Here is a 111,072-nt window from a genome sequence, read left to right as displayed (position 1 = left end):
GGCGTGATGCCAAGGCGTGTCGCGAAAGCCACTTTCGCGACGTGAGATGTCCCGAAAGTGGCTTTCGCGACACTTCCGCTGGGTGGTCGTGAGTGTTTCGGGTCGTTAGAACGACACAGAACACTCACGACCACCGGCCCCGGCGTCAGATCGTGCAGTTCCTGGCCGTACCCGTGTTCACCTTGGCGCCGGTGAACTCCTCGATGATCGCGATGTTCTCCGGGGCGTAGTTCTTGGCGACGATCTTGGCCACGTCCGCACTGCCGAGTTTCGCGGCGTGGGGCGCGGATTGATCCAGCCAGTAGGCCGTCCGGAGGAATTCGATGAGCACGAATTCGCGCAATTCGGGCTGGGCCTTGATCTTGGCCCAGTAAGCGGGATGGTTCGCCTTGGCCACGCGAAGGTAGAGCTGGAGGTAGCGCATGTTCGTGGCCGCGATGTCCCGCGAATTGCTCGCGCCCACTCCCTGGATGTACTCGGCGACGACGGTCGCGGCGGGCAGTCCCATGAGCCCGGCGTTGAGTTCCGCGATGACGCCTTGCATCTTGTACGAGCCCTGCTGCTGGTCCCGCAGGTAGATGTCGTCCATCGAACGCGTCAGACCGTCCGTGATGAGCGGCAGTATTTCGCGGCGCGGGAAGCCGCCGTGGATCGGCACCTTCATCGCCTTGCGGGAAGCGTCGATCCACGCGGAGACGTACACGTCCCAGGAGGTTCTCGAAGGATCCAGATCCCACATGTGGGTCTCTTCGTGGATCGCCACCATCAGGGATTCGGCGAGGGCGTTGAAGCTGGTCTTGTTCACGAACTGGCTGAAGTACTTGTCCTTGGCCTGAGCGATCGCGAGGCCTTCGCCGCTGGGCCAGCGCCGCTTGTACACGGCTTGGATCGTCTGAAGCCACTTCGTGGACTGGAAACCGGCCTTTATGTCACTTACATCGGCTTTCGGTTGTACGGGTTCCTCGTAACAGAAGGGAGCGCGGGCGGTCGCCGTCTCTTGGGCGGAGACGGGGAATGGGGTGAGGGACAGGGCGAGGCACGCGGTCAGCACGGTAATGCCATATCGGCGCATAAGGACCTCGGTTCACGGTAGGGTTTTCCGTGGGTCGGACGGAAGTGTCCCCTACCGATCACCGTTAATTCAATGATCCGGCTCGTACTACGGCTGTACAGGCTAGGAATTATGGCGGCGAACGGGCGAATCCGCGGCGAGCCGGGACCGGCGCATGCTGTAACCGAAGTAGATCAGCAGGCCGAGCGCCATCCAGCCGGCGAAGACGATCCAGGTCGCGCCATCGAGGCTGAGCATCATGTAACCGCAGCACAGCACGCCGAGGATGGGCGTGACGGGGGAGAACGGCACGCGGAACGAGCGCGGGGCCTCCGGTTGCCGCTTTCGCAGCAGCAGGACGGCGACGTTCACCAGCCCGAAGGCGAACAGCGTGCCGATGCTGGTGGCGTCGGCCAGCTTCCCGAGCGGGATGAACGCGGCCAGTGTCGCGACGAAGCCCGAGACCACCAGGGTGTTGATCCGGGGAGTGCCGGTCTTGGAGTCCACTTTGGACAGCGAGGCGGGGACGAGGCCGTCGCGGGACATCGAGTACAGGATGCGGGTCTGTCCGTAGAGGACGGTCAGCACGACGCTGGAGATCGCCACGATGGCGCCGACGGCCAGCAGTCCGGCCCACAGCGGGTTGCTGGAAACGGCGCCGAGCACGTGCGAGAGCGCGGCCTCCTTGCCGTCGAACTCCTGCCACGGCAGCGCGCCCACGGCCGCCACGGCGACCAGGCAGTACAGCACGGTGACGATCGCGAGCGAGAGCAGGATCGCCCTCGGCAGATCCCGTTGCGGGTTCTTCGCCTCTTCACCCGCCGTGGAGGCCGCGTCGAAACCGATGTAGGAGAAGAACAGTTTCGCGGCACCGGCGCTCAGCCCGGCCAGGCCGAGCGGCAGGAACGGGGCGAAGTTCGCCGCCCGGACCGCGGAGAACGCGATCGCGCAGAACAGCACCAGCGTACCGACCTTGACCACGACCATGATCGCGTTGGCCCGCGCACTCTCCTTCGCGCCGGACAGCAACAGGAACATGGCGAGCAGTACGACGACGATGGCCGGGACGTTGACGATCCCGCCCGAGCCCGGTGGCTGGCTGAACGCGTCGGGGATGGCGAAACCGAACGCCAGCCGCAGCAACTCGTTGAGGTACTGCCCCCAGCCGACGGCCACCGACGCCACCGAGACGCCGTACTCGAGCACCAGGCACCAGCCGCAGACCCAGGCGACCAGTTCGCCGAGCGTGGCGTAAGCGTAGGAGTAGGACGAACCGGACACCGGGATCATTCCGGCGAGTTCGGCGTAGGAGAGCGCGGAGAACAGCGCGGTGATCCCGGCGAGCACGAACGACAGCACGACCGCCGGGCCTGCCACGGGCACCGCTTCGCCGAGCACGACGAAGATCCCGCTGCCCAGCGTCGCGCCGATGCTGAGCATGGTCAGCTGCCCGAGCCCGAGGGAGCGCTTCAGCGTGCCGTGCTCACTGTCGGCGATCAGATCGGCGACCGGTTTCCGCCGCACCGCCGCGGCTCGCAAAGTCATGCCGAGGACCGTATCCGCCGTGCCGAACCCGCAGAACAGGAGATCGTTGCTTGGTTACCTGGATTACAGGCGATTCGTTGAACGGTACCGGTCGATCGTGAAGAATCGTTCTACCGGGTGGTCCCGTCCACCGGGCTGACCGCCGCGCCGCCGTTCGTCACCGCCAGTACCGTGTCGCCGCAGCGTACGACGTCGCCGGGAGCGAGCGGGACCGGCCCCGCGACGCGCTCGCCGTTGTGGAACGTCCCGTTGCGGGAACCGAGATCCGCCAGGACGGCGCCACTCTTACCGACGGTGATCTCGGCGTGGTCGCGGGACACGGCGCCGTCATGGCGGAGGGCGACGTCGGCATTCGCGTCGCGGCCGATGGCCAGCCGTCCCAGCACGGGCAGTTCCCGCAGGCGGGCCCGCCCCGAACCGTCGACCCAGGTCAGTGCCGGTCGCCCGGTCCCGGCGGCACCCGGGGCGGCCACCCGCAGCAGGGTCGCCGTCCCGGCGTGGGCGAGCACCGCGCGTTCCAGTTCCCGCAACGCCGGCCCCGGATCGACGCCCGCCTCCTCGGCCAGGATCCGCCGCGCCTGCCGGAACCGGTCCAGGGCCTCGGCCTGTCGTCCCTCCTGGTAGAGCGCGACCATCAGCTGGCCCCAGAACCGTTCCCGCAGCGGATGTTCGGAGACCAGGTCCTCGAGCTCCCGCACCAGGCCGGGAACGTCACCCGCGCGCAGATCCGCGGCGATCCGCGCCTCCAACGCCTCCCAGCGCATCTCCGCGTAGAGGGCGCGGGCGGGGTCGAAGGCGGTGTGATCCGGCAGGTCGGCGCAGAACGGGCCCCGCCACACTTCGAGTGCCCGCCGGTATCCCGCCGCGGCGCCGCCGGTGTCGCGTGCCCGTTCGGCGGCCCTCGCCCGGCCGATCGCGTCCTCCGCCTCGCGGATGTCGGCGCGGACGCCGAGAAGCCGGTAACCCGCCGGTCCGTGGAGCAGGGATCCCCCGTGTACCCCCAGGTTCTGCCGCAGGTTGTGCACGTGGACCTGTACGGTGGCGCGGGACGCGGGCTTGCCGGTGTCGGAGTAGATCGCCTCCGCCAGCCTGTCCGCGTTCACCGGCGCCTCTCCGGAAGCGGCAAGCACGGCGAGTACCGCCCGCGGCCGCAGACCACCAGGTGTGGCGGGTACGCCGTCGACGACCAGCTCCACCGGCCCCAGCAACCGCACCTCCACTGTCACGGGGCCGATCATCTCAGGTTCCGCCGGTTGCTTGAAGCGACCTTGAAGCGAGACGGGCTTAACTGATCGCCATGACCACATTGACCGCACTCGAAGACGTGGTGGACCGGCACGGACGCGACGCGCTTTCCGACCCGATCGTCCTCACCGGCGCGCTACGCAGTCTTCCCGACCCGCCTCCCGACACCGAGATCAACGCGCTCGCCGCGGCGGCGGGGGCGGGCGCGGCCCAGCGGATGCGCGCAGTACTCGAAGACGGGGGCACTCCCGCCGAAGCCCATCGGGCGGCGATCGAAGCTTGCGGCGGTGACGCGGGTGCGGAATGGGCGTGCGGGCAACTCGGCGCGGCACTCGGCTTTCTCCCGAGGGACACCGCTGCCGACGAACCGACCACCGCGTTGACCACCGTCCTGACCGGGGAAAAGCCGAAGCGTGCCAAAGGGTTCGCCGTGATCGGCGGAGCCGTCGCGGCGGCGGTCCTCGTCGTGACCGTTGCGAACCTCGTGCTGGTCGGTGGCGACGAACCGAAGCGTCCCGCCGACCCGCCGACGGTGCCGCCGTCGTGGTCCGAGACCACTACGTTGCCCATGGGCTCGGCACCCCAGCGTGAATCCTCCCCGGCGCCGGTCCCCGAGGAAGCGGCCGCGGTCTTCAAGGATCCGGATCTGCTCGCCGCGGCCAAGCCGTACCTCGATCACCCCGACGTCCGCTGCGAGGCGGCGAAATCCATCGTGAGTGTGCGGGAAACCGTCAACTGCGAGCTGGGTTCCGGCATCATCGCCAGCTTCCGCGTGCTGTTCTTCCCCAAGCAGCTCACCGCGCTGCGCACGGTGCTGCAGACCGACAACGACGGCGCGCGGCCCGGTTCGATCCGGACGCTGCGCTGGGAGTACGTGCCGGGGCGGCCGGGTATCCGCGCGGGCATCCCGGTCGGCACCCCGCGTACCGGCGACGGCACCCGGATCCGTTTCCTGGAGCCGGAAAACGGCTACGCCCGGCTCTACTTCGACGAGGACTCCACGGGCGTCGCCGTCTACATGCAGGCGAGTACCGACGATCAGCAGGTGCTCCGCAAGTTCTGGGCGGATCCGGACGCGTGATGGACGACCAGGATCCCCGCCTCGCCGAAGTCGTACGCCGCTTCGGCCGCCACGCGCTGACCGATCCGGTGGCGCTCCGGTCCGCGCTGGAGCAGTCCGGAAACGCGTTCAGCGCGGCCGAAATCGACTCGCTCGTGGCCGCGCTGCGCGATTCGGGAACGCTGGAAGCGGCCCTTCCACGCGATCCCGAGCCGACCGGGCCCCCGCTGAACCCCACTCGCGTGGAGAACCGGCTCACCTGGGAGGGCCGCACGACTAGGCTGCTTCCCTCCGGCGCACGCAAGAGGTGGCTCCTCGGCGGGGCGGTACTGCTGGTGGCCGCGATCGCGACCGGGGTAGTGGTCTTCGTGCAGGGCAAGGAAAAGCCCGCCGCGCCACCGCCGGACCGCTACGCGCTCGACCAGGTCGCCGGCCGCTACCGCGCGCTCGGCGCCCGGTTGCTCGACGGCGCGGTCCGATGCGCTCAGCAGCCCGCGAAGCCCGGCGAGATGGAACGGGTCGGCTGCGACGCCGGGCTGTACGCCCTCACCCTGGTCACCTACGACGTGCCGGGCAGGCTCACCGAGTCCAGGGCGCTCGCGAGCGCCGCCGGAGCGGTGCGTTCGGCGGGCAACCTCGGTCAGGGCGCGGCGTTCGCGATGCGGGAACTCCCGTCCGGGGAATCGACGGTCTACTGGGACGTCGACAGTCCCCGTCCGGTCAGCGCGACACTGACGGCGCGGAAGACCGGACTCCCCGCACTGGTGGAGTTCTACGACGCGCGTCAATTCGGGGTGCTCAAACGCCCCGAGGTACCGGGGGCCGCGTTCTCCTCCGGCGCGCTGTGGGATTTCGCGCAGGCACACGTGCTCAACGAGCAGTCCGCGAAATGCCAAGCGGTCCCCGCCACGACCGGCACGGCCGAGACGGTCAAATGCCCGCTGGCCGACGGCGCGATGCTGGTGTTCAGTTCGGCGTCCGACCACGACGCGCTGATCAAGCTGCGCTCGGAGAACTCGGCGAACGGCGGTGTGGTGCCGGGAAGTGTCGAGGTGCGGACCTGGAACCGCCTCGGCGGTCCGGTCGTCGGCCAGTTCATCCGGTTCGTCACGGCGGACGACCGCAGCCCGGCCATCTATTTCGACGACGACGCGAAACTGATCTACGGCTGGTTCTTCGGCGCACCGGGTTCGTCGCCGGAGGCGCTGATGGAGCGCTGGCAGCGCGGCTCGCGGTGATTCAGCCGAACCGGATCGCCGCGAAGAAGTCCTCGACTGCGCGCAGGTCGGCGGGATAGGGCGTGCCGACCCGGCCGTCGAGCACCGACACGGTCGCGTGCTCGTCGTCGGTCCAGGCGTACCGCGTGGTCGTGCCGAGCACCGTGCACACCAGCGTCCCCTTGTGCCCGTCGCGCGACCAGGACTGCTTGGCGGGCAGGTCAGCGGGGCATTTACCGGCGGTGAGACCGGCGGGATCCGTTCCGGCGCCGGTACGCAGGTAGGCGGTGGCCGCGTCGACGTCGTCGAGGGCGGCGATCCGGAGCTCGCCGGTCTCCCCGCCGGTCTGGCAGACGACCTGCGCGCGGACGCCCTCGTCGGCCGCCGTCACCGGTGAGCAGGTGAGCCCGGCCGGTGTGCTGCGGCCGATCCGGTCGGCGGCCGGCACCCCCGGCGACACCAGGAAGACCGCCGCGAGCACGATCGCGATCACGAGTGCGGCACCGGCCACCAGGCCCGCCACCAGACCGGTCCGGCGGCGGCGAGGCTGCTCGACGACGACGCCGGCGGGTGGCGCGTCGGCGCGGATGGCCCGGATGCGGTCACGTACTTCACGCACCGTCGGACGGTCACGGGGATCCTTGGCCAGCAACGACTTCAGCAGACCGTTGACCGCGGCGGTGCGCGGATCGCCGACCACGAGCTGGGGGATCGGGGCCCTGTCGTGCGCCACGATCACCTCGGGCTGGCTGCCGTTGTAAGGCAGCTGACCGGTCAGGGTCACCCACAGCAGACAGCCCACCGCGTAGACGTCCGAAGCGGCGGTGGCGGGTTCGCCGCGAAGACGTTCGGGCGCCATGTAACCGACGGTGCCGATCACGCCGCTGGTCTCCGCACCGCGGTCGATCTCCGCTGACCGCGCGATGCCGAAGTCGCACAGGTAGGCGAAATCCTCGTCGTGGTGCGCGGCACGCGGCCGCAGCAGGACGTTGGCGGCCTTGACGTCCCGGTGCACGACGCCGATGGCGTGCGCGTCGCCGAGCGCGGAGACCACCTGGTCCACCACCGCCAGCGCCCGGTCCGGGTCCATCGGCCCGGCTTCGAGCACCTTGGCCAGATCGGGCCCGTCGACCAGCTGCATCGCCAGGTACAGACAGCCGTCCACCTCGCCGTGGTCGTGAACCGCGACGACATGCGGCGAATCGAGCCTGGCCAGCGCCGCCGCCTCTCGGCCGAAACGCTCGCGGTACACCGGGTCTTCGGCGTAGTGGGGCGGCAGGACCTTCAGCGCCACCGGCCGCCGCATACGGTGCTGCCACGCGCGATAGACCACGCCCATCCCACCGCGGCCGAGGATGCCGTCGATCCGGAATCCCCCGAAGTCTTCACCGACGCGCGGCGTCATGCCGTTCCCCCTGTCACGCGAGCCACTCTAACCCGCGCGATCACCCGCGAGTTGCCGATCGTGCACCCGGCGCCAGATCAGCAGGGAGAGCACCGCGCCGCACAGGCAGAGGAACATGTCCCACTGCGTGTCCCAGACGTCTCCCTGGGTGCCGAGGAAATCGTCCGCACCCGAACCGGCGACGAGCGCGCTGAACCACTCCACGAACTCGAAACCGGCGGCGATCGTCACGCAGACGCAGACGGTCAGGAACGCGACCCAGGCACCGGGCCGCAGCGGGGTCCGGCGCAGCAGCACTTCGCGGACGGCGATCGCCGGGACGAAACCCTGGACGACGTGGGCGAACCGGTCGTAATTGTTCCGCTGGGTGCCCATCAGCCCCTGCACCCATTCCCCGGCGGGGGTTTCCGCGTAGGTGTACTGGCCGCCGTAACACAGCACGATCGCGTGCAGGGCCAGCAGCCAGCACAGCAAGCGGGTCAAGGGGAAACGTTTGCGCAGGGCCACCACCAGCGGCAACCCGATCAGCACCCAGACGACTTCCAGCAGCCAGGTGCCGGGGGACCTGGCCTGGATCCCGGTCACCACGAGCACCGCGACGACCACGCCTGCCAGCAGGAATCCTTCGGTCCGGCCGACTCCGCGCACCATGCGGAAACCCTACAGCGGCGTGCGGATCACCGCCGGTCCGCGCATATAGGTGTCCATTGTGGACAGCAAGGAGTCAAGGGTGCCGGCGGTCACACTATTTCACTAACTTGGTTAGCGACTTATCTAGTAAGCTTCTTGGCATGACTTCAGCAGGCTCGTGGCAGGTCGACTCCCCAGGCGTGGGCAACTCGGTGATGGAGCGCCTCCAAGAGGTCGGCACGCTCACACGGGTGATCGAGAAGCGCCTGAGCGGAGCGCTGGGCATCAACTCCACCGACCTGTCGGCGATGGAGCACCTCGCCAGCGAAGGACCGCTGACGGCGAAAGAACTCGCGGATCGGCTGCGGGTCTCGACGGCGGCGAGTACCCATATCGTCGACAGGCTCGAGAAAGCCGGGCATGTCATCCGTAAGCCACACGCCACCGACCGCCGCAAGGTGCTGGTCGAGCCCGTCCAGGCGTCGATGGCCAAGATCTTCGAGCGAATTCATCCGCTGCTCAGCGGCGTTGAGAGCCTTGTCGAGGCCCTGAGCCCCGCGGACCGTGACGCCGTCGAGAACTTCCTGACCGGTGTCGTGCGGATCTACACCGGCACCGCGGATTCCCTGCCCGAAAGCTGAGTCTTCCCGCCCACACCGGAGCGCTTCCGCCCTCCGGCGTACCAACACGCCCAGATCCGGAGTGAAAACGTACATGACCGAGGAAAAGATCTCGCCACGATCGGTGTGGTGGCTGCTGGCCACCGTGCTCGTCGTCGAACTGATGGACCTGCTCGACTCGACGATCGTCAACGTGGCGGGTCCGTCGCTCGAACGATCGCTGGGCACGAGCCCGGTCGGCCTGCAGTGGGTGATCGGCGGGTACGCCCTGACCCTCGGCGCGGGTCTCGTGCTGGGCGGGCGGCTCGGCGACCGCTACGGCCGCCGCCCGATGTTCCTGTTCGGACTCGTGGCCTTCACCATCGCGTCGCTGCTGTGCGCGATCGCGCCGAGCGCCGGCCTGCTGATCACCTTCCGCCTTGTCCAGGGCTTGGCGGGCGCGATGATGCTCCCGCAGGGGCTCGGCATCCTGCGAGACAACCTCGCGCCCCGCGATCTCACCAGGGCACTCGCCGTTTTCGGGCCGGTGCTGGGACTCGGCGGGGTGCTGGGGCCGGTGCTGGGTGGCGCGCTGGTCGACTGGGACCTGTTCGGCCTCGGCTGGCGGCTGGTGTTCTTGGTCAACGTCCCGGTCGGACTCGCCGCGCTGGCCCTGGCGTGGCGGCTGGTTCCGCGCGGCGCCGGAACACCGGGGCTGCGCGTGGACATCGCCGGCGCCGTGCTGGTCGCGGCCGCTTCCGCGCTGCTGGTCCTCCCGCTCAACGAAGGACAGGCGGCGGGATGGCCACTGTGGACCTGGCTCTCCCTGGCGGCCGCGGCGCTCGGGTACGTGGCGTTCGCGTTGTGGCAACGGCGGATCGTGCGCCTCGACCGCGCTCCGCTGGTCACCCCGGCCCTGTTCGGCAAGCCCGCGTTCACCGTCGGGCTGGCCGCGGTCGCGCTGTTCTTCGGCGGACTGATCGGCACCCAGCTGGTGCTGACGTTCTTCCTGCAGATCGGTCAGGGTTTCACCGCGGGCGAGGCAGGGCTGGGGAATCTCCCGGTCGCGCTGGGCACCGCCGTCGGTGGCGGCATCAGCGGTGGCCTGCTCGCCGCGAAACTCGGGCGGGCCGTCCTGCAGGCCGGTGCCGTCGTCCAGTTCGGCGGCGTCGCCTGGCTGTGGATCGCCCTGTCCGGCAGCGGCGAGTTCACCATCTGGCGGATCGTGCCCGGCGGCGTCGTCGCCGGGATCGGTGCGGGCATCGTGATCGCGGCGGTGTTCAACACCGTGCTCGGCGCCGTCGCCGACGACGAGGTCGGGTCGGCGTCCGGAGTGCTCACCGCCGTACAGGCGATCGGGGGCTCGGTCGGGGTCGCGGTGTTCAGCACGGTGTTCTTCGCCGATGTCACCCGGCCCACCGAGAGCTTCCGCGACGCGCTGATCGTCCAAGCGGTGGTCATCGGGCTGTTCCTGCTGATCTCGCCGCTGTTCCCGCGCCGGGCCCGGCCCGACGAAACCGAAGCCGTCGTCACCGCGGCGCCGGTCGGTGCCCGATGAGGAACGTCCTGATCTCCGGCGCGGGCATCGCCGGACCCGCGCTCGCTTTCTGGCTTCGCCGCCACGGCATGACCGCGACCGTGGTCGAACGCGCACCGGAGCCGCGGCTCGGCGGACAGACCGTCGACCTGCGTGGCGCCGGCCGCACCGTCGTCGAACGCATGGGCCTCGAACAAGCCGCCCGGGATCGCGTCACCCACGAGGAGGGGCTGCGCTTCATCGACCGTCGCGGCCGCGTCCGGGCGTCGTTCGCCACCGACGCCCTCGACGGCGACGGATTCGTCACCGAACTGGAAATCCTGCGCGGCGAGCTCGCCGACCTGCTCCACCAGAGCACTCGCGAGGACACCGAGTACGTCTTCGGTGACGAGATCACCGGCCTGACCGACACCGGCGACGGCGTGGACGTCGCCTTCCGCACCGGTTCCGGGCGGCGTTTCGACCTCGTCGTCCTCGCCGACGGCTTCCGCTCGCGGACCCGCGGCCTGGTTTTCGCCGACCTCGTCCGCACCAGGTTGTTCGGCCTCTACACCGCCTACTTCACCGTCCCGCGTGAGGGATCCGACGGCCGTTGGGCCCGCTGGTACAACGCGCCCGGCCGCAGGGTCGTCGTCCTGCGCCCCGACAACCAGGGCACCACCCGGGCCTCGCTGTCGTTCCTGCTCCCGCGGCCAGGGCTGGAACGGCTGGACTTGCCCGCACAGCGCGAATTCCTGCGCCGTCACTATGCCGACGCGGGCTGGGAGACCCCACGCGTGCTCGACGAACTGGGCGGCTCACCCGACTATTTCTTCGAATCAGTCGGCCAGATGCGCCTGGAGCAGTGGTCACGCGGCCGGATCGCCGTCGTCGGCGACGCCGCCTATTGCGCCTCTCCGCTCAGTGGCATGGGGACCAGCCTCGCCCTCGTCGGCGCTTACGTTCTCGCCGGAGAACTCGGCCGTCATGCGGGCCACATCGACGCCTTCCGTTCCTACGAGGCGATCATGCGGCCTTACGTCGACCAGGCCCAGAAGGTCCCGTGGATCGCGCCGAGGCTGGCGGCTCCGAAGAGCCGCGCCGGTATCGGCCTGCTGCACGCTCTCGCGGGCCTCGCGGCGGGTCCGAGGGCGGGCCGCGTCGCGGCTCGCTTCACCAACCCGCCCTCGGACGCCATCGAGCTACCCGGCTACGGGGAGCACTGAGTTCAGTTCAGCTTGCGCATGTCGGCGGGCAGGCCGCCGCCGGCGTAGACGTCCTCGGTGAGCTTCGCCAGCGCGGTGAGCGCGACGTTCTGGCTGAACGGCCCGTAGGACACCCGGGAGACGCCGAGTTTCTGCGCGGTGGCCAGCGGGATCGACCCCGGGACGCCGATCAGGTTCACCTTGCGCTCGCCCAGCGCCTCGACCAGCTTGGCGACCTGGGTTTCGTCGAGTTTGCCGGGCACGAAGACGTTCGACGCGCCGGCGTCCAGGTACGCGCGGCCCCGGGTGATCGCGTCGGCCAGCACCTCTTCGGGGTCACGGTCGCCCGCCCGGAGGAAGGCGTCGGTGCGGGCGTTGAGCACGAAGTCGATACCGGCGGACTGGGCGGCGGCGACCGCGGCCTCGACGGCCTTGACGGACTCGTCCAGCGGTTTCATCTGGTCTTCGAGGTTGCAGCCGACGGCGCCGACCTCGATCGCGCGGGCGACCGTGCCGCCCGGGTCGCCGTAGCCCGCTTCCAGGTCGGCGGTGACCGGCAGATCGCCCGCCGACCGGACGATCAGGGCGACCTCGGCGATCATCTCGTCGCGGGGGATCACCTCGCCGTCGGGGTAGCCGCGGGCGGAGGCGATGCCGTGGCTGGGGGTGGCGAGCGCCTGCGTGCCGGGCGTTTCGGCGACGACCTTCGCGGTGATCGCGTCCCAGACGTTGACGACGAGCAGCAGTTCGGGGGCGGCGTGCAAGTCCTGCAGCCGGGTGGCCTTTTCGGCGGGGGAAACCATGCCTCCAATCTAGAGGCCGACGCAAGGAGGGGAGCAGTCACGACGCCGCGGTGAGGGCGCCGAGCCCGCTCGCCTGGGTCCGCCAGCCGGTCTGATCCGGTGTCCCGCCCGCCGATGCGGTTCAGCGGGTCGCGAGTGGACGTCCAGAGCGAGTCGGCCTGCCGCCGGGCGTAGTCGCGGTATACCGGGGAATTCGTCGCGGCGGCCAGGTCGGCGAGGAACCGCATGAAGATGCCCTTGAACTGCTTTTGGTTGTCGTCGGAGGAGTTCTGGCCGACGTCGCAGGGCCGTTGAGCAGCCGGTCGGGAACCGGGAGCGTGTCCTGCCGCGCGGCGGTCACCGGTTTCCCCGCTGGTAAGGGAATCGCCGTCAGAATCAGGCAAAGGACGAAATGGCGCAGCGATGACATCGTTATCCGCCCTCGGGATCACCGGTCAGACCTCAGGACAGGATTCCTGTTACGCCCCGGGCCAAAGCCGCGACTGGTAGGGATATCGCGTTTCGAGGGAGGTCCCGTGGAGCTGACGATCAACGCCGCCGGCGACGAACAAGCGCTGAAAGAGTTCTACAACTGGCTCCGTGACGATGCCGACGTGGTGCGGTCCGCGACGATCAGCACCGCGGAAGCCGGCGACGCGGGCGCTTTCGAGGTCATCCGCATGTCGACCGGCTCTCTGACCGGGCTGGCGAACCTGGGGATCGCTTGGGGCAACTTTCTGCGCTGCCGCAAGGAAACGCCCCAGTTCACCATCACGGTCGACGGCGAGCCGACCGCCGAACAGCGCGCCATGCTCCGGAACCTGGATCTCCCGCGGGTGGTGAGTGGCGATTCGGGTTATTGACGGGAAAGGCAAAGGTGGCGTGGCGTGGGGCCGGTGTCGCTTCTGCGTAGGCGTTTTCCTGGTAGTGAGGGCCTCTTTGCCTACTCTGACAGTAGGGAAGGAGGCTTTCGCTACCGTCGGATGTGATCCTTGGTGACGGTGGGGCGGTTGTGGCTTCGGTGGCTGGTCGTGAAGTACATGAAGGCCCCCTTCCTTGCGCCTAGCGCAAGGAAGGGGGCCTTCATGTACTTCCGCAAGGCGTGACTCGTGTGCTTGGGGACGTAACTCGCGAGTTCCGGCTATGAACACGCGAGGGCGGTGTCGCGTCACCCAGCCCGCCGTCTCGCCCGAGACACGACATGTTTGCCTTACCCGCCCACTTCGCCGGCACTCACGACCTCAAGCGCCGCTTCCCAGCCACCGCAACGTTTCCAGCGCCACCGCCACGTTCACCGCGTTCTCCGCCAACGGACGGGGGAGTAGTTCGTCGGCCCGCGCCAGCCGTCGGACGACGGTGTTGCGATGGGTGTAGAGCCGTTCCGCGGTCCGCGTCGTGTTGCCCAGTTCGTGCACGTAGGTCCGGACGGTTTCCCGGGTTTCGGCGTCGGCGTGCCGGAGTTCGCCGAGGGTGTCGGCGATGAATTCGCTTGCCTGCGCCGGGTCGCCGGTGAGCAGGGCGAGCAGCTGGATGTCCTGGTACCGCGCGATCTGCTGCGGTGAGGTGAGCCTGGCGAGCATCCGCTGGGTGGCGGCGGCGTCCAGATGGCTGCGGCGGAAGCCGTCGATCCCGCTGCCGGGCCGCCCCAGCGCCACCCGGACGTCGGGATGCGGCGCGAGGTCTTCGGCGAGCCGGTCCGCGCGTGGCGGGGTCCGGCCGGGCAGCCAGACCCACAGGGCGGCGGCGCTGGCGACGACGGTCAGCCGGTGTGAAGCGCCGCTGGCCCGCATGAGGGTTTCGGCGGCGCTTTCGAGCTGCTGGGACGACGGCGTGGCCGAGCCGCTCCAGACGATCGCGGCCGTATGCGGGCCGGCGAGCGGATAGCCGAGCTGGGCTTCGGCCCGCGAACGGCTGATGGGCGCGCCTTCCAACAGGAGGGTGACCGTGGCCCGCCGTTCGGCGTGGGCGCCGCGGGTCAGCTCCGAGCGTTCGGCGGCCATCCGGTCGGACACCGCGGCGACGGTGTCCTCGATGAACGTGGTGATCGACAGCGAAGAGACGTCCAGCAGTTCTCGGAGCAGCACCGGGTCGGACGTGAGGTCGAAGCAGATCTCGATCCATCGGCGCCAGGCCACCCCCTGCGCCCGCCGGTAGGCGTCGAGGCCGCCGGAGTCGAAGCCGCGGCGCACCATGTCGCGGGCGCCGTCGAGCACTTCCTGGTTCAGGTTGGCGGACACCCGCTCGCCGGGGCGCTGCACGTTCGCGGCCGCCCAGTGCAGCAGATTCGCCAGATTCGCCCGTTTGGTGCCCTCGGTGAGGACGGGGTCCTCGGCGACCGCGCGCATACTGCCCCCGCCGAGCGAGGCCTCGTGCAGTTCCTCGATCCACTCGGCGCGCGGATGCAGCACGATCTCGGCGCCACGCCGGAAGAGATCGCGTGCCTCGGGGGACAGGGTCGGCCACGGCGATGCGGCACTTTGCACCATCCATACATCATGATGGTGCAGATAGTGCTAGCGCAATTCCTCGGTGGACCCGCATCGTGGAGACAACCGAGACGAGGCTGGAGTACCGCATGACGACGAGCACACCCGTCGAGCACCTCGACGTGGTCATCATCGGTGCCGGGATTTCCGGGATCGGGGCCGCGCGCTACCTGAAGACCGAGAACCCGGGCAAGACGTTCGCCATCCTGGAGGCCCGCGGCACGTCCGGCGGCACCTGGGACCTGTTCCGCTACCCCGGCATCCGGTCGGACTCCGACCTGCACACCTTCGGCTACGAGTTCAAGCCGTGGCGGGACAAGCAGTCCATCGCCGACGCGCCCCGGATCCTGTCGTACCTGCGTGAGACGGTGTCCGAGAACGGCCTCGAGCCCAGCATCCGCTACCACCACAAGCTGCTCTCGGCGGCCTGGTCGAGCGACGAGGCGCGCTGGCTGCTCGAGATCGAGCGCACCGACACCGGCGAGCGCACCCGGCTCAGCGCGGGCTGGATGTTCAACGCGGGCGGCTACTACCGCTACGACGAGGGCTTCACCCCGCGTTTCGAGGGCCGGGACCGGTTCGCCGGCACGATCGTGCACCCGCAGCACTGGCCGGAAGACCTCGACTACGCGGACAAACGCGTCGTCGTGATCGGCAGCGGCGCCACCGCGGTCACGCTGATCCCGGCGATGGCGGGGACCGCGGCGCACGTGACGATGCTGCAGCGCACCCCGACCTACGTCATGCCGGTGCCGCGCGAGGACAAGATCGCCAACGGCCTGCGCAAGATCCTCGGCGACGAGCGGGCGTACGCGCTCACCCGCCGCAAGAACATCCGCAAGGGACTCGCGGTCTGGCAGTTCTGCCAGAAGTTCCCGAAGACCGCCCGCGGGCTCATCCGGTACGTCAACAAGAAGCAGCTTCCCAAGGACTATCCGGTCGACGAGCACTTCAACCCGCCGTATGACCCGTGGGACCAGCGGCTGTGCGCCGTCCCCGGCGGCGACCTGTTCGCCGCCATCCGCAAGGGGCAGGCCGACGTCGTCACCGACAAGATCGCGACCTTCACCGAAAAGGGGATCCTGCTCGAATCCGGGCGTGAGCTGGAAGCGGACATCATCGTCACCGCCACCGGCCTGAACCTCCAGGTGTTCGGCGGGGCGAAGCTCAGCGTCGACGGCGAACCGGTGATCCTGCCGGAAACCGTCGCGTACAAGGGAATGATGCTCTCGGACGTGCCGAACGCCGCGTTCGCGATCGGCTACACGAACTCGTCGTGGACGCTCAAGATCGGCCTGCTGTGCGAGCACTTCTGCCGTCTGCTGGCGCATATGGACGCCCACGGTTACGACGTCTGCCGCCCTGTCGTCGCCGACCCGGACATGCCGAAGAAGCCGTTCCTGGACTTCGCCGCCGGATACGTCCAGCGCGCGCTCGACCAGCTCCCGCGCCAAGGCGACCGCATGCCGTGGCTGACCTCGATGAGCTACCACTCGGACATCAAGCTGCTGCGCGCGGACGACATCACCGATCCCGAGCTGCACTTCACCCACGCCAACGTCCGGGAAGCGGTGAGCTCGTGACCGACAGCTTCGCCGGCCTGCCCGGCGGCCCGAAGATCTGTTACCGCGAAGACGGCCCGGCCGACGGTGTGCCGCTGGTGCTGATCGCCGGTCTCGGTCTCGATCTCACGTCGTGGCCGCTGCCGATGATCGAGGGGTTCACCGGCCGCGGTTTTCGGGTCGTCCGGTTCGACAACCGCGACGCGGGCTGCTCGGATCGCATCAAGGCGCCGAATCCGGGCAAGCTCCGGCAACTGCTGGCCCGCCCGTTGCCGGGCGCGTACGACCTGGGGGACATGGCGGCGGACACCGTCGGCCTGCTGGACCACCTGGGCGTCGAGCAGGCGCATCTGGTCGGCATGTCGATGGGCGGCATGATCGCCCAGACCGTCGCCGCCCGGAATCCCGGCCGGGTCCGGTCGCTGACGTCGATCTTCTCCACCACCGGGCACCGCCGCGTCGGGCAGCCGGCGCGGTCGACGTTGCTGCGCATGGCGAGGCGGCCCGCGCGGACGGCCGAGGAGTCGGTGACCGGGCATCTGGCGATGATGGGCCACCTCGGCTCGGCGACGTTCCCGCTGGACAAGGACGTCGAAACGGCCTGGGCCACCGCTCTCTGGGAACGGGCCGGCGGACGGCGCGCCCGCAGCGGCATCGCCCGCCAGATCGGCGCGATCCAGGCCAGTGGCGACCGCACCGCCGAACTCGCCCGCATCACCTGCCCGACGGTCGTGGTCCACGGGGACACCGACCGCATGGTCCACCACAGCGGCGGACGGGCGACGGTCAAGGCCATCGGCGGTGCCCGTTATGTCGAAATCCCCGGCATGGGCCACCACATCGCCCCGGACCTCGTCGAGAGGCTCGTCGAGCTCACCGCCGAACTGGCCCTCGACCCGGCAGGAGAAACCCGATGAGCGGCGTTCGCGGCAAGGTCGCCGTCGTCACCGGTGCCGGTTCCGGCATCGGCCGTCAGCTGGCCATCGAACTCGCGCGGCGCGGTGCCCGGCTCGCACTGTCCGATGTGGACGAAACCGGGCTGGCCGGGACCGTCGCCGAGGTCAAGGCCCTTGGCGCGGAGGTGCAGGGCGCCGCGCTGGACGTCAGCGACCGGGCGGCCGTCCAGGAGTACGCGGCCACCGTCGCCGGGCAGTTCGGTGTGGTGCACCAGATCTACAACAACGCGGGGATCGCAGGCGGCGGGCAGACCGTCCTCGACGCCGATTGGGAACTGTACGACCGCACGCTCGCGGTCAACCTCTTCGGCGTCATCAACGGCACCAAGGCGTTCCTGCCGCATCTGATCGACTCCGGTGACGGCCAGGTCGTCAACGTCTCCAGTCTCAACGGTTTCATGGCCCAGCCGACGTTGAGTGCCTACTGCGCCAGCAAGTTCGGCGTCCGCGGTTTCACCGAGGCGCTGCGTACCGAGATGATCGCGGGCAGGCATCCGGTGCGGGTGACGGTCGTCCACCCGGGCGGGGTCAAGACCGGCATCGCCTCGGCGGCGTTGAAGGAGGCCCAGGCCCGCGGCATCGAACCCACCGCGGAACAGCGGGAACGTGTCCGCCTGTACAACGAAAAGCTGCTGAAGATGCCGGCCGACAAGGCCGCCAGCATCATCATCGACGGGGTCGAGGCCGGGAAACCGCGCGTCCTCGTCGGAAACGACGCGAAACTGGTCGACCGGCTCGTCCGGCTGCTCCCGCGCCGGTACCCGAAGCTGATCGTCGAGTTCGAACGGCGCCTCGCCCGCTAGACGTCGACGCTCCGGTGCCCCGACAAGCCGAGCAGCCAGGTGTAGCGGACGGCCTCGCGTGCCTGGCCGTAAGCCTCTTCGGTGCCGATCCAGATGGCCTGCGTGATCAGTTCGATGGTGGCGGCGACCACCGTCCGCGCGGTGAACGGCGGCGGCGCCGGCAGCGTGGGATCGGTGGCGCGCAGCCATTTCGCCGTCCGGTCGAACACAGCCTCCCCGGCGCGCAAGGTGTTCTCCCGTACTTCGAGTCCCGCGTCGCCGAGTGCGTAGATCTCCAGCAGGACGGCGCGGACGGCGGTGGGCCGCCGGTGCACGTAGTCGACGAGGAAGTCGCAGCAGGCGGTGACGGCGTCCAGCGGAGTCGCGGCCTGTGCGCCCGCGGCGACGCCTTGGGTGATGAACTCGCCGGTGAGCTCGCGATAGGCGGCGAGGAACGCGTCCTGTTTGCCGGCGAACTGTTCGTAGAACGAGGTCCGTGACACGCGCGCGGTGGCGGTGATGTGGCCGACGGTGGTGGCGACGTAGCCGCGTTCGCCGGTGTTCTCGAGTACCGCGTCGATCAGCCGGGCCCGCTGGGTTCCGGCGACCTCGTCACGGCTGAGATTGTGCGGCCCCTTCGGCAGCTTGCGGTGCTCGGTCACGTGCCGCACGGTACCGGTCCCGGTGGTTGGACCAGTGGTCCGTGAGGGCCTCCTTCCCTACTGTCAGGGTAGGGAAGGAGGCCCTCACGGACTTCCGCGGTCAGCTGACCGGCACCTCCGGAGCGAGGGAGTTGCCGGGTGCGATCTTTCCGCAGGTGGACGGCGCGGGCTTGCCCGCGAACCGGTCGTTGAGCCAGCCGATGGCCTGCGGCGCCCAGGCGACGGCCGCCCCGACGTGGCTCAAGGTGTTGTACTGGTCGTACTTGATCGACTTGTTGCCGGTGTCGCAGTACTGGCGCGCGAGCGACCGCACGTCACCGGCGACCATCACCCCGTCGCCGGTCCCGATCCCCGGTGGGTTGCCGAAAGTGCCTTCCACGACACCGTTGTTGCCCTGCGCGATGTAGCCGGGCACGGTGGGTGTCGGCGCGGAGCCGAGGTTGATCTTGTTCACGGCCTCGACGTACGGCAGCACCTTGTTCGGGTTGACGTACTCGGGTTTGACGAACTTCTCCCACGTCAGCCCGGGATAGCGGCCGAGCGCGTCGGCGATCGACGCGTTTTCCATGTCCTTGAGCACCTGAAGGCCGTAGGAATTCGCGTACGGCTTGAGATCGATACCGAAGGATCGCGAGACGCCGATGAGTGCCATCGGAATGACGCCGGTCCACGCGACGCTTCCGTTGACGTACTTGAGGTTGTGCGACGGTTTGACGAGCACGCCGCCTTCGGTGAAACCGACGAGATTCCTGTTGACCTCGGGGGCGTAATCCGGCGCGAGAGCGGCGGCCCAGCCGGTCGCGATGGCACCACCCGAATAGCCGATGAGACCGAACCGGGTCTTGTCGTTCATTCCCGTTTCCGGTGCCCGTGTCGCGGCACGGACCGAATCCAGGGTGTTCGTCCCGTATTCCGGCCCGGCGGCGAAGTTCGCCTTCTGGCCTTCGGTGTCGGGAATGACGACGTTGTAGCCCAGCAGCAACGCCGGTGCGATGAAGAGCGACTCCGCGTTGGCGATCAGGCCGCCGAACGAGACATCACCCGCGATCGCCCTCGACGGGCCGTGCTCGGGATTGAGTGAATCGTAGAACGATTGGTACGAAACGGCTTTCGTGCTGTCGCCGGTGAGGCTGCGCAGCACCGAAGTGACGTTGGCGGACGGCTTTCCCTGCGCGTCGGTGGTCCGGTAGAGCAGCTGGGTCACCTTGAGCGGCGTGGAAATGCCGAGGACGTGGTAATTGAGCGTCCGCGTCTTCAAGACCGTTCCGGGACTGTACGAGGACAGCGGTTCGCTGCCGTCGTAGCTGTAGAACGGATCGGTCGCGGTGGCGGCGGAGGCGGCGGGCGCGGCGGCGAAAGTGACGATGAGGGCGATCGCGACGGCCAGCAGACGAGCGGGCTTTCGGGTCATGACTCCCCTTTGAATCATGAAGTGGATCACGTTTTGGATGCTCGGAACCTACCAGCCGGTAACCGATGATGTACAGGGCCGTACATCATTTACAGACGCGTTTTTGACATTTCTTCTTCCGCGGCCGTTCCGGTTTGGACGGAGTACGGCTCCGACAGGGTGCGCGTTGTGATCCAGCACAAAAGCGGCAGCGCGATCAGCGGCAGCAGCGCCGTCTGGAGGGAGGTGTGGTCCGCGACGGTGCCGATGACGGGGCTCGCGAGACCGCCGATACTGACCGCCAGGCCGAGAGTGACACCGCTGGCGGTGCCGACGCGACCGGGGAGGTAGTCCTGGGCGAGCGTGATCTGCAGGGAGAACGGGATGTACAGGCACACCGCGGCCAGCAGGACGAACGGGAAGAGCGCCGGGCCCGGCACGAACACGACGCCCGCGACCGCGCCGATGGTGGCCGGATACGACCGGCGTACCACGGTGACGCGGTCCCGGCGTCCGGCCAGCCTGCTGCCCAGCAGGGTGCCCGCGGCGCCGCCGAGGTAGAGCAGGAACAGCGCGGCACTGCCCGTCGTCGTGCCGCCACCGACCCGCTGCTGGGCGTAGAGCGAGACGAACGTGCTCAGCCCGACGAACACGATCGAACGGAAGACCACCGCCACCGACAACCTGATGAAGGACCTCCAGTCGTCGACGCCCGCGGCGTCCGCCGACGAGCCGCCGAAGCGGGCGGTTCCGGCGAGCGCGCGCAGGACGGGCAGGCAGAGCACGGCGCCCGCCAGCCCGGGCACGACGAGCAGTGGCGACATCCGGAGCCCGCCGAGGGACATGACCGCGGCGACGAGCACGGGCGCGGCGGCGAAGCCGATGTTCCCGCCGAGGGAGAACCAGCCCATGGCCGTATGCCCGCCGCCGCCGGCGATTCTCGCGACCCGCGCCGCCTCGGGGTGGTAGGCGGCCACGCCGATTCCCGACACCGCGACGAAAACGAGCGTCAGGGCGTACGAGCCGAACAGTCCGCCGAGGCCGATGCCTAGCCCGCCGAGGAGAGTGGCCGTCGGCAGCAGCCACGGCATCGCCCATCGGTCGGTCAGCGCGCCGAACACCGGCTGCGCCACCGACGACAGCAGCGACGCGGCGAGCACGATGCCCGACACCGCCGCGTATCCGTAGGCGCGCTCGGCGGCGAAGAACGGCACCAGTGCGGCGACCGAACCCTGATACACGTCCACGCACGCGTGCCCGGCCGCGAGCAGGACGATCGCTTTGTTCTTCGGCATCCCGCCATGTTCGTCGCGGCCACGGCTGTCGCGCTTCCGATAAAATGACAGGTGATGACGGAAATCCGCCACTTGCCCGCGGCGCCGACCCAGGTCCGGTCACTGGCCTCCGGCACGACGGTCGACGCGCACCGGCACGACGATCACCAAGTCGTCTACGCCGCCCGTGGCGTACTGGCCATCACCACCGACAGGGGCTCCTGGGTCGCGCCCGCCACCAGGGCCATCTGGGTGCCCGCCGGGACCGTGCACGCCCATCAGGCGCACGGCGACCTCGAACTCCGGTTGATCGGCCTGCCCGCCACGGTGAACCCGTTGCGGCTGGCCGAGCCCAGCGTGCTCGCAGTCGGCCCGCTCCTGCGCGAACTGATCCGTGCCTACACCGACCCGCCGCACGACGACACCCCGGAGCGCCGACGGCTGCGGGCGGTCCTGCTCGACCGGCTTCGTGCCTCGCCGCAGCAACCCCTGCACTTACCGACGCCGGCCGATCCCCGGCTGCGTGCCTTGTGCGAGGTCCTCAGCGCCGATCCGGCCGACAACCGGACCCTGGCCGCCCTCGGCGCCCGCGTCGGGGCGAGCGACCGCACCCTGGCCCGGCTCTTCAAAGCCGACCTCGGCATGACGTTCCCGCAATGGCGCACGCAGCTGCGGCTCTACCGCGCTTTGGTCCTCTTGGCCGAGAACACCCCGGTGACCGCGGTGGCGCACGCTTGCGGGTGGTCGTCGACCAGTGCGTTCATCGACGTCTTCCGCCGCGCCTTCGGGCATACGCCGGGCACGCACTACGACGCGCGCCGGTCCGGCGGGTCGTGAGTGGCGTTTCGGGTTCCAACCCGAAACGCCACTCACGACCAACCCGACCCGCCACGTTCCGATGCCCTTGCCACTCACGCCCCCCCAACGAAAGCGGGGCCGGTCCACAGTGGACCGGCCCCGCTTTCGTCGTTCGTTTCTTACGCCTCGCTACGGCGACGGCGCACCAGCAGCACCATCAGCACACCCGCGCCGAGGAGCGCGCCGCCGATCACCAGCGGCATGGTCGCGGAAGCACCGGTGTTGGCCAGCTCGTCGCCGCCACCCGACTCGGCGCCACCGGGGGTGGTGGGGGCCGGGGTTTCGGTGACGGGCGCGCCGCCCTGCTTCCAGCTCGCGGTCGCGTTCGCGACGACCGAGGTCTTCTCGGACTCCGCCACGATCAGGGACTGGGCGGGCACCTTGGCGTAGTTCTCGCCCACGAACAGGCGGCCGGTGTCGAGGTGGCCGCTGACCTTCAGCGTGAAGGAGCCGTTGCCGTCCTTGGCGTCCTTGGGGACGTCGACGTAGACCTTGGTGCCGTCCTTGATGGCGGCCGCCTTGATCTCCTTGCCGTCGGCGTCGGTGACCTTGACGCCCTCGGGCAGCTTGCTGGTCAGCTCGGTGATGTCACCGGTGGTGGCCACGCTGAACGGGCCGATCCTGGAGCCGGTCGCGCCGGAGGCCTTGGCCGGGCCGATGTCGAGGGTCGGCTTCGGCTGCTGGCCGATGCCGACGTTGTCCTTGCCGACGAGGTAGTCGTAAACGGCCAGCACGTCGGCGGACTCTTCGGCGCCCTCGTGCGGCAGCGGCTTCTTGCGGTCGAGGTTCTTGCCGTCACTGAAGTGCCAGACGGCGGCCTGCGTCGCGGTGACGGCCTCTTCGACGGACAGGCCGCCGTTCAGCTTGACGTCCTTGCCGAGCGCGCCCTCGATCTTCTTCACGGCGACCGCCGGGTAGCCGTGGTGCAGCACCCAGTTGATCTTCGCGTTGTTCTTGTTGAACGGCGAAGCGGCGTCCGGGTACTTGTTCCAGGGACGTTCGATCATGTCCTGGTCGGTGCGCATGCCGACCTCGACCTGCACGCAGTACATCTTGAGCTTGCTGCCGTCGGAGAGCTTCAGCCCGAACAGCTTCGTGACGTACTTCTGCCCGCCCTCGAAGTTGACGCTGAAACCGTCGGTGCCGCTGCCTTCGACGACCCGGCCGCGAGCCGCGCCGTCGTCCGCGAGGGCGGCCGGGGCCGCCATCGTCAGCGCGACGGCCGCGGTGGCCACCGCGATCCCGCCGCGAACCAGAACTGACCTGCCGTGCATGTGTCTCCCATCCGAATACGGACCACGAATGCCAGTGCCGAATGCGACCACAGGCCCCGACCGCAACGGCTCGCCCAGATGGGGGATGACTAATCCCATCGAGCGAGAGCGGAGCATACAGAGGTCATACATGTGGCTACTCAGGGGTATGGCTCATGTCCGAATTGCCCCGAAAGAAGAGTGAACGCCGAGAAAACGATCTTGGGCGAGTGGGCAACGGGGCTCCGGCGGAAAGAAACCGACGAAAAGCTCGCGGATGGAGGTACCGCCGCTGCTCCGGCCGCGCTTGAATTGGACCAGACCATTCAACGGCGATTGGAGTCCACATGACGCGACGGCACCTCCGCCGGGGGTTGTCCCTGGTGGCCGGGCTCGCCTTGGCCGGAGCGCTGCTCCCGGCCGCGAGCAGCGCGGAAACCGTGGAAGCGCGGGGTGTTCCGCTCGGCGAACTGACCGCCACGGCGACCAAGGTCGCGTCCGGGCTGGTGAACCCGACCGCGATCACGGCGCTCGACGACGGGAGCGGCCGGATCCTCATCGTGGAGAAGAGAGGCGTCGTCCGGGCCTACCATCCCAGGACCGGGCTCGCCGCCAAACCGGTTCTGGACATCAGCGACAAGGTGAACGGCGCGGACGTCGAACGCGGGCTGCTCGGGCTCGCGATCGCCAAGGACAGGCGCGCGTACGTCGCCTACACCCGCAAGTCCGACAGCGCGGTGACGCTGGCACGGGTCCGGCTGGACACCGGGGAGCTCACCGAACTGCTGACCCAGCCGCATGCCGAATTCCCCAACCACAACGGCGGCCAGCTGGCCTTCGGCCCGGACGGGTACCTGTACTGGGGGATCGGTGACGGCGGCGGAGGCGGCGATCCGCTGGCCAGCGGGCAGCGGCTGGACACGCTGCTCGGCAAGATCCTGCGCGTCGACGTCAACCGCGCTTGCCGTCCGCTGCGCTACTGCGTCCCGGCGGGCAACCCGTTCGTGGGTGTCGCGGGCGCGCGGCCGGAGATCTGGGCGTACGGGCTCCGCAATCCGTGGCGGTTCTCCTTCGATCGGGCCGATGGCTCGCTGTGGATCGGCGACGTCGGCCAGGGCCGGTTCGAGGAGGTCGACCACCTCGCGAAGGGCAAGGGCGGCGCGAACCTCGGCTGGTCCTGCAAGGAAGGTCCGGTCGTTTTCGACGAGACGCGCTGCAAGGACGGCGTGACCTACACCGACCCGGTCTTCCACTACGTCTCCGGCACGGAGGGCTGCGCGGTGATCGGCGGGCACGTCTACCGCGGCAGGAAGTACGCCTCGCTGGCGGGCGGGACCTACCTCGCCACCGACTTCTGCCAGGGAACCGCCTGGGCCGTCCGCAAGAAGGCCGACGGCACCTACGAAAGCGCCCGGATCGGCGAGTTCCCGCTCGACGCCACCACGTTCGGCACCGATCTGAACGGAGAGCTGTACCTGGCCGACGAAACACCCGGCGGGCTGCACCGGATCTCGTTCGCCCGTAAGGGCTGACACCCGCTTCCCGGCCGCGTCCGCCCGGCGCGGCCGGGATCCGTCCCCACGCGTTTCATCAAGTTTTCATCATCCCTCCATAGCGTCATGCCGTCCGGTGAATTCAGTGATGGAGGGCGACGTGGAGCAAACATTCCCACCCGGAGGCGCGCAGTGGCCGCCGCCGCAGGGCTGGGTCCCGCAACCGGCACCGGCGCCGCCTGCCCGGAAACCCCGGTGGCTGCTGTTCGGCGGTATCGCCGGGCTGGTGCTGGTGCTCCTCGCCGGTCTGACGACCTGGCTGCTGTGGCCGTCGAAAGCCGGCCGCGAACCCTTCGAGCAGGCGTTGGCAGGCCTTTCCTCGGCGCCGGCCGTCCGCAACAGCACCTCCGCGGTCGGCGGGATGATCGAGACGGACGTGAAGACCACCGCGTACGGCGAGACGTCCGGCACGATGTCCTTCCAGGGCAAGAAGATCGAGCTCCTGGTCGTCGGCGGAAAGGTCTTCTTCAAGGCACCCGACGGCCTGCTGCCCGGCTTGGGCGCGGACTCGGCGGGTACCGAAGACCTCAAGGACCGGTGGATAACCGGCGAGGAAGCGCTGTTCGGCCCGGTCCTGCAGCAGTTCGAGTCCCCGGAGAAGCTCGCCGCCCGCCTGCGCGAGGCGCTGGAGCGGGCGGAGGACATCCCCGGCGACCAGAACGAGACCGTCCGGGACGTCCCCGCGCTCAAGGCGAGCACGCCCGCCGGGGACCTGTACGTCTCGAAGGAGGCGCCGCATCGGCTTCTTCGCTACTCGGTGAAGATGCCGTCGATGCCCAAGGTCCCGACGATGCCCGACGCGGGGTCGCTGCCGCAGATGCCGCCCGGCGCGGGAGTCGGTGACTCCGATGTGGACGCTTTGTCGCCGTCGGAAACCGTCGAAGTCTACGAAAACCTGATGGTGAACACCCAGAAGCTGTCCGACGCCGTCGACACCGGTGTGCGGTTCGACATGGACGGTGCGGCGACCGTGGCGTGCAGCAGTTCGGGCTGCACGGTGACCGCGAACGTGTCCAACTCCGCCTCCGCGAACAGCGGCGGGAAGGTCACCGGTCAGGTCAACGCCACGATGACGGCGAACGTGACCATCGGCGGCCGTTCGGCGGGCAGTTGCCGGGAAACGGCGACCCTGCCGCTGAACGGCTCGGGCTCGATCAGCTGCGTCAACGGCGGGGCCGGGAGTGTCTTCAGCGCCGTCGAAGCGGAGAAGAAGGCGGAGGCCGAAGCGCAGTCGCGGGCCTCGGGCGGGGTGCCGGTCCAGTACCAGATCGAGAGCATCGCGTCGGTCTCCGTCCTGGCCGAAGCGATCGGTCAGGTCGAGATCAAGCGGTTGATCGACGAACTGGGGCACCGGCGGTCCGAGCTCAGCGGCAAGTGAACGGGCCACCGGCCGAATGAGAACAGCGCCGGGCGAACGGCTTCGATGCCGCGCGCCCGGCGCTTTCGCGTCCCGGCTGTTCGGGTCAGTCCGTGCCGGATTCGATCGCGGCGTGGTCGAGCAGTTCGTCCTCGGCCGAGGCCTTGCCGCGGGAGGCGATCGCCTGCGCGCCGCCCGCGTCCATCGCCCCGATCAGCCCGGTCGACGCGGCCTGCGCGGCGCCGATCAGCGTCGGATGCCCGCCGCCGACCATGCCGAGCCCGGCGTACTGCTCGAGCTTGGCGCGCGAGTCCGCGATGTCGAGGTTCCGCATGGTGAGCTGGCCGATCCGGTCCACCGGGCCGAACGCCGAGTCCTCGGTGCGCTCCATCGACAGCTTGTCCGGGTGGTAGCTGAAGAACGGGCCGGTGGTGTCGAGGATCGAGTAGTCCTCGCCGCGCCGCAGCCGCAGGGTGACCTCGCCGGTGACGGCCGCGCCGACCCACCGCTGCAGCGACTCGCGCAGCATCATCGCCTGCGGGTCCAGCCAGCGGCCTTCGTACATCAGCCTGCCGAGGCGGCGGCCTTCGTTGTGGTAGCTGGCGAGGGTGTCCTCGTTGTGGATCGCGTTGACGAGCCGCTCGTACGCGGCGTGCAGCAGCGCCATCCCCGGCGCCTCGTAGATGCCGCGGCTCTTGGCCTCGATGATCCGGTTCTCGATCTGGTCGGACATGCCGAGCCCGTGCCGCCCGCCGATCGCGTTGGCCTCCAGGACCAGGTCGACCGCGGTGGCGAACTCCTTGCCGTTGATCGTCACCGGACGGCCCTGTTCGAAGCCGATCGTGACGTCCTCGGGCGCGATCTCGACGTCGGCGTCCCAGAACCGGACGCCCATGATCGGGTTGACGATCTCGATGCCGGTGTCGAGGTGTTCGAGCGACTTGGCCTCGTGCGTCGCGCCCCAGATGTTCGCGTCCGTGGAGTAGGCCTTCTCGGTGCTGTCCCGGTAGGGCAGGCCGTGGGCCTGCAACCACTCGGACATCTCCTTGCGGCCGCCGAGCTCGCTGACGAACGCGGCGTCCAGCCACGGCTTGTAGATCCGCAGGGACGGGTTCGCGAGCAGGCCGTAACGGTAGAACCGCTCGATGTCGTTGCCCTTGAAGGTGGAGCCGTCGCCCCAGATCTGGACGTCGTCCTCGAGCATCGCGCGCACCAGCAGCGTGCCGGTGACCGCGCGGCCGAGCGGGGTCGTGTTGAAGTAGGTGCGACCGCCGTTGCGGATGTGGAAGGCGCCGCAGGCCAGCGCCGCGAGCCCTTCCTCGACCAGCGCGGCCTTGCAGTCGACAGCGCGCGCGATCTCGGCGCCGTAGGCCTTCGCCCGGCCGGGGACCGACGCGATGTCGGGTTCGTCGTACTGGCCGATGTCAGCGGTGTAGGTGCACGGCACAGCACCCTTCTCGCGCATCCACGCGACCGCTACCGAGGTGTCGAGGCCGCCGGAGAAGGCGATCCCGACGCGTTCGCCGACAGGCAGAGAGGTGAGTACCTTGGACATGATGGAAGTATATGCATAGGTGTGTATGACCATGCAAGCCGGGGTGAGCAGGGCAACTCGGGCGGGTGGTAGGCCGGGGTGGTCGTGCGGTTGGTGCCAGGCCCCGGTCCGTGAAGGCCTCCTTCCCTCGGCTCAGCCGAGGAAACCCGACCTTCACACCTTGCCTAGGTACATGAAGGACCCCTTCCTGTACCTAGGCGCAAGGAAGGGGTCCTTCATGTACCTGGGCGGGCAGGCTCTCGTGAGCGGCACTCGCGCCCGTGTCCGATTCGTGACCCGTCCGCGAAGCCCTCCGCCACGAACACTTGGTGACCCCCTCTGCGAAAAGCGCCGGTTTCCCTTGCCGCAAAAGGAAACCAGTCCATAGCCCCGACGGCTGCGAATACCTGGCATGAAGACTTCGCGGGCCGACACCGACCAACGCCTCCCCTTCTTCGGAGCGGCGCTGATCGGTGTCGTGGCCCTCGCCGCGGCACTGGCGGCCGGTCATCTGGTGGCCGGGTTCATCAGCGCCAACGCTTCGCCGTACCTGGCGGTCGGCAACGGGGCGATCGATCTGACCCCGATCGAGCTGAAGGATTTCGCGGTCCGCACGTTCGGTGTCTACGACAAGCTCGTGCTGCTCGGCGGGATGGCCGTGGTGATGGTGCTCGCCGCGGCCGCGGCGGGGGTCGCCTCGCGCCGGTCGCCCGTTCCGGGGATCGTGCTGATCGCCGCCTTCGGTCTGCTGGGCGGTTTCGCCGTGTCGCAGCGTCCCGACCTCGATTCGGTCGCCCTGCTCGCGCCGCTGGCCAGCCTGATCGCCGGAGTCGGCGTCTTCTTTTGGCTGCATCGCCTCGCCATCACGAGGTCCCGAACCGTCGAGGAGGCTTCCGGCGCCGCTCCGTCGCGCCGGTCGGTGCTGCTGGCCGGGGCGGGTGCCGTCGTGGCCGCGGGGGCGGCGGGGGCCGGAGGGCAGCTTCTCGCCGGCACGCGAGACGCGGAGTCCTCCCGCGCGGCCATCGGGCGGCTCGTTCCCGCCGAGCCGGCGCCGCCGATCCCGGCCGACGCGGATTTCGCCAAACTGGGCACGCCGACGTTCCTCACCTCGAACCGCGACTTCTACCGCGTCGACACCGCCCTGTCGGTGCCGCAGGTCCGGGCCGAGGACTGGAGTCTCCGCCTGCACGGCATGGTGCGCAACGAAAAACGGTACAGCTACGACGACATCCGCAACCGGCCGCTGATCGAGCGCACGATCACCATGACCTGCGTGTCCAACGAGGTCGGCGGCACCTACGTGTCGACGGCGAACTTCATCGGCGTGGACCTCGGAGAGCTGTTGCGGGAGGCCGAAGTCCTGCCCGGTGCCGAGCAGATCTTCTCCACCAGCGTCGACGGCTGGACGGCGGGCAGCCCGGTCGTCGCCGCGCTCGATCCGGAGCGGGGCGCGATGCTGGCGATCGGGATGAACGGGGAACCGCTGCCGGTCGAACACGGTTTTCCCGCCCGAATGGTCATCCCCGGTCTCTATGGCTACGTTTCGGCGACGAAATGGGTCAAGGATCTGGAGATCACCACCTGGAAAGCGCGCCGCGCGTATTGGCTCGACCGCGGCTGGGGTGAACAGGCTCCGATCAAAACGCAGTCCAGGATCGACAGTCCGAAAGGATTCGAAACGGTATCCGCGGGCAAGGTCCGGATCTCGGGTGTCGCGTGGGCGCAGCACACCGGTGTCGAGCGGGTCGAAGTCCGGCTCGGCGCGGGCGGGAACTGGCAGCCCGCAATGCTTTCCCGTGAGGTGGGCCTCAACACCTGGCGGATGTGGTGGACCGAATTCGACGTCCCGGCAGGCAGCCATCAGGTCACCGTCCGCGCGGTCGACAAATCCGGCTACACCCAGACCGACGCCCGCGCCGGAACCGTTCCGGACGGTGCGACGGGCTGGCATGTCATCAGTTTCACCGCACGGTGATCGGGGTCACTCGAAAGAGTGGCAATCCGATTCCGTGGTGGTTCCGAATACCCGGTAAGAGTCCGAAAAACAAATGGAGTGATTTTCCGTGAACAAGCTTCGCGTCGCAGGAATCGGTTTCACCGCGGTCACCGCGCTGGCCCTGGCCGCCTGCAGCAGCAATGACAGCGCTTCGTCCGGCAGCTCCAGCAGCGCCCCCGCGCCCGCCCCGTCCTCGTCGATGTCGGCCCCGATGTCCAGTGCCGCCTCGGGTGACGGTGTCACCACCAACGCCGACGTGTTCGGCCCCGCGTGTTCGCAGTTGCCGCAGGGCAGTGCGGCGGGTTCGCTGGACTCGATGGGCCCGCAGCCGGTGGCCAGCGCCGCGTCGACCAACCCGCTGCTGACCAAGCTGGTCGCCGCGGTCAAGGCCACCAACCTGGTGGACACGCTCAACAGCCAGCAGGCCATCACCGTGTTCGCCCCGGCGGACCCGGCCTTCGCCGCGCTGGGTGACGCCAAGTTCGCCGAGCTGGCGGGCAAGCCGGACCAGCTGGCCCCGATCCTGCAGTACCACGTCGTCGGGAAGCGCTACGACGCCAAGGGCCTGGAGTCCGCCAAGTCCGTGGAGAGCCTGAACACCGCGGGCGGCCCGGTCAAGATCGAGGGCTCCGGCGAGAACATGACCGTCAACGGCGCGAAGGTCCTGTGCGGCAACATCCCCACCAAGAACGCCACCGTGTTCGTCATCGACAAGGTGCTGACCCCGGGCACCAACAAGAACTAGGTCCCCACCCCTGATCGCGGTGGCCATGCCCTCGGGCGCGGCCACCGCGATCTTCGTCTGTCAGGGAACGAGCGCGGCGGCGTCCACGTCGGTCACCACGAGACGCAGACTCGCGTTCTCCCAAGGGGTTCCGGTCAGCACCGCGCGCAAGGCGGCCCCGGCGGCCTCCGTGAGCGGCGGGATCGGCACCTCCAGCGCGACGACGCGGATCTCGACGACGTTCTCGGTGATGTCGACTGCCATCACGTCGAGATCCCACGGCACCGCCGAGGCGGCGGCCGTGGTGGACGGCGTCGCCGCGCGCAGCCCCGGTACGTCGCGGAGCGTGCTCAGCAGCGAAGCGGTCAGTTCGGAACGTGCGGTCACAACAGTCCTCCACGGATTTCGATGTCCAAAATGGACACCGAGACGGCCGAGGGGGTGAGCCCGGTCGCCTCGGTGACCGCCTGGCTGACGGCACGCTGCACCGCTTGCGCGGTCGCGGCGGCCTGGTCCAGCCCGGAGAGCGAAAGGTCGATCTCCACCCGCACGTCGCCCTGGTCGACGGCCGCACGGACTCCTTCGGTCGGCGCTGGTTCGAGGCCCTTGATCCGCTGTCGCGCGATCCGGGTCAGCGAGCCTGCCAGCCCGCGCAACCCGGGTTCCAGGCGTACCACGCCGGGGACCTTCGCCGCGGCGTGCGCGGCGACCGCCGCGATCACCGGCGGGGAGATCACCGTTTCGGTCAGTTGTCTGGCAGGGGCCTGATCAGGCGTCATAAATGTCCTCCACCACCAGATCGAGCCGGGCCAGGCGAAGACCGACCCTGGCTCCCGCCGCCGCCGTGACCCGCTCACGGACCACGTCCAGCGAGTCACCGTCGAAGTCATGGGCGATCGCCAGGCTCAGTTCCACGTTCACGGCCGTCAGGTCGGTGATGTCCGGCGCGGGCAGGACCCGGCAGCGTCGCGCGCGGACGCCGTCCACGGAATCCGCGGCGAACCGCAGCACCGCCGCGACCGCCTGATCGCTCACCTGGACTTCGCCCGGTTCCGCGCTGTCCAGCGGCACCAGGTCGCGACGCCGGACCTCGGCGCGGACCGCGGACATGATGCGGCTGGTGAGATCCGGCGACGGCTCGGTGTCGTCGTCGGCCAGCTCCCTGGTCAGTCCGCGCAGCACGCGGAGGCTCTCGTGGGTCGCCCGGCAGTGCGGGCATTCGAGTTCGTGCGCGTCCGCGTGGCCCGCGTCGACCTCGTCGAGCCGTTCCCACACCAGTTCGACGTCCCGGCCGCACGGGAGCAAGTAGTCCTGAGTCGCGTGGTTCATCGCCATGGAGCCATCACCTCCGCCAACTCCGCTCGTGCTCGTGCGATGCGTCCGCGCACCGCGGTGGTGGTCGTCCCGATCGCCTTCGCGATCTCCTCGTAGGAGCGGCCGTGGACCTCCCGCAGCAGCCAGCAGGCCCGTTGCTCGGCGGTCAGCCGGTCCAGCGCCCCGGTCAGCGCCGCCAGCTGCGCGCTCGTCTCGGCCGCGCGCTCCGGCCGCCCCGCCGAACCGGTGGATTCCTGCTGGTCCAGCTCGACGTCGGCCACCGGCTTCCTGGCGCGGATCACGTTCAGGCACCGGTTGGTCGTCGTCCGGTAGAGCCAGCCGACGAACGCCGCGTCCTCCTGCAGCTGATCGAGCCGCCGCCAGGCGACGAGGAACACCTCCTGGACGACGTCCTCGGCGTCCCCTTTGTTCCCCAGCATCCGCAGCGCCAGCCGGTACATCGGCCCCTGGAACCGCAGGACGAGCTGCTCGTACGCGCGGATCTCGCCGTCGCGGGCGCGCGCCACGAGTGTCGCGTCGTCCAGCACCGTTTCGCCGGCGGCGGGCGCGTCACTTCTCGCCGACGTCGTCATCGAGCGCACCTGTGCAGCGCCGTCATGCCGAAGCTCCCTTCACATCACCAAGGTCCGGTGACAATCGTTAAGACACGGCTTCCCCGGAAACGTCACGCGGGAAACCCAGCCGACCACGGCGCGGGGGATCCCGCACCCCGAAAGTCAGGTGATCGCCCGCCTTCGGAACGCCCAGAGACTCGCGGGGGTGAACACGGCCGGCGCCACGGCCAGCCCGAGCGCGCAGAGCCCAGGCGGGCAGGTGGGCGACCTGCGGGGTCAGCGCCCGGAACCAGGGGACGGCGGCGAGTTCGGGGAAGGGGAACTGCGCGGAACCGGTGAACAGCAACGGCGGCATCACCAGCGAGAAGGTGAGGCCGATCCGGGCGGGGGAGACCAGTGAGCCGATCGTCACCCCGGCCGCGCCACCGGCCAGCGCGCCGAGCACGGTGTAGCCGAACGCGGCCGGGAGACCGGCCGCCCGCCAGGACAGCTCACCGAGTACGAGCGCGCCGACCGGGACCATGAGGACGGCGGTGACCAGGCCCCGTGACGCCGCCGCGAAGATCCGCTCGACCACGATCCAGGCGAGTGGCACGGGGGCCCGCAGCCGGTTCTCGATGGTGCGGGTGGCGAATTCCATGGCGAGCGGGAAGGACGCGTTCTGTGCGGCGGCGAAGAACGCGTTCAGCGCGACCAGCCCCGGGAAGGAGCAGCCGCGCGTAGCCGGGCGGGGTGTAGCCGAGTGTGCCGAGGACCTTCCCGAACACCAGCAGCATCAGCAGGGGTTGCATGAGCACCTGCGCCAGCACCCCGCCGAGCTGTTTGCGGGTGATCAGCAGATCGTGCTCCAGCAGACCCCAGAACACACGCCACGGACCCGGAGCCATATACGAAGCGTACGCTTGCTTATAACGTGCTCCCACCTGGACTGGTCGCGAAAGAAGCAAGTGTTAGCGTTGTACTGTGAGTGAAACCACGCAGGTCGCGGAGTCGGTGCGCTGGGCCGTTTCGCGGTTGTCGTCCCGGCTTCGGGCCGAACAACCCGGGGAAGACCGCGGCTTGAGCAGGCTGGCCGCGTCGGTGCTGGCGAATCTGCGGCACAGCGGGCCGCTGACCGTCAGCGCGCTCGCCGCGATCGAAGGACTCCAGCCGCAGTCCCTGACCAGGGTGCTGAACGCGCTCGAAGCCGAAGGCCGCGTCGCGCGGCGCCCCGACGAGCACGACCGGCGGGCTCAGCGGATCGCGATCACCGGCGAGGGCCGCGAGGCCCTGCGCGCGCATGTGCGGGACGGCAACCGCTGGCTGGCGCGGGCCTTCGACGAAACGCTGACTCCCGCCGAACGGGAGATCGTGCGGGTGGCGGCGGGCCTCCTGCTCCAGGTCGTCGAGCACGGGGCCGGGGACGAGCGCGGCCAGGGCGCCGCGCCGGCTCTGTGAATCACCTCGTTGAATCGACACCACGGGCGAGCGCCGGGTACTCGTCGAGGGTGATGTCGGTGGCGAACTTGTCGGTCACCCACAGCATCCAGCGCAGCATGAACGCCCGCCGGAACAGCTGGTCGCGCAGCTTGATCCGCAGTTTCGTCGGCGGCGCGAGGAACGGGCCGGCGTTGGCGCCGCGGGCCACCTTGGCGTAGCCGCGGAACTTCTCGTCGTACCGCCGGAAGGCCACCTCGTGGTCGCCGTCCGCCGCGGCGAGTTCCCCGGCGATGACGTACGCGGCCACGATGGCGAGCCCGGTGCCGAAGCCGCCCAAGGTGTTGCCGTACGCGGCGTCGCCGAGGAGCGCGACGCGGCCGGTGGAGTAGCCGTCCATCGTGACCCGGCTGATCGAGTCCAGGTAGACGTCCTCCGAACGGTTCACCGCCTCCATCAGTTCGGGCAGCCGCCAGCCGCCGTCGGCGAACGCGGCGGTCAGGATCTCCTTCTGCTGCCCGGTGTCGTAACGGTCGTAGGCGATTTCGGGGGAGGCGAACACGAAGAACGCGGCCGCCTTGGGCCCGCCGGTGGCGGCGAGCCTGCCGGGCTCGTTGTACATGATCGAGTTGCCGCCGGGGCCGCGGAAGTCGTCGCTCTCCCCGGTCTCGACCAGGGCGTAGTAGTGGCCGAGGTGTTCCACGTAGTCGGCTTCCGGGCCGAACGCCAGCCGTCGCACAGCGGAGTGGATGCCGTCCGCGCCGAAGACGAGGTCGAACCGCCTCGGCGCACCGCGCTCGAAGGTGACGTCGACGCCGTCGGCCGTTTCGGTCAGCGAGGCGATGGAATCGCCGAAGACGTACTCGCAGTCCTGAGCGGTCCGTTCGTAGAGGATCGCGGCCAGGTCGCCGCGCCGGATCTCGACGTCGCCGCCGGTGAACTCGCCGGGCATGACGGCCAGCGGCCGCTCCGTGGCGTCGATGATGGTCTGGTCGTGCCCGCCGGTCTGGCGCCGGTACACCTCGTCGAGGATCCCCATCCGGTCCAGCACGGTGCGGTGGGTCGCGCCCTTGAAGTCGACCGCCTGGCCGCCGGTGCGGAGTTCCGCCGTCCGTTCGACGACGGTGACCGCGTAGCCCTGGCGGGAGAGCCAGAAGGCGAGGGCGGGACCGGCGATGCTCGCGCCGGAGATGAGGACTGTCCTGTTGGTCATGGCAGGAGCTTCGCGGCCGACGTTGACGAAGCACTGACAATCCGCTGACGGCCCTTCGTCAGCTCCAGCCGGGCAAGGGAAGGGTGAGCTGCCCGGGGTCGTCCGGTGGCGCGGTCTCGTATCGCGGCGGCGTCGCCGACAGGCCGATCGGGTTGCGGGTCAGCCGCACGGAGGTGCCGTCGGGCCGGGGGAGATCGACCGTCGGGTTCAGGCCGAGCCGTTCCGCGAGGGCGAACGCGCCCGCGACGTCGTTGACCTCTCCGGCGGGCACCCCGGCCGCGCTCAACTCCGCCGCCCACTCGGCCGCCGGGCGCCTGCCCAGGTGGTCTTCGAGCAGCGCGCGGAGTTCGGCCCGGTGCACGACCCGCGCCGGATTGGTCGCGAACCGGACGTCGCCCGCGACCTCCGGCAGGCCGATGACCTCGCACAACGCCGCGAACTGCCGGTCGTTGCCGACGGCGAGCGCGAGTTCGTGATCGGCGCAGGGGAGGAGTTCGTAGGGGGCGATGCTCGGGTGCCGGTTGCCCATCCGCGCCGGGACCGTCCCGCCGGAGGTGTACGCGCTGCCCTGGTTCACCAGCGCGGCGAGCAGACTGGACAGCAGGTCGATCTCGACACGCTGCCCCTGCCCGGTGCGGTCGCGGTGGCGCAAGGCGGCGAGGATGCCGACGCTCGCGAACAGCCCGGCCAGGACGTCGACGAGCGCGACGCCGACCTTCTGCGGCTCGCCCGCCGGGTCGCCGGTGATGCTCATGAGCCCGCCCACGGCCTGGATGAGCAGGTCGTAACCGGGCAGCGCGGCGCCGCCGCCGGAACCGAAACCAGTGACGGAGCAGAAGACGAGGCCGGGATTCGCCGCCAGCAGGACCTCCGGGCCGAGACCGAGCCGGTCCATCACGCCGGGCCGGAAGTTCTCGACCACGACGTCGGCCTCCAGAGCCAGCGCACGGGCATGGGCGCGGTCCTCCGGGTCGCCGAGATCCAGCGCCACACTCGTCTTGTTCCGGTTGACCGACTGGAAGTACGTCGCCTGACCGGTCGCGTCGTAGGGCGGCCCCCAGCTGCGGGTGTCGTCGCCGATGCCCGGCCGCTCCACCTTGATCACCGTCGCGCCGAGATCGGCCAGCAACATGGTGGCGAACGGGCCGGCGAGCACCCGCGAGAAGTCGAGGACGCGCAGCGGGCCGAGTGCGGTTTCGGGCATGGGCCCGAGACTAAGTGGTCACCATCGGAAGTCCTCCGGAGGTCTCGCCTCCCGGGTGTTGGCCACACTCGCGTGCTCAGACCCGGATCTCGCGTGTTCGGACTCCGCACTCTCGAGTGCGGCATCCAGGCACGTGAGTTACGTCCTCAAGCACGCGAGTCACGCCTTCCTTCACGACCGGCCGCCGAGGTCACAGCCGTCCCACTGTCACCAGGGACCACATCTGACGGTAGCGAAAGCCTCCATCGCTACCGTCAGAGTAGGCAAGGCGGCCCTCGCTACCAGGAGAACGCGAGCGCAGGAGCGGCAGTGGCCCCGCCGCACGACACGTTCGATCTTCCCCTCACCATCGAAAGCCGCTGACCGGACATTTCGCCGGTCGAAAGTGTCCCTTGTGGACAGTTTGGCGAGTACGGTTTCGGGCAGGCCTCACGTCTCCGAAGTTGTGATCACGCTCACGAAAGGCCGGTTTTCCCATTACTTTCCTCTAGGTACCTACTATCCCCGGGCCGGTAGCTTCGGCCGCGTCAACGAAACGCGAACCGAGGAGCGACCATGATCGTGGTGACCGGAGCGACCGGGAACGTAGGACGTCTGCTGGTGGAAACCCTTGCCGCCGCAGGAGAAGAAGTGACGGCGGTGTCGCGCCGGATCTCGCCGTCGGAGGTTCCCGACGGCGTGCGGACCGTGCGGGCCGACCTCGCCCGGGCCGACGGGCTCAAGGAGGTCTTCGACGGCGCGGACCGGGTTTTCCTTCTGACGTCAGGAGAATTCCTGGGGGCGGGCGGTGATGTCGCCGAGGTCGTCGCGGCGGCCGATGGCGCCCGGATCGTGCTCCTGTCCTCCCAGGGCGTCGGAACCGGGCGGCACGCGCCCGCGTACGAGGAGGCGGTCAAGGCGTCGAGTCCGGAGTGGACAGTGCTGCGGCCGGGAGGCTTCGCGTCGAACGCTTTCCAATGGGCACCGGCCATCCGGGCCGATCGGGTCGTCGCGGCGCCGTTCGGCGACGTCGAGCTGCCCGTCATCGACCCGGCCGACATCGCCGACGTCGCGGCGGCCGTGCTGCGGGAATCCGGTCACCACGGCCGGTCCTACGTGCTGACCGGACCCGAGCCGATCTCGCCGCGGCGGCAGGCGGCGGACCTCGGCGCCGCGCTGGGCGAGCCGCTGCGCTTCGCCGAGCTGAGCGAAGACGAGGCCCGTGCCGCGATGTCGGCGTTCATGCCGCCGGTGGTCGTGGAGGCCACGCTCGCGATCCTCGGCAGGCCGACGGAGGACGAACAGCGGGTCAGCCCCGACGTCGAGAAGGTGCTCGGACGACCAGGGCGGACCTTCGCCGACTGGGCGACGCGGAACGCGGCGGCGTTCAAGTGACTACTTGAGCACCAGCGACCGCGCCATCTGCTTGAAGGCGGGAAGCTGGTCGCCGTCCTTGGCCGGGTCGAAGTCGCCGCCGACGAGGATGTACCCGGTTTCAGTGAACGTCATGACGGCGTACGCGGTCTTGCCCTTGCTGTCGTGGCCGACGATCTCGAAACCGGGCATCCCCGCGATCGTCACCTCGGTCACCGTGTCGGCGGACGGCTTGGCCGGCAGCTTCCCGAACCTGTCGACCGCGTAGGCGCGCTTGTCCTCCGGCAGCCGCGGCTCGCCCATCGACGGTGCGGCGATGAGTTTGGGGCCGCCTTGCGCGCCACGGGTGAAGCTGAGGCTCGAGGTGCCTTCCTTCCGCTGGTAGCCCTCCGCCGGGGTCAAGTCGAAACCGATGTCGCCCGGCGCGGCCTCGGTGCTCCAGCGGGCGCCGGTGATGGCCTTCTTGAAGTCGTCGACGGTCAGCGGGTCGCCCGGTTCGAGGGTGCCGGTGATGATCACCAGCACGTCCTCGGCGGCGAGGATCGCGTTGACCTTGGCGAAGGTGCCCACCGATGCCCGCTGGTGGCCGCTGGTCAGGAAGGCCGGGAACCCGGCGATCGTGGTTTCGACCGGCTTTTCCAGGTCGAGCCCCTTCTGCCGAGCCTGTTCGCTGGTGAAGCCCGCCGCTGTCTCGGCCATCGCCTCGCGGGCCGGTTCGCCGTTCGTGGGCTGCTCCACGACCACGATGGAGGTCCGGGAGTTCGACCGGGCGAGGCCGGGCAGGCTCGGCTCCACCCGCATGCCGTCCGGAACCGGCAGCGAGATCCGGGTGCGCGGGATGGCCTGCTCGGTCCCGGTGGCGGCCGCCGTCGTCGCCGGACTCGACGCCGCGGTGCTCGGCACGGCGGCCTGGCCGGTTTTCTGCGTACTTCCGCAGCCGGCGACGAACAAGATCAAGGCAGCACACAACACGGACCGAAGACGCACGGATTCCCCCTTGGATTCAAGGGAACTTTACGCCATGGGCCGCAGGGGGAACGGTCCCTCTCACCTCGCGGCGAGCAGCACCTCGATGCCGTCGGCGGCGGCAGGGACGACGCCGGCTCGAACGCCTGCGCACGGGATGCTCTCGGACACCCTGAGTCCACGCCGGGCCTTGCGTTTAGACTGGAGGCCTATTTAAGGGGCCCCAAGTGGACCAACTCACTCTCGGCGTCATTTCCCACTCGCGAAAAGAAAACGAGTGGCGGCTTCCGATCCATCCGCGACATCTCGAGCGGATCGACCCCGATCTCCGTAAGCGCATTTTCCTCGAAAACGGCTACGGCGAACGCTTCGGCATTCCGGACGAGGACCTCGCGCCCCTGGTCGGGGGCCTGCGGTCCCGTGAACAACTGATCGCGGACTGCGACGTCATTCTCCTCGCCAAACCCCTCGCGGAAGACCTGGCCGAACTCCGGCCGGGGCAGACCCTTTGGGGCTGGCCGCACTGCGTTCAGGACGACAAGATCACCCAGCTGGCCATCGACCGGAAACTGACCCTCATCGCCTTCGAAGCGATGAATCACTGGCGTAGCGACGGTTCTTTCGGCCTGCACGTCTTCCACAAGAACAACGAATTGGCAGGCTATTGCTCGGTGCTGCACGCGCTGCAGCTGACCGGCTCGACCGGCGATTACGGCCGCCGTCTCCGCGCCGTCGTGATCGGCTTCGGCGCCACGGCGCGTGGTTCGGTGACGGCGCTGAACGCCCACGGAATCCACGACGTGCACGTGCTCACCCACCGTGGCGTCACCGCGGTCGGTTCGCCGATCCACTCGGCGAACATCGTGCATCTCGACCACGACCTGAAAGGCCCGGCCGACCTCCGCCGCAGCCACGCCATCACCGAGGACGGCCGCGTGCCGCTGGCGGAGTTCCTCGCCGGGCACGACATCGTCGTCAACTGTGTGCTGCAGGACCCGAAGGCGCCGTTGACGTTCCTCGTCGAGGAAGACCTCGCCGAGTTCCGGCGCGGCAGCCTCGTCATCGACGTGTCCTGCGACGAGGCGATGGGCTTCAGCTGGGCCAAGCCGACGACGTTCATGGAACCGACCTTCGAGGTCGGCGGCCTCACCTACTACGCCGTCGACCACAGCCCGTCCTACCTCTGGGATTCGGCGACCTGGGAGATCAGCGGCGCCCTGCTGCCGCATCTGAAGCAGGTGCTGGCAGGCCCGTCCGCGTGGGCCGCCGATCCGATCCTCGACCGGGCGATCGAGATCAGCGAGGGCAAGATCCGCAACACCGACATCCTGTCCTTCCAGCACCGCTCGCCGGAGTATCCGCACGCGCACCAGTGAGACGCGGGCTCGATGAGAAAGTTCTCATCGAGTCCTCATCGGTGGCTCACCGGCACCGGGCAGCCTGGTGTCATGCGAGTCCGAATCATCGTCCTGGCCGGGGTCGCCGCCGTAGTGGTGGCGGCCACCGGCACGTTCGCCGTCATCGCGGCCACCGCGGCCTCGCCGCCCGACCTCGGCCCGGCGGTCGTCGCCCCCGCGGGACGGGCCGTCACCGGGCCGGGGGAGCCGGGTGCGCCGCCCGCCGTCGTCCCGCCCCGGCTGGCCGGGCACGACGACGACCTCGATGATGACCATGACCATGACCATGACCGCGACGATGACGACCATTTCGACTTCGACCTCGACGACTGAGCGGGGCCGATGAGCGCCCGCGCCCGGATCCTCGCGTGGGTCCTGCTGGTCGTGCTGCTGGCGCTCGCCGGGTCGCTGCTGGCGACCCGCACCGTCCTGCACAACCAGCTGGACCAGCGGCTCGACAACGAGATCGCGCACGAGACCGGCAAGCTCCGCGCCTTCCTGGCGTCATCGGACGCCCGCCCGGCCGGGCAACCCGCCACCGTCGAAGCGGTCCTCGGCCGTCATCTGGAACGAAATCTGCCCGAGAAGTACGAGACGTTCTTCTCGATCAGCGACGGCGTGGCGTCGAGGCGGAGCGCCATCGAGCCGCCGGTCCGGCTCGACACCGACCCGAAGTTCGTCGCCGAACTGTCCCGGGCCACGAGCCCGGCCTACGGCACGGTCACCACCGCTGTCGGGTCGGCGCGCTACGGCGTCGTCCCGGTGACCATCGAGGGCTCACCGGGCCGCGGCGCGCTGGTGATCGTCGAGTTCGTCGACCACGCCGCGGGCGAGATCAACGACGTCGCCGGCGTGATGGCCGCGATGTCGGGGGCCGCGCTGGTGCTGGCCGGGCTGATCGGCTGGCTGGTCGCCGGCCGCATCCTCGCGCCGGTGCGGGAGGTCCGGCTGGCCGCCGAACAGATCGGCGAGACCGACCTTTCCCGCCGTATCGAGGTCCGGGGCTCCGACGACGTCGCCGCGCTCGGCCGCACCTTCAACACGATGCTGGACAGGCTCGAAAGCGCCTTCGCCGGACAGCGCGACTTCATCGACGACGCCGGACACGAACTGCGCACGCCGATCACGATCGTCCGCGGCCATATCGAGCTGATGGGTGACGATCCCGGGGAGAACGCGGCCACCCGGCATCTGGTCCTCGACGAACTCGGGCGGATGCAACGGATCGTCGACGACCTGCTGATCCTCGCGAAATCCGGCAGCCCCGACTTCCTCGCGCCCGGCGACACCGACCTCGCCGACCTCACCGTCGAGACCCTCGCCAAATCCCGACCGCTGGCCGACCGCGCCTGGCGGCTGGACGCGGTCGCCGAGCTGACCGTCCGCGCGGACGGTCAGCGCCTCGCGCAGGCCTTGCTGCAACTGGTCTCCAACGCCGTCCGGCACACTTCGCCGGGTCAGGAGATCGCCCTCGGCTCGGAAGTGACCGCGACGACGGCGCGGCTCTGGGTCCGCGACACCGGCGAGGGTGTCCCGCCCGATTCGCGGAGCCGGATCTTCGAACGTTTCAAACGCGGCAGCAACTCCAGCGGAGACGACGGGGCCGGGCTCGGCCTGGCGATCGTCGCCGCGATCGCCGAGGCTCACGGCGGCCGAGTCCTGCTCGACACCGCGCCCGGCGAAGGCGCGCGATTCACCATCGAGATCCCCGTCGCGGAAGGTGTGGACCGGTGACCAGTGTGCTGGTGGTGGAGGACTCCGCCCGGATCGGCGCGTTCGTCGAGAAAGGGTTGCGGGCGCAGGGTTTCGCGACCCGCTGGGTCAAGACCGGCGCCGAAGGGCTGACCGAGGCGTTGACCGGCGCGCACGATCTGGTCGTCCTCGACCTCGGGCTGCCGGACCTCGACGGTTCGGATCTGCTGCGGGCCCTGCGCGCGGCGGGCCGGACGGTGCCGGTGATCATCCTGACCGCGCGGGACAGCGTCGTCGACCGGGTCGCCGGACTGTCCGGCGGCGCCGACGACTATCTGGCCAAACCCTTCGCGTTCGAGGAACTGCTGGCGCGGATCCGGTTGCGGCTACGGGGAAATCCCGAAGCCGAACCGGCGGTGCTGCGCGCCGGGGAGCTCTCGCTCGACCTGCGCACGCGGAAGGTTTCGGTCGCGGGGGAGGAGAAGGACCTCACCGCCCGCGAGTTCGCGCTGCTGGAAACGTTACTGCGCAACCGCGGCCAGGTGCTCTCCCGCGAGCAATTGCTCGGCGGGGTCTGGGGTTTCGACTTCGATCCCGGATCGAACGTGGTGGACGTCTACATCCGGTACCTGCGCGCGAAGATCGGCGCCGAGCGGATCGAAACCGTGCGGGGGATGGGATACCGGCTCGGTGAGTCCTGATGAGACGGTTCTCATCATGCTCTCACGACGGTCTCTTCTTCCGGCGGCACAGTGGTTTCCATGACCACGACACTGCTTCATCTCGCCGTCGACCTCGTCGCCGCCGTGATCCTCGCCTACGGCATCTACGCTCGTCGTCATCACCGCGGTGACCTCGCCTGCGCGTACCTCGCGTTGAACGTCGGCGTCTGCGTTTCGGTCGCCGTGCTGCTTTCCGTGTCGACCGCGAGCGCGCTCGGGCTCGGCCTGTTCGGGGTACTGTCGATCATCCGGCTGCGGTCCGATTCGATCAGCCAGCAGGAGGTCGCGTACTACTTCGTCGCGCTGGTACTGGGTCTGGTGAACGGGCTGCCGTCCGCGGACTGGCGGATCGTCGCCGTCTTCAACGTCCTGCTGCTCGCCGTCATGTACGTCGCCGACCACCCGGCGCGCACCCGCGGTCCGCAGCGGCGGACGGTCGTACTCGACACCGTGTACCCCGACGAACAGACGATGCTGATGGAACTGCGGGCGCGCCTCGGCGGAACGGTCGTACGGCACAGTGTGTCCGAAGTGGACTATGTCCGCGAGGTCACCGTCGTCGACGTCCGCTTCCGGCCGGACGCCGCCGCGGTCGTCCACGGCGCCCCGGCGGGGCACCGGTGAGCGGGCGCGGAACGGCCACCGTCGCCGCGGTGGCCAAGGGACTCCCTTCGCTGTCGCTCGCGGAAGTCGTCGCCACGAGCGGGCTGATGAGCCGGACGGACCGCAAATACGTCCTGAAGCTCAACGACTTCCTGGCCGTCACCGAGGCGCTGGGGGCGTCACCGCGCTGTCTGGAGATCGACGGGCAACGCGTGTTCGGCTACTCGTCGACCTATTTCGACACCCCGGATCTGGCGATCTTCCGGGCGCACCGGCAGGACCGGCGGCGCCGGTTCAAGATCCGCACACGCACCTACACCGACTCGGCCGACACCTACTGCGAGCTCAAGGTCAGCGGACGGCGCGACGAAACGGTCAAGGTCCGCCGCCCGCATCCGGCCGAGGCGGCGCACGGCCTGACCGTGCCCGCGCTGACGTTCCTCGACGACGCCCTCACCGCCGCCTACGGCCGCCCCGCGCCCCGGCCGCTGACCCCAGCGCTGATCACCGACTACCGGCGAACCACCCTCGTCACCGCCGACGCGCGCATCACCTGCGACACGTCACTCGTCTGGCGGTCCGGGCCGCGGAGCCTGGCCGCCGGGGGCGACCTGGTGCTGCTGGAGGTGAAGTCGGCCTCCGAACGCAACAGCGTCACCGAAGCGTTGGCGAAACTGCGTATCCGCGAGCAGTCGGTGAGCAAGTACTGCGCGGGCCTGGTGGCGCTGGGGCTGGCCACCGGCGGGAACCGGTGGCGGCCGGCGCTGCGGCGGCTCGGCGTGGCGTAACGATCGCGACGCGGCGTCCGACCCCTGCTGTTGGGGGGAACAGAGGGAGGACGAACATGAGGACCAGGGAGAAGGCCGCGCTCGCCGTCGCCGGGCTGGCCGTCGCCGCCGCCGGGGGCACGGTGCTCGCCGGGACGTCCGGCGCCGTCGGCCCGTCGCCGGCACCGAGCGTGCAGGCCGCGGAGGCGTCGTGCGTGACCGATGGCGCCGGGATGTGCACCGTGCAGCACGCGTTGGGGACCGTCCCGGCGGCGGTGGTCGTCTCGGCGAACACGCCGGGACAGTTCAACGCGTACATGCTGAACACGGTGCAGGGTTCGTACACGGCGACGACCTTCCAGGTGCGGGCGATGTTCAACCAGACCACGCCGAAGGCCGGTGGGGCGATCTGGTTCAGCTTCGCGGCCTATGGCGGGGCGCCGGTGACGCCCACGTCGACGAAGAGCACCCCGCGCACGACGGTGCAACCGACTACGCCGACGTATCCGACAACGACAGCGACGCCCACGCCGGTTGATCCGACCACGACGGGCGGTTCGCCACCGGGCGGCGGATCGGGACTGGGCAACTGACCGTCCAAACAGGACCGTAAATCGGCTACCGCGGCGGCCGGTCGTCCAATTCGTCGGAGAAGATCGCGTCGATACGGAGACCGGCTCGCCGCAGTGCCCGGATGCTCGCCCTCAGTGACAACACGACGCCGATGACGACCACGACACCGAGCCCGATGGCGACAGGGTTCGCCACGAGCGCCTCCCTGTCCGATGGGCTTGATACCCCAGGCCCATCCCGATGGTCAGCGTGTCCCGGGCGGTGAGCCGCACGGCGTTGGTCCCTGCAACCTAGACGAGCGGACCCCGTCGTGTGCCGGAAACCAGCTGTTCGGCCTAGGCGATCGTGGCAGGTGAGCGCTGTGATAACTTGGAGCGAACTGGGACTTCTGTGCGTTCGCAAACCCGCTGTTCGGGCTGGGGCGGCTCCCGCGGAGGTGTCAGGTCACTCTTGGGGCCGGTAGCTCAGTTGGTTAGAGCAGGGGACTCATAATCCCTTGGCCGTCGGTTCGAGCCCGACCCGGCCCACCACGTCGATCTCGTTGCCACCTGCAGGGATGTCGGTCCTTCGGCGGCAATTTCGCCTTGGCGTTAAACGCGGTTGGGCTCCGTTTGCTCCGGTGTGCCGATAGTAGGAAGAATTGCTCAGCGGAGCCGGTTGGTGGCGTAGCAGCCTTTCTGCTTTCTCGTCCCAACCGCTGCAGTGGGGGAACTCCAGCAGTTCCGGAGTTCTTTGCTTCCACAGTTCGACAAGCTGGGTGCGGTCGCAGGTCGGCTGGGCGTGATCTCGAGCAGAAGGTCAGTGACGTCCACGGTTTAGGTGCGGGCTGGTCCAGCCGCATGCCCGGAGGTCCTCATAGCGGCATGACCGGACGCTCGGTGACTGCTGCGTCTCACCGGATAACCGGGAAGGATCATCGCCGTGAAACCGACGGACGAGGTTGACGATCTGCGTGCGCGTTTCGAGGCAAGGCTGTGCGCACTTCGGGGCCGCCGGCTCTTGGCGGTGGACTACTGGGATGTCCACAACTTCGCCTCCGAACCCGCGCGATGGGACTACGGCAACTGGCATCACGCTGTCATGGGCGTCGGACTCGGCACCGACACGGGGCCGGTGACCATCACCTGGACCGACACCTTCTACAGCTACGGGGTCGAAGTCCTCGACGGCCGGATCGAAGACCATCTCATCTTGGATGAAGAGGGCCCGGAGCGCATCGGGCCCGATGCCGGTTCCGGGAGCCCGTGGGACCGATACCTGCGGACGCCGATCCGCGAGACCGCCGTTCATTGGGAGCGACTGGAACTGGGACCGGGCAGGCGAGCCGATGGCAGTGTCGTCGAGCCCGCGCGCGCTGTGGACGTGCCGATGGCTGTGCGTCTCGACTTCGCCGCGGGAGCGGTGTGGTTTGTCGCTGCCATGCCGGAGCCGCCGGAGTGGCAGCGTGTATTCGTTGGGGGCGACGAGATCATGGTCGTCTTCTCGGCCGAGAAGATGCGTGACATGGGCTTCCCCGACACCCCATTCTTTCGATAGCACAGTCACACGCTCATCGGCATGTGAGTGCGTTGGGGGAGACCACAAAGGACTAAGGCTTCGGGTCAACTCCATCGCCCGGGTCACGGCCCGCGCCACGGACCATGTCACGGCCCGCTTGGATCACATTCGGTGTACCAATCAGGGCGACCTGCTCAAAATCACTACGCAGCTTCGCGTGAAGCGCATCGAACCGCTCTCGCGACTCCACCACCGCATCGTTCGTGGTAGCGCGAGTGAGCGACTCTGACAGGCGGGCGGTGCCGTCCCTGCCCGACCGAGCAGAAGCCGCGAAAGCCGCGAAGACCCCGAACACGGGGCCGTCGGTTGATACCGCGTCACTGGGCACGGCGCCTCGAAGTCGCGGGCCAGCGCGGCTCGGGCAGTGGCTTCGACGCACACGTTCGTCTGCAAGCCGGCAACAACGAGTCGCTGGACGCCGAGGTTGTGAAGCAGCGGATCAAGTAGATGACCTGCGGCTCCTGGGTTCGGGCAGCCGCCAGCAAATCCGCGCAGGCCGTGATCGTGTCCTCCAACCGCCAGATCGGCGGCCAGCCCAACGCGTCCCGGACCCCATCGCTCAACTCTCTTCAAAGTGAACGGTCCAACCGCTGATCGTCTTCACGCTCCGGCTCGGTGGCAGGAACAGTCGAAGCCGCATCGAAACCACAGCTTGCTCCTGCCATGGTGAAGCCACTGCAGCTTCCCGCGACCTCGCTGTCGTGGAAGCGTTGCCGGACCAGGTTTTGTACTCGGCCACGTCGCGAAGCCGTCTCCCAGGTCGCACAAGATCGACATGTCACGAGCGGCGAGAACCTATGGTGCTTTCGTTCGCTCCGCGCCTTCCTCGTGCTGGATCAGGGTGCGGCCGACGGAAGGTCCATGATGCCGGTGGCTTGTGACCAGACACAACGCCACGTGCCGCCGGCATGGGTGTAGACGTCGGTGTGCCAGGCCTCGTGCCGCGGGATGTCCGCGCCGTCGACGGTGAGTTCGATGACGCACCGGTAGCGGAGGACGACGACGTCGGTGCCGACGATGGCGTCCACGTCGCCGGTCAGCCCCAGTTCCCGGTAGGCGACCCGCCCGGTGGTGAGGAGATCCAGGTATTCGGCCTTCGTCCACACGGTGCCGGTCGGGTTGCACAACCGGTACTCCGCGGCGTGCAAGCGGTCGTAGGTGCCGCGATCCACGTCGAGGAGACATCGGATCCGATCCTGCTCGGCCTTGATCACTTGGCCGGCCACATCGTCGGTCATCCCCGCTCCTGTTCACTCGTTCGGTCCTGGTCGGCGACACGTGTGCCTGCAACCAGGTCACAAGGCGTAGAGGTGGTCTCGCGCTGACGCCATCTGTGCCGGTGCGGCCCCTTGAGCATGGCCGTCGACTACACCCTTTCACCAGGCAGGCAATCCGGAAGCAGCCGCGTCAGCGCACACGATCTCACCTCGGGCGGTGTGGAATGCAACGAGATGGTCCGCGGCCAGGCTCTGGCGCGGCCCTGGCCTCCCAGCTGCGGTGCTCGAGTTCGGCCGCCACCAGTACTTCCGCCGCGTTCACCGTGTCGGGCACGAGTTCCACCAGCGCGGCGACGGTGTGCTCGCCGATGAGCGGAAACCGTTTGACCGGGCGGAATCCCCACTGCGGATTCGGCTGGGAAACGCCGGTGTGGCCGCTGCACACCCACGTCCAGCAGGCCCGCTTTGACTGTGAAAGTCATGCCCGAACCGGGGCCGGCGACCGGACGGGAGCGCTCGCCGGGACCGATCAGCCGGGCCACTGGGTTTCGCCGAACGGTCCGGTGAGGACATTTCGACGGCGGCCCGGTGCTCGAGTTCACGGCGTTCGGTGCCGTAGAACCTCGCGGTGAGCGGGGTGCCCGCCCGTTTGCGCCGTTTGGCGCGCACGAGTTCGACCACCCCTACCGCCACCATCAGGACGCTGCCGGCCGGAATGCTCCCGGCCGGCAGCGTTTCACCGGGTCCAGACCGCGAGCTACCCGAATTCAGCCCAGGGTGACCGGAAGGACGCGGTGCCCGTTGGAGATGAAGGACGCCGTCGGCTCCAGCTCCGCCGGTTCGACCGCCAGTGCCAGCTTCGGGAAGCGCGCGAACAACGCCGGCAGCGCGATCTCCGCCTCCACCCTGGCCAGCGGGGCGCCGAGGCAGAAGTGCACCCCGTGCCCGAACGAGAGGTGGCTCTTGTTCGTCCGCGAAAGGTCGAACTCCTCCGGGTTGTCGCCGAACTCCGGCGCGCGGCCCGCGGCCGCGTACGAAGCCAGGATCGCCTCGCCCCGCTTGATCGTCACCTCGTCGTTGACAACGATGTCTTCGACCGCGTACCGGAGCGGGAGGTGCGCGACGGGTGCCTGCCAGCGCAGCGTTTCGTCGATGACGTCGCCCCATCCGTACTCGCCGTCGAGTACCTGGCGCAGCTGCTCCGGATGGGTCAGCAACGCGGTGATCGCGTGGTCGAGCAGGTTGACCGTGGTCTCGTGCCCTGCCGAGATCATCAGGATCAGCGTGTCGACGAGTTCGGCTTCCTGCAACGAGGAACCGTCCTCGTCGCGTGCCGCGATCAGGCCGCTGGTCAGGTCGTCGCCCGGCACGGCGCGCCGCAGCGCCACCAGTTCGCCGAGGATCCGGTACATCTGCTCGCCGTTGGCCGCCGCCTCTTCCGGGGTGGCGGTGGTGTTGAACACCCCGTCGACCGCCTTGCGCAGATCGGCGCGGTGCTCGTCGGGCACGCCGAACAGCTGGCAGATCACCTCGATCGGCAGCGGGTAGGCGAAGTGCTCGCGCAGATCCACGACCCCGTCGGCGCCCTCGATCCGGTCGAGCAGGCCGCCGGTGATCTCCTCGACCCACGGCCGCAGTGCCTCGGTGCGACGGAAGGTGAACGCCTTGGACACCAAGGACCGCAGCCGCCGGTGCTCGCCACCGTAGGCGGTGAACATGTTCTGCACGGCCACCCAGATCATCAGCGGCCAGTCCGCGGGTACCGTGCCCTCCCGCCACGCGGTCCAGTGCTGCCGCGGGTCCTTCGACACCCGCTGGTCACCGAGCAGGCGCTTGAGCAGTTCCGGATCGGTTACTGACCACGCCACCACCTGGCCAGGGAGCTCCACCAGCGTCGTGGTGCCGCGGGCGCGGAGTTCGGCGTTCTCGGCGTGGATGTCGGCGCCGGTGGGGTCGAGGACGAGGGGGCGGGGTGCGGCGGATTCCAACGGTGCTCTCCAGTCGGTTCGGTGGACGGAACTGGGGTGGGAACGACGGGGGTGAACAGCACGGGCAGCGCGGCGAGCGCGCGGTGGAACGGGCCTGGCCGCCACTGCAGCTGGTCCTCCGGCACGGCGAGGCGCAGATCGGGCAGCGCGTCGAGCAGGGTTTCGATGGCGGTGGTGGCGATCAGCCTGGCCGGGCCCTGCGCGGGGCAGGAATGCACACCGGCGCCCCAGGCGATGTGCGCCCGGTTGCCCACCCGCTGCTCGGCACGCAGCGCGGGATCGGTGTTGGCGGCGGCGAAGCTGATGACCACCGGTTCGGCGGCGGGCAGGTGGGTGCCCATGAAGTCGACCCCTGGCCACGGGTAAGCGGCGGAATAGTTGGCCATCGGCGGGTCGCCCCAGAGGATCTCCTCGAGCGCGTCCTCCACGTGCAGGCTGCCGCCGGCCAGGTCACCGGCGAAGCGGTCGTCGACCAGCAGCAGCCGCACCCCGTTGGCGATCAGGTTCTGCTGCGGCTCGGTGCCCGCGCCCATCAGCAGCACCAGCTGGTGCAGCATCTCCTCGTCGGTCAGCCGCGCCGGGTGCGCCATCATCCACGACGGCACGTCCTGGCCCGGCTGCGCCCGCTTGAGCGCGAGCAGTTCGAGCATGCTCGAGGTCAGCTCGGCGTTGGCACGCTCGGGATCGACCATGTCGAAGATGCCGCGCATCCCGGCCACCAGCCGGTCTCCGAGCGCAGGCGGGCAGCCGAAGAGGTGGTTGAACACCTGCAGCGACAACGTGGTCGCGTAGTCGGTGAGCAGATCTCCCTTGCCCTCGGCGGAAAATCGGGCGATCAGCTCGCGCGCGGTCTGCTCGACGTAATCGCGCAGCGCGTGCGGGTTGAGCCGCGCCAGGCTGCCGGTGACCGCGCTGCGCAGGCGCGCGTGCACCGCGCCGTCGGTGAACAGGCAGTTGGGGCGGTAGCCCATCATCGGCATGACCGGGTTGTCCTCGGGCTGGTTCTGCTGCCAGCGCCGGGGGTCGCGGGGAAAGGTCGACGGCGCGCGCAGCACTTCCAGTGCGGCTTCGTAACCGAGGACCAGGGTGGCGTTCACGCCAGGCGCGAGTTCGACGGGCGCGACGGGTCCGTGCGCGGCCCGCATCTTCGCGTAGACACCGGCGGGATCGCGGGCGAATTCTTCGTCGTAGAGGCGGGCGCGCTCGGCGTGCGCGGGGCAGCCGGGTGGTGGTCCGGCGGCGGGAGTGCTCACGAATGCTCCTGGCGGATGGGGTCGAAGAGATAGTCGACAAGGCTGATCAGCGCCTGCGCGGACGACCCGCGATCGCGGGCGTCGCAGCTGACCAGGCGGGTTTCGGGAAGCAGGTCCAGTGCTTCGCGAAGCTCGGCTTCGGGAAATCTCGGGGCGCCGTCGAACTGGTTGACGGCCACCGCGTACGGCAGGCCCAGTTCCTCCAGCAGACCCATCACGTCGAAGGACTCTTCGAGCCGGGTGGGGTCCACCAGCACCAGCGCGCCCAGTGCCCCGTAGGCGAGGTCCTTCCACATCTGCGTGAACCGCTGCTGGCCAGGCGCGCCGAACAGGTAGAGCACCACGTCGTCGCCGATGGTCAGCCTGCCGAAGTCCATCGCGACCGTGGTGGTGTTCTTGCCGCGCACCCCGGACAGGTCGTCCACCAGCGCACCGGCCTGCGTCATCGTTTCCTCGGTGCGCAGCGGGCGGATTTCGGACAGCGTGCCGACGTAGGTGGTCTTGCCGACCGCGAACGGCCCTACCACCAGAATCTTCACCGAGGTCCGGACGGTGGCAGGGACGTAGCCGTCAGGTGAGAGCACGGAGGCCATCGAGTACCTTCTGCAGGAGTAGGTGGTCGGGGACATCGGCCTGGCGCACGGCGGCGCGGGCTTCGATGTGACCGGAATCGAGCAGGTCGGACAACAGCACTTTGGTCACGCTGGTCGGCAGGTTCAGGTGTGCGGCCACCTCGGCCACAGCCAGCGCGCCGCCCCGGCAGAGCTCCATCACCCGCCGCTTCTCCGGGCTCAGCCCGGCCATCGGCGCCCAAGTGGCGGAAACGACGGTGGCCACGTCAAGCGTGTTGCGGGTCGGGTGGGCGCGGCCCTCGGTGACCACGTGCGGCCGCACCAAAGCCTGCTCGCGCCGGTTCGGGGTCATGCCCGGGAGCCTCCGGCGGCCGGGAAGCGCGGCGGCGCGGTCAGTTCCTGGCCGAGCCTCTGCACCAGCTCCTGCATGCGGGAGGAGACGCCTTCGACGTCGACCTTGCCGGTGGTGGACACCGCCACGTAGGCGCCCTGGCCGGCGGCGGTGAGGAAGACGAATCCGTCGTCGAACTCGATCAGCGTCTGCCGCCACTGCTCGGCGGGCCGGCGGCAGAACTCGCCGGTGGCGCGGGCGAGCGACTGCAGCCCGGACACCGCGGCGGCGGTGCGCTCGGCGTCGTCACGGCTGATGCCCTCGGAATGGGCCATCAGCAGGCCGTCGGCGGAGAGCAGCACGGCGTAGAGCGTCTCCGGCATCTGCAGGGCCTGGTCGAGCATCCAGCCGAGCCGGTTGGTGGTCGCGTCGGTGTTCGTGCTCACTGGGCATCCCTTTCGAGGTCGGTGGAAGTGGCGCGGCCGCGACGCGTTCCGCGTTGCCAGGCCGCGGCGGTGGCGACCGGGTTCGAGCCGGGCGCCGGAGCGGCAGGCTCCGGCGCCTGGGTGGCGGCCACCGTGCGGCGGCGGCGCCGGGGCAGGCCGTGGGCGGTGGTGCCCAGATCCGTGGTCTTCACCGGGGAAGCGGCCTCAGGCTCGGCAGGCCGCGCTGGTTCGGGCGTAGCGGCCATTTCGGGGGTTTCGGTTCGTGGGGCCGGGGTGAGCACGGCCGGGGACGGGCTCGGCGTGGTGATCCTGGTGAGCAGTTCCGTCGGCAGGAACAGCACCGCGCGCACCCCGCCATAGGGCGACCGGGTGTCCACCGAGACACGGAACCCGTACCGGTTGGCGAGCGCGCCGATCACCGCGAACCCGATGCGCGGCGGCACCCCGAGCGCGGCGATGTCCTGGCCGCCGTGGCCGCCGAGCAGCCAGGACGCACGCTGCACCGCTTCCACCGTCATGCCGACACCGGCGTCGTCGATGATGATGGCGAGGCCGTTGTGCGCCTGCTGGAAGGTGACCTGCACCGGGGAGCCGGGCTGGGAGTGGCGGGCGCCGTTGTCCAGCAGTTCGGCCACCGCAAGCACCACCGGCTCCACCGCCTGGCTGACCACGGCGGTGTCCGACGGCGCGGGGATCTGGACGCGCGCGTAGTCGCGGATGCGGCCGGTGGCGCCACGGGCCACGTCGGTCAGCGTGGCGGCCGAGCGCTGCAGACCGGGCCACGAACCGCAGAGCACCGCGGTCGCCTGCGCGCGGCGGCCCAGCTGCGAGTTCGCGTGGTCGAGGCCGAGCAGCCCCTGGAGCACGGACGGATCGTCGTGCCGGTCCTCCATCGCCGAGATCAGCACCTGCTGCTCACCGGCGAGGTTCTGCACCGTGCGCATCATCGCGCGCAGGGTCGCGGCGGCGGAATCGGCGGAATCGCGGCGGGTCTTGGCGAGCAGTTCGGTGATCGTTTCGAGCACCGCGCGGTGCGGATCGCCGTCGCCGTTGCCGCGCAGCGGGCCCGGCACGGTCACCGACGGATTCGCCAGCGACTCCACGATCGCCGGGAGCCGCACCTCGCGCAGGTGGCGCTCCTCGGCTTCGCGCGCGTTCAACTCGGCGACGGCGGCATCTCGGTACCGGCCGACGGTGGTGGTGACGTTGCGCTGCCGGAGCAGCAGCACGGCGAGCGCGATGGCGAGCAACAACAGACAGATCAAGCCTGCCAGCAGCAGGGTGTATTCCATGAAATCCTCACGGTCAGCTGAGCGGGGACCGACCAGCCGGCTAGGCGATCGCAGGGAGCCGCACCAGGTCCGCGCCGGGGCCGCGGCCGCGCTGCCGGGCGATGAGCATTCGGGCGGGCCCGGGACAGGACGGCATGTGCGCAGCTCCACAACGGCGGGGACGGACGTCACATCGCGCCTGGCGCGATGTCAGCAGCGAGTACCGTAGCGCAAACTGGGCGTGTTCTCCCAGACTTCGTGAAGAAGGGGCGCACCACCAGTGAGGACGGCTTCACCGCCGACGAACACGGCGAGCGGTTCCTCGTGTGTGACACGCAGTTCCGCGAATTTGGCGGGCACTGGCGGGTTTCCGGTCCGGTGCGCACGGTGGCGGTTCACCGCACACCGCGCTGACCGGCGATCTGATCGCGGGCTCGGCGGTGGAGAACGGCCGGGCTGGGCTGATCATCAACGGCGGTGCGGGACAGCGCGGTGCTCACGGAACCGCAAGGAACGTTCGAGGATCGCCATCGCGAGCAATTCTGCGGTCGGTTTTCAGTGGCCAGCCGGACTTCCCCGTGGACGGCCACTTGCGTACGGCAGTTCGATCCCCGCTGGCGGCCAGTTGCACGGTCAGTGATCGGCGGCAGGTTCGCCGGCCTCCGCGGCCGTGCTGGTCATGCCGCGAGGCTGATCGCGGCTCGTCTTCATCCACACCGGTTTCGGCGAGCATTACCGCACGGTGCTGTTGAGTTCAGCTTCGACCGCTGAGCTTGAACGCGATGTACGCCAGCAGGATCACTGCAATGGCGAGTAGCGCGACGATCGCGATCATGCCGAGCATGAAGCCATCCGGGGAACTGGTCACAATCACGTATTACTCCTGTCGATCTGACCTCGATCATCCTGGTGCGATCTTGGGCCGCGGTGCCCGGTCCGGCAGTGGGGTAACGCGCCGGTGCGCTGCCAGCCGTTGACGAAGCCACCTGTAGCGGCTCGTGGAGTCGGCCACTGAGGTCGGCTCCGTGATCGATAGGCAGGTCCAGCGCGGGCGTGAGGACTTCGAGATGATGCCGCCGGAAAAGTGGCTCATCTATCCTTTGTGGACGCTCCCGCTTCAGAAACGGGGCAGCTCCAGCAGGTTGTTCTTCCAGATCCCGTCCGCCCGCGTGCGCAGGAATTTCGGGCCGAAGGTCAGCTTGAGGATCTCCACGGCGACCCGGTGGATTCCCTCGTCCACGTAGGCCTTGCCGTCGTCGTCCTCGATCCACGCCACGATCGCCGAAACGAAACTCTCGCCGGTTTCGCCGCTGCCGGGATTGATCCAACGCAGTTTCGTGATGCTTTCGTGGAACTTCCCACCTTCGAGCCGGGCTGCGATGATCTTGATGGCCATGGTGCTTCCTCTTCGGCTGGTCGTCCTCGAAGCGAACAGGGGTAATGCGGTACTCGCCTCCTGTCCGCGCCTCGTTACGCCATCCGGCCGCCGTGCCTCGAACGTTACGAGTTCGAGCGCGGAGCTTCCGTTCTGAGTCAGATGACGCAGACTCCGCGTGTTCGGCCATGTCAAAGTCCTCGCGCCGGCCGGAAAACCTGCCGGAAGAGAGGGGAAACGAACATGTGCGCAGCCCACAAGACGACGACCGGGATCCTGGGCGCGGCGGGGATCGCGCTGGCCGCGACGGTACTGGCCGGTTGCGCTCCGGGCCCGGCGGCGGCACAGGTGTCGCCGTCGCCGTCCCTCGCGGAATCGGCCGTGGCGGTGGCCTGGATGAACGGATTCTGCGGCGCGGTCAAGGATTTCATCGAAGGCAACAACAAGATGACCTCGGCGACCGGCGACACCGTCGAGGCCATCAAGAAGAGCACGAGCGACCAGCTCGGGCACTACGCGACCATTCTGAGCAAGACCGTCGACGGCCTCAACTCACTGCCCGCCGCGCCGGTCCCGGCCGGAGAGACGGCGAAGAAGGACTTTCTGGGAAAGTACACCTCGGCACGCGACAAGACCGTGAAAGCGAAGGCCGATCTGGACGCGGCGGGGAAGAACGACACCGCGGCGCAAGCCCGTGCGGTCGAAGGACTCATCTCCGCCCAGAAGGACACGCACAGCGCGCTCGATCCGGTCGCGGCCATCCTCGGGGCACCCGAACTGAAGACGGCCGCGGCGACCGCGGAACGCTGCCGTCCGTGACTAGGCCGTGTCCTGCTGACCTGTGGAAAGGGAGCGGGGGACCGCGAACATGACTTGCAGGACACTAGTGCGAGGCGAGGTGTTCCTCGCTCACCAGGGCGCGCAGCCTGAGCGTCGCGAAAGCCACTTTCGGGACATCAGGCGTCCCGAAAGTGGCTTTCGCGACACGTCCAGACCACGTGTTCCGACCAGGTGAGACGGGGCTTCTGCACCCTGGCATCGGGACATACGTGCCGAGAAAGGGCTTGCGCCGTCGGCTCAGTTGCCGAGGGAGCCGATGTTCTCGTTCGCGTGCGCGACGCCGTATTTCTCGGCACTGGCTTCCTTCACGAGCTTGCCGTCGACCTCGATGGTCACCTTGATCGCACCCTTGCCGCTGCCCTGCGCCAGGATGCTCACCATCTGCAGGGCCTCGCCGCCCGGCAACTTGATCGTCTTCTCCCACGGGAGCTTGACGTCGGCTTCCTGGTTGGAGGTGGTCATTCCGTCGGTCGTGTAGGTGATGTTGCCCGCCTTGGCGCCGCCGGTACCGGTCACCCGGTAGACCACCGTGTGCTCCGCGGCCTGCTCTTTGGCGGGCTGCCCGGGCGCCGACGTTCCCGCGTCGTTGCCGAGCGGTGCGCCAGGTGCCGAGATCGGCGTTGTCGGGATCGAGTTCGCCGCGTCCACCACGGCCTTGCCGAACACGACGGTCCAGAGAATGCAGATGACCAGGCCGACAGCCGACAGGATGATGCCGGTCAGCGCGAGACCTTTATTGGTCGCGACGCCGCTTTTGGCGCGCGAGAAACCGATTCCGGCGAGGATGAGCCCGACGATGACGAGTGGCCAGGCGATGACGCCGACGAACGGAATCGGGGAGAACAGCAGCCCGACGAGGCCGAGAACGAACCCCGCGGTGCCCAATCCGTTGCGTGGAGGCGCGGCGACAGGTGCCGCTTGGTAGGGGTACGGCGAGGGAGTTGTCACGATGATCCTTTCGCATGTCTTCGCGTGGAGATCGGCGTGACGTATTCCCGTGTTACGCGGGAATCGATCGGCCGAGCGTTACGAAAACGGCGTAACGATCAGGCATCCGCGGATCTCACCAGTCTTCCGTGAGAATCTTGCGCAGCCGCGTCAAAGCCCGGTGCTGCGCCACTCGCACGGCACCGGCGGTCGAGCCGACCACGCCGGCGGTCTCCTCCGCGGAAAGGCCGACGACGATCCGCAATACGACGATCTCCCGCTGCTTGTCCGGCAGGATCCGGAGCAGTTCGCCCATCCGGTCGCTCAATTCGTTGTGCAGCGCGTGTTGTTCCGGGCCGGCGGAATCGGAGACGCCGTCGGGGACTTCGGCGACGGGTTCGGTGCGGTTGCGGGCGGCGGCGCGGCGGGCGTCGGCGACCTTGTGCTGGGCGATGCCGTAGACGAAGGCGAGGAACGGCCGTCCGCGTTCGCGGTAGGTGGGCAGCGCGCGGAGGATCGCCACGCAGACCTCCTGCGCGACGTCGTCCGCGGAGGCGTACGTCCGTTCCTGTCTGCCGATCCGCGCCCGGCAATATCGGATCACGAGCGGGCGGATGGTGGCCAGCAAGTGGTCCAGCGCCCGCCGGTCACCTCGTCCGGCGGCGGCGACGGGCTCGTCGAGGGTGTACCAGCGTGACGCCGTCACCTGTTCCGGCTCGGCCTTACCCGGCTCCACCAGTGCGAGTTCCCTGATCATCGCGCGGTTCTTGATCCGGGACAGGGTGTCGTCGGCGTCGAGCCCCATCCGCAGCGCGTCGATGAAGGCGGCGTTCGCGCTGTCCAGATGGTCGACGAACTCGGGGTCGTGCTCCGCCAGCCGGCCGCGCGCGTGACGCAGTGTCGCGCTGACGGCCTCCTCCGCGATCCCGAGCACCCCGGCGATCTCCCGCGACGTGTAGCCGTCCAGTGACCAGGCCATGCCGAGCTGCTGGCGTTTCGGCAGCCGCCCCAGCATGGTCAGGATGGACGACGCCTCATCGGCGAGAACGGTGAGCTTGTCCTCCCGGCCGGCGTCGGCGAAGGCCCAGTCGCCCCGGACCGCGGTCTGCTCCTTCGCACGCCGCTGCCCGACGCGGCGGACCCACGATTCCGGCTGGGTGATGCTCTGCCAGTCCTCGTAGGCGTTGAGCATCGCTTCGGCCGCCGCGTCCCGGGCCGGGTCCAGAGCGTGGCCCGCCTTGCAGAGAAAGCCGGTGAGCAGCGGAAATTCGGCGTGGAAGAACTCGTCGAACCCGTCGTGGCCCATCACCCGCACTCACCGCTCTCAGCCGCCTGACGCGAATGCCCTCACAGGACAGGTGCAGTGAGCGGGCCGCTGAGTGTAACGATTCGGTCAAGGTGATGTTTGCGCGGAGCGCCCGGGTGGATACCCCGCATCGAGGGAGAAGTCGTTTGACGAGGAAGGGAAAATCGGGAAAAGAGGAGGTGATAGGAAAATGGAAACGAGAATGGCGGCAAGCGACCTCGGTGAGGCCGCTTGCCGCGGTGAGGATCCCGAACTGTTCTTCCCGGTCACCGAAACCGGTCCCGGTGCACGGCAGGCGGCGAGGGCGAGGGCCGTTTGCGCACGGTGCCCGGTCATTTCCGCCTGTCTGGCCTACGCCGTCGACAACGGGTTGACCGATGGCGTTTTCGGTGGGCTGACCGGCAGCGAACGGCGCCGCCTGATTCGCGTCGGCAGTGCCGCCTGAAACCACTTGATCGCGTTACCGAATTTCCATCGTGTTCTTCGCGCGCGAAAAAAGAGGGGCCCGGTTCGGCGAACCGGGCCCCTCTGTCGTGGTGGTCAGGCGACGGTCTCCTCGGCCAGCCGCTCGTTACCCGACTGGGTCTTGAGCGGCTTGTGCTTGAGGAAGGCGACGGCGACGACGACCAGCAGCGCGATCGGCGCGCTGATCAGGAACAACTCGCTGGTCGCGTCCCCGTAGGCCTCGCGGACGACGTTCGCGACCGGCTCGGGCAGCGTGGCGATGTTCGGCACCGCGCCACCCTCGCCGCCACCGGGCAGCGGCCCGAGCTTCTCGCTCATCAGCGCGACGACCCGGTTCGCGAGCACCGCGCCCAGCGCGCTCACCCCGATGGAGCCGCCGAGGCTGCGGAAGAACGACAGCGTGGAGGTCGCCGTGCCGAGGTCGTGCGCGTCGACGTCGTTCTGCGCCACCAGGACCAGGTTCTGCATCAGCATGCCGACGCCGACCCCGAGCACCACCATGAACGCGCTGAGCACGACGAGGTTCGTGTGGGCGTCGAGCGTCCCCAGCAGGGCGAGGCCCGCGGTCATCAGCACCGAGCCGAGCAGCAGGTGGCTCTTCCACTTGCCCGTCCGGCTGATCAGCTGGCCCGAGACCGTCGAGGAGACGAGGAGGCCGAAGATCATCGGCAGGCTCAGCAGCCCGGCCACCGTCGGCGACTTGCCGAGCGACAGCTGGAAGTACTGCGAAAGGAACACCGTCCCGCCGAACATCGCGACACCGACGAGGAAGCTCGCGAGGGTGGTCAGGGTGACCGTGTGGTTGCGGAACAGGCTCAGCGGCAAGATCGGCTCTGCCACCTTCGACTCGACGTAGACGGCGAGGGCGAGGATGACCACACCGGCGGTCACCAGGCCGGCCGTCCACCACGAGCCCCACGCGAACTGGTGCCCGGCCAGCGAGGACCACACCAGCAGCGTCGAGACACCGGCCATGATCAGGAACGCGCCGAGGTAGTCGACCTTCACGTCACGTTTGATCGTCGGCAGGTTCAAGGTGCGCTGCAGGAGCAGGATCGCGGCGATCGCGAACGGGACCCCGAGGAAGAAGCACCAGCGCCAGCCGAGCCACGACGTGTCCACCATGAGGCCGCCGATCAGCGGGCCCGCGATGGTACCGACGGCGAACACGGCACCGAAGATCCCCGAGTACTTACCGAGTTCACGCGGCGAAACGATGGCCGCCATGATCACCTGCGCGAGCGCGGTGAGCCCGCCCGCGCCGATGCCCTGCGCGACCCGGCTGCCGATCAGTAGCTCGATGTTGCCCGCGAAACCGGCGACCAGCGAACCGACCACGAACAGCCCGAGTGAGAGCTGGATCAGCAGTTTCTTGTTGTACAGGTCGGAAAGTTTGCCCCAGAGCGGAACCGTCGCGGTCATCGCGAGCAGCTCGGTGGTGACCACCCAGGTGTAGGAGGACTGCGAGCCGCCGAGTTCGGAAACGATCCGCGGCAGCGCGTTCGCGACCACCGTCGAGGCGAGGATGGCGACGAACATGCCCATCATCAGCCCCGACATGGCTTCGAGGACCTGTTTGCGGCCCATCGCGCCCGGCGGTGCGTCCGGTTCTCGCGGTTCGGTCGTGGATACGGACATGGTGGTCCCCCTTCGTGTTCCTGTGGTGCCGGGCGCGGTCAGCGCGCGCGGCCGCCGGGCTCCGGGAGCCCGGCGAGAAGTGTTTCGACGGCTTCGTCCAGCAGATCGAGCGCGGACACCCGGCCGTCCTGCTGGTACCAGAGGATGAGCGCGGCGTTGACCGCGCCGCCGAGCGCGGACAGCAGCAACGTCGGGTAGAGATCGGCCTTGGAGTCCATGTCGACGCGGCGCGCGATCGCCTCGATCGTCTGCTCGGCGGTGTCGTGGTTCATGGCCACCGCTCGCGAATGCAGCGTGGCGTTCTCGTGGATCGCCTTCATCCGGCCGAGCCACTCTTCGCGGTTCTCGTCGATGTGGGCGAATTCCTCCTTCAGCGCATCGACGAAAGCGCGTGGAGCGCTGACTTCCTTCGGTGTGGCGAGGAATCGTTCAATGGTGCGCTGTGACCGCTCGGCGGTGTCGGCGTGCGCGATGACGACAGCGTCCTCTTTGGACGCGAAGTAGTTGAAGAACGTACGCGGTGAGACCCCCGCCGCCGCGCTGATGTCCTCGACCGTCACCTGGTCCAGGCCGCGTTCGGCGACGAGCCGGACGGCGGTGGTCGCCAGCGCGCGGTGGGTTTCCAGCCGCTTGCGCTCGCGGAGACCTTTGACGGGTTCGGGCATGGGCACCACGATACGCCCAAAGATGCAGAGACTGCAAAATTGCAGTTTGTGAACCGTGCCACTGCCGGGCGGCGACGAGCCGCCTGGCAGACTGCTTCTCGTGAGCGGAACGGTGCTGGTACTGGGCGGGCGCAGCGAAATCGGCCTCGCGGTCGCGGAGCGGCTCGCCAAGGGCGGGGCGCGCCGGATCGTGCTGGCCGCGCGACGGAGCGGGGACCTCGGCACGGAGTCCGAGCGGCTGCTGGCCGCGGGAGCGGAGACCGTCGACGTCGCCGAGTTCGACGCCGACGACCTCGCGGGCCACGGTCCGTTCCTCAAGAAGGTCGTCGCCGAGCACGGACCGCTCGATGTCGTCGTCACCGCCTTCGGGATCCTCGGCGACCAGGCGCTCGCCGAGGCCGACGCCGGCCACGCCGTCGCGATCGTGCACACCGACTATGTGGCTCACGTGAGTGTGCTGACGCATGTGGCCAATGTGCTTCGTGAGCAAGGAAGCGGAAGCCTCGTGGTGTTCTCGTCGGTCGCCGGGGTGCGGGTCCGGCGGGCGAACTACGTCTACGGATCGGCGAAAGCGGGCCTCGACGGCTTCGCGAGCGGGTTGGCCGACGCCCTGCACGGCACCGGCGTGCACCTTCTCCTCGTGCGGCCCGGGTTTGTCATCGGCCGGATGACCGAGGGGATGGCGCCCGCGCCGTTCTCGAGCACCCCCGATCAGGTCGCCGACGCGACGGTCGCCGCGCTCCGGAAGCGCCGGGATACGGTGTGGGTCCCGGGACTGCTGAGGCTGGTGTTCGCGGTGATGCGCATGGTGCCGCGCGCGATCTGGCGCCGGATGCCCCGCTGAGAAAGCGCTGCGCGGTCGGTCCGGCACTCGGTGTCGCGACCCGTTGTCTGCTTGATCACTTCGGCTGGTCCGAACGGGCTTTAAGACCTGCTTATGACACGTTTCTCAGGTAATTCCCAGCTAACGCGGTGATCCTCGATCGCGGGGGATCATTCACGGAAGCGGGGAGAAGGTCGTGCTGCTCACGTCGCGAGGACGGCGGATCGGCGGCCGCGTCGCACTGGGCCTGGTGTCGACGGCCGTTCTGGGGGTCACGGGTTTCGCGTGGACGCAGTTGAGCCGTTTGGACGACGCGATCGTCACGGCCGACGTGATCGCGCCCTCCGCGCAGGTGCCCGACGGCCCGGCGGGCGAGCCGCTGAAGGTGGCGCAGAACATCCTGCTCGTCGGAATCGACTCGCGGACCGACTCCAACGGGAATCCGTTGCCGCAGAACGTCCTCGACGCGTTGCACGCCGGCAGCGACGACGACGGCGGCGACACCACCGACACGATGATCGTGGTCCACATCCCGGCAGGCGGAGCGGGCGCGACAGCCATCTCCATCCCGCGCGATTCCTATGTGGACATCGCGGGCGGATTCGGCAAGCACAAGATCAACTCGGCGTACAGCCGCGGCAAGAACGCCGCGATGAACACGCTGCGCGCTCAAGGCTTGAGCGGTCCGCAGCTCGAGGTCAAGGCCAACGAAGCGGGCGCCAAACTCACGATCCAGACGATCGAGCAGTTCACCGGGCTTTCGATCAACCACTACGCGGCGGTGAACCTGGCCGGTTTCTCCGCGTTGAGCGAAGCCGTCGGCGGTGTCGAGGTCTGTCTCAACGCACCGGTGCAGGACAAGTTCTCCGGGGCTTCGTTCCCGGCGGGCAAACAGTTGCTTTCCGGGCCGCAGGCGCTCGCTTTCGTCCGGCAACGGCACGGGCTGCCCAGCGACCTGGACCGCATCGCGCGGCAACAGGCGTTTCTTTCGAGTATGGCCAAGACCGTCCTCGACGCCGGGACGTTCACCGATCCCTCCAGGCTGAGCGCACTGGTCGGCGCGATCCAGGGTTCGGTCGTGCTCGACCGCGGCTGGGATGTGATCGGCTTCGCGCAACAGCTGCGGGGGATGAGCTCGGGGGCGCTGAAGTTCCAGACCATCCCCGTCCAGAGCCTTTCCCTGCCGACGCCGTCCGACGGCGACGCGGTCAAGGTCGACCCGGCCGAGGTGAAGGCGTTCGTGAAGTCCGCGCTGACGTCGACGAGTGCCGCCGCGGTGGGGGAGCCGACCGGTGGGATCGGGATCAAGCCGGTGGCGGCCACGTCTTCGGTCGCCGCTCCGCCTTCGTCGAAGTCTTCCGCGCCGCCCGAGATGGCCGGCTGCGTGAACTGAGCGGTCAGACGGAGCTGCGGGCATGGCGAGGGGCCCGTCGCCGGTGTGGCTGGCGGGCTCCCCGGGTCACATGTGGTGGAGGGTGTTGCGTCGGGGTTTTCGGAGCGGGTCTCGGTGTTGGGGTGGGAATGAACTCCGGTAACCCATCGGCGGCCATCCGTACTTCCCAGTCGCCGTGGTGGATCAGCCGGTGGTGGAAACCGCAGAGCAGCAGGAGGTCTTCATGTTCTCTTGCGGTGGGGGGACTGTGTGGATTTTGGTGCGTTGGATGACCAGAAATCCACACGGTCGTGCGTGATCGGTCCGGTCACGCGGGTTGCTTCGGTCGGGCTTTCTGCTGGAACGGGAAATCTCGGTGGCACCGGCGGTCGCAACTTGAGCGCGTGAAGGGGCCCTTCACGCGGTCCTGGGTACATGAAGGACCCCTTCCTGTACCTAGGCGCAAGGAAGGGGTCCTTCATGTACTTCGAGCTGGGCATGGCGAGGGGCCCGTCGCCGGTGTGGCTGGCGGGCTCCTCGGATCACATGTGGTGGAGGGTGTTGCGCCGGGGTTTTCGGAGCGGATCTCGATATTGGGGCGGGATGAACTCCGGTAACCCATCGGCGGCCATTCGGACTTGCCAATCACCGTGGTGGATCAGCCGGTGGTGGAAACCGCACAGCAGCACCAGATTCCGGAGATCCGAAGAAGCAATTAGTCACCTACTTGCGAACGCCACCCCGAACCCGCCCAAGATTCTTTTGAACCGCGCCGCGCTCTGCTCCGTGTAGAGGACGTCGGAAACCACGGGAGACGGGGGATCGTGCGATGAAGTGCCGGCCTGCCTGGATGATTCTGCTGTGCCTCTGCCTCACCGCTTGCACCGCGACCGTGGGCGGAGTGGCGCAACCGGTGGATCCCACCCTGGTCGCCGGCCTCGAGATCACCGACGGCCCCAGTGGTCTCAAGCCCGGCGTACTCGACGCCGGTCTCCCTGTCGACGGTGGTGACGGCGGGGAGATCGACAGGCTCGCGGCCAACGCGGTCGCCGACGTCCAGCGGTATTGGCGGGAGCATCTGCCCGCGGTGTTCAAGCGCGACTTCCGGCCGCTGGCCACCCTCGTCTCCTACGATTCGGCCGGTCGCGGCCGGAAGATCTGCGGCACCTCGACGGCCGGGTTGGTGAACGCCTTCTACTGTGCCGGGCAGGACGTCGTCGCCTGGGATCGCGGCGAACTGCTGCCGATGCTCAACGACTCCATCGGGCAGGCGGCGGTCATGGCCGTGCTCGCCCACGAGATCGGCCACGCCGTCCAGTTCCGGCTGGGGTTGCCTGCCGCGACGCCGTCGATCGTCAAGGAGCAGCAGGCCGATTGTTACACCGGTTCATATCTCCGCTGGGTCGCCGAAGGAAAATCGCCGATGTTCCAGGTGTCCACCGGACGTGGGCTCAACGAGGTGCTCACGGCGCTGTTCCAGATCCGCGACTCCGCCGGCGTGGCTTTCGACGACGACAGCGCGCACGGCAACGCGTTCGATCGGGTGTCCGCGTTCCAGTTCGGCTTCACCGACGGGCCCGCCCGATGCGCCGAGATCGACGAGCGGGAAGTCGAAGGCCGTAGTACCCAAGGCGCGGCCGACGAGCGGGCGGCGGCGGAGAACGTCCGCCTCGACGACCGTCAGGCCTTGGCCGACCTCACCACCAGTTTGCGGCAGGCTTTCCGCCTCGCGGCCGCCCCGCCGACGCTCACCACCGGAGCGGCCTGCGGCGTGACGGCGGAGGACGCGCTCGCGTCGTACTGCTCGGAGTCCAATCAGATCAACCTCGACCTCGACGGCCTCGTCCGCATCGGCACCCCGCCGCGCAGGGGACGGCAGGGCGGCATCGGTGACTTCGCCGCGTTCGCGGAGGTCGCGTCGCGCTACACGCTCGCGGTCCAGCAGGAGGGCGGCTTCCGGCTCGACGGTCCGGTGGCCGCGCAGCGGACGGCCTGTCTCACCGGCTTCTGGGCGTCGACCATCGTGGACGGTGGGGCGCTCACGTTGTCACCGGGCGACCTCGACGAGGCGATCGCCGAGATGCTGACCCGGAACAGCCTGATCGCGGCGGACGTCCGGGGCCGGACGCTCCCGGCGGGCTTCGCCAGGGTTGCCGCCTTCCGCGACGGCTTTTCCTCCGGAAGCCAAAACACCTGCGGTGACAAATACCGCTAGCAAGTCCGTGAAGGCCTCCTTGAGGGACTCTGGGTCCCTCAAGGAGGCCTTCACGGACAGGCGGTCAGGTCACACGAAGGCGCTCTGGCCGGTGATGGCCTTCCCGACGATCAGCGTGTTCATCTCCCGGGTGCCTTCGAACGAGTAGATCGCCTCGGCGTCGGTGAAGAACCGCATGATGTCGTTGTCCAGCACGATCCCGTTGCCGCCGAAGATCTCCCGGCCCCAGGCGACGACCTCACGCATCCGCGAGGTCACGAACGCCTTCGCCAGCGACGAGTGCTCGTCCTTGAAGATCCCGGCGTCCTGCAACCGGGCGAGCTGCACCAGCATGCCCCACGAAGCGGTGATGTTGCCGAGGCTCTTCACGAGCAGGTCCTGCACCAGCTGGAACCGCGCGATCGGACGGCCGAACTGCTGGCGCTCCTTGGCGTAGTCCAGCGCGAGTTCGTAGGCGCCGATCATCACGCCCAGCGCCTGCCAAGCCACACCGCCGCGGGTCGCGCGCAGGATCTCGGCGACGTTGCGGAACGAGTCGATGCCCTGCAGCCGGTTGGCCTCCGGCACCCGGACGTCGGTCAGGGTGATCTCCGCGTTCTCCACGATCCGGAAGGCGAACTTGTTCTCGATCTTGACCGGGACGAATCCGGGCGAGTCCTTCTCGACGACGAAACCCTTGACGTGGTTGTCTTCCTCGTCGCGGGCCCACACGATGACCAGGTCGGCGAAGGTCGCGTTGCCGATCCATTTCTTGGCACCGTTGAGGATCCAGGTGTCGCCCTCACGGCGCGCCGTCGTCCGCATGCCGCCCGCGACGTCGGATCCGCCGAGCGGCTCGGTCATCGCGAAGGCGCCGATCTTGTCCATCGCCGCCATCGGCGGGAGCCAGCGGTCGCGCTGTTCCTGGTCGCCGCCCGAGTAGATGCTGTACATCGCGAGTCCGTTGTGGACGCCGAAGAAGGTCGCCACCGACGGGTCCGTGCGGGTCATCTCCATCGCCATCATGCCGCTGAGCAGGTGGCTGGTGGCCGGAAGGTGTTCGCCGTAGCCCTCGTAGGGCAACCCGGCGACACCGAGTTCGCGGAACTTGCCGACGAGTTCGTGCGGGAACTCGCCCTTGGCCCAGTATTCGTTCACCAGCGGCTCGACCTCGGTGCGCATGAAGTCACGCGTCTTGAGCAGCAGCTTGCGCTCCTCCTCCGGCAGCAGGTCCTCGTAGTCGTAGAAGTCGGCGGTCATTTCAGTTCTCCTCCTTGCGATTACGGCCGGCACTGTCCAAAGCGGACAGCACCGCGAGTTGCTTGCGGTCGCGCGCCTCGGCGAGTTCCGAGTACGTGGAGGAGCCGTAAGCGGATTCCACGGCTTCGATGAGCCGTTCCTGTTCTTCGGGGTTCTGCGAGGGCTGACCGAGGCCCGCCCACATCTTCTTCATCGACTTGCCGATGTGCTCGGCCATGTGCCGGTAGCCGCCGGGGCCACCGCCCAGATGCGAGCCGAGGAACGGACCGACGGTGGACCAGCGGATGCCGAGCGAATTCGTCATCACCGCGTCCAGTTCGGACGGTGACACCACGCCCTGTTCCACCAGGTAGATCGCCTCGCGGCTCAGCGCGTTCTGCAGCCGGTTGCCGACGAAGCCGGGGATCTCCTTGCGTTCCACCACCGGGGTGCGGCCGGTGAACCGGTAGAACTCGACGGCGCGGTCCACCGACTCGGCGCTGGTGCGCTCACCGGGTACGACCTCGACCAGCGGGATCAGGTGCGGCGGGTTGAACGGGTGTCCGATCAGGACTCGCGAAGCGTCGTCCAGCTCCGAAGCGAAAGCCGTCGAGGGGATCGCGGAAGACGAGCTGAGAAGGAGCGCGTGAGACGGTGCCTCGCGGACCAAGGTCGCGAACAGCTCCTTCTTGAACTCGACGTTCTCGGGTCCGTTCTCCTGCACGACATCCGCGTTCCGGACGGCTTCGGAGACGTCAGCGGCGAGGTGGACGCGAGGGGCGAGGTCCGCGGCGTCCCGGCCGAGATGCGGGGCGAACGTCTCCAGCGCGCCGGCGACGGCGTCGGCGAGATCCGGCCGCGGATCCGAAACCCAGACCTCCATGTCGTGCGCGGCGAACAACGCCGTCCACGACAGGCCGATGGTGCCCGCGCCGATCACCGCGGCGTTCCGGAAGGTCATGACCGTGCTCCCTTCAAGTAGTCGAAGACCGGCTTGACCGGGGCGAGTGTCAGGTCGGTGAGGATGTGGCTCGCCGAAACGACCTCCAGCACCGGGAGATCGGCGAGCGGGGCCAGCACGTGCTGGAACAGTTGCAACCGCGCCGGCCCGGTCCACGCTTCCTTGACCACCACGTCGGTGATCTCGGTGCGCACCAGTTCGAAGACCCGGGGCGAACCGTCGTAGTCCGGGATGGTCTTGAGCATGAACGTCGGCACGGTGATCTGCGCTTCGGCCTCGTGGACGTCCAGCCGGTGGTGCTTGTAGCCCATGGTCGCGGTCGCGACCCGCTGGCTGCCGTGGTCGAGCGTCCCGACGAGCGCGCCGTTCTCGGCGAACAACCTCGGCGATCCGATGGTCTTCGGGTAGGCGCTGATCTCCCGGCCGGACGCGGTGGCCGGGAAGTTGTCGAGGTACATCGCGTGCAGGTACTCGCCACGCTCACCCTCGAAGCTCACCGGGATCGCCTGCCCGGACTCGGTGTAGGGCCCGTAACCGCTGACGTCGCCCATCTTCATCACCTCGAACCGCACCAGCGGCTCGTCGATCTCCAGCGGCTCCGGCACGACGGCGCGCAGGGCGTCGGCGTCGGTGCGGTAGACGATGTTCAGGTACTCGCGATTCGTGAACCGGGGCACCACCGGCGCGTACGCCGGGTTCGTGAGCGGCGTGGTCACATGCCGGAGGACTTCTTGCTGCTTCATCTCACTCACCTGTCCACTGTGGAGCGCGACGTTCGGCGAAGGCCTGCATGCCCTCGCGGACGTCGGCCGACTTCATCAGCGCCGGAAGCTCCGCACGCTGGGTGGCAAACGCTTGCGCGTCGGGGACTCCGTCGGCGGCGCGGACGATCTTCTTGACCAGGGCCAGCGCCAGGGGAGCGTTGGCGGTGACCTGTTCGGCCAGTTGCAGGGCGACCGCGGCGGCCTCGCCACTCGGGACGACCCGGTTCACCAGGCCGAGGCTTCCGGCGCGTTCGGCGCCGATCGGTTCGCCGGTGAGCAGGAACTCAATCGCCAGGTGGTGCGGGATCCGCTTCGGCAACCGGATCACGCCACCTCCGGCGGCGATCAGCCCGCGTTTCACCTCGGGCAGCCCGAACTTGGCGTCTTCGGCGGCGACGATCAGGTCGCAGCCCAGCGCCAGTTCGAATCCGCCGCCCATCGCCCAGCCTTCGACCGCCGCGATCAGCGGCTTCGGCAGTTCGGCCTCGGTCAGCCCGCCGAACCCGCGGCCGGGGGACTCGGGCGACTCGCCTTTCAGCGCCGCCTTGAGGTCCATGCCGGCACTGAACGAACCGTCCGCGCCGGTCAGGACTCCGGCCCGCAGGCCCGGATCGGTTTCCAGGAGGTCGAGTGCTTCGGCCAGACCGGCGGCGACGGCGGCGTTCACCGCGTTGCGGGCTTGCGGCCGGTCGATCGTGATCAGCAGCGTGGCGCCGACCCGCTCGGTCCGTACTTCGTTGGTGCTCATGGTTCTTCCTCAGCGAGTGGTGGCGAGTTCACGCAGGACGTCTTCGGTGTCCTGGCCAGGCAGGGGAGCCAGGCGGCGCACGGAACCCGGCGTGGCGGAGAACTTCACCGGAATGCCGATGGTGCGGATCGCGCCCTCGCTCGGGTGCTCGACGACGTCGAGCAGGTGACCGTCGCGGACGTAGTCGTCGTCCTGCGCGGTGTCCAGTTCCAGGACCGGGGCCATCGGGATGCTGTGCTTCGCGCAGACCTCGGTCCACTCTCCGGTGGTCAGCGCCGGGGCGCAGTCCGCGATCATCCCGGCCAGCGCTTCGTGGTCGGCGCCGTCGATGGCGTCGCCGTTGACCCGGGGATCCTCGGCCAGTTCCGGCCGCCCGGCGGCGTGGAAGAAGTCGCGGAAGTTCTGCGGGTTGTAGGGGATCACGCAGGCCATCCCGTCCTTGGTGTGCACGGCCTGGTGGCCGGGGTTCAGCGACGGGCCGAAGCCGGTCGGGCTCTCCGCGGGCTCGAACACGTGCCCGGCCAGGTGCTCGACCAGGTTGAACGCGATCAGCGTGTCGGTCATCGGGATCTCGACGCGCTGGCCCTCGCCGGTCCGGTCGCGGTGCACCAGCGCGGCGAGCACGGTGTACGCGATGGTCAAGGAGGACACCTTGTCGCCGATGATCGTCGGCAGGTACACCGGCCTGCCCAGGGCGCGGTTCGCGACGTCGACCAGACCGGACGACGCCTGCACGGTCTCGTCGTAGGCGGCGTGGCCCGCGCGGTCGGAGTCGCTGCGGAAACCCTGCGCGTGGGCGTAGACCAGGCCGGGGTTGCGCGCGGCGACGTCGGCGTAGTTCATGCCGAGCCTGCTCAGCGCGCCGGGACGCATGTTGGTGATCAGTACGTCGGCGGTGTCGATCAGCTTGAGCGCCTGCTCGCGCTGCTCCTCGTCCTTGAGGTTGAGGGAGACGCTGCGCTTGTTGCGGTTCACGTTCAGGTTGAGCGGCGTCATTCCCGGTGTCGTGCGGAACTTACCGACCCGGACGGTGTCGGCCGGGGACTCGATCTTGATCACGTCGGCACCGAGGTCGCCGAGGATCTGCGCGGCATACGGGCCCATGACCACCGTCGAGAGGTCGATCACGCGAACACCGTCCAGCGGTCCGGTAGCGGTTTGTGTCATTTTGCTTCCCTTCGCCGTTGTTCGCTCTACAACCGAAGTTAGGCGCGAATAGCGGGAAAGGGAATGATCAAGAAAAGAAGAATGGTATGACCGCAGTGGTCATACCATTCTTGGGGTACATGAAGGACCCCTTCCTGTACCTAGGCGCAAGGATGGGGTCCTTCATGTACTTGGGGATGCCGTGAGGGGCCGCCGCCGGTGCCGAGGTCGTGAGTGGCGTCAGGTCGAAAGCGGTTCGGCGAAGATCTCGCGGGCCGCCTCGACCAGTCCGGCGAGGTCGCCCTCCGCGGCGCGGTCGCGGCGCCACACCAACGCGGTTTCCAGCCGAGGACGGAAATCCGAGAACGGGAGGATGGTGGCGCCGTCGACGAGGAACAGATGCATCGGGCTGGCCGGGTCGAGCATCGTGATCGAAAACGAGGAACCGTTCGCCACCAATTCGGAAATGCCCGAATATTCGGTTCCGCCGACTTTGAGCCTTTTCTTGATGCCCGCCTTCGACAACGTGTGGTCCATATCGTCCGAATAGGCCGGAATGCTTTCCGAGGCGGACGGGATGTAGGACAGATCACTCAATTCGGCGATGGTGACGGTCTCCCGCCCGGCGAACCGGTCGGCCGGGACGACGGCGCCGAGCCGCTCCACCTGCACCGGGACGATCTCCAGCGCGGGATCGGCGACCGGCATCCGGACCAGCGACAACGCCAGTTTGCCTTCGTGCACTGCGGCGACCAGATCGGGTGTCGTCCCCGGCCAGCGTTTGAGTTCGAAGCGGTCGTGGCTGCGCTCTTCGAGCTGTTTGACGCGTTCGCGCAAGGCCGGGTGCACACCGGCGGGCATGCCGATGAACACGGTGCTCCGCCGCGGTTTCACCGCTTCCTGAAGTCGCCAGGGGATCGCGTTGACCTGTTCGAGGACGTCCCGCGCGATGGGCAGCAGCGCGGAGCCCGCCGCGGTGAGGGTGACGTGATGCGTGCTGCGGTCGAACAGCCGGTGGCCGAGTTCGTGTTCGAGATCCTTGATGCGCTGGCTCAGCGGGGAGGCGGCCATATGCAGCCTGCGGGCCGCCTGGGAGAAGTTCAGTTCCTCGGCGACGGCCACGAAGTACCGCAGGTGCAACATCTCCACTCGTTCACCCTAGCCGCAGCGCCACGGTGAACGCGGCTCCGCCTTCCGGAGCCGGACCCGCCGTCAGCGTTCCGCCCATCCGGGTGACCAGGCCGTACGCCAGCGCGAGCCCGATCCCCGAACCGACCGGGCGGCTGTCGCGGTACCGCCGGTTCAGCACGCCGCGGTCGAACGCGACCGGATAGTCCTCCGGCGCCAGCCCGGGGCCGCCGTCGCGCACCGCCAGCCAGGCCTGTCCCTCGGCGGTCACCAGGGAGAACACGATCGGCGCGCCCGCCGGGGTCACGCGCAGCGCGTTCTCGGCCAGCCCGTCGACGACCTGCCGAAGCCGTCGCGGATCGGCGATGACCGGGACCTCACCGGCGGGCCGTTCGACCAGCAGCGTGACGTCCTGCCGTTCGCACCGCAGCCGCCAGACGTCGGCGCATTCGCCGACCAGCGTGGCGAGATCGAGCCGGGCCGGGTCGAGGCGGAACTCGTCGGCGCCGAGCCTCGCCAGCTCCAGCAGGTCGCTGACCAGACGTTCCAGTCGCACGGCCTCCCGATGGATGGTCTGCCCGGCGCGGCGCGCGTCCTCGCCTTCGGCCACGCCGTCGCCGATCGCCTCGGCGAATCCGGTGACCGCGGTCAGCGGCGTCCGCAGTTCGTGCGAAACCGAAAGCAGGAACTCGCGTTGCCGCGCCTCGCTGTACTGCAGGGCGTCGGCCAGTTCGTTGACCGATTGCGCCACGTCCGCGACCTCGGACGGGCCTTCGACCGGAACGCGCAGGTCACGGCGTCCGGACCGCATCCCGTTCGCCACCGACGCGGCCCGGCGCAGCGGCCGCGACAGCATCCGGCTCAGCACCAGCCCCGCCACCGCGGCGACCGCCAGCCCGGCGCCGAGCGCGAGCACGATGTTGCGCACCAGCAGCCGTCCGCGCGCCTCGCCGATCTTCGTCGACTGGACGAGCGCGAACGCGGCGCCCTTCGCGCCCACGGTGCGGACTTCGACGAGGTACTGCCGTCCTTCGACGAGCACCGTGTCCGAGCCGACGCGTGTCAATCCCGCTTTCGAAGCGGCGATCGCCGCGACCGTCCCGGCACCGTCGAGTGTCCCGTTCGGACGGCGGACGACCACGTCGATCCCTTGCCCGCGAACGACTTCCGCGACCTTGCCGACGGCGAGCCGATTGCCGATCCCGGTCTCGTCGAGCTGGCTCGCGACCACATCGGCCTGCGCCGAGAGCGACTGCCGGAGCACCTCGACCCCGGCGGTGCGGACGAGCCGCGCCGCGACCAGGCCGGCCACCACCACCGCGACCGCGGCGATCGCGAGGCACACCACGGTGATCCGCAGCGCGAGCGACGTCCGTTTCATCCGGCGTCCGCCGCGTAACCGATGCCGCGGACCGTCCTGATCGGACTGTGGGCACCCAGTTTCCCGCGCAGCTGGGCGATGTGGACGTCGACGGTCCGCGTGCCAGCCGACGCCGCGTAACCCCAGACCGAGCTGAGCAGTTGCTCGCGGCTGAACACCTGACCGGGCCGTCGCACCAGATGGGTGAGCAGCTCGAATTCGGTCGAGGTCAGTGCGATCTCGGTGTCGGCCGCCCAGACGCGGCGCTGGGTGACGTCGACGCGGACGCCGCCGGCCGTGTAGGTCTCGGCCGGTGACGGCGCTCCGGCGGCGCGGCGCAGGACGGTGCGGACCCTGGCCGAGAGTTCACGCGGGCTGAACGGTTTCGTCAGGTAGTCGTCCGCGCCGATCTCCAGGCCCAGCAAGCGATCCAGTTCGTCGTCGCGGGCCGTCACGAACAACACTGGCGTCCAGTCGCCGTCCGCGCGCAGGGTCCGGCAGATCTCGATACCGTCCATTCCGGACAGTCCGATGTCGAGGACGATCGCGACCGGGCGGAGCCGCCGGATCGTGGCCAGTGCGGCGCCGCCGTCCGCCTCCACGTGCACGCCGAACCCGTCCCGCCGCAGGTACAGCGAAGCGAGTTCGGCGATCGCGGGGTCGTCCTCGACGACCAGTACCAGCCCGCGTCCCGGTTGCGTCGTCACCGGCCGATCCTGTCACGGGGCAGGGTCGCCTGCCATGTCCTGCTCGATCGCGTCGAGGGTCCGCTGGACGTCGCTCAGCTCACCCGGCGCCGGGCTCGAAGCAGGCTTTTCCTCGGTGCAGGCGGCCGCGCCGAACAGCGCGAACGCGGCGAGGGACGCGGCGAGGAGCCGCTTCACTTGCCCGCCTTGCAGTGCGCGCCCGTGAACGCGTCCAGCTTCTGCTTCGCCGCGGCGAGTTCGGGAAGCCGTCCGCCGCGGGTGTCGGCCCGCTTCTGGAGCCTGTCGGCGGTGTCGTTGTGGCCCTTCTTGCGCTGGTTCTCGGCCCTGGCCTTGAGATTCGCCACGGAACCGCGGATCTCGGGGCCACCGTTGATGCGTTCGGTGAGCTTCGCGGTGCGCTGGGTGAGCTTGGGCAGCCATTCGGCGCACAGTTGCTGCGACTCTTCGGGGCTCAGGGTGATCGGGGCCTGTGCCGAGGCGGCGGGGGCGAGGGCGACGAGGCCGGCCGCGGTCAGGCAGACGGCGATGGTGTGTTTCAGCATGCGAAGAGCGTCGCGCGGCCGGATACGAGAATTGTGGGGACGATGTTCGGGTTTTGTAAGCGATACTCGGTCGATGGGGCTCAAGAGTGTGACCGCCACCGTCGTGGCGATGCTGCTGCTCACCGCCGCACCCGCGATCGCGACGCCCGCGTTCGTCCTGCGGGACGGCGTCAGTGAGCCGGTGTTCTCCTACGAGAAGGCCATCCGGGAGACCGCCTGGGTGGAGACCGGCCAGGACCTCGACCGCGACGGGCAAGCCGACCGCGTCGCCGCCGACATCATCCGTCCGGCCGAACCGGCCGCGCGCGGGCACCGCGTTCCGGTGATCATGGACGTCAGCCCGTACTTCGAAAAGATCGGCCGCGGCAACGAGCGCCAGCCGAAGACGTACCTTCCCGACGGCACGCCCTCGCAGTTCCCGCTCTTCTACGACAACTACTTCGTCCCGCGCGGGTACGCCGTCGTGCTGGTCGACGTCGGGGGCACCAATCGCTCGTCCGGGTGCTTCGACGACGTCGCGTCCGGCAACGGCGTCGTGAACTGGCTCAACGGGCGCGCGAACGCGTTCCGCACGCCGTTCGGGCCCGAGCGGGTCCGCGCGGGCTGGGCGAACGGGTCGGTCGGCGCGATCGGGAAGTCGCAGGACGGGGCGACGGCGATCGGGATGGCGGCGTCCGGGATCGAGGGCCTGAAGACCATCGTGCCGATCGCCGGGGTCAGTTCCTACTACGAGGTCCACAACGCGGACGGCGCCTGGTTCGGCTGGGCGGGCGGTCCTGGTTTCTACAACGAGCGTGCCAAGAAGCTCTGCCGTCCGTTCGACGAGGAGAACGCCCGGCGCGCGGGGACGGCCGGGAACTTCAACGAGTACTGGCGCGGGCTCGACTACGTCGCGAAGACCGGCAAGGTGCGCGCGAGCGTTTTCGCGTCGATGGGCTTCCAGGACGTCAACGTCAACCCGATCCAGTTCGGGCCATGGTGGGAGGCCCTGAACGCGTATGGCGTGCCGCGCAAGGCGTGGCTGCACCAGGCGGCGCACGTCGACCCGTTCGACCTCGACCGGTCGCTGTTCGTGAAGACCCTGCACCGCTGGTTCGACCGGTGGCTGCTCGGCGTCCGCAACGGCGTCGAGACCGAACCCGCGATCCGGATCGAGCACACGCCGGACCGCTGGACGGACGAACGCCGCTGGCCGCTCACCACGAAGTCGCGCGAGTTGTGGCCTTCGGCGTCGGGCGGGCTGACGAGCCGCCCGGGAAGCGGGGCGGCTTCGGTGACCGACGACCCGGCGCGCGGGGCGTCGCAGTGGGTCGAGAACCCGTCGCAAGCCCGCCCGGAGCGTCTGGTCTTCACCGGTGAGCCGGTGCGCACCGAAACGCGGATCGCCGGGACCGCCACCGTGACGGTGACCGCCCGTTCGGACAAGCCGAGCGCGCGGCTCGGCGCGGTGCTGGTCGACTACGGTCCCTCGACCGTCCGATACACGAAGTTCCCCGCGCTGGGCATCAAGAACTCGGAGACCCGCTCCTGCTGGGGCGCGGGTACCGCCGCGGACACCGGGTGCTTCCTCGACACCGTCGCGGATCTGACCACTGTGGACAAACGGATCGTGGCCACCGGCTGGGCCGACCTCGGCCACCACCGGTCACTGTGGCGGGGCGAACCGCTCGTACCGGGCAAGGCGTACACGATGACGTTCCGGCTGAGCAGCCTCGACCACGTCGTGCCGGCGGGGCATCGGCTCGCGCTCGTACTGGGCGGGACCGACGGGGACATGTTCGCACCGGCGCTGCCCGCGACCGGTGCCAAGGTGACCTTCGAGCTGGGCGGGACTTCGCTGTCGGTGCCGGTCGTCACCCGCAATTAGTCACCTGCTTGCGAGAGAGAAGGAGCACGTATGGCGAAAATCCAGCGCATATCCGTCCACGGCCACACGAGCGCGAGCCCCGAAGCGGTCTACGCACTGCTCGAAGACCGCGAGCGCTGGCCCGACTGGTCACCCATGGGGTCGTTCCGCCTGCTCGAAAAGGGTGACGAGAACGGTCTCGGCGCCGTCGGCGTCTTCAGCACCAATGGCGTCAACAGCTGTGAAGAGGTCATCGCGCTCGAACCAGGCAAGCGCTTCGGCTACACCCTCAAGAAGGGGCTCCCGCTGCGCGATTACCGCGCCTACGTCGACCTCGCCCCCGGACGGAACGGCACCGACGTCCACTGGCATTCCACGTTCACCGCGAAGATCCCCGGCACCGGCTGGTTCTATCGCCGGTTCCTCGGCCACTTCCTGGGGCGCATGGTCGAGAGCCTCGTGGCGCGCGCCTCGCGCGGCGCACCATAAAGTAGGCGCATGGCCGCACCACGACGCACGCAGGAGGAACGCAGCGCCGCGATGCGCGTCAGGCTGCTCGACGCCACGATCGACTGCCTCGTCGAGTACGGCTACGCGGGCACCACGACCACCCGCGTCGCCGATCGCGCCGGGGTGACCCGCGGCGCGCAGGTGCATCACTTCCCGACCAAGACCGACCTCGTCACCTCCGCGATCCGGCATCTCGCGGCCAGGCGCACCGAGGTCGCGATGGCGGAGATCGACCGGCTCAAGGCGTCGTCCGACCCGGTCGGCGACGCGTTGCAGCTGATGTGGGAGATGCATCAGGGGCCGGTGTTCTCGGCGACCGTGGAGCTGTGGGTGGCGTCGCGAACCGACGCGGAACTGCGCGCCCAGATGGCCGTGGTCGAGCCGATCGCGACCAGCAGCCTGGTCGAGTTCGGCAAGGCGCTGCTGCCGGACCACGCGGCGCATCCGGAGTTCCTGCACGCGGTGTACACGGCGATGGACGTCGTCCGCGGCATCCTCATCGCCAGCTGGGCGACCCGCGACCAGACCGAACTGGAGGCACGGTGGGAGCGCGGCCGCCGTCATCTGATCCTGCTGTTCGAGGCGCTGATGCAGCCCGCCCCCTCTCACTAGGCGTGTTACTCTCCCGGGGAGAGTGAGGAGGTCACGTGCTCGGAAACCCGTACGACCCCGACTGCCCCACCCGCGCGCTGCTCGACCGCATCGGCGATCAGTGGACCGTGCTGATCGTCGGCGTGCTCGGTGACGGCCCGCTCCGGTTCACCGAGATCGGCAAACGCGTGCGCGGCATCTCGCAGAAGGTCCTCACCCAGACGCTGCGCAGCCTCGTCCGCGACGGCATCCTGACGCGCACCGCGTACCCGGAGATCCCTCCGCACGTCGAGTACGAGCTGACGGAGCTGGGGCGCAACCTCGCCGAACCGCTCGACATGCTCGACAAGTGGGCGCGCGTCCACATGGGCGAAGTGCTCGACGCGCGCAAGAGCTACGACGGTCAGCTCACCGCCTGACCGGCATCGGGAGCCGAGCCGAACAGCCGGTCGAGGTAGTAGTCCACAGTGGACAGTGCCTCGTCCGGGGTGCGGTGCTTCATCACGATGTTGGTGCCCTGCGAATCGGCGAGCGCCCAGAGGATCGCGGACTCCTGCATCGGGTCGGCGGACTTGTCGACATCGCCCGCCTCCTGTCCCTGCCGGATCAGGAGGGCGAGCAGGTCGAACAACTGAGGGACGCCGTCGGTGAACGCGGCCGCGAAGGCGGGATCCGAGATCGCCCGGATGAAGAACGCGACGCCCATCAGCCAGTCGCCGCGCCTGCGCTCGTCGAGCGGCAGGATCTCGGTCAAGATCGCGCGGATGATGGCCTTCGGCGTCGACGGCAGTTCGCCGGCTTCCAGCTGGGCTTTGATGCGCGCTTCGTACACGTGTGAGCGGCGTTCGACGGCGAACAGCAGCATCTCGTCCTTGGTCTTGAAATAGTGCTGTACCAAGCCCATCGACATGCCCGCTTCGGCGGCGACGTGCCGGAGGCTGACTCCCTCGAGGCCTCGTGTGGCCGTCAGCCGCGTCAGCGCCTCGGCGATCTCCGCCCGCCGCGCGGCGTGATCCACCTGCTTCGGCACCTTCACCATCCGTTCCGCTGTTTGCAATGCGATCGCATTGCCACTACGGTCACATGCTATTACGATGCGATCGCATTGTAAACGATCTCGGGGGTGAACTCGGTGGAAGCCGAACGGGGGAAGGTGCGGTTGAGGCCGCCGCGGAACGCGCTGGATCAGCGGGTCGTCGGCTGGTGGCGGCTGCAGGGAACGCTTTTCTGGGGTACGCCGGTGCTGGTACTGGTGGTGCTCGGGCTGCTCATCACGCCCGCGCGGTTCTGGCTGCTGACACCGGCGGCGGTGTTCGCGGTGCTGGGGCTGGTGTGGGTGATCGCGATGCCGCTGTGGTGGTTCAAGGTGCATCGCTGGGAAGTCACGGAGACGGCGGTGTACGCGCGCTCCGGGTTCTTCTGGCAGGAGTGGCGGGTCGCGCCGATGTCGCGGATCCAGACCGTGGACACCCTGCGCGGGCCGTTGCAGCAGGTGTTCAAGCTCGCGACCGTCACGGTCACCACGGCCTCGGCGCGGGGCGCGGTCAAGATCCGCGGGCTCGACCACGAACTGGCCGCGAGCCTGGCGGAGCAGCTCACCGAAACGACGCAGGCGACGCCAGGGGACGCGACATGACCTCGGGCGAGTTCGAAGGCTGGAGCACCCTCGACAAACGCACGCTCGCCGTCACCGCGCTGATGATGACCGGCGTGGCCGTCGGTGCCGCGATCCCGACCACGCTCGCGATCGTGGGCGGCGGCGCGAGGCTGTGGGTCGCCCTCGCCTGGGTCGTCGCCGGCGGGGTGATCATCATCGGCGGCGGCGTGCTGGCGGAGCTGTTCTACTGGAAAGGGGTGCGGTACCGGCTCACGCCGGACCGGCTGGAGACGGCGTTCACCCTGGTCTTCCGCTCGCGGAAATCCCTGCAGCGCGAACGGATCCGCAACGTCGACCTGACGGCCAACCCGCTGCACCGCCTGTTCGGCGTCGCGGTGGTGACCATCGGCACCGGCTCGCACGAATCGGGCGGACAGGGCCGGATCAAGCTCAACCCCGTCTCGCGCGCCGAGGCCGAGCGGCTGCGCGCGGACCTGTTGCGCCGCGCGGAAATCACGGAGGCCGACGAGGACGCGCCGCTCGCCGAACTGGACCGGGGCTGGATCCGCTACGCGCCGATGTCGTTCCTCACGCCGACCCTGGGGCTCGCCGCGGGCGGTGGCCTCATGCAGATCTCCGAATGGGCGGGCCTGCAGAAAGGTCTGATCGACTGGGTGATCGGCCTGTTCCGCGGGATCCCGCTGGTGGCGGCGATCCTGATCCTGCTGGCGATCGCGATGGTCGTCGGCGTGGTCGGCGCGCTGGGCCTGTGGATCGAGATGTGGTGGAACTACCGGCTCGACCGCGAAGCCGGCGGCACACTGCGGGTGCGCCGCGGGCTGTTCACCACCCGCTCGATCTCGATCGAGGAACGCCGGATGCGCGGCATCGACCTCGTCGAGCCACTCGGGAACCGGATCTCCGGCGCGGCGCGCGTCGACGCGATCGCCACCGGCATGCGGCAGAGCGACGACAAGGACAAGACCGACTACCACACGCTCCTGCCCGCCGCGCCCGTCGCGATCGCCAACCGGGTCGCCGCGACGGTGCTGCGTGAACCCGTCTCGCCGACCGAAGCCGTCCGGCTCAACGGACATCCGCGCGCCGCGCGGGGACGGCTGCTGCGCTGGTGGATCGGTTCGGTGGTGGCCCTGCTGGCGATCTTCGCGATCCTCGGCCTCCTGCTGACCGACGTCCTGCTGGTGATCGGCGGCGCCCTCGGTGTCGTGCTGCTGCCGGTTTCGGTGCTGCTGGCGCTGGACGCCTACCGCAACCTCGGACACGGGATCACCGGGCGCTACCTCGTCGGACGGCACGGGACGGTGCGGCGGAGCACGTTCGCGCTGGAACGCGAAGGCGTGATCGGGTGGACGGTGAAACAGTCGATCTTCCAGCGGCGCAAGGGTTTGCTGACCGTCGTGGCGACCACGGCCGCCGGAGGCGGGGCGTACGCGGTGTACGACGCCGGAGAGGAGCAGGGGCTGCTGTTCGCCGAGGAGTCCGTGCCGGACCTGCTGACGCCTTTCCTGGAACGGGCCTGACGCTTCGCCTTGCGGGACGTGCCAAGGTCCGTGAGGGCCTCCTTCCCTACCCTCAAAGTAGGGAAGGAGGCCCTCACGGACTTCCCGCGCGGCAGGCCGGACACGTCGGCCACCGCCGAAGCGTCCGCTCGCTACCGTCGTGCCATGACCGCATTCGCCGCACTCCACGTCCCCGGGTCCCCGCTGCTCCTGCCGAACGTCTGGGAGTTCGGCACGGCCGCCTTCCTGACCGCGCAAGGCTTCCCGGCGCTCGGCACGACCAGCCTCGGGGTCTCGGCCGCCGAGGGCGAGCCGGACGGCGCACCGTCCTCCAAGGACGCCACCGTCCGGCTGGCGCGGCGGCTCGCCGAGCTCGACGTGCTGATCAGCGTCGACCTCGCGGACGGGTTCAGCGACGACCCGGGCGAGGTCGGCGCGCTGGCCGCGGAACTCGCCGAAGCCGGTGTCGCGGGCATCAACCTCGAAGACGCCCTCGGCGACCCTGTGCGGCACGCGGCCAAGGTCGCGGCGGCGAAGGAACACGCTCCGGATCTCTTCGTCAACGCGCGGACGGACACGCATTGGCTGGGGGAGCCCGACATCGGCACCGCGATCGAACGCTGCCGGTCCTATGTGGACGCTGGAGCCGACGGAGTGTTCGTGCCGGGGCTCGCCGAACCCGCGGACGTCGAGCGGTTGGTGAAGGCCGTCGCGAAACCGCTGAACCTGCTGTTCGTCCCCGGCAAGGTCACCGTCGCGGGAGCGGCCGAACTCGGCGTCGCACGGATCAGCCTCGGATCGCTGCCGTACCGGATGGCGCTGGCCGCCACACTGCGCACGGTGACGGCCGTTCGCGACGGCAGCGAACTCCCGCTGACCCCGCCGTCCTACGGCGACGTCGCGGCCCTGCTCCCGGAATCTCATTAATCTCGGGAGCATGCAGACCTTCGGAGCCGAATTCGCCGTCCCGCCCGGTTATCTGAACACGCCCAGTATCGGCATCCCGCCGTCGCATGTGGCCGACGCGGTGGCCGAGGCGGTCGAGCGGTGGCGGCGAGGCGAGGCCCGTCCGGCGGACTTCGACGAGCCCGTCGCGCGGACCCGGGCCGGGTTCGGCGCGCTGATCGGGGTCCCGGCGGAGCGGGTCGCGATCGGGGCGTCCGTTTCGCAGCTGATCGCGAACGTGGCGGCCGGATTGCCCGACGGCGCCAGTGTGCTGGTCGCCGGGAACGACTTCACGAGCGTCACCTTCCCGTTCGCGGCCCAGGCGCACCGTGGGGTGAAGGTCACCGAAGTCCCGTTGACCGAGCTGACCGAACGCGTCGAGGGGCACGACCTCGTCGCGGTCAGCGTCGTCCAGTCGGCGGACGGCGCCCAGATCGACCTCGGCGCGCTCCGCGCCGCGGCCGAGGCGGCGGGTGCGGCGGTCCTGCTCGACGCCACCCAGGCCGCCGGCTGGCAGCCGCTCGACCTCGGCTGGGCCGACTGGGTGGTCGCCGCGGGGTACAAGTGGCTGCTCGCGCCGCGCGGGGCGGCGTGGCTGGCCGCGCATCCGCGGGTGCTGGAGCGGGCCGTGCCGGTGGCCGCGAACTGGTACGCGGGGGAGGACCGCTGGCAGACCGTCTACGGCCTCCCGTTGCGGCTCGCGGAGGGCACCCGGTCGCTCGACCTGTCCCCGGCCTGGCTCTCGTTCGTCGGCGCCGCCGTCTCGCTGGACTACCTCGGCTCCCTGGACCTCGAGGCCGTCCGCGCGCACTGCACAGGCCTCGCCGACTCACTCCTCGAAGCGCTCGGCTCACCCGGTCAGGGGAGCGCGATCGTCTCGCTCGACGCCGACGCCGCCCGGGTGAAGGAAGCCGGCATCGTGGCCGGTACCCGGGCCGGAAGGCAGCGATTCGGGTTCCATCTCTACAACACGGCTGACGACGTCGAACGGGTGATAAGCACGTTCAGGTGAACCGCTCGAGCGGCGTGAACTACCGTATGTTCCCGTGGTTGGTGCGCAATTTACCCCGGGACCGACGGAAACGGCCCGGCTTCAGCCGGTGCGACCGGCAGGGCCGGGCGGGCCGCCGTCCGCGCCGTCGCCGTCGAGGGACACCAAGGGCCTGGCGCTGAAAGGCGCCGGGCTGGTCGCCATCGCGGTCGTCTCCGCGCTGCTCTGGTGGCTGATCCGGCACGAGCCCGAGCCCGCCCCGGTCGCGGACACGCCGACGAAGAGCGGCCAGTTCCAGTACACGCTGGTCGAAGGCCCGCAGGTCACCACCGACTGCGCGAGCAAGGCCTACGGCGACACCAAGGAGTTCTTCACGCAGACGCCGTGCAAGCGGCTGTCGCGGGCGCTCTACACAACGGAGACCGGCGGGAAGAAGGCGCTGGTGTCGGTCGTCCTCGTCACCATGCCCGGCGAGGTCACCGCGACCCAGCTCAAGGCGCTCACCGACAAGGACGGCACGGGCAACGTGTCCGACCTGGTGCGCGACGGCACCTTCAAGGCGCAGGGCGCCCCGAAGATCTCCGGACAGGACGCGGCCTACGACTCCCACGTCACCGGACCCGAGGTGGCCATCGTGCTGGCCGGTTTCTACAACAAGCAGACCGACAAGGCGATGCTGGAGCGGATCGCGACCGACGCTTTGCGGCTCTCGGGCGACTTGCGCCGCTGACCGGTCCCGTCACGCCCGCCTCCGGATGCTAGGAAAGGACCGTTCCTTGCAAAATTTGCAAGGAACGGTCCTTTCCTAGCGCGCGATGGGGACCGAAGCGGGCTGAAGAGGCTCAGGCCGACTGGCCCGGCATCGCGATCGCCACCGGCTTCGCGCCGAACTCGGCCCGCCAAGCGGTCCCTCGCCGCGCCGAGCCGATCAGCGCGTTCAGCGCCGTCGTCCGCAGAGCCGCGTCGTCGGTCCGGTCGATCACGCCGAGCCAGGCCGCCGTCGCGTCCGATTCGGCCGTCGCGACCAGTTCCATCGCCGAGTTCGCCTCGGTCACCGGCCTCGGCGGCACGTACGCGGCCTCCGGTCCGGTGGGGGTCCGCCCGGCCGCGGAAAGCATCCGCTCGCAGACGTTCCGCCGCTTGACGTGCTCGGCCGTGCCGCGGCTCACCGCGCCGGTGAAGGCGGCCGGCAGGTACGCGCTGACCAGCCCGTACACCCAGACCGCCGCGTGTTCGGCGGCCAGCGCCTGCTGGACGGCTTCCGTCGTCTCCCCGCCGAGCTGGACTCCGGCGGGCACCTCGACGGGTCCGGCGTCGTCGCCTCGGCCGAGTTTGTCCGAGCTCTGTTGCAGCGCCGCGCAGCCCGCCGCGATCGAGGCGACCATCCCGGCGCGGTAGCGGGGCAGCGAAGGCACGAGGCCTTCGGCCTGTTCGCGGGCCTGGGCGAGCCGTTCCTTGAGCCCGTCCACCGACGACGGCGGGTTCTCCGCCGGGCCCTGCTGTTCCGGTTTCGGCCGGTTGAGCCGGTCCACCTCGGTCTTGAGTGCCGCCGCGTGTGCGGCCCGCGCCGTCGCGACCGCTTCGCCCTCGGCGCCTGGCAACGCCTTCGCGCCCGCCGCGTCGGTCTCCGCCGCACGCAGCAACGGGCCCAGCGGATCAGGGGTTTCGTCGAAGCCGGGGGAGCAGGCGGAGGCCAGCGGCACGGCCACCACGGCCAGCGCTCCCATCCGCAGGAAAGTGCGACGGCTCGGCGAGGTGGGCTCTGTCGATCTTCCGGTCACGCCGCCCCATCCTGCCAGTACCCCGTGCGGGGCCGCCGCTCGCGCGTCATGCGGGGGTGACCGGATAAGCTGGACCACTACCGAACCCGGATCCACACCGCCGGGTCGCCCACAGCCGAACAGGAGCGCTCCACCGTGCCCAACGACCTCGCCAGCAGGCTGGAGCCCATCGTGGCCGAAGCCGTCAAGGCCGCGGGTTTCGACCTCGACTCCTTCGAGGTCCAGCAGGCAGGCCGCCGTCAGCTGGTCAAGGTCGTCGTCGACGGGGACGACGGCGTCGGGCTGGACGAGGTGGCGAGCGTCAGCCGGGCTGTTTCCGCCACGCTCGACGAGAACGAGCACGTGATCGCGAGCGCGTACACGCTCGAAGTCACCTCGCCCGGCCTCGACCGGCCGCTGACCGTGCGGCGGCACTGGCGGCGCGCGAAGTTCCGCCTCGTCAAGATCACCCCGGCCGAAGGTGCCGCCTTCGTCGGCCGTGTCGGGTACGCGGGGGAGAAGTCCGCGCGCGTGCTCGTCGACGGCGAGATCCGGGACGTCCCCTACGCCTCGGTGGCCAAAGCGGTCATCGAGATCGAATTCAAGCAACCACCTGCCGAGGACCTGAAACTGTTGGAAAACGATGCGTCGGCCCTGAACGCCGCCCCCACGGAGCCGAAGGAGGAGCCGAAGTGAACGTCGACATCGCAGCGCTGCGCGCGATCGAACGGGACAAGGACATCCCCTTCGAGACGGTGATCGAAGCGATCGAAACCGCGTTGCTCACCGCGTACAAGCACACCGAGGGCCACCAGCCGCACGCCAGGATCGACATCGATCGCAAGAGCGGCCTGGTCCGCGTCCTCGCGCACACCCTCACCCCGGACGGCCAGACCGACGAGGAATGGGACGACACCCCCGAAGGCTTCGGGCGGATCGCCGCGACCACCGCGCGCCAGGTCATCCTGCAGCGTCTGCGCGACGCCGAGCACGAGAAGACCTTCGGCGAGTTCTCCGCCAAGGAGAACGAGATCGTCGCCGGCGTGGTGCAGCGCGACGCCCGCGCCAACGCCCGCGGCATGGTCATCATCCAGGTCGGCGACATCGAGGGCGTGCTGCCCGCGATCGAGCAGGTGCCCGGCGAGACCTACGAGCACGGCGACCGGATCAAGGCCTACGTCGTCACCGTCTCGCGTGGCAACCGCGGCCCGCAGATCACGTTGTCGCGTTCGCACCCGAAGCTGGTGCACAAACTGTTCGCCCTCGAGGTCCCCGAGATCGCCGACGGCACGGTCGAGATCGCCGCTGTCGCGCGGGAACCCGGGCACCGCACCAAGATCGCGGTCCGCTCGACGGTGCCCGGCGTCAACGCCAAGGGTGCCTGCATCGGCCCGGTCGGCGCGCGGGTGCGCAACGTGATGAGCGAACTCGCCGGCGAGAAGATCGACATCATCGACTTCTCCGAGGACCCGGCGAGGTTCGTCGGGAATGCGTTGTCGCCCGCGAAGGTTGTCTCCGTACGGGTCGTCGACGAGCGGGCCAAGACCGCTCGCGTCGTCGTCCCGGACTACCAGCTTTCGCTCGCGATCGGCAAGGAAGGGCAGAACGCCCGCCTCGCCGCCCGCCTCACCGGCTGGCGGATCGACATCCGCAGTGACGCCGCCCCTGACCAGGGTGACGAAGCACACGCCGGGCAGCCGCGGCCCGCCGCGGCAACCGGTTCGGCTGAGTGAAGGTCGAAGCGGTAGACTTACCAGTGGTTCAGAGCCCGCGGCCGGGAACCGACCTCCAGCATGACCGGGAAACCCCGGTTCGCACCTGTGTGGGTTGCCGTAAGCGGGCCTTGATCGGCGAGTTGCTGCGAGTGGTCGCGGCGGACGGTCGGTTGATCGTCGACGAACGTCGGCGGTTGCCGGGCCGGGGTGCCTGGTTGCACCCCGTGCCGGACTGTCTGGCCAAGGCCGAGCGGCGCAGGGCGTTCCCCCGGGCACTTCGTGTTCCAGGGTCGCTCGACGCCCAGGGTGTCCACGAACGCCTGGAGCGGCACGCCGAAGGCTAAGGGCGCCGGGACATCCCCGGTGCCGGATGGAATCAGGAAGCAGGTCGACCCGTCATGAGTCAGCCGTGAAGCTGAATCAATGAACGCGCGACAATAGGACGAGGTCTGCGGGTCTGCCGCCGGCCTCCCCAGATGAGGAGAGCTGTGCCAGGCAAGGCCCGAGTACATGAGCTCGCGAAAGAGCTCGGCATCACCAGCAAGGAAGTTCTCGCCAAGTTGAAGGAACAGGGCGAGTTCGTGAAGTCCGCGTCGTCCACCGTCGAGGCGCCGGTCGCCCGCCGTCTCCGTGACGCGTACCCGTCCAAGGACGGCAAGAAGAAGTCGGTCCCGACCCCCGGACCGCGCCCTTCGCCCGCGCCTCCCGCGAAGCCCGCTGCCCCGGCTCCGGCCGCGAAGCAGGCCCAGCCCGCGCCCGCGGCGAAGACCGAGGCCCCGGCCGCTCCCGCGGAGTCCGCTCCGGCGGCGTCGGCCCCGGCCCAGCAGCCGTCCCGTCCCAACACCCCGGGTGTCCGCCCGGGTCCGCGCCCCGGCCCCAGGCCGCCGGCGCCCAAGGAAGAGGTCGCTCCGGCGGCGAAGGCCGCTCCGGCCGAGCCGAAGCAGCCCGAGCCCAAGGAAACCCCGGCAGCACCGGCCACCCCGCCGGCGTCCCAGACGCCGTCGCAGGGTTCTGTCGTGCCGCCGAAGCCGCAGGGCCCCAAGCCCGGCGGCCCGAAGCCCGGCCCGCGCACCCCGCGGGTCGGCAACAACCCGTTCGGTGTGGGTTCCGGTTCCCCGGCCCCGCGTCCGTCCGGCCCCCGTCCCGGTGGCGGCCAGCAGGGCGGCGACACCCGTCCTCCGCGTCCCGGTGGTGGCCAGCAGGGTGGCGACAACCGTCCGCCGCGTCCCGGTGGCGGCGCTCCCGGTGGTAACCGGCCGAGCCCGGGCAACATGCCCCCGCGTCCGAACCCCGGCATGATGCCTGGCCGCCCGGCCCGTCCGGCCGGCGGTCCCGGTGGAGCCCGTGGTGGTCCTGGCGGCGGAGCCCGTGGTGGCCCCGGCGGCGGCGCTCGTGGCGGTCCCGGTGGCGGCGGCGGAGGCTTCCGCGGCGGTCCCGGTGGTGGCGGCGGCGGTGGCGGTTTCCGTCCCGGCGGCGGCGGTGGCGGCGGTTTCCGTCCCGGTGGCGGTGGCCCCGGTGGCGGCGGCGGTGCCCCGGCCGGTGGCGGCGGTTTCCGTGGCGGCGGCGGTCGTGGCGGCCCCGGTGGCCGCGGTGGTACCGCGGGTGCCTTCGGACGTCCCGGTGGTCCCGCTCGCAAGGGCCGGAAGTCCAAGCGCCAGAAGCGCATGGAGTACATGGACAACATGCAGGCGCCCAGCGTCGGTGGCGTTCGCCTGCCCAAGGGCAGCGGCGAAACGATCCGCCTGCCGCGTGGTGCTTCGCTGACCGACTTCGCCGAGAAGATCGACGCCAACCCGGCTTCGCTGGTGCAGGTGCTCTTCCACCTCGGTGAGATGGTCACGGCGACGCAGTCCGTGTCGGACGACATCCTCGAGCTGCTCGGCGGCGAGATGAACTACGTCGTCCAGGTCGTCAGCCCGGAGGAAGAAGACCGCGAGCTGCTGGAGACCTTCGACATCACCTACGGCGAAGACGCGGGTGAGGAAGAGGATCTGCAGGTCCGTCCGCCGGTCGTGACCATCATGGGTCACGTCGACCACGGTAAGACCCGGCTGCTCGACACGATCCGCAAGACGAAGGTGCGCGAGGGCGAAGCCGGTGGCATCACCCAGCACATCGGCGCCTACCAGATCGAGACCGAGCTCGAGGGCAACCCGCGCCTCGTGACGTTCATCGACACCCCGGGTCACGAGGCGTTCACCGCCATGCGTGCTCGTGGTGCGAACGCCACGGACATCGCGGTCATCGTGGTCGCGGCCGACGACGGCGTCATGCCGCAGACGGTCGAGGCGATCAACCACGCGCAGGCCGCCAAGGCCCCGATCGTGGTCGCGATCAACAAGATCGACAAGGAGGGCGCGAACCCGGACAAGATCCGGCAGCAGCTCACCGAGTACAACCTCGTGGCCGAGGAGTACGGCGGCGACACGATGTTCGTCGAGATCTCGGCGCGGGAGAACATCAACATCGATGGTCTCCTCGAGGCGATCCTGCTGACCGCGGACGCGGCGCTCGACCTGCGGGCCAACCCGAACATGGAGGCCCAGGGTGTCGCGATCGAGGCGCACCTGGACCGCGGTCGCGGTCCGGTCGCCACGGTGCTGGTCCAGCGCGGAACGCTGCGCGTCGGTGACTCCGTCGTCGCCGGTGACGCGTACGGCCGCGTGCGGAAGATGGTCGACGAGCACAACGTCAACGTCACCGAAGCGACCCCGTCGCGTCCGGTCCAGGTCATCGGGTTCACCTCGGTGCCCGGCGCCGGTGACACGTTCCTCGTCGTCGACGAGGACAGGGTCGCCCGGCAGATCGCCGAACGGCGTTCGGCCCGTACCCGCAACGCGCTCAACGCGTCGCGTCGTAAGCGGGTCAGCCTCGAAGACCTCGATGAGGCCTTGAAGGAGACGAGCACCCTTAACCTGATCATCAAGGGTGACAACTCCGGTACGGTCGAGGCCCTCGAAGCCTCGCTGATGCAGTTGGATGTCGGCGAAGAAGAGGTCGAGCTCAACGTGGTCCACCGCGGTGTCGGTGGCGTCACGGAGTCCGACATCGACCTGGCGACCGCGTCCAACGCGATCGTCCTGGGCTTCAACGTGCGGGCACAGGGCAAGGCGACCGAGCGGGCCACCCGCGAGGGCGTCGACGTCCGGTACTACACGGTCATCTACCAGGCGATCGACGAGATCGAAGCCGCGCTCAAGGGCATGCTCAAGCCGATCTTCGAAGAGGTCGAGCTTGGCAAGGCCGAGATCCGCGGGATCTTCAAGTCGTCGAAGGTCGGCACGATCGCCGGTTGTATGGTCATCTCGGGCGAGATCCGGCGTAACGCCAAGGGTCGTCTCCTCCGTGACGGCAACGTCATCGTCGAGAACCTGCCGATCAACTCGCTGAAGCGCGAAAAGGACGACGTCACCGAGGTCCGCGAGGGCTTCGAGTGTGGTCTCACCTTGGGTAACTACAGCGATTTGAAGCTCGGCGACGTCATCGAGACGTACGAGCAGCGCGAAAAGCCGCGTGCGTAAGTGACACGGGCGGCGCTCCCTCGCATCTGGGCGGGGGAGCGCCGCTTCACTTCTCGACAACCCAGAACCCCTTATGTACGTAGGAGCTCTTGAGCTCGACATCCTGCTGGGCGACGTCCACTCGCTCAAGCAGAAGCGATCCGTGATCAAGCCGGTGCTGGCCGAAGTGCGCAGGCGTTTCGACGTCTCCGTCGCCGAGGCGGGTCAGCAAGACCTGCATCGGCGGGCACTGATCGGTGTGGCCGTGGTCGCGGCGACTGGCGTGCACGTCCGTGACGTGCTCGACTCGTGTGAGCGCTTCGTGGCCGGAAGGCCGGAGTTCGAACTGCTCTCCGCCCATCGCCGGCTGCTCGGCCCGGACGACTGACGAAAGATCTTTCGAGGAGACGAATCCCCATGGCCGACCCCGCTCGGGCTCGCAAGCTCGCCAAGCGGATCTCACAGATCGTCGCGCACGCGATCGAGCACGACATCAAGGATCCGCGGCTCAACCACGTGACGATCACCGACACGAAGATCACGGCGGATCTGCACGACGCCACGGTCTACTACACGGTGCTCGGCGAGAATCTGGAATCCACGCCCGATCACACCGGCGCCGCCGCGGCGCTCGAATCCGCCCGCGGTGTGCTGCGGACGAAGGTCGGTCAGGGCACGGGAGTCCGCTACACGCCGACGCTGGCCTTCGTGGCCGACAGCATTCCTGAGGACGCCAAGCGCATCGAAGACCTCCTCGCGAAGGCCAGGGAAGCCGATGCGGAGGTCGCCCGGCGGGCGACCGGTGCGCAGCACGCCGGTGAACCCGACCCGTACAAGCCGCCGCGGGAAGAGGCCGAAGACGATGAGTTCGCCGATGGGGAGACCCGTAGCTGAGGGAGCAGGCCACGCCGTCAGCCGGCGTGGCCTGCTGCTGGGAGCCGCGGCTCTCGGCGGCTCGGCGCTGGTTTCCGCTTGCGGCGCCGAGAACCCGCCCTTGGTGGGGCCGCCGCCGGCGGCCCCACCGTCCACCCCGACGCCGCTCACCGAAGCGGTCACGGTGCAGAAGATGCGGTCCGCGGCCCGCAACCGCGACGTCAACCTCGTCATCATCGCGCCGGACGGCGTGTCCCGGGTCGGGATGCCCGTCTGCTTCGCCCTCCACGGGCGGGGCGCGGACGCCCGCACGTTCCTGAACCTCGGTGTGCAGGACGCGCTGAACAAAGCCGTCGCCGCCGGCTTGCCCGGTTTCGCGGTGGCCGCCGTCGACGGCGACAACTACTGGGTGGATGTCGGCAAGGCCGATGACCCGCAGCGGATGCTGTCCGACGAACTCCCCGGCTGGCTCGCCCAGCGCCAGCTGCGGCCGGCGTCGGCGATCTTCGGGATCTCGATGGGCGGCTTCGGCGCACTGCGCTACGCCCGCGATCACAAGAACCTCAAAGCCGTCGCCGTGGCGAGTGCCGCGCTCTTCGTGAGCTGGCCCGATGCCAAGTCCCGCAAGGTCTTCGCGGATCGCGAGCAATGGGAATCGCACGAGCCGCTGCTGCACACCGGCGATCTCTCGGCGTCGTCGACCGGCGTGTGGTGCGGGAATTCGGATCCCTTCGCCCGCGCCGACCGCAAACTCATCAAGGCACTCGACCCCGCCGTCGCGAAGATGTCCGACGGTGAGCACAACGACGACTACTGGCGCGGCGTCATGCCCGACGTGCTGAAGTTCGTGGGGGAACGCATCGCCTGACCCTCGTGAGTGGTACGGACGGTTCTGGCGAGCCTCCTCTTAGGTACCTACTGCGTGACCTGCGGCGCTTCTTGCGCTGTCGTTGTAGCGCTGAGGCTCACGGTGGCGTTCCTGTCCGCCCGCGGCAGCAGGGCCGCCTCGGCCCGGGATGTCGTGAAGCTCACGTGAGCACTTGACGGGAGGCCTTCACGGACCTGGGGCCGCGATCAACCGCAGCCGGAATCACGTAGGTACCGAAGCCCCTTGGCTCTAACCGTCCGTACCACTCACGAGGCCGGTTTCGCCGCGACGATCAGGTCCCGCACGATCGCCTGGTCCACGCGGTGCGAGAACTCCGCGAACGGCCCGTCCTCGCGCACCCGCAGTCCAGCCTTGTCCAGGATCGCGGCGAGTTCCTCGCGCGGCGCGACGTTGGTGTTCCAGGAGATGCCGAGCGCGCCGCCGGGCCGCAGCACCCGTGTCCACACCGGGACGGCGGCCGCGAGCAGGTCCCGCGGGCTGCGCGCGAGCGACGCGTCCTGGGTGCGGTGGCTGCCGTGCTGCACGCCGTACGGGGCGTCGGTGACGATGAGGTCCACCGAGTTCGGCCGCAGCAGTTCGTCCGTGGTGAGCGTGTCGCAGTTGAGGTAGCTCAGCTTGCGGACCTCGCCGGCCTTGTACTGCTCCTTGGTGATCCCGAAGCCGATGTCGAGCCGCCTGCCGAGCCGGACCTTGTTGCGGCGCACCTGACCGGTTTCTGCGCTGTGCTTGACGCGCTTCTGCTTCAGCCAGGTCTTGATGAACAGTTCGTAGGAGTCGAAATCCTTGCCGTCGACGTCGAGACCGGTCGCGTCGAAGCCGTACATCATCGCCTGGTTCAGCGTGGTGCCGCGGCCGCAGAGCGGATCCAGCAGGTGCAGCGGTTTCTCCAGCATCGCGGCCGGGTCCGCGGTGGACAGCAGGGTGACGTTGACGAGCAGTTTCGTGAACAGCTCGTTCGTCTTGCCGGGGTACTTCTGAATGGTCAGCAGATCCGAGTCGAAGTTCGCGAGCGGGCTGATCGTCACCGGCTTCAGGACGCCGTCGCCGAGTTCGAACAGCGCGTACAGCGCGGAAAGGTTCGAAAGGAGCGCGAGATCGCGGTCGCTCAAGGGGGCGGGCGTGGTGAAGGTGAGGTAGCCGACGCCGCCGAGTTCCGTCTCGCCGATCTCGGAGACCTCGGTCTCCAAAGCGGACAGACCGAACACCGCCAGCTCCGCGCGCAGCAGGGCCGGGGTGGAGTCGGTGTAGACCCGGTTGGCGGACGGGTAGACCAGGATCGCGTACTCGGACATCCGGTAGAGCGTAGCTTGACTGATTGTGACAGCGACTCCAGTGCCGAACCTCAAGGAAGCCGCCGCCCTGCTGGCGCGCGCGAACGACGTGACCCTGCTCGGCCATGTCCGTCCGGACGCCGACGCGCTCGGCAGCGCGCTGGCGCTGGGCCGGGCCCTCCAGTCGCGCGGCGGCGTCAAGGTCCGCGTCTCGGTCGGCGAACCCGAGGAAATGCCCGAAACCCTGCGGGGCCTGGACGTCGGCGGGCTCTACGTCCCCGCGAGCGAGCTGCCGGAGAGTGAGCAGCTGTTGGTCGCGCTGGACACGCCCACCCCGGGCAGGCTCGGGAAGCTCGCGCCGCGGGTGGACGCCGTCCGCGCGGCAGGCGGCGACGTCCTGGTGATCGATCATCACGCGTCCAACGTCTTCTACGGCACGCACCACGTCGTCGACGACACCGCCGAAGCCACCGCCGTCCTCGTTTTCGCGTTGCTGCAGGAGCTGGGCACCGAGATCGACGAGCCGATCGCGCGCTGCCTCTACGCGGGGCTCGTCACCGACACGAGCGGGTTCCGCCGGGCCCGGCCGTCCACCCATCTGATGGCCGCGAAGCTGCTCGAAGCGGGCGTGGACCCGGACAAGGTGGTCCGCGAGATCGTCGACGACCATCCGTTCGCGTGGCTGCCGATGCTTTCGGACGTGCTCGCCGGGGCCCGGCTCGAGCCGGACGAGGCGCGCGGTTTCGGGCTCGCGCACGCGGTCGTGACGCTCGACGTCGCGCGGAGTGTGCGCGCGGAGGAGGTCGAAGCGGTCATCGACGTCGTCCGGTCCACCCGGGAGGCCGGGGTCGCCGTGGTGCTCAAGGAAGCCGAACCGACCGGGCCGAAGCAGCGGTGGCAGGTCTCGCTCCGTTCGGTGGGCGGCGTCGATGTTTCGGCCGCGGCAGGGGAACTGGGTGGCGGCGGGCATCGCCAGGCGGCCGGATGCACCGTGGAGGGCACGGCGGGCGAGGTGCTCGACAAGCTGAGGTCGGCCTTGTCGAGGGCGCCTTTGCTGTGACCTGAGCGCGGGCGGTGTCATCGTAATTTCATCGGTCGTCCCTAGCGTGGTCCTCACGATGAACGACAGAGCCTCCCTCCGCCGCCGGATCCTGGTCACGCTGGGTGTGATCGTGGTGTTCCGGCTGGGCCAGAGCGTGCCCGCCCCCTCCGTGACCGTCCGCGCACCGGAAGCCGATCACCCGCTGCGCTGGCTCCTCGACCTCCTCACCGGCGGCGGCCTGTTCACGCTGCCGGTGTTCGCTTTCGGTGTCCTTCCCTGCCTGGCCGCGGCGCCCGTCCTGCGCGCGCTGATCGTCCTGATCCCGCGGCTGGCCGCGCTGCGGGCCGAAGGGGAAGCCGGCGCCCGTGTGCTGAAGCGGTACCGGCGCCGGCTCACCGTCGGACTCGGCCTGCTGGGCGCGATCGGCGTGCTCGGGTTTCGCGGTCAGGACGCCCTCGACACGGTCGTCGCCGTGGCGTGCCTGACGGTGGGCACCGCGCTTGTCCTGCGGCTGACCGAGGTGATCACCGAGCGGGGATTCGGTGACGGCGTGCGGATCCTGCTGCTCGCGCAGGTGCTGGCCGTGCTGCCGCCGGAATTCCTGCGCCTGTACGAAAAGACGGGCTGGGCGGCCATCGCGGTCATGGCCGTGGTGACGCTGTCGATCACGGCGATCACGATCGTCGTCGCACAGGGACAGCGTCGCGTCCCGGTGCAGTACGCCAAGCGGATGATCGCCAGGCGGGCCTTCGGCGGGACCTCGACCTACATCCCGCTTCGGTTCCCCCAGTCGAACAGCCCGGCCGTGCTGGCCGCGGTGCTGCTGTCCGTGCCGGTGCTCCTGCCCGGCGCGACCTGGCTGGAGTGGCTGCGTGACGAGGGAGATCCCAGGCGGATCGCGGTCTACTTCCTGCTCGTCTGCCTCTTCGCCTTCACGAGGGCGGCCGTGGCACAGGACATGGACAAGGTGGCGAGCGAGCTGGTGCGGGTCGGCGGCTTCGTCCCCGGCATCCGGCCGGGGAACTGGACCGCCGAATACCTCGACTACGTGAACCGCCGGATCATCGCCTTCGGAGCTCTCTGCTCGGGAGTGGTCGCGCTGATCCCGGTCGCCGGGCTGGGCTTGCTGGACGTGAGTCCGCGGGTTCCCGTCGTCGGCGTGGCCTTGCAGGTGGTCCTCGTCTTCCTCGTCGGCGTCGCGCTCGACACCACGCGGCAGATCCAGTCACTCCGTCTCCAACGGAAGTACGAACCGTTCCTCCGCTGATCTTGGATGTTGGTACCATTGGGATGGTAACAACATCTAAGAGCGGGGCGGCATGGCGACGAGACACCTGTACGTGGTCCGGCACGGGGCCGCGGATCCGTTCGGCGAGTTGACGGAAGTGGGGCGGCGGCAGTGCGAGCTGCTGGCGAAGCGGCTCGCGCGCCTGCCGGTGGACGCCGTATGGCATTCACCGCTGTCACGTGCGGTGAAGACCGCGGAGATCATCGGCGAGCACCTCACGGGTGCGTCGGTGCGCGAGGCGGCGGAGCTGGTGGACAACGTGCCGCACGTGCCGGCCGATCCGCCTCCGGCCTGGCGTGGGCTGTTCGACGGCTACGACCCCGAGGAAGCGGCCGAGGGCGCGCGGATCGCCGCGGCGTTGACGGAGCGTTTCGCTTGCCCTGCCGACGTGGAAACGCATGAGGTGCTGGTGACGCACGCTTACCCGGTCGCTTGGTTGGTGTGTGACGCGCTCGACGCGCCACCGGAGCGCTGGCTGGGATTGAGCTGTGGGAACACCGCGTTGACGGTGATCGACCACTACGACGGCGCCGCCCCGTCGTTGCTGATGTACAACGACATGGGGCATCTCCCGGAAGAGCTGCGATGGACGGGTTTCGGGCCGGGTCAGCGCCCCTGAGCGTCGTGAGTGGCGATTCGTTTTCCAATCCGAATCGCCACTCACGACCGCGGCAGGCGAGCGTCTTCCTCGGTCCAGGCGAGGAAGCGCTCCAGATGGTCCCCGGTCTCCCTCGTGACAGTCGGTACGCGGCCGAGGGCGACCTCCCCGCCGGTTCCGTCGATGGTCACGAGCGTTCCTTCGTCGAGCGTGCGCCCGCCCACGGTGATCGACGCGTTCGTCTCGTCGACGGCGAGCGTGCCCATGCCGACCACGGCGGGTTTGCCGAGGGAGCGGGCGACGACGGCGGCGTGACTGGCCGGGCCGCCCCGTGCGGTGAGGATGCCCGCCGCCACGGCGAGTCCGTTCATGTCGTTCGGGGAGGTTTCGGGGCGGACGAGGATGACCGGGCCGTCGGCCGCCATCCGTCTCGCGCCCTCGGTGGTCGTGGCGATCCTGCCGGTGGCGACGCCTGGGCAGGCCCCTGTTCCGCGACCGAGCAGGGTCGTATCCGGCTGCGGGACGATGCGAGGCGTGCGCGCACGTTCGATCTGTCGGCGTGACACCCGGTGCACCGCCGCGGTTCGGCTGATGCGTCCTTCGTCGGCGAGGTCGACGGCGACCCTGACCGCCGCGGCACCGGTGAAGCGTCCGGGCCGTACTTGGAGGAGCCACAGGACCCCGGTTTCGAAGGTGAACTCGACATAGACCGCGTCGCGGTAGTGGCCTTCCAGCCGGTCCAGGGCTTCGGTCAGTGCCTTCCAGACGTGCGGTTCGCGGGTGGCGAGGCCGGTGAGCGGCAGGACAGGCGAGGTACCCGCGACGACGTCCTCCCCCTGATGGCCGAATAACACGTCGCCGAACGGGGTGGGCTCGCCGGTGTTGGGGTTCCTGCTGAAGGCGACTCCGGTGCCGCTTCGGTCATCTCGGTTGCCGTAGACCATTTCCTGGACGATCACGGCGGTGCCCAGATCGTGGTCGATGCCGTGCAGTTCCCGGTAGGTGCGTGCCCGCGGTGTCTGCCAGGAGGCGAAGACCGCCTCGACGGCCGGCTCCAGCTGCTCGGCGGTGGGCCGGAGATTCAGGATGGTGTCCATCATGCCGGGCATCGACACACTGGCCCCGGAACGCACCGACACGGTCAGCGGCGACGAGCCGGTGGTCTCTTCCAACGTTCGCGTCGCCGCGGTCAGCTCGTCACGGAGCCCGTCGGGGAAGTGGCCGTCGCGCAGGAAAGCGCGACACGCTTCGGTGGTGACGACGAATCCGGCCGGCACCGGCAGGCCGAGCCGGTGCAGATCGAGGAGTCCGTGCGCCTTCGCGCCGATGAGCCGGGGATCCTCCCGGGTGTCCGGAGTGAGCTCTCGCAGCCACTTCACCGCGGAATGCCCAGTGTCGCAAGGAGATCTTCGTGCAGTTCGGCCCAGACCACGTGGTACGACGCGGTCGAATCCGCGACGTAGGCCAGGTCGCCTGATCGGGCCCGGTCGAGGGCGCTCGCCAGCCGCACGCGGTATCGGCCGAAGCGCGGCAGCGCCGTTTCCAAGGCGTGGCACACCGGCATCGTGCGCTCGTGCAGGTCGGCGAAGCGATCGAGGACGCGGGCGTCGTAAGCCGGGTCGTCGTGGTCGTTCACGATCTGCTCCCCCTCCACGGGGCGGAGCTGCCATGCGGTGCAGAGGTCGAGCAGTTCCGGGTTGAGCACCAGGAACCGGTCGAACGCCGCCTTGACCGCCGCGCGAGCACCGGCGGCCTCCAGCTGTGCGGTGATGCGCTCGGCATCGGCTTCGCGTCCGGCATCGGTGCAACCCCAGGCATCAAGGCCGCTCAGCCGCGTGACCTGTCCCGCGACCGCGAGGTCGATCAGCTCCGACTCGAGTTCGGACTCGCTCAATCCGGTGGTCGCCGACAAGCGCGGCAATCCGGCGTAACCGCCGCAGCGCAGGGCATGCAGCACGAGCAGTCCGGTATCCGATCCGGCGCGGGTCACGTCGTGGCTCCTTCGGTACGAGCGGTTTCCGGTTTCGCGACGGCGTACGCGGCGCCCCGGCCCTCGGCGCGGGCGACGACGGCCTTCCCGCGGACGCGCACCGCGGCTTCGGTACTGTCGCCGGCTTCCGGCAGACCGACCGCGGCCGCGACGCGACCATCGTCGTCGAACACGAGATGCAGGTGCTCCGGCAGCGGGGAAGGAGAGACCTGTCGCAGGCAGGCCACCAGGTCGCCGACGCGCAGGCGAATGAGCTGGCCGGTGTTCGCGGCATCGTCGGTGACGACGACGATGGTGACCTGCTCACCGGGCCGCGCCGACCGCACGGCCTCTTCTGCCGCCTCCAGCCTCGCGCCTCCCAGCACGACCACCACGCCGTCCGAGGTCAGATCGACCATGTCCGCGGTGAGCGGATCGCGGACATCGGCGGGCGGCGCCCATGGCTCCTGCACCCGAGCCGCGGGTGTCACGTAAGGCAGATGAGCCGGTGCCCAGACGTCTGTGAGGTCGAGGCTCGCCAGGTGTTCGCACGCGCGTGCCCGGTCGAAGGGGTCGCCGAAGCCGGGAGCCTGTTCCGCGATGAGACTCGACCCGCCGAGCAGCGTCAACGCCAGCTCGGCCAGGCGAACACGGCGCGACGGCGGGTCTTCGGACGCGCAGGACTCCAGCGTCAGCGCCAGCAGCAGCGCTTCCAGCCGGGCGGTCTGGGCGAGGACTGCTCGTCCCGTTTCGTCCTCGATGACACCGGTCAGGGAACGCAAATGCAGGCGTCCGCCGGCGGCGGGGTCGTCGACCAGGGGCAGCCTGTCCAGCCAGACCCGCGCGAACGTGCTCAGCGCTTCGCCCGCCGACCCCGGCTCCTCGGCGGCGAGCGGGGTGTCCGCCTGCTCGACCAGGTCGACCAGCACGGCGAGATACAACGCGCGTTTGCCGGGAAAGTTCGAATACACCGCCCCTCTGGTCAGTTCCGCCCGCTCGGCGATGCGATCCACTTTCGCCGCGCCGTACCCGAATTCGACGAACTCCGCCCGCGCCGCCGCCAGGACCGCGGCACGGGTCCGCGCCTGCTGCTGCGCTCGTGTCAGCCGGACCATCACACTTCCTTCCCTCGCCTCGACAGCAGGATACCAACACCATTCCGATGATTGCGACATCTGGTTACTTGATTTGCTATATTCGGAAAATGCTGAATATGAGCCAGGTGCTGCACCGGGACGGTGGAGAGTCGCGCTACGGCGACCTGATCGCCCTGCTCGATCACCTCGAGCTCCACCGGCCGATCCTCATCGGGCACTCGCTCGGCGGGAACCTCGCGCAGGCGCTCGTCCGCCGCCTTCCCGAACGCGCCCACGGCCTCATCGTCGTGGGATCCACCTGGAACGCCGGTCCGCTCGGCCCGGGGGAGCGGCTCCTGCTGAAGCTCGCCGCCCCGGCGCTGGCGCTGATCCCCGCGTCGCGGCTGCCGGGCATCATGGCCCGCGCCTCAGCAGAGACGCCGGAGGGGATCGCGGACTGCGAGGCGGTGTTCGCCCGGATGCCCAAACATGTGTTCCTCGACGTCTGGCGAGCCACCGTGTCACTCGTCGACCCGGAACCGGGGTACCGCTCGCCGGTTCCGCTCGGCCTGGTTCGCGGCGACGGCGACCGCACCGGCAACATCGCGTCCGCGATGCCCCGCTGGGCGCGGGCCGAAGGCGTGACCGAGCACGTCATCCCCGGTGCCGGGCACGTGGTCACCCTGGACGCGCCGGAGGCGACGACCAAGGCCATCAGGGCCATCATCGACGGCTGGGACGCGGAGTCCTCGGCATGACACGCCGGGTTCGTCACGGCCATGGGCGACTTCCTCGGGTCGTGGAACCTGCTCCGAACGACGGGCCGGGTCTACGGACAGCTCCTGCTCGGCTCCGGATCCGTGTCACTGGACGAGCTCGGCGCGGCACTCGGTCTCAGCAAAGGAGCGGTGAGCGTGGCCGTCCGCGAGCTGGACTCGCCAGGACCATCCCGCAGCCGGGGAGTCGCCGTCTGCTCATCGAGGCGGTGAGCGGATTCGAGCAGCTCCTCGCCGCCAGCCACGAACGGACCCGCGCCTTCGTCCGCGTGCTCCGGAGTGGAGCCCGATCCGCCGAGGGCGAGCCCGCCGAGGCCAGACTGGAGGAGGTCGCCGAATTCTTCGAGTCCTATGTGGACGCCGGAGACCGGATGCTGCGCGGCAGACGGACGTGATCACCCCGTTCGCCACGCGAGGACGGCCAGTCCCGCCGAGACCGCGGCGGCGATGGCGGCGACCGACACAAGGCCCGAAGTCGTCGCCGCGTCGGCGACCCGTAGGAGGTCCGCGCCGATCGACGGTGGCAGCTCCGCCGCGACCGCCGCCGTCTCGGGGTGGCTCTCCCGAGCGACCTGCGCGGTGCCCGCTGGGAGGTGGGCGCCGACTTGATGGCGATACAGGGCGGCGCCGAGGCTTCCCAGGATTGCGACGCCGAGCGCGAGCCCCAGTTCGGTGCCGGTCTCGGACAGGGCCGACGCCGCGCCCGCCTTGCGCGGTGGCGCCGAGCCGACGATGAGATCGGTGCTGAGCGCCATGATCGGCCCTTGGCCCAGATAGACGATGACGATGCCGAGTACCACCACCGGCAGCCCCGACGTCGCGCTCGACGAGATGAGCACCGCGAAGCCTGCCGCGGAGACCAACAGTGAGACGGCGACGATCCGCCCGGCTGGGAACCTCCGCGCGAGTGCGGGCCCGAGCACGGAGGTGACGATCATCGCGCCGGACGAGGGAAGCAGCCATAAGCCCGCCTGCAAAGGGGAAAGCTTGACGACCTGCTGCAGATAGTTCGTCACGAACAGGTAGACGCCCGCGGTGACGGCGATCCCGGCCGTCATGACGATCATCGCCGCCCGGAACCGCCGCTCGCCGAACAACCGCAGGTCGATCAAGGGGTTTTCGAGCCCCCGTTGCCGCCGTGCGAACAGGACGCCGAAGACGATGCCCGCGCCGATCGAAACGATGCCCGCCAGGAACTCTCCACCCGCCACGGCCATTTTGATGCCGTAGATCGCCGGCAGGGTCGCCGCCAGCGACAGACCGACGCTTGGCAGATCGATCCGGCCAGGCGCGGGGTCGCGGTGCTCAGGCAGTACCCAGGGCGCCGTGACCAGCAACAAGCCCATCACCGGCACGGCGATCAGGAAGACCGAACCCCACCACCAAGACTCCAGCAGCGCGCCACCGACGAGCGGGCCCAGCGCCACGCCGCCCGAGAGGCAGGCCGCCCAGATCCCGATCGCCATGCCGCGCTGCGCCGGATCACCGAACAGGGAGCTGATCAAGGCCAGCGTGGAGGGCATCAGCGTCGCGCCCGCGATCCCCAGCAGTGCCCGTGCCGCGATCAGCGCTTCCGCCGTCGGCGCGTAAGCGGCGGCGACGGACAAGACGGCGAAGGCCGTGGCGCCGATGAGGAGCAACCGGCGGCGTCCGATGCGATCACCGAGGTTTCCCATCACCACCAGGAATCCGGCGATCAAGAACCCGTAGCCGTCGATGATCCACAACAGTTCGGTGCCGGTGGGTCGCAGGCTCGCCGCCAGATGCGGCGCGGCCAGGTACAGCACCGTGATGTCCATCGCGAGCAAGAGAGTGGGCAGCGCGAGTACCGCGAGCCCGAGCCAGGTCCGCAGACTCGCGCGCCCCGGTTCCGTGATCGATCGACTTGTCATACGGCCGACGCTAAAGTCTCACATCTATGGCAGAGTCAACTGGAGAATTGATGCGGATCGGCGAGCTCGCACGCCGGACCGGGGTCAGCCAGCGGTTGCTGCGTTACTACGAAGACCAGGGCCTGCTCGCCCCGATCCGGCGTACGAGCGGGTACCGGGAGTACGCCGGATCGGACGTCATCGTGGTGGCGCACATCCGGAATCTCCTCGCCGCCGGCCTGTCCACCGCCACGATCGCCGACGTGCTGCCGTGTATGGGCAGCAACGGTGTCCAGCTGATCGCCGATTGCCCGGAACTCGTCGAAGACCTCCTTCGTGAGCGTGCACGGATCTCCACGTCCATCGACACCCTCGAAGCCGCCCGCGCCACCCTCGACACCATCATCGCGACCGCGCCGCCGTCTCTCGTGACCGCGGCCGACCTTTAGTCTGCGGTGGTGCCTGAAGCTTCCGAACTCGACGAGCGTGTCCCGCCGAAACGCGTACTCGGCCTCGCCGTGCCCGCGCTCGGCGTCCTCGCGGCCGAACCGCTGTACGTCCTGGTGGACACGGCCGTCGTCGGGCATCTCGGCGCGCTGCCGCTGGCCGGGCTCGCGGTCGGCGGTGTCGTGCTGTCGCAGGTTTCGAGCCAGCTGACGTTCCTGTCGTACGGCACCACGTCGCGGACGGCACGGCTGCACGGCGCCGGACGTCGTGGCGACGCGGTCCGCGAAGGTGTCCAGGCGACCTGGCTCGCGGTGATCGTCGGGCTGGTCGTGATCGTCGCCGGGCAGCTGCTGGCCGCGCCCATCGCCCGGGTCCTCTCCGGGGACGCCGCGATCACCGACGCCGCCGTCTCCTGGCTGCGGATCGCGCTGTTCGGGACGCCGTTCATCCTCATCACGATGGCGGGCAACGGCTGGATGCGCGGCGTGCAGGACTCCGCGAAACCGTTGCGCTATGTCCTGGCGGGCAACGGGATCTCCGCCGTGCTGTGCCCGCTGCTGGTGTACGGCGCGGACTGGGGACTGGAAGGTTCGGCGATCGCGAACGTCGTCGCGCAGGTGATCTCGGCGTCGCTGTTCATCGTGGCACTGGTGCGAGAGCGGGTCGGGCTGCGCCCCGAGCCGAAGGTGATGCGCGCCCAGCTCGGCCTCGGCCGCGACCTGGTGCTGCGCAGCCTCGCCTTCCAGGCGTGCTTCGTCTCGGCCGCCGCGGTCGCCGCGCGGACGTCCACCGAGGCGGTCGGCGCGCACCAGGTCGTACTCCAGCTGTGGACGTTCCTCGCCCTCGTCCTGGACTCGCTCGCGATCGCCGCGCAGTCGCTCGTGGGCGCCGCCCTCGGCGCCGGTGCGAGCAGACGGGCGCGCGGTGTGTCGAACCAGATCACCCTGTACGGCCTGATATTCGGCTGTTTCCTCGGTGTCGTGTTCGCGTCGGTGGCCGGGGTGCTGCCGCAGGTGTTCACCTCGGACGCGGCCGTGCTCGGGCAGATCCCGCACGCGTGGTGGTTCTTCGTCGCGCTGCAACCGATCGCCGGGGTGGTGTTCGCGCTGGACGGCGTCCTGCTCGGTGCCGGCGACGCCGCCTTCCTGCGCAACGCGACGTTGCTGAGCGCGGCGCTGGGGTTCCTGCCGCTGGTCTGGTTGTCGCTCGCGTTCGGCTGGGGGCTGGCCGGGATCTGGACCGGGCTCTCGCTGTTCATGCTGCTGCGGCTGGCGACCCTGCTGGTGCGGTGGCGCTCGGGGCGATGGGCCGTGGAAGGCGCCGTCCGCGCGTCCTGACCCCCGCAATTCGTCACCTACTTGCGGCCCGGACCGATGCAAGTATTGAGGGGTAAGGCAAACGTTTCGTGGTGCGGGGCCGGTGTCGCTTCTGCGTGGGTGTTCTCCTGGTAGTGAGGGCCTCTTTGCCTACTTTGACGGTAGGGAAGGAGGCCCTCACTACCGTCAGATGTGGTCCCTGGTGACGGTGGGACGGCTGTGACCTCGGCGGTCGGTCGGTAAGGCGTAACTCACGTGCTTGGGGACGTAACTCACGTGCTTGGGGACGTAACTCACGTGCCTGGATGCCGCACTCGCGAGTGCGGAGTCTGAACACGCGAGTTACGTCTCTGAACACGCGAGATCCGGGTCTGAGCACGCGAGTGCGGTGTCGCGTCACCCAGCCCACCGTCTCACCCCAGACACGACACGTTTGCCCTACCCCTCAAGTAGGTGACGAATTGCAGGGGTGGCGGGCGGACCTGTGGCGAAAACCACCCGGGTAACGGCTATGTTTCGTCGTTGCTTAGGAGCTACAACTATATGAGGCGGCAGCGCGGGCGTCTCTTGTTGCCCGGAGCCGTCCTCGAGGAGGAATCACTGTGACAGGCCGAGCCACCCGCCGGTCCTGGTTCATCTGGTTCGCCGCCGTCACCGTCTATCTTCTCGCCGTCTTCCACCGCACGTCGTTCGGCGTCGCCGGGCTCCAGGCCGCCGACCGCTTCGGCGTCGGCGCGGCCGCGCTCGGCACGTTCACCGTGCTGCAGGTCGGCGTCTACGCCGCGATGCAGATCCCCACCGGCGTCCTCGTCGACCGCTACGGCCCGCGCCGCGTGCTCACCGGCGCCGTGTTCTTCCTCGGTCTCGGCCAGCTCCTGCTCGCGGTCGCCGATTCCTACCCGCTCGGCCTGCTCGCCCGCGGCGTCGTCGGCTTCGGTGACGCGCTGACCTTCGTGAGCATCCTGCGGCTGATCGCCGCGCATTTCCCCGGCCGCCAGTACGCGCTGCTCGCCGCGTTGACCGGGGCGATCGGTTACGTCGGCAACCTCGCCGCGACCCTTCCGCTCGGTCTGCTGCTCGACGGCCCCGGCTGGACCCCGACGTTCCTCGCCGTCGGCCTGGTGACCGCGCTGTACACCGCCGTCGTCGCTCTCCGCGTCGAGGACATCCCGCACGGTGTGCCGGAGCCCGTCCGCGAAAAGGTGCATCCGAAGGTGCTGGGCCGACAGGTCGCCGACGCGTGGCGCACCCCGGGGACCCGGCTCGGATTCTGGGTGCACTTCAGCACGATGTTCGCCCCCAACGTGCTGACCATGCTGTGGGGAGTCCCGTTCCTGGTGCAGGGACAGGGATATCCGAAGTCCACCGCGAGTTCGCTGCTGATCGTCTTCGTGTTCGGCTCGATGATCGGCGGCCCGATCGTCGGCGGCCTGATCGGACGGCGGCCGTCGCTGCGGATGCCGCTCGTCGGCGGGTACATCGGCGGCGCCGCGGTGATGTGGGCGGTCCTGCTCGGCTGGAACGGGACGGTCCCGGTCGCGGTCCTGGTCCCCGCGTTCGCGTTCCTCTCCCTCGGCGGCCCCGCGTCGATGATCGGCTTCGCGCTGGCGCGGGACTACAACCCGCTCTCGCGCGTCGGCACCGCGACCGGAGTCGTGAACGTCGGCGGGTTCGTCGCCACGACGATTTCGGCGCTCGCGGTCGGCGTGCTGCTGGAGTGGACGGGCGGCACGTTCCGCCTGGCGCTGCTGTCCGTCATGGTGGTGCTCGCGTTCGGCACCTTCCGGATGCTCGTGTGGTGGCGGCGCACCCGCGCCGTGCTGTTCGAGGCCGAGGCCCGCGGCGAGGAGATCCCGGTGCAGATCCGGCGCCGCCGCTGGGACGCCGAAGCGCCGATGCCCGTCTCGTCCTAGGCGAAGGCGGCTGAAGGACGCTTTCCCCGCATGCCATGGGGCGAAAGCGCCCTTCGCCGCGTGAGACGCGGGGAAAGTCCCCTTCAGCCCCGCCTGATCCCGAAAGATAGGGTTCGGCCCGTGTCGCGCCCCAATCAGGTTCCCGCCAAGAAACGTCCCGCCCCGCCGCCCGGTCTCGTGATCGTCGACAAACCGTCCGGAATGACCTCCCACGACGTCGTCGCCAGGGCACGGCGCTTCATGGGCACGCGCAAGGTCGGGCACGCCGGCACCCTCGACCCGATGGCCACCGGCGTGCTGGTGCTCGGCATCGAACGCGCGACGAAACTCCTCGGCCATCTCGCGCTGGACCGCAAGACCTACCTCGCGACCCTCTCCTTGGGACTGTCCACCACGACCGACGACGCCGAGGGCGAGCCGATCGCCGAAGCCGCCCCGGAGGCGGTCGAGAAGATCACCGACGACGCGATCGCCGCCGGGATCGCCTTGCTGACCGGCGACATCCAGCAGGTACCGAGCGCGGTCAGCGCGGTGAAGATCGACGGCAAACGCGCGTACGCCAGGGTCCGCGCCGGCGAAGAGGTCGTGATCCCGCCGCGGCCGGTCACCGTGCACCGCTTCGATCTGCTCGCCACCCGCCGCGAGGCGGGCCGGATCGAACTCGACGCCGTCGTCGAGTGTTCGTCCGGGACCTACGTGCGGGCGCTGGCCCGCGACCTCGGCGCCGGGCTCGGCGTCGGCGGGCATCTGCTCGCGTTGCGGCGCACCACGGTCGGGCCGTTCACGCTCGCCAAGGCCCGCACTCTCGATCAGCTCGAAGACAAGCCGGAACTGTCGCTGGACCTCGACGCCGCCGTCGCCGCCGCGTTCCCGCGCCGCGATCTGGACGTCCGCATGGCACAGGCGGTCCGATATGGACAGAGGGTGCCCGCGGCCGGGATCGAGGGCACCTACGGGATGTTCGGACCGGACGGCCGGGTGCTCGCACTCGCCGCGGACGAAGGCGAACTGGCCCGCTCGGTGGTCGTGTTGCTGCCCGCTTAGGGTGGTGCACGGAGCAGGCCTGGAGGAGACGGGGCACAAGTGCAGCGTTGGCGTGGTTTGGGTGACCTTCCCGGGAGCTGGGGACGGTGCGTGGTGACGATCGGCGTCTTCGACGGCGTGCACCGCGGTCATCAGGAGCTGATCTCGAGGACGGTCCGCGCCGCCGCCGAACGCGGCGTGCCGAGTGTGGTGCTCACCTTCGACCCGCATCCGTCGGAGGTGATCCGGCCGGGCAGCCATCCCGCGCAGCTGACCACGTTGCGCCGCAAGGCGGAACTGGTCGAGGGCATGGGCGTCGACGTCTTCTGCGTGCTGCCGTTCACGCTGGAACTGTCGAGGCTGACAGCGCACGAGTTCGTGCACGAGGTCCTCGTGGACAAACTGCACGCGGCCGCGGTGATCGTCGGCGAGAACTTCACCTTCGGCGCCAAGGCCGCCGGTGACGTCAATCTCCTCCGCACCCTGGGGAAGCGGTTCGGCTTCGTGGCCTACGGCGCGGAATTGCAGGGGCTGCTCGCGCAACAGCAGACCGAGAACGAGATCACCTTCTCCTCGACTTACGTCCGCTCGTGCATCGACGCCGGGGACGTCATCGCGGCGTCCGAAGCGCTCGGCAGGCCACACCGGCTGGAGGGCATCGTCGTCCGGGGCGACGGCCGCGGGCACGATCTCGGTTACCCGACGGCGAACCTGTCGACGCCGCGTTTCGCGGCGGTGCCCGCCGACGGGGTCTACAGCGCCTGGTTCACCCGTTCGTCGGATTCCAGCCGACGGCTGCGCGCCGCCGTGTCGGTCGGGACCAACCCGACCTTCTCGGGCCGGGAGCGCACCGTCGAGGCCTTCGTCCTCGACATCGACGAGGATTTCTACGGGCAGCACGTCGCGCTCGATTTCGTCGCCAAGCTGCGGGATCAGGTCCGTTTCCCGACGTCGGAGGGTCTGGTGAAGCAGATCGACGAGGACGTCGCGCGGACCAGGGACCTGCTCGGCGAGCAGGACTGATCGTTTCGGCCTTGGCCGGATGACAATCGGCAAACATGCCCGCCCACGTGCGTTCCGGTGGCAAGATGTCACGGACCGCGCATGGCGTTCGATGGGGTTAGGGGAGCGGACCAGGTGGAGGACCACAAGATCGTCCAGCGGAACATCGCGCTGCAGAAGGAGTGGTACGGGGAGCCGCTCGGCGATCGCGTGCGGAGACTGGTCGTCGCCTTCGACATCTCCCAGGCCTTCCTCGCGGAGGTCCTCGGCATCAGCGCGCCCATGCTCAGCCAGGTGATGAGCGGGCGCCGCGCGAAGATCGGGAACCCGGTCGTACTCGCCAAGATGATCATGCTGGAGCGCAAGGTCCTGGTCCCGGCGGTCGCCGCGGGGGACCGCAAGGCCATGCAGGAGGCGCTCGAAGACGTCCGCGATTCGCGGCCGACGGTGGGCAGGGACAGCATCCCGGTCGGCGCCGTCGCCGACGACCAGGGTGTGCTCGTGGCGCTGCGGGACATCGGCGAGGACGAAGACCTCACCGAAGCCGCGAAGGTGCTCGACGACGACTTCCCCGCGCTGGCGGACCTGCTGCGCCGCGCCGCGAGGAACGGATCCTGACGCGAGTCACGCGCCCATGACCCTCTTCAGTGCGTTGATCCCGCCGGACGGTGTCCTCGACGAGGTCGCCGCCGCGCTGGGTGCACCCGAAGACGAAGGTTTCCGCTGGACAACGCGGGAAAGCTGGCATATCACCCTCGGTTTCTACGGCGAGGACGACGCGGACGAGCGAGGCGAATGGCTCGCCGGGCGGCTGGCAGACGCGGGCCCGATCGACCTCCGGCTGGAAAAGGCCGCGACATTCCCCGGGGTGCTGTGGTTGAGTGTTGCCGGAACCGGGCTCCACGAGCTGGCCACGAAGGCCGGTGCGGGGAACGAAGGCAGGCCGTACGTGGCCCACCTGACACTGGCCCGCTTCCCCCGCGACCGGCCGGAAGCCGGAAGCCGCGAGCGCGTGGGTGGAGCGGCTGGCCGGGTTCACCAGTGAGACTTGGACGGCGACCGAGGCCGTTCTGATGAGCAGTGACCATGAGCAGGGGTCGTCGCGCTACCGGGTGATCCGGTCGTACGCGTTGGACCACGCCCGCGACTGAAGCCGCTGATCACGAGGCTGGTAGCCTTGACGATCGGGTCCGGCTGCAGTCCGTGGCGGCCGTGACCGTCTCACCCGGCGTGAAGACATCGTCCGGGCCGCACGGCACAGATATCTAGGAGCACCACAGTGGCGTTGTCCACCGAAGAAAAGAAGACGATCCTTGCCGAGTACGGCGTGCACGACTCGGACACCGGATCCCCCGAGGCCCAGGTCGCGCTGCTGACCAAGCGCATCGTCGGCCTCACCGAGCACCTCAAGGCTCACAAGCACGACCACCACTCCCGTCGCGGGCTTCTGCTGCTGGTCGGCCGCCGCCGCCGGCTGCTGAACTACGTGATGAAGGTGGACATCGAGCGTTACCGTGCGCTGATCCAGCGTCTCGGCCTGCGCCGATAGCTTGAACCCGAGGGGGAGTGACCACGACGGTCGCTCCCCCTCGGTCCAAGTACACAGGAACACGCGGCGCGAGCGCGCACGAGGAACCGTCCGCCGGTCCTCGGTAGTGGTTCCCGGGCAACGGCCCGGGGGCTTCGATCGAAGACCGGCATCACTCCTCGAGCGTCCGCAGGCGAAACAGGTCCCAGGGTGGGAGACTCGCGCCGTTACAGAGGATCAAAAGAGGAGATACACCATATGACCGACTCCACCGGAGTCACCGTGCACGAAACCGAAGCCGTGATCGACAACGGCCGTTTCGGCACCCGCACCGTCCGCTTCGAGACCGGCCGCCTTGCCCGTCAGGCCGCAGGCGCGGTCGTCGCGTACCTCGACGAAGAGACCATGCTGCTCTCGGCGACCACCGCGTCGAAGCACCCGAAGGACCACTTCGACTTCTTCCCGCTGACCGTGGACGTCGAGGAGCGGATGTACGCCGCCGGACGCATCCCCGGCGCGTTCTTCCGTCGCGAGGGTCGCCCGTCGACCGACGCGATCCTGACCTGCCGCCTGATCGACCGGCCGCTGCGCCCGTCGTTCACCGACGGTCTCCGCAACGAGATCCAGGTCGTCATCACCGTCCAGAGCCTCAACCCGGACGACCCGTACGACGTGCTCGCGATCAACGCGGCTTCGGCCTCGACCCAGATCGCCGGCCTGCCGTTCTCCGGTCCGGTCGGCGGCGTCCGCGTCGCGCTGATCGAGGGCCAGTGGGTCGCGTTCCCGACCTGGAAGCAGCTCGAGGACGCCACCTTCAACATGGTGGTCGCCGGCCGCATCGTGGGTGACGACGTCGCCATCATGATGGTCGAGGCCGAGGCCACCGACAAGACGCTCGACCTGATCGCCGACGGCGGCAAGTCGCCGGACGAGATCGCCGTCGCCGAGGGCCTCGAGGCCTCGAAGCCGTTCATCAAGGTGCTGTGCGAGGCCCAGCAGCAGCTGGCCGACGTCGCCGCCAAGCCGACCGGCGAGTTCCCGGTCTTCCTCGCCTTCGAGCAGGACGCGTTCGACGCCGTCGCCGCCATCGCGACCGACGACCTCGCCAACGCCCTGACCATCGCGGGCAAGCAGGACCGCGACAACGCGACCGACCAGGTCAAGGCCGCGGTGCTGGAGAAGATCGGCCTTGGCGAGGGCGAAGCCTTCCAGGGTCGCGAGAAGGAGATCGGCGCGGCGTTCAAGGCCCTGTCGAAGAAGATCATGCGCAAGCGCGTCCTCACGGACAAGATCCGGATGGACGGCCGCGGCCTGACCGACATCCGGTCGCTCGGCGCCGAGGTCGCCGTGATCCCGCGGGCGCACGGTTCCGCGCTGTTCGAGCGCGGTGAGACCCAGATCCTGGGTGTCACCACGCTGAACATGCTCCGCATGGAGCAGCAGATCGACTCGCTCTCCCCGGAGACCACGAAGCGGTACCTGCACCACTACAACTTCCCGCCGTTCTCCACCGGCGAGACCGGCCGCGTCGGTTCGCCGAAGCGGCGCGAGATCGGCCACGGCATGCTCGCCGAGCGCGCCCTGGTCCCGGTCCTGCCGAAGCGTGACGAGTTCCCGTACGCGATCCGTCAGGTCTCCGAGGCGCTGGGCTCCAACGGCTCCACCTCGATGGGCTCGGTCTGCGCCTCGACCATGGGTCTGCTGAACGCGGGTGTCCCGCTGAAGGCGCCGGTCGCCGGCATCGCCATGGGCCTCATCTCCGACGAGGTCGACGGCGAGACCCGCTACGTCGCGCTGACCGACATCCTCGGTGCCGAGGACGCCATGGGCGACATGGACTTCAAGGTCGCCGGCACCAAGGACATCATCACCGCGCTGCAGCTGGACACGAAGCTCGACGGCATCCCGTCGGAGGTCCTCGCGGCCGCGCTGAAGCAGGCGAAGGACGCTCGCCTCACCATCCTGGAGGTCATCGCCGAGGCGATCGACGGCCCGGACGAGATGAGCCCGTACGCCCCGCGCGTCACCAGCGTGAAGATCCCGGTGGACAAGATCGGCGAGGTCATCGGCCCGAAGGGCAAGATGATCAACTCGATCACCGAGGAGACCGGCGCCGACATCTCCATCGAGGACGACGGCACGATCTACGTGGGCGCGGCCGACGGCCCGTCGGCGGAGGCGGCGATCGACAAGATCAACGCCATCGCCAACCCGCAGCTGCCCAAGGTCGGCGAGCGCTTCCTCGGCACCGTGGTGAAAACGGCCGCGTTCGGCGCGTTCGTCTCGCTGCTGCCGGGCAAGGACGGCCTGGTGCACATCTCGAAGCTGGGCAACGGCAAGCGGATCAACAAGGTCGAAGACGTGGTCAACGTGGGCGACAAGCTCCGCGTCGAGATCGCCGACATCGACAACCGCGGCAAGATCAGCCTGATCGTGGTCCAGGAAGAGGACACGGCGGACGCCAAGGCGGCCGAAGGCGAGAAGGCCGACGCTCCGAAGGCCGACGCCCAGTAGGTCCGGCCAGATCGATGTGAAACGTCATGAAAGGGTCGTTCAGGACATTTTTCGTCCTGAACGACCCTTTCATGACATGTGAGTAAGGGATCCGTTGGCTCGTCAGATCTTTGGGCACGAACAGCCCGTCGGCAGCACCCGCACGCTGGAGTCCACTTCGGACGGTGCGGTGGTCAAGCGCAGTGTGCTCGCCGGAGGGCTGCGGGTCATCACCGAACATGTGCCCGCCTCCCGGTCGGTGACGGTCGGGCTGTGGGTCGGGGTCGGATCCCGTGACGAGCCTTCGTCGGTCGAGGGCGCGGCGCACTACCTCGAGCACCTGCTGTTCAAGGGCACCACGAACCGCGACGCCACCCAGATCGCCGAGGAGATCGACGCGGTCGGCGGCGAGTTCAACGCCTTCACCGCGAAGGAGCACACCTGCTACTACGCGCAGGTGCTCGACGAGGATCTGCCGCTCGCGATGGATCTCGTCACCGACGTCGTGTTCGAGGCGCTGTGCACGGACAAGGACGTCGAGACCGAGCGCAGTGTCGTGCTCGAAGAGATCTCGATGCGTGACGACGACCCCGAAGACCTGCTGCACGAGACGTTCGTCGGCGCGATTCTTGGCGACCACGCGCTGGGTCGTCCGGTGCTCGGCAGCGAGAAGTCCATCGTGGAGATGTCCGCGTCGGCGCTGCGCGGGTTCTACCGGCGCCGCTACACGCTGCCGCGGATGGTGCTCGCCGTCGCGGGGAACATCGAGCACACTCAGGTGCTTCGCTTGGTGCGCAAGGCTTTGCGACACAAGCTGACCGGCACGGCGACACCCGTGGCGCCGCGCGGCGGCCGTGCGCGGATCGCGATGGCACCGAAGCTCGCGCTGCACACCGACGACACCGAGCAGGCGCACGTCATGCTCGGCCTGCGTTCCCTTTCGCGGCACGACGACCGCCGGTTCGCGCAGTCGGTGCTCAACGCCGCGCTCGGCGGCGGCATGAGTTCGCGTCTGTTCCAGGAGGTCCGCGAGAAGCGCGGGCTGGCATACCAGGTGTACTCGTCCGTCGCGAGCTACGCCGACGCCGGGCACATGGCGGTGTACGCGGGCTGCCAGCCGGAGAAGCTCGGCGAGGTCGCCGGGCTGATCCGCGAGGTGCTCGAAGTCGTCGGCAAGGACGGGCTGAGCGAAGCCGAGGTCGCGCGGGCGAAGGGGCAGTTGCGGGGCGGGCTCGTGCTCGGTCTCGAGGACACCTCGTCGCGGATGTCGCGGATCGGCAAGAACGAACTGAACTACGGCCGCTATCTCGGCGTCGACGACACGGTGGCGCGGATCGACGCCGTCACCACCGAAGAGGTCTGTGCGCTCGCTCGCACTCTGCTGCGCCGCCCTGGTGGCGTGTCGGCGGCGGCGGTGGTCGGGCCGTACGCTCACGCCGACGACCTTCCG

General features: G+C 69.1%; 112 protein-coding genes, 1 tRNA gene and 4 pseudogenes (1 of these 117 running past the window's edge). 63 read left to right on the top strand and 54 right to left on the bottom strand.

All coding sequences use genetic code 11. The annotated features are described in order from the left end of the window. Positions 1 to 145 precede the first annotated feature (145 nt). The 3 genes from ACLJO0_RS24485 to ACLJO0_RS24475 form a co-directional block, all read right to left on the bottom strand. Positions 146 to 880, bottom strand: coding sequence for a hypothetical protein (locus tag ACLJO0_RS24485; protein WP_125793276.1), 735 nt, complete (start codon positions 878 to 880; stop codon positions 146 to 148). A gap of 294 nt (positions 881 to 1,174) precedes the next feature. Next, positions 1,175 to 2,596 (bottom strand): amino acid permease, encoded by a 1,422-nt coding sequence (locus ACLJO0_RS24480; protein ID WP_410580689.1) that lies wholly within the window; start codon positions 2,594 to 2,596, stop codon positions 1,175 to 1,177. A gap of 110 nt (positions 2,597 to 2,706) precedes the next feature. Next, positions 2,707 to 3,822 (bottom strand): BTAD domain-containing putative transcriptional regulator, encoded by a 1,116-nt coding sequence (locus tag ACLJO0_RS24475; protein WP_410580688.1) that lies wholly within the window; start codon positions 3,820 to 3,822, stop codon positions 2,707 to 2,709. Positions 3,823 to 3,893: 71 nt separating this feature from the next. Between ACLJO0_RS24475 and ACLJO0_RS24470 the strand changes: the two genes are divergently transcribed. Together ACLJO0_RS24470 and ACLJO0_RS24465 are read left to right on the top strand one after the other, a co-directional pair. Then, positions 3,894 to 4,922 carry a hypothetical protein gene (locus ACLJO0_RS24470; protein ID WP_410580687.1) on the top strand — a complete coding sequence of 343 codons (1,029 nt, stop codon included), beginning with the start codon at positions 3,894 to 3,896 and terminating at the stop codon, positions 4,920 to 4,922. Continuing rightward, positions 4,922 to 6,139 carry a hypothetical protein gene (locus tag ACLJO0_RS24465; protein ID WP_410580686.1) on the top strand — a complete coding sequence of 406 codons (1,218 nt, stop codon included), beginning with the start codon at positions 4,922 to 4,924 and terminating at the stop codon, positions 6,137 to 6,139. Before ACLJO0_RS24470 ends, ACLJO0_RS24465 begins: the two co-directional genes overlap by 1 nt. Position 6,140: 1 nt before the next feature. Here ACLJO0_RS24465 and ACLJO0_RS24460 read toward each other — a convergent pair whose 3' ends face one another. Further along, a complete protein-coding gene (locus ACLJO0_RS24460) occupies positions 6,141 to 7,523 on the bottom strand; it encodes a serine/threonine-protein kinase (RefSeq protein ID WP_410580685.1) in 1,383 nt (460 codons plus the stop codon). Positions 7,524 to 7,550: 27 nt separating this feature from the next. Next, positions 7,551 to 8,174 carry a DUF2238 domain-containing protein gene (locus ACLJO0_RS24455; protein WP_410580684.1) on the bottom strand — a complete coding sequence of 208 codons (624 nt, stop codon included), beginning with the start codon at positions 8,172 to 8,174 and terminating at the stop codon, positions 7,551 to 7,553. A 140-nt stretch (positions 8,175 to 8,314) separates the two neighbouring features. Between ACLJO0_RS24455 and ACLJO0_RS24450 the strand changes: the two genes are divergently transcribed. The 3 genes from ACLJO0_RS24450 (at position 8,315) to ACLJO0_RS24440 (ending at position 11,494) form a co-directional block, all read left to right on the top strand. Continuing rightward, positions 8,315 to 8,794, top strand: coding sequence for a MarR family winged helix-turn-helix transcriptional regulator (locus ACLJO0_RS24450; protein WP_410580683.1), 480 nt, complete (start codon positions 8,315 to 8,317; stop codon positions 8,792 to 8,794). 73 nt (positions 8,795 to 8,867) lie between these two features. Further along, positions 8,868 to 10,310, top strand: a complete 1,443-nt coding sequence (locus ACLJO0_RS24445) for an MFS transporter (RefSeq protein ID WP_410580682.1) — start codon at positions 8,868 to 8,870, stop codon at positions 10,308 to 10,310. Further along, positions 10,307 to 11,494, top strand: coding sequence for an FAD-dependent monooxygenase (locus tag ACLJO0_RS24440; RefSeq protein ID WP_410580681.1), 1,188 nt, complete (start codon positions 10,307 to 10,309; stop codon positions 11,492 to 11,494). The genes ACLJO0_RS24445 and ACLJO0_RS24440 overlap by 4 nt, the downstream gene beginning before the upstream one ends. 2 nt (positions 11,495 to 11,496) lie before the next feature. Here the strand turns inward: ACLJO0_RS24440 and ACLJO0_RS24435 are convergent, their stop codons facing one another. After that, complete coding sequence (locus ACLJO0_RS24435) at positions 11,497 to 12,276, bottom strand: isocitrate lyase/phosphoenolpyruvate mutase family protein (RefSeq protein WP_125793283.1); 780 nt, start codon at positions 12,274 to 12,276, stop codon at positions 11,497 to 11,499. Positions 12,277 to 12,791: 515 nt separating this feature from the next. Between ACLJO0_RS24435 and ACLJO0_RS24430 the strand changes: the two genes are divergently transcribed. Next, entirely contained in the window at positions 12,792 to 13,118 is a 327-nt protein-coding gene (locus tag ACLJO0_RS24430; RefSeq protein WP_410580680.1) for an effector-associated constant component EACC1, read from the top strand. 378 nt (positions 13,119 to 13,496) lie between these two features. Here ACLJO0_RS24430 and ACLJO0_RS24425 read toward each other — a convergent pair whose 3' ends face one another. Beyond that, on the bottom strand, positions 13,497 to 14,741 hold the full coding sequence (locus tag ACLJO0_RS24425; protein ID WP_410580679.1) for a PucR family transcriptional regulator: 1,245 nt from the start codon (positions 14,739 to 14,741) through the stop codon (positions 13,497 to 13,499). An 89-nt stretch (positions 14,742 to 14,830) separates the two neighbouring features. Between ACLJO0_RS24425 and ACLJO0_RS24420 the strand changes: the two genes are divergently transcribed. The 3 genes from ACLJO0_RS24420 to ACLJO0_RS24410 are packed head-to-tail and all read left to right on the top strand — an operon-like array spanning position 14,831 to position 18,062. Next, entirely contained in the window at positions 14,831 to 16,324 is a 1,494-nt protein-coding gene (locus ACLJO0_RS24420; protein WP_410580678.1) for a flavin-containing monooxygenase, read from the top strand. After that, on the top strand, positions 16,321 to 17,220 hold the full coding sequence (locus tag ACLJO0_RS24415; RefSeq protein ID WP_410580677.1) for an alpha/beta fold hydrolase: 900 nt from the start codon (positions 16,321 to 16,323) through the stop codon (positions 17,218 to 17,220). Before ACLJO0_RS24420 ends, ACLJO0_RS24415 begins: the two co-directional genes overlap by 4 nt. Continuing rightward, the gene (locus ACLJO0_RS24410; RefSeq protein ID WP_410580676.1) at positions 17,217 to 18,062 is read left to right on the top strand and encodes an SDR family NAD(P)-dependent oxidoreductase; all 846 of its coding nucleotides are present in this window, start codon (positions 17,217 to 17,219) and stop codon (positions 18,060 to 18,062) included. Before ACLJO0_RS24415 ends, ACLJO0_RS24410 begins: the two co-directional genes overlap by 4 nt. On the opposite strand, the gene ACLJO0_RS24405 is transcribed toward ACLJO0_RS24410, so the two are convergent. The 3 genes from ACLJO0_RS24405 to ACLJO0_RS24395 all read right to left on the bottom strand — a co-directional run bounded on the left by ACLJO0_RS24405 (position 18,059) and on the right by ACLJO0_RS24395 (position 21,388). Beyond that, complete coding sequence (locus ACLJO0_RS24405; RefSeq protein WP_410580675.1) at positions 18,059 to 18,703, bottom strand: TetR/AcrR family transcriptional regulator; 645 nt, start codon at positions 18,701 to 18,703, stop codon at positions 18,059 to 18,061. The two genes, ACLJO0_RS24410 and ACLJO0_RS24405, sit on opposite strands and share 4 nt — an antisense overlap. A gap of 100 nt (positions 18,704 to 18,803) precedes the next feature. Next, positions 18,804 to 20,114 (bottom strand): lipase family protein, encoded by a 1,311-nt coding sequence (locus tag ACLJO0_RS24400; protein ID WP_410580674.1) that lies wholly within the window; start codon positions 20,112 to 20,114, stop codon positions 18,804 to 18,806. 89 nt (positions 20,115 to 20,203) lie between these two features. Beyond that, positions 20,204 to 21,388 carry an MFS transporter gene (locus ACLJO0_RS24395; protein WP_410580673.1) on the bottom strand — a complete coding sequence of 395 codons (1,185 nt, stop codon included), beginning with the start codon at positions 21,386 to 21,388 and terminating at the stop codon, positions 20,204 to 20,206. A gap of 54 nt (positions 21,389 to 21,442) precedes the next feature. Between ACLJO0_RS24395 and ACLJO0_RS24390 the strand changes: the two genes are divergently transcribed. Next, on the top strand, positions 21,443 to 22,204 hold the full coding sequence (locus tag ACLJO0_RS24390; protein WP_410580672.1) for a helix-turn-helix domain-containing protein: 762 nt from the start codon (positions 21,443 to 21,445) through the stop codon (positions 22,202 to 22,204). 140 nt (positions 22,205 to 22,344) lie between these two features. Here the strand turns inward: ACLJO0_RS24390 and ACLJO0_RS24385 are convergent, their stop codons facing one another. After that, positions 22,345 to 23,499: a Cys-Gln thioester bond-forming surface protein gene (locus ACLJO0_RS24385; RefSeq protein WP_410580671.1), complete on the bottom strand. Its 1,155-nt coding sequence runs from the start codon at positions 23,497 to 23,499 to the stop codon at positions 22,345 to 22,347. Between the two features lie 326 nt (positions 23,500 to 23,825). Between ACLJO0_RS24385 and ACLJO0_RS24380 the strand changes: the two genes are divergently transcribed. Then, entirely contained in the window at positions 23,826 to 25,010 is a 1,185-nt protein-coding gene (locus tag ACLJO0_RS24380; RefSeq protein WP_410580670.1) for a PQQ-dependent sugar dehydrogenase, read from the top strand. A 121-nt stretch (positions 25,011 to 25,131) separates the two neighbouring features. Further along, complete coding sequence (locus ACLJO0_RS24375) at positions 25,132 to 26,409, top strand: SON protein (protein ID WP_410580669.1); 1,278 nt, start codon at positions 25,132 to 25,134, stop codon at positions 26,407 to 26,409. Positions 26,410 to 26,494: 85 nt separating this feature from the next. Here the strand turns inward: ACLJO0_RS24375 and argG are convergent, their stop codons facing one another. Next, positions 26,495 to 27,943, bottom strand: coding sequence for an argininosuccinate synthase (gene argG, locus ACLJO0_RS24370; RefSeq protein ID WP_410580668.1), 1,449 nt, complete (start codon positions 27,941 to 27,943; stop codon positions 26,495 to 26,497). A gap of 391 nt (positions 27,944 to 28,334) precedes the next feature. On the opposite strand from argG, the gene ACLJO0_RS24365 reads away from it, so the two are divergent. Together ACLJO0_RS24365 and ACLJO0_RS24360 are read left to right on the top strand one after the other, a co-directional pair. Continuing rightward, positions 28,335 to 29,897: a molybdopterin-dependent oxidoreductase gene (locus ACLJO0_RS24365; protein ID WP_410580667.1), complete on the top strand. Its 1,563-nt coding sequence runs from the start codon at positions 28,335 to 28,337 to the stop codon at positions 29,895 to 29,897. A gap of 88 nt (positions 29,898 to 29,985) precedes the next feature. Beyond that, the gene (locus tag ACLJO0_RS24360; RefSeq protein WP_125793297.1) at positions 29,986 to 30,663 is read left to right on the top strand and encodes a fasciclin domain-containing protein; all 678 of its coding nucleotides are present in this window, start codon (positions 29,986 to 29,988) and stop codon (positions 30,661 to 30,663) included. A gap of 60 nt (positions 30,664 to 30,723) precedes the next feature. On the opposite strand, the gene ACLJO0_RS24355 is transcribed toward ACLJO0_RS24360, so the two are convergent. The 5 genes from ACLJO0_RS24355 to ACLJO0_RS24335 all read right to left on the bottom strand — a co-directional run bounded on the left by ACLJO0_RS24355 (position 30,724) and on the right by ACLJO0_RS24335 (position 33,171). Continuing rightward, positions 30,724 to 31,029 carry a hypothetical protein gene (locus ACLJO0_RS24355; RefSeq protein ID WP_125789493.1) on the bottom strand — a complete coding sequence of 102 codons (306 nt, stop codon included), beginning with the start codon at positions 31,027 to 31,029 and terminating at the stop codon, positions 30,724 to 30,726. Then, positions 31,026 to 31,421, bottom strand: a complete 396-nt coding sequence (locus ACLJO0_RS24350; protein WP_410580666.1) for an Asp23/Gls24 family envelope stress response protein — start codon at positions 31,419 to 31,421, stop codon at positions 31,026 to 31,028. Before ACLJO0_RS24350 ends, ACLJO0_RS24355 begins: the two co-directional genes overlap by 4 nt. Next, entirely contained in the window at positions 31,411 to 31,977 is a 567-nt protein-coding gene (locus ACLJO0_RS24345) for an anti-sigma factor family protein (protein WP_410580665.1), read from the bottom strand. Before ACLJO0_RS24345 ends, ACLJO0_RS24350 begins: the two co-directional genes overlap by 11 nt. Beyond that, positions 31,968 to 32,549, bottom strand: coding sequence for an RNA polymerase sigma factor (locus tag ACLJO0_RS24340; protein ID WP_410580664.1), 582 nt, complete (start codon positions 32,547 to 32,549; stop codon positions 31,968 to 31,970). Before ACLJO0_RS24340 ends, ACLJO0_RS24345 begins: the two co-directional genes overlap by 10 nt. 67 nt (positions 32,550 to 32,616) lie before the next feature. Next, a complete protein-coding gene (locus ACLJO0_RS24335) occupies positions 32,617 to 33,171 on the bottom strand; it encodes a hypothetical protein (protein WP_410580663.1) in 555 nt (184 codons plus the stop codon). A 323-nt stretch (positions 33,172 to 33,494) separates the two neighbouring features. Between ACLJO0_RS24335 and ACLJO0_RS24330 the strand changes: the two genes are divergently transcribed. After that, positions 33,495 to 33,968, top strand: a complete 474-nt coding sequence (locus ACLJO0_RS24330; protein WP_410580662.1) for a MarR family winged helix-turn-helix transcriptional regulator — start codon at positions 33,495 to 33,497, stop codon at positions 33,966 to 33,968. A gap of 1 nt (position 33,969) precedes the next feature. Here ACLJO0_RS24330 and ACLJO0_RS24325 read toward each other — a convergent pair whose 3' ends face one another. Continuing rightward, on the bottom strand, positions 33,970 to 35,160 hold the full coding sequence (locus tag ACLJO0_RS24325; protein WP_410580661.1) for an FAD-dependent monooxygenase: 1,191 nt from the start codon (positions 35,158 to 35,160) through the stop codon (positions 33,970 to 33,972). A 58-nt stretch (positions 35,161 to 35,218) separates the two neighbouring features. Beyond that, positions 35,219 to 36,364, bottom strand: a complete 1,146-nt coding sequence (locus tag ACLJO0_RS24320) for a CaiB/BaiF CoA transferase family protein (protein WP_410580660.1) — start codon at positions 36,362 to 36,364, stop codon at positions 35,219 to 35,221. 555 nt (positions 36,365 to 36,919) lie between these two features. Between ACLJO0_RS24320 and ACLJO0_RS24315 the strand changes: the two genes are divergently transcribed. Continuing rightward, the gene (locus tag ACLJO0_RS24315) at positions 36,920 to 37,738 is read left to right on the top strand and encodes an NAD(P)H-binding protein (RefSeq protein WP_410580659.1); all 819 of its coding nucleotides are present in this window, start codon (positions 36,920 to 36,922) and stop codon (positions 37,736 to 37,738) included. Here the strand turns inward: ACLJO0_RS24315 and ACLJO0_RS24310 are convergent, their stop codons facing one another. Beyond that, positions 37,739 to 38,674, bottom strand: coding sequence for a hypothetical protein (locus tag ACLJO0_RS24310; RefSeq protein ID WP_410580658.1), 936 nt, complete (start codon positions 38,672 to 38,674; stop codon positions 37,739 to 37,741). Positions 38,675 to 38,910: 236 nt separating this feature from the next. On the opposite strand from ACLJO0_RS24310, the gene ACLJO0_RS24305 reads away from it, so the two are divergent. From ACLJO0_RS24305 to ACLJO0_RS24275, 7 genes are all read left to right on the top strand, one after another. Beyond that, a complete protein-coding gene (locus ACLJO0_RS24305; protein WP_410580657.1) occupies positions 38,911 to 40,059 on the top strand; it encodes a N(5)-(carboxyethyl)ornithine synthase in 1,149 nt (382 codons plus the stop codon). Between the two features lie 72 nt (positions 40,060 to 40,131). After that, positions 40,132 to 40,413 (top strand): hypothetical protein, encoded by a 282-nt coding sequence (locus ACLJO0_RS24300; RefSeq protein WP_410580656.1) that lies wholly within the window; start codon positions 40,132 to 40,134, stop codon positions 40,411 to 40,413. Positions 40,414 to 40,422: 9 nt separating this feature from the next. Beyond that, positions 40,423 to 41,814, top strand: a complete 1,392-nt coding sequence (locus tag ACLJO0_RS24295) for a sensor histidine kinase (RefSeq protein WP_410580655.1) — start codon at positions 40,423 to 40,425, stop codon at positions 41,812 to 41,814. Continuing rightward, positions 41,811 to 42,473, top strand: a complete 663-nt coding sequence (locus ACLJO0_RS24290; protein WP_125793310.1) for a response regulator transcription factor — start codon at positions 41,811 to 41,813, stop codon at positions 42,471 to 42,473. The genes ACLJO0_RS24295 and ACLJO0_RS24290 overlap by 4 nt, the downstream gene beginning before the upstream one ends. Positions 42,474 to 42,533: 60 nt before the next feature. Then, on the top strand, positions 42,534 to 43,118 hold the full coding sequence (locus tag ACLJO0_RS24285) for a DUF4956 domain-containing protein (protein WP_410580654.1): 585 nt from the start codon (positions 42,534 to 42,536) through the stop codon (positions 43,116 to 43,118). Then, positions 43,115 to 43,885 carry a polyphosphate polymerase domain-containing protein gene (locus ACLJO0_RS24280; RefSeq protein ID WP_410580653.1) on the top strand — a complete coding sequence of 257 codons (771 nt, stop codon included), beginning with the start codon at positions 43,115 to 43,117 and terminating at the stop codon, positions 43,883 to 43,885. The genes ACLJO0_RS24285 and ACLJO0_RS24280 overlap by 4 nt, the downstream gene beginning before the upstream one ends. A 56-nt stretch (positions 43,886 to 43,941) precedes the next feature. Further along, positions 43,942 to 44,457 (top strand): hypothetical protein, encoded by a 516-nt coding sequence (locus ACLJO0_RS24275; protein WP_410580652.1) that lies wholly within the window; start codon positions 43,942 to 43,944, stop codon positions 44,455 to 44,457. 25 nt (positions 44,458 to 44,482) lie between these two features. Here the strand turns inward: ACLJO0_RS24275 and ACLJO0_RS24270 are convergent, their stop codons facing one another. Further along, positions 44,483 to 44,632, bottom strand: a complete 150-nt coding sequence (locus tag ACLJO0_RS24270) for a hypothetical protein (RefSeq protein ID WP_410580651.1) — start codon at positions 44,630 to 44,632, stop codon at positions 44,483 to 44,485. A gap of 258 nt (positions 44,633 to 44,890) precedes the next feature. On the opposite strand from ACLJO0_RS24270, the gene ACLJO0_RS24265 reads away from it, so the two are divergent. Together ACLJO0_RS24265 and ACLJO0_RS24260 are read left to right on the top strand one after the other, a co-directional pair. After that, positions 44,891 to 44,967, top strand: a tRNA-Ile gene (locus ACLJO0_RS24265). Positions 44,968 to 45,358: 391 nt separating this feature from the next. Further along, a complete protein-coding gene (locus ACLJO0_RS24260) occupies positions 45,359 to 45,973 on the top strand; it encodes a hypothetical protein (protein WP_410580650.1) in 615 nt (204 codons plus the stop codon). Positions 45,974 to 46,114: 141 nt separating this feature from the next. Here ACLJO0_RS24260 and ACLJO0_RS24255 read toward each other — a convergent pair whose 3' ends face one another. The 9 genes from ACLJO0_RS24255 to ACLJO0_RS24215 all read right to left on the bottom strand — a co-directional run bounded on the left by ACLJO0_RS24255 (position 46,115) and on the right by ACLJO0_RS24215 (position 53,093). Then, a complete protein-coding gene (locus ACLJO0_RS24255) occupies positions 46,115 to 46,567 on the bottom strand; it encodes a cysteine hydrolase family protein (RefSeq protein ID WP_410580649.1) in 453 nt (150 codons plus the stop codon). A 263-nt stretch (positions 46,568 to 46,830) separates the two neighbouring features. Next, the gene (locus tag ACLJO0_RS24250) at positions 46,831 to 47,232 is read right to left on the bottom strand and encodes a nuclear transport factor 2 family protein (RefSeq protein ID WP_410580648.1); all 402 of its coding nucleotides are present in this window, start codon (positions 47,230 to 47,232) and stop codon (positions 46,831 to 46,833) included. 184 nt (positions 47,233 to 47,416) lie between these two features. Further along, positions 47,417 to 47,656, bottom strand: coding sequence for a hypothetical protein (locus tag ACLJO0_RS24245; protein WP_410580647.1), 240 nt, complete (start codon positions 47,654 to 47,656; stop codon positions 47,417 to 47,419). 322 nt (positions 47,657 to 47,978) lie between these two features. Next, the gene (locus tag ACLJO0_RS24240) at positions 47,979 to 49,082 is read right to left on the bottom strand and encodes a cytochrome P450 family protein (RefSeq protein WP_410580724.1); all 1,104 of its coding nucleotides are present in this window, start codon (positions 49,080 to 49,082) and stop codon (positions 47,979 to 47,981) included. Beyond that, positions 49,064 to 50,452: a cytochrome P450 gene (locus tag ACLJO0_RS24235; RefSeq protein WP_410580646.1), complete on the bottom strand. Its 1,389-nt coding sequence runs from the start codon at positions 50,450 to 50,452 to the stop codon at positions 49,064 to 49,066. The genes ACLJO0_RS24240 and ACLJO0_RS24235 overlap by 19 nt, the downstream gene beginning before the upstream one ends. Then, positions 50,449 to 51,045, bottom strand: coding sequence for a GTP-binding protein (locus tag ACLJO0_RS24230; protein ID WP_410580645.1), 597 nt, complete (start codon positions 51,043 to 51,045; stop codon positions 50,449 to 50,451). Before ACLJO0_RS24230 ends, ACLJO0_RS24235 begins: the two co-directional genes overlap by 4 nt. After that, on the bottom strand, positions 51,023 to 51,376 hold the full coding sequence (locus ACLJO0_RS24225; protein WP_410580644.1) for a DUF742 domain-containing protein: 354 nt from the start codon (positions 51,374 to 51,376) through the stop codon (positions 51,023 to 51,025). Before ACLJO0_RS24225 ends, ACLJO0_RS24230 begins: the two co-directional genes overlap by 23 nt. Then, the gene (locus ACLJO0_RS24220) at positions 51,373 to 51,801 is read right to left on the bottom strand and encodes a roadblock/LC7 domain-containing protein (RefSeq protein WP_410580643.1); all 429 of its coding nucleotides are present in this window, start codon (positions 51,799 to 51,801) and stop codon (positions 51,373 to 51,375) included. The genes ACLJO0_RS24225 and ACLJO0_RS24220 overlap by 4 nt, the downstream gene beginning before the upstream one ends. Further along, entirely contained in the window at positions 51,798 to 53,093 is a 1,296-nt protein-coding gene (locus ACLJO0_RS24215) for an ATP-binding protein (protein ID WP_410580642.1), read from the bottom strand. Before ACLJO0_RS24215 ends, ACLJO0_RS24220 begins: the two co-directional genes overlap by 4 nt. A gap of 186 nt (positions 53,094 to 53,279) precedes the next feature. Here ACLJO0_RS24215 and ACLJO0_RS24210 point away from each other — a divergent pair. Continuing rightward, positions 53,280 to 53,570 (top strand): annotated as a pseudogene (locus ACLJO0_RS24210) (hypothetical protein); the annotation flags it as partial. A gap of 619 nt (positions 53,571 to 54,189) precedes the next feature. Here the strand turns inward: ACLJO0_RS24210 and ACLJO0_RS24205 are convergent. Further along, positions 54,190 to 54,468 carry a DUF3892 domain-containing protein gene (locus tag ACLJO0_RS24205; RefSeq protein ID WP_125793322.1) on the bottom strand — a complete coding sequence of 93 codons (279 nt, stop codon included), beginning with the start codon at positions 54,466 to 54,468 and terminating at the stop codon, positions 54,190 to 54,192. 222 nt (positions 54,469 to 54,690) lie between these two features. On the opposite strand from ACLJO0_RS24205, the gene ACLJO0_RS24200 reads away from it, so the two are divergent. Further along, on the top strand, positions 54,691 to 55,266 hold the full coding sequence (locus tag ACLJO0_RS24200) for a hypothetical protein (protein ID WP_410580641.1): 576 nt from the start codon (positions 54,691 to 54,693) through the stop codon (positions 55,264 to 55,266). 258 nt (positions 55,267 to 55,524) lie between these two features. Here ACLJO0_RS24200 and ACLJO0_RS24195 read toward each other — a convergent pair whose 3' ends face one another. Beyond that, positions 55,525 to 56,235 carry a DUF4190 domain-containing protein gene (locus tag ACLJO0_RS24195; RefSeq protein WP_410580640.1) on the bottom strand — a complete coding sequence of 237 codons (711 nt, stop codon included), beginning with the start codon at positions 56,233 to 56,235 and terminating at the stop codon, positions 55,525 to 55,527. Positions 56,236 to 56,350: 115 nt separating this feature from the next. Next, entirely contained in the window at positions 56,351 to 57,520 is a 1,170-nt protein-coding gene (gene shbA / locus ACLJO0_RS24190) for an RNA polymerase sigma factor ShbA (protein ID WP_410580723.1), read from the bottom strand. A gap of 190 nt (positions 57,521 to 57,710) precedes the next feature. Between shbA and ACLJO0_RS24185 the strand changes: the two genes are divergently transcribed. Further along, a complete protein-coding gene (locus tag ACLJO0_RS24185) occupies positions 57,711 to 57,965 on the top strand; it encodes a WhiB family transcriptional regulator (RefSeq protein ID WP_410580639.1) in 255 nt (84 codons plus the stop codon). A gap of 95 nt (positions 57,966 to 58,060) precedes the next feature. Here the strand turns inward: ACLJO0_RS24185 and ACLJO0_RS24180 are convergent, their stop codons facing one another. Both ACLJO0_RS24180 and ACLJO0_RS24175 read right to left on the bottom strand, forming a co-directional pair. Then, positions 58,061 to 59,623 carry an MDR family MFS transporter gene (locus ACLJO0_RS24180; RefSeq protein ID WP_233611555.1) on the bottom strand — a complete coding sequence of 521 codons (1,563 nt, stop codon included), beginning with the start codon at positions 59,621 to 59,623 and terminating at the stop codon, positions 58,061 to 58,063. Positions 59,624 to 59,661: 38 nt separating this feature from the next. Continuing rightward, positions 59,662 to 60,288, bottom strand: a complete 627-nt coding sequence (locus tag ACLJO0_RS24175) for a TetR/AcrR family transcriptional regulator (RefSeq protein WP_410580638.1) — start codon at positions 60,286 to 60,288, stop codon at positions 59,662 to 59,664. 100 nt (positions 60,289 to 60,388) lie between these two features. Here ACLJO0_RS24175 and ACLJO0_RS24170 point away from each other — a divergent pair, with 100 nt between their 5' ends. Further along, positions 60,389 to 61,132 (top strand): SDR family NAD(P)-dependent oxidoreductase, encoded by a 744-nt coding sequence (locus ACLJO0_RS24170; protein ID WP_410580637.1) that lies wholly within the window; start codon positions 60,389 to 60,391, stop codon positions 61,130 to 61,132. A 175-nt stretch (positions 61,133 to 61,307) separates the two neighbouring features. Next, on the top strand, positions 61,308 to 62,504 hold the full coding sequence (locus ACLJO0_RS24165) for an LCP family protein (RefSeq protein WP_410580636.1): 1,197 nt from the start codon (positions 61,308 to 61,310) through the stop codon (positions 62,502 to 62,504). 66 nt (positions 62,505 to 62,570) lie between these two features. Here ACLJO0_RS24165 and ACLJO0_RS24160 read toward each other — a convergent pair. Continuing rightward, a pseudogene (locus ACLJO0_RS24160) lies at positions 62,571 to 62,787 on the bottom strand (HNH endonuclease); the annotation flags it as partial. 238 nt (positions 62,788 to 63,025) lie between these two features. After that, positions 63,026 to 63,190, bottom strand: a pseudogene (locus ACLJO0_RS24155) (HNH endonuclease); the annotation flags it as partial. A 194-nt stretch (positions 63,191 to 63,384) separates the two neighbouring features. On the opposite strand from ACLJO0_RS24155, the gene ACLJO0_RS24150 reads away from it, so the two are divergent. Next, positions 63,385 to 64,698 carry a neutral zinc metallopeptidase gene (locus ACLJO0_RS24150; protein WP_410580635.1) on the top strand — a complete coding sequence of 438 codons (1,314 nt, stop codon included), beginning with the start codon at positions 63,385 to 63,387 and terminating at the stop codon, positions 64,696 to 64,698. 69 nt (positions 64,699 to 64,767) lie between these two features. Here ACLJO0_RS24150 and ACLJO0_RS24145 read toward each other — a convergent pair whose 3' ends face one another. The 10 genes from ACLJO0_RS24145 to ACLJO0_RS24100 form a co-directional block, all read right to left on the bottom strand. Beyond that, entirely contained in the window at positions 64,768 to 65,937 is a 1,170-nt protein-coding gene (locus ACLJO0_RS24145; protein WP_410580634.1) for an acyl-CoA dehydrogenase family protein, read from the bottom strand. A 1-nt stretch (position 65,938) separates the two neighbouring features. Then, on the bottom strand, positions 65,939 to 66,877 hold the full coding sequence (locus ACLJO0_RS24140; RefSeq protein ID WP_410580633.1) for a 3-hydroxyacyl-CoA dehydrogenase NAD-binding domain-containing protein: 939 nt from the start codon (positions 66,875 to 66,877) through the stop codon (positions 65,939 to 65,941). Continuing rightward, positions 66,874 to 67,620, bottom strand: a complete 747-nt coding sequence (locus tag ACLJO0_RS24135) for an acetoacetate decarboxylase (protein WP_410580632.1) — start codon at positions 67,618 to 67,620, stop codon at positions 66,874 to 66,876. Before ACLJO0_RS24135 ends, ACLJO0_RS24140 begins: the two co-directional genes overlap by 4 nt. A gap of 1 nt (position 67,621) precedes the next feature. Beyond that, positions 67,622 to 68,389 carry a crotonase/enoyl-CoA hydratase family protein gene (locus tag ACLJO0_RS24130; protein ID WP_410580631.1) on the bottom strand — a complete coding sequence of 256 codons (768 nt, stop codon included), beginning with the start codon at positions 68,387 to 68,389 and terminating at the stop codon, positions 67,622 to 67,624. A 9-nt stretch (positions 68,390 to 68,398) separates the two neighbouring features. Then, entirely contained in the window at positions 68,399 to 69,556 is a 1,158-nt protein-coding gene (locus tag ACLJO0_RS24125) for a CaiB/BaiF CoA transferase family protein (RefSeq protein WP_410580630.1), read from the bottom strand. Positions 69,557 to 69,775: 219 nt separating this feature from the next. Further along, positions 69,776 to 70,684: a LysR family transcriptional regulator gene (locus ACLJO0_RS24120; protein ID WP_410580629.1), complete on the bottom strand. Its 909-nt coding sequence runs from the start codon at positions 70,682 to 70,684 to the stop codon at positions 69,776 to 69,778. Between the two features lie 4 nt (positions 70,685 to 70,688). Beyond that, positions 70,689 to 72,044, bottom strand: a complete 1,356-nt coding sequence (locus tag ACLJO0_RS24115; protein WP_410580628.1) for a histidine kinase dimerization/phospho-acceptor domain-containing protein — start codon at positions 72,042 to 72,044, stop codon at positions 70,689 to 70,691. Next, the gene (locus ACLJO0_RS24110) at positions 72,041 to 72,730 is read right to left on the bottom strand and encodes a response regulator (RefSeq protein ID WP_410580627.1); all 690 of its coding nucleotides are present in this window, start codon (positions 72,728 to 72,730) and stop codon (positions 72,041 to 72,043) included. The genes ACLJO0_RS24115 and ACLJO0_RS24110 overlap by 4 nt, the downstream gene beginning before the upstream one ends. A gap of 12 nt (positions 72,731 to 72,742) precedes the next feature. Beyond that, positions 72,743 to 72,907, bottom strand: coding sequence for a hypothetical protein (locus ACLJO0_RS24105; protein ID WP_410580626.1), 165 nt, complete (start codon positions 72,905 to 72,907; stop codon positions 72,743 to 72,745). Beyond that, positions 72,904 to 73,272, bottom strand: coding sequence for a hypothetical protein (locus ACLJO0_RS24100; RefSeq protein WP_125793336.1), 369 nt, complete (start codon positions 73,270 to 73,272; stop codon positions 72,904 to 72,906). Before ACLJO0_RS24100 ends, ACLJO0_RS24105 begins: the two co-directional genes overlap by 4 nt. 73 nt (positions 73,273 to 73,345) lie before the next feature. Here ACLJO0_RS24100 and ACLJO0_RS24095 point away from each other — a divergent pair, with 73 nt between their 5' ends. The 4 genes from ACLJO0_RS24095 to ACLJO0_RS24080 are packed head-to-tail and all read left to right on the top strand — an operon-like array spanning position 73,346 to position 76,638. Continuing rightward, entirely contained in the window at positions 73,346 to 75,139 is a 1,794-nt protein-coding gene (locus ACLJO0_RS24095; RefSeq protein ID WP_410580625.1) for a CocE/NonD family hydrolase, read from the top strand. 30 nt (positions 75,140 to 75,169) lie between these two features. After that, entirely contained in the window at positions 75,170 to 75,607 is a 438-nt protein-coding gene (locus ACLJO0_RS24090; RefSeq protein WP_410580624.1) for an SRPBCC family protein, read from the top strand. A gap of 51 nt (positions 75,608 to 75,658) precedes the next feature. Further along, positions 75,659 to 76,240: a TetR/AcrR family transcriptional regulator gene (locus ACLJO0_RS24085; RefSeq protein ID WP_125793976.1), complete on the top strand. Its 582-nt coding sequence runs from the start codon at positions 75,659 to 75,661 to the stop codon at positions 76,238 to 76,240. 35 nt (positions 76,241 to 76,275) lie between these two features. Continuing rightward, complete coding sequence (locus tag ACLJO0_RS24080) at positions 76,276 to 76,638, top strand: winged helix-turn-helix transcriptional regulator (protein ID WP_005166650.1); 363 nt, start codon at positions 76,276 to 76,278, stop codon at positions 76,636 to 76,638. Here ACLJO0_RS24080 and ACLJO0_RS24075 read toward each other — a convergent pair. Next, a complete protein-coding gene (locus tag ACLJO0_RS24075) occupies positions 76,623 to 77,258 on the bottom strand; it encodes a TetR/AcrR family transcriptional regulator (RefSeq protein WP_410580623.1) in 636 nt (211 codons plus the stop codon). The two genes, ACLJO0_RS24080 and ACLJO0_RS24075, sit on opposite strands and share 16 nt — an antisense overlap. An 84-nt stretch (positions 77,259 to 77,342) precedes the next feature. Here ACLJO0_RS24075 and ACLJO0_RS24070 point away from each other — a divergent pair, with 84 nt between their 5' ends. From ACLJO0_RS24070 to ACLJO0_RS24050, 5 genes are all read left to right on the top strand, one after another. Continuing rightward, the gene (locus tag ACLJO0_RS24070) at positions 77,343 to 77,855 is read left to right on the top strand and encodes a PH domain-containing protein (protein WP_125793340.1); all 513 of its coding nucleotides are present in this window, start codon (positions 77,343 to 77,345) and stop codon (positions 77,853 to 77,855) included. Beyond that, a complete protein-coding gene (locus ACLJO0_RS24065) occupies positions 77,852 to 79,357 on the top strand; it encodes a PH domain-containing protein (protein ID WP_410580622.1) in 1,506 nt (501 codons plus the stop codon). The genes ACLJO0_RS24070 and ACLJO0_RS24065 overlap by 4 nt, the downstream gene beginning before the upstream one ends. Positions 79,358 to 79,501: 144 nt before the next feature. Further along, positions 79,502 to 80,263 (top strand): isocitrate lyase/phosphoenolpyruvate mutase family protein, encoded by a 762-nt coding sequence (locus tag ACLJO0_RS24060; protein ID WP_410580621.1) that lies wholly within the window; start codon positions 79,502 to 79,504, stop codon positions 80,261 to 80,263. Positions 80,264 to 80,273: 10 nt separating this feature from the next. Continuing rightward, a complete protein-coding gene (locus ACLJO0_RS24055; protein ID WP_410580620.1) occupies positions 80,274 to 81,293 on the top strand; it encodes an aminotransferase class V-fold PLP-dependent enzyme in 1,020 nt (339 codons plus the stop codon). Between the two features lie 88 nt (positions 81,294 to 81,381). After that, entirely contained in the window at positions 81,382 to 82,002 is a 621-nt protein-coding gene (locus tag ACLJO0_RS24050; protein WP_410580619.1) for a hypothetical protein, read from the top strand. 112 nt (positions 82,003 to 82,114) lie between these two features. On the opposite strand, the gene ACLJO0_RS24045 is transcribed toward ACLJO0_RS24050, so the two are convergent. Beyond that, on the bottom strand, positions 82,115 to 83,053 hold the full coding sequence (locus ACLJO0_RS24045; RefSeq protein ID WP_410580618.1) for a ferritin-like domain-containing protein: 939 nt from the start codon (positions 83,051 to 83,053) through the stop codon (positions 82,115 to 82,117). 135 nt (positions 83,054 to 83,188) lie between these two features. Here ACLJO0_RS24045 and rimP point away from each other — a divergent pair, with 135 nt between their 5' ends. The 7 genes from rimP (at position 83,189) to ACLJO0_RS24010 (ending at position 89,988) form a co-directional block, all read left to right on the top strand. Then, positions 83,189 to 83,728: a ribosome maturation factor RimP gene (rimP, locus tag ACLJO0_RS24040; protein WP_410580617.1), complete on the top strand. Its 540-nt coding sequence runs from the start codon at positions 83,189 to 83,191 to the stop codon at positions 83,726 to 83,728. Further along, positions 83,725 to 84,765 (top strand): transcription termination factor NusA, encoded by a 1,041-nt coding sequence (gene nusA, locus ACLJO0_RS24035; protein ID WP_410580616.1) that lies wholly within the window; start codon positions 83,725 to 83,727, stop codon positions 84,763 to 84,765. The genes rimP and nusA overlap by 4 nt, the downstream gene beginning before the upstream one ends. Positions 84,766 to 84,788: 23 nt before the next feature. Then, positions 84,789 to 85,091 carry a YlxR family protein gene (locus tag ACLJO0_RS24030; RefSeq protein WP_091597421.1) on the top strand — a complete coding sequence of 101 codons (303 nt, stop codon included), beginning with the start codon at positions 84,789 to 84,791 and terminating at the stop codon, positions 85,089 to 85,091. Between the two features lie 144 nt (positions 85,092 to 85,235). After that, positions 85,236 to 88,268, top strand: coding sequence for a translation initiation factor IF-2 (gene infB, locus ACLJO0_RS24025; RefSeq protein WP_410580615.1), 3,033 nt, complete (start codon positions 85,236 to 85,238; stop codon positions 88,266 to 88,268). A 73-nt stretch (positions 88,269 to 88,341) separates the two neighbouring features. After that, entirely contained in the window at positions 88,342 to 88,635 is a 294-nt protein-coding gene (locus tag ACLJO0_RS24020) for a DUF503 domain-containing protein (protein WP_125793348.1), read from the top strand. A 29-nt stretch (positions 88,636 to 88,664) separates the two neighbouring features. Beyond that, entirely contained in the window at positions 88,665 to 89,141 is a 477-nt protein-coding gene (gene rbfA, locus ACLJO0_RS24015) for a 30S ribosome-binding factor RbfA (protein WP_410580614.1), read from the top strand. After that, positions 89,122 to 89,988, top strand: coding sequence for an alpha/beta hydrolase (locus tag ACLJO0_RS24010; protein ID WP_410580613.1), 867 nt, complete (start codon positions 89,122 to 89,124; stop codon positions 89,986 to 89,988). The genes rbfA and ACLJO0_RS24010 overlap by 20 nt, the downstream gene beginning before the upstream one ends. 266 nt (positions 89,989 to 90,254) lie before the next feature. Here ACLJO0_RS24010 and ACLJO0_RS24005 read toward each other — a convergent pair whose 3' ends face one another. Further along, entirely contained in the window at positions 90,255 to 91,301 is a 1,047-nt protein-coding gene (locus ACLJO0_RS24005) for a TRM11 family SAM-dependent methyltransferase (RefSeq protein WP_410580612.1), read from the bottom strand. Positions 91,302 to 91,341: 40 nt separating this feature from the next. Between ACLJO0_RS24005 and ACLJO0_RS24000 the strand changes: the two genes are divergently transcribed. The 3 genes from ACLJO0_RS24000 to ACLJO0_RS23990 are packed head-to-tail and all read left to right on the top strand — an operon-like array spanning position 91,342 to position 94,229. Further along, a complete protein-coding gene (locus ACLJO0_RS24000; protein WP_410580722.1) occupies positions 91,342 to 92,340 on the top strand; it encodes a DHH family phosphoesterase in 999 nt (332 codons plus the stop codon). Between the two features lie 58 nt (positions 92,341 to 92,398). Next, on the top strand, positions 92,399 to 93,589 hold the full coding sequence (locus ACLJO0_RS23995; protein ID WP_410580611.1) for a preprotein translocase subunit SecY: 1,191 nt from the start codon (positions 92,399 to 92,401) through the stop codon (positions 93,587 to 93,589). Positions 93,590 to 93,641: 52 nt separating this feature from the next. Continuing rightward, positions 93,642 to 94,229 carry a histidine phosphatase family protein gene (locus ACLJO0_RS23990; protein WP_410580610.1) on the top strand — a complete coding sequence of 196 codons (588 nt, stop codon included), beginning with the start codon at positions 93,642 to 93,644 and terminating at the stop codon, positions 94,227 to 94,229. A 41-nt stretch (positions 94,230 to 94,270) separates the two neighbouring features. Here the strand turns inward: ACLJO0_RS23990 and ACLJO0_RS23985 are convergent, their stop codons facing one another. The 3 genes from ACLJO0_RS23985 to ACLJO0_RS23975 are packed head-to-tail and all read right to left on the bottom strand — an operon-like array spanning position 94,271 to position 97,292. Then, positions 94,271 to 95,587 (bottom strand): PEP/pyruvate-binding domain-containing protein, encoded by a 1,317-nt coding sequence (locus ACLJO0_RS23985; protein ID WP_410580609.1) that lies wholly within the window; start codon positions 95,585 to 95,587, stop codon positions 94,271 to 94,273. After that, a complete protein-coding gene (locus tag ACLJO0_RS23980; protein ID WP_410580608.1) occupies positions 95,584 to 96,198 on the bottom strand; it encodes a transcriptional regulator in 615 nt (204 codons plus the stop codon). Before ACLJO0_RS23980 ends, ACLJO0_RS23985 begins: the two co-directional genes overlap by 4 nt. Then, positions 96,195 to 97,292, bottom strand: a complete 1,098-nt coding sequence (locus ACLJO0_RS23975) for a TetR/AcrR family transcriptional regulator (RefSeq protein ID WP_410580607.1) — start codon at positions 97,290 to 97,292, stop codon at positions 96,195 to 96,197. The genes ACLJO0_RS23980 and ACLJO0_RS23975 overlap by 4 nt, the downstream gene beginning before the upstream one ends. A gap of 89 nt (positions 97,293 to 97,381) precedes the next feature. Between ACLJO0_RS23975 and ACLJO0_RS23970 the strand changes: the two genes are divergently transcribed. Genes ACLJO0_RS23970 through ACLJO0_RS23960 form a run of 3 tightly spaced genes read left to right on the top strand, consistent with a single transcriptional unit; the run spans position 97,382 to position 98,424 of the window. Continuing rightward, on the top strand, positions 97,382 to 98,011 hold the full coding sequence (locus ACLJO0_RS23970) for an alpha/beta fold hydrolase (RefSeq protein ID WP_410580606.1): 630 nt from the start codon (positions 97,382 to 97,384) through the stop codon (positions 98,009 to 98,011). Positions 98,012 to 98,032: 21 nt separating this feature from the next. Next, complete coding sequence (locus ACLJO0_RS23965) at positions 98,033 to 98,242, top strand: hypothetical protein (protein ID WP_410580605.1); 210 nt, start codon at positions 98,033 to 98,035, stop codon at positions 98,240 to 98,242. Continuing rightward, entirely contained in the window at positions 98,239 to 98,424 is a 186-nt protein-coding gene (locus ACLJO0_RS23960; protein WP_410580604.1) for a hypothetical protein, read from the top strand. The genes ACLJO0_RS23965 and ACLJO0_RS23960 overlap by 4 nt, the downstream gene beginning before the upstream one ends. Here the strand turns inward: ACLJO0_RS23960 and ACLJO0_RS23955 are convergent, their stop codons facing one another. Next, on the bottom strand, positions 98,425 to 99,921 hold the full coding sequence (locus tag ACLJO0_RS23955) for an MFS transporter (RefSeq protein ID WP_410580603.1): 1,497 nt from the start codon (positions 99,919 to 99,921) through the stop codon (positions 98,425 to 98,427). Positions 99,922 to 99,971: 50 nt separating this feature from the next. Between ACLJO0_RS23955 and ACLJO0_RS23950 the strand changes: the two genes are divergently transcribed. The 10 genes and pseudogenes from ACLJO0_RS23950 to ACLJO0_RS23905 all read left to right on the top strand — a co-directional run. After that, entirely contained in the window at positions 99,972 to 100,349 is a 378-nt protein-coding gene (locus ACLJO0_RS23950; protein WP_410580602.1) for a MerR family transcriptional regulator, read from the top strand. A 6-nt stretch (positions 100,350 to 100,355) separates the two neighbouring features. Next, the gene (locus ACLJO0_RS23945) at positions 100,356 to 101,684 is read left to right on the top strand and encodes an MATE family efflux transporter (RefSeq protein WP_410580601.1); all 1,329 of its coding nucleotides are present in this window, start codon (positions 100,356 to 100,358) and stop codon (positions 101,682 to 101,684) included. 581 nt (positions 101,685 to 102,265) lie between these two features. Further along, complete coding sequence (locus ACLJO0_RS23940; RefSeq protein WP_410580600.1) at positions 102,266 to 103,576, top strand: MFS transporter; 1,311 nt, start codon at positions 102,266 to 102,268, stop codon at positions 103,574 to 103,576. Between the two features lie 120 nt (positions 103,577 to 103,696). Continuing rightward, complete coding sequence (gene truB / locus ACLJO0_RS23935) at positions 103,697 to 104,620, top strand: tRNA pseudouridine(55) synthase TruB (RefSeq protein WP_410580599.1); 924 nt, start codon at positions 103,697 to 103,699, stop codon at positions 104,618 to 104,620. A 39-nt stretch (positions 104,621 to 104,659) separates the two neighbouring features. Beyond that, positions 104,660 to 105,622: a bifunctional riboflavin kinase/FAD synthetase gene (locus ACLJO0_RS23930; protein WP_125785265.1), complete on the top strand. Its 963-nt coding sequence runs from the start codon at positions 104,660 to 104,662 to the stop codon at positions 105,620 to 105,622. 114 nt (positions 105,623 to 105,736) lie between these two features. After that, positions 105,737 to 106,219, top strand: a complete 483-nt coding sequence (locus ACLJO0_RS23925) for a helix-turn-helix domain-containing protein (protein ID WP_125785266.1) — start codon at positions 105,737 to 105,739, stop codon at positions 106,217 to 106,219. 16 nt (positions 106,220 to 106,235) lie between these two features. Then, positions 106,236 to 106,752 (top strand): annotated as a pseudogene (gene thpR / locus ACLJO0_RS23920) (RNA 2',3'-cyclic phosphodiesterase). 128 nt (positions 106,753 to 106,880) lie between these two features. Further along, the gene (gene rpsO, locus ACLJO0_RS23915; RefSeq protein ID WP_072028105.1) at positions 106,881 to 107,150 is read left to right on the top strand and encodes a 30S ribosomal protein S15; all 270 of its coding nucleotides are present in this window, start codon (positions 106,881 to 106,883) and stop codon (positions 107,148 to 107,150) included. Between the two features lie 237 nt (positions 107,151 to 107,387). After that, entirely contained in the window at positions 107,388 to 109,643 is a 2,256-nt protein-coding gene (locus tag ACLJO0_RS23910) for a polyribonucleotide nucleotidyltransferase (protein WP_410580598.1), read from the top strand. 94 nt (positions 109,644 to 109,737) lie between these two features. Then, a protein-coding gene (locus ACLJO0_RS23905) for a M16 family metallopeptidase (protein ID WP_125793361.1) crosses the window boundary here: on the top strand, positions 109,738 to 111,072 show its 5' portion. It continues 30 nt past the right edge of the window; the window shows 1,335 of its 1,365 coding nt (coding positions 1-1,335); it begins with the start codon at positions 109,738 to 109,740; its stop codon lies off the right edge, out of view.

This window comes from Amycolatopsis sp. lyj-108 (genome assembly GCF_046549005.1).
GTDB lineage: Bacteria > Actinomycetota > Actinomycetes > Mycobacteriales > Pseudonocardiaceae > Amycolatopsis.
Note: the sequence above shows the minus strand (reverse complement) of the source record. Positions and strands in the feature narration are given on the sequence as shown.

Bases quoted from the DNA above. Each gene is read 5' to 3' on its own strand.
- ACLJO0_RS24215 (WP_410580642.1), bottom strand. From the start codon at position 53,093: ATGGAATACACCCTGCTGCTGGCAGGCTTGATCTGTCTGTTGTTGCTC.
- ACLJO0_RS24350 (WP_410580666.1), bottom strand. From the start codon at position 31,421: ATGACGCCTGATCAGGCCCCTGCCAGACAACTGACCGAAACGGTGATC.
- ACLJO0_RS24340 (WP_410580664.1), bottom strand. From the start codon at position 32,549: ATGACGACGTCGGCGAGAAGTGACGCGCCCGCCGCCGGCGAAACGGTG.
- ACLJO0_RS24385 (WP_410580671.1), bottom strand. From the start codon at position 23,499: ATGCACGGCAGGTCAGTTCTGGTTCGCGGCGGGATCGCGGTGGCCACC.
- ACLJO0_RS24005 (WP_410580612.1), bottom strand. From the start codon at position 91,301: ATGTCCGAGTACGCGATCCTGGTCTACCCGTCCGCCAACCGGGTCTAC.
- ACLJO0_RS24480 (WP_410580689.1), bottom strand. From the start codon at position 2,596: ATGACTTTGCGAGCCGCGGCGGTGCGGCGGAAACCGGTCGCCGATCTG.
- ACLJO0_RS24180 (WP_233611555.1), bottom strand. From the start codon at position 59,623: ATGTCCGTATCCACGACCGAACCGCGAGAACCGGACGCACCGCCGGGC.
- ACLJO0_RS24425 (WP_410580679.1), bottom strand. From the start codon at position 14,741: ATGGTGCAAAGTGCCGCATCGCCGTGGCCGACCCTGTCCCCCGAGGCA.
- ACLJO0_RS23970 (WP_410580606.1), top strand. From the start codon at position 97,382: ATGCTGAATATGAGCCAGGTGCTGCACCGGGACGGTGGAGAGTCGCGC.
- ACLJO0_RS23955 (WP_410580603.1), bottom strand. From the start codon at position 99,921: ATGACAAGTCGATCGATCACGGAACCGGGGCGCGCGAGTCTGCGGACC.
- ACLJO0_RS24055 (WP_410580620.1), top strand. From the start codon at position 80,274: ATGCAGACCTTCGGAGCCGAATTCGCCGTCCCGCCCGGTTATCTGAAC.
- ACLJO0_RS24065 (WP_410580622.1), top strand. From the start codon at position 77,852: ATGACCTCGGGCGAGTTCGAAGGCTGGAGCACCCTCGACAAACGCACG.
- ACLJO0_RS24400 (WP_410580674.1), bottom strand. From the start codon at position 20,114: ATGACCCGAAAGCCCGCTCGTCTGCTGGCCGTCGCGATCGCCCTCATC.
- ACLJO0_RS24085 (WP_125793976.1), top strand. From the start codon at position 75,659: ATGCGCGTCAGGCTGCTCGACGCCACGATCGACTGCCTCGTCGAGTAC.
- ACLJO0_RS24075 (WP_410580623.1), bottom strand. From the start codon at position 77,258: ATGGTGAAGGTGCCGAAGCAGGTGGATCACGCCGCGCGGCGGGCGGAG.
- ACLJO0_RS24320 (WP_410580660.1), bottom strand. From the start codon at position 36,364: ATGCCCGAAACCGCACTCGGCCCGCTGCGCGTCCTCGACTTCTCGCGG.
- shbA (WP_410580723.1), bottom strand. From the start codon at position 57,520: ATGGGCCACGACGGGTTCGACGAGTTCTTCCACGCCGAATTTCCGCTG.
- ACLJO0_RS24420 (WP_410580678.1), top strand. From the start codon at position 14,831: ATGACGACGAGCACACCCGTCGAGCACCTCGACGTGGTCATCATCGGT.
- ACLJO0_RS23965 (WP_410580605.1), top strand. From the start codon at position 98,033: ATGGGCGACTTCCTCGGGTCGTGGAACCTGCTCCGAACGACGGGCCGG.
- ACLJO0_RS24060 (WP_410580621.1), top strand. From the start codon at position 79,502: ATGACCGCATTCGCCGCACTCCACGTCCCCGGGTCCCCGCTGCTCCTG.
- ACLJO0_RS24450 (WP_410580683.1), top strand. From the start codon at position 8,315: ATGACTTCAGCAGGCTCGTGGCAGGTCGACTCCCCAGGCGTGGGCAAC.
- ACLJO0_RS24140 (WP_410580633.1), bottom strand. From the start codon at position 66,877: ATGACCTTCCGGAACGCCGCGGTGATCGGCGCGGGCACCATCGGCCTG.
- ACLJO0_RS24380 (WP_410580670.1), top strand. From the start codon at position 23,826: ATGACGCGACGGCACCTCCGCCGGGGGTTGTCCCTGGTGGCCGGGCTC.
- ACLJO0_RS24365 (WP_410580667.1), top strand. From the start codon at position 28,335: ATGAAGACTTCGCGGGCCGACACCGACCAACGCCTCCCCTTCTTCGGA.
- ACLJO0_RS24175 (WP_410580638.1), bottom strand. From the start codon at position 60,288: ATGCCCGAACCCGTCAAAGGTCTCCGCGAGCGCAAGCGGCTGGAAACC.
- ACLJO0_RS24100 (WP_125793336.1), bottom strand. From the start codon at position 73,272: ATGCTGAAACACACCATCGCCGTCTGCCTGACCGCGGCCGGCCTCGTC.
- argG (WP_410580668.1), bottom strand. From the start codon at position 27,943: ATGTCCAAGGTACTCACCTCTCTGCCTGTCGGCGAACGCGTCGGGATC.
- ACLJO0_RS24250 (WP_410580648.1), bottom strand. From the start codon at position 47,232: ATGACCGACGATGTGGCCGGCCAAGTGATCAAGGCCGAGCAGGATCGG.
- ACLJO0_RS24230 (WP_410580645.1), bottom strand. From the start codon at position 51,045: ATGGCCTCCGTGCTCTCACCTGACGGCTACGTCCCTGCCACCGTCCGG.
- ACLJO0_RS24200 (WP_410580641.1), top strand. From the start codon at position 54,691: ATGTGCGCAGCCCACAAGACGACGACCGGGATCCTGGGCGCGGCGGGG.
- ACLJO0_RS24440 (WP_410580681.1), top strand. From the start codon at position 10,307: ATGAGGAACGTCCTGATCTCCGGCGCGGGCATCGCCGGACCCGCGCTC.
- ACLJO0_RS24465 (WP_410580686.1), top strand. From the start codon at position 4,922: ATGGACGACCAGGATCCCCGCCTCGCCGAAGTCGTACGCCGCTTCGGC.
- ACLJO0_RS23910 (WP_410580598.1), top strand. From the start codon at position 107,388: ATGACCGACTCCACCGGAGTCACCGTGCACGAAACCGAAGCCGTGATC.
- ACLJO0_RS24300 (WP_410580656.1), top strand. From the start codon at position 40,132: ATGCGAGTCCGAATCATCGTCCTGGCCGGGGTCGCCGCCGTAGTGGTG.
- ACLJO0_RS24285 (WP_410580654.1), top strand. From the start codon at position 42,534: ATGACCACGACACTGCTTCATCTCGCCGTCGACCTCGTCGCCGCCGTG.
- ACLJO0_RS24185 (WP_410580639.1), top strand. From the start codon at position 57,711: ATGGAAACGAGAATGGCGGCAAGCGACCTCGGTGAGGCCGCTTGCCGC.
- ACLJO0_RS24470 (WP_410580687.1), top strand. From the start codon at position 3,894: ATGACCACATTGACCGCACTCGAAGACGTGGTGGACCGGCACGGACGC.
- ACLJO0_RS24315 (WP_410580659.1), top strand. From the start codon at position 36,920: ATGATCGTGGTGACCGGAGCGACCGGGAACGTAGGACGTCTGCTGGTG.
- ACLJO0_RS24205 (WP_125793322.1), bottom strand. From the start codon at position 54,468: ATGGCCATCAAGATCATCGCAGCCCGGCTCGAAGGTGGGAAGTTCCAC.
- ACLJO0_RS24325 (WP_410580661.1), bottom strand. From the start codon at position 35,160: ATGACCAACAGGACAGTCCTCATCTCCGGCGCGAGCATCGCCGGTCCC.
- ACLJO0_RS24460 (WP_410580685.1), bottom strand. From the start codon at position 7,523: ATGACGCCGCGCGTCGGTGAAGACTTCGGGGGATTCCGGATCGACGGC.
- ACLJO0_RS24295 (WP_410580655.1), top strand. From the start codon at position 40,423: ATGAGCGCCCGCGCCCGGATCCTCGCGTGGGTCCTGCTGGTCGTGCTG.
- ACLJO0_RS24410 (WP_410580676.1), top strand. From the start codon at position 17,217: ATGAGCGGCGTTCGCGGCAAGGTCGCCGTCGTCACCGGTGCCGGTTCC.
- ACLJO0_RS24010 (WP_410580613.1), top strand. From the start codon at position 89,122: ATGGGGAGACCCGTAGCTGAGGGAGCAGGCCACGCCGTCAGCCGGCGT.
- ACLJO0_RS24145 (WP_410580634.1), bottom strand. From the start codon at position 65,937: ATGACCGCCGACTTCTACGACTACGAGGACCTGCTGCCGGAGGAGGAG.
- ACLJO0_RS24435 (WP_125793283.1), bottom strand. From the start codon at position 12,276: ATGGTTTCCCCCGCCGAAAAGGCCACCCGGCTGCAGGACTTGCACGCC.
- ACLJO0_RS24345 (WP_410580665.1), bottom strand. From the start codon at position 31,977: ATGGCGATGAACCACGCGACTCAGGACTACTTGCTCCCGTGCGGCCGG.
- ACLJO0_RS23990 (WP_410580610.1), top strand. From the start codon at position 93,642: ATGGCGACGAGACACCTGTACGTGGTCCGGCACGGGGCCGCGGATCCG.
- ACLJO0_RS24275 (WP_410580652.1), top strand. From the start codon at position 43,942: ATGAGGACCAGGGAGAAGGCCGCGCTCGCCGTCGCCGGGCTGGCCGTC.
- ACLJO0_RS24335 (WP_410580663.1), bottom strand. From the start codon at position 33,171: ATGGAATTCGCCACCCGCACCATCGAGAACCGGCTGCGGGCCCCCGTG.
- ACLJO0_RS23995 (WP_410580611.1), top strand. From the start codon at position 92,399: ATGAACGACAGAGCCTCCCTCCGCCGCCGGATCCTGGTCACGCTGGGT.
- ACLJO0_RS24090 (WP_410580624.1), top strand. From the start codon at position 75,170: ATGGCGAAAATCCAGCGCATATCCGTCCACGGCCACACGAGCGCGAGC.
- ACLJO0_RS24225 (WP_410580644.1), bottom strand. From the start codon at position 51,376: ATGACCCCGAACCGGCGCGAGCAGGCTTTGGTGCGGCCGCACGTGGTC.
- ACLJO0_RS24125 (WP_410580630.1), bottom strand. From the start codon at position 69,556: ATGACACAAACCGCTACCGGACCGCTGGACGGTGTTCGCGTGATCGAC.
- ACLJO0_RS24020 (WP_125793348.1), top strand. From the start codon at position 88,342: ATGTACGTAGGAGCTCTTGAGCTCGACATCCTGCTGGGCGACGTCCAC.
- ACLJO0_RS23975 (WP_410580607.1), bottom strand. From the start codon at position 97,292: ATGGTCCGGCTGACACGAGCGCAGCAGCAGGCGCGGACCCGTGCCGCG.
- ACLJO0_RS24395 (WP_410580673.1), bottom strand. From the start codon at position 21,388: ATGCCGAAGAACAAAGCGATCGTCCTGCTCGCGGCCGGGCACGCGTGC.
- ACLJO0_RS24455 (WP_410580684.1), bottom strand. From the start codon at position 8,174: ATGGTGCGCGGAGTCGGCCGGACCGAAGGATTCCTGCTGGCAGGCGTG.
- ACLJO0_RS24115 (WP_410580628.1), bottom strand. From the start codon at position 72,044: ATGAAACGGACGTCGCTCGCGCTGCGGATCACCGTGGTGTGCCTCGCG.
- ACLJO0_RS24390 (WP_410580672.1), top strand. From the start codon at position 21,443: ATGACGGAAATCCGCCACTTGCCCGCGGCGCCGACCCAGGTCCGGTCA.
- ACLJO0_RS24445 (WP_410580682.1), top strand. From the start codon at position 8,868: ATGACCGAGGAAAAGATCTCGCCACGATCGGTGTGGTGGCTGCTGGCC.
- ACLJO0_RS24135 (WP_410580632.1), bottom strand. From the start codon at position 67,620: ATGAAGCAGCAAGAAGTCCTCCGGCATGTGACCACGCCGCTCACGAAC.
- rbfA (WP_410580614.1), top strand. From the start codon at position 88,665: ATGGCCGACCCCGCTCGGGCTCGCAAGCTCGCCAAGCGGATCTCACAG.
- ACLJO0_RS23950 (WP_410580602.1), top strand. From the start codon at position 99,972: ATGCGGATCGGCGAGCTCGCACGCCGGACCGGGGTCAGCCAGCGGTTG.
- ACLJO0_RS24130 (WP_410580631.1), bottom strand. From the start codon at position 68,389: ATGAGCACCAACGAAGTACGGACCGAGCGGGTCGGCGCCACGCTGCTG.
- ACLJO0_RS24095 (WP_410580625.1), top strand. From the start codon at position 73,346: ATGGGGCTCAAGAGTGTGACCGCCACCGTCGTGGCGATGCTGCTGCTC.